The following is a 115,343-nucleotide window of genomic DNA, read 5'->3' on the forward strand; positions in this document are numbered from 1 at the left end:
ACGAGCCTATTTCAGTAATTCATTCCAATTTAAATGAATCCGAACGGCAAGTAGCATGGCAATTAGCTAAAGAAAATAAAGTGCAGATGGTTATTGGTACGCGTGCAGCTATTTTTACTCCCATGCCTAATTTAGGTTTAATTGTCATTGATGAAGAGCATGATGCGTCATTAAAACAAATGGAAGGTGTACGTTATTCGGCGCGTGATACCGCACTAATGCGTGCACATCTGGCCAATATCCCGATTATTTTAGGCTCTGCAACCCCGAGTTTGGAAAGTTTATACAACTGCAAACAGAATAAATATCAACGTTTACGTTTGACTCACAAGGCTTTGTCTACCACGCCATTGCATTATCAGCTGATTGACTTGCGGGCACAAACGTTACAGCATGGTTTAGCTACTCCGACGCTGCATGTGATTAAAGAGCATTTACAAAAGCAAAATCAGGTTTTAGTGTTTATCAATCGCCGGGGTTTTGCTCCTGTTTTATTATGCCATCAATGCGGGTGGATGGCGGATTGTCGTGCCTGTGATAGCCATTTAACTTTGCATAAGCAGGTTGGGCAAATGATTTGCCATCATTGTGGGCTGACTCAACGCACCCCAGACCATTGCCGCAGTTGTCAAAGTAATGAGTTGATTCCTGTGGGGGCGGGGACACAAAGAGTGCATGAATTTTTAAGCGCCCATTTTCCAGATACACAAGTCGTACGTATCGACCGTGATGCGGTGCGTAAAAAGCACGCTTTAGATGACCATTTGGACATGATCCAACGGGGTGAGGCGCAGCTTATTGTCGGCACGCAAATGCTAGCAAAGGGACATCATTTTCCACGCCTTTCTTTGGTGGTGGTACTGGATGCTGATTCGGGATTATATAATCAGGATTTTCGCGCCTTAGAGCAATTAGGCCAGCTACTTACTCAGGTGTCTGGGCGAGCTGGGCGGGCCGAGCAGGCTGGGCAGGTAATTATCCAGACGCATTTACCGGATCATCCTTTATTGAATGTGTTGATTCAGCAAGGCTATGAGCCCTTTGCCGATGCCTTACTTACTACCCGCCAGCAAGCGCAGCTACCTCCTTATCATTATCTTGCTGTGATTCGCGCTCAAGGGAAAATTTCAAACAGTGTATTAAACTTTTTGCGCGCGATGAAGGAGCAAATGCTCAAGCACCCTTTGACCATCATGGGTCCAGCGCCTGCGCCTTTACCGCGCAAAGCAAATCAATACCGTATGCAATTATTAATTAAGTCACCGTCTCGAAAAGTATTAAAGAGCTCTTTGACACAATTGCGAGAGTGGTTAACAATGAATAGATTAACTAATGGCATTCGCTGGAATGTGGATGTTGATCCTGTGGACTTATCATGACTGAAAATAAAATTACCGTACACGAAAAAACCTTCTCCATTGCTTGGGGTGATATGGATGCTTTAGGGCATGTAAATAATGCACGCTATTTTGACTATTTTCAGGAAGCTCGTATTGAGTGGCTGCGCGAGCTTAATATTAAAATGACGGAACAAATGGGGCCGGTGGTTATTCATGTTGCTTGTACGTATCTAAAACCTGTAGTGTATCCTGCGACCGTAACTTTACGCTCCAGGGTCTATAATATGGGTAATTCCAGCATGATGATGGATCATGATTTGTATCAGGATGAGGTCTTAATGGCCCAGGGTAGCTGTAAGGTCGTTTGGGTTGATTATACTAAAAATAAATCCGTGCCATTACCGGATAGTATTCGTGCTTCTTTTGAGAAAGGCAAATAACCACATTTACGCATATTTTGATGGAGACTGGGCTGTGCTGCAAAGCCCAGTATTCCGTGGGTGGAATGGAACGCTAATTTGAGTATCCTAAATAATCCATTTTTCCAATATTCATCCCATAATGGCGCAATATATTGTGTGTGGTGGTGAGATGAAAAAATAGATTCGGAAGCAACATAGACAATAGGTAAGTACGAGCACTGAGGGATATACTATCCTGGCGCACTTTAATTTCAATCAGGCGATTGTCATCGCCATTAACTAGTTCTGGCTTAATATCTTGCAAAAAAACACCCGTTTTCGTAAGGCGTTCTTTTAATTCGTCAAAAGTTGATTCGATATCTGGAAAACGTGGAGTGGGTATTCCGGCTAGCTTGGCAACCCCACCTTTACAATTATCACTAAAGCGTTGAATTTGTCCTGATAAGGGGAGCATGTCCGGTGCAAGACGGGCATTAATTAATACGGACGGGTCAATATTCTTTTCAATCGCGTAAGCTGCTGCTTTATCCATATATTCAGAAAGAATACCTAAATTGCGTAGCATCACAGGGATAGTTATATCATACATTGAAAACGACATGTTCAGTTCAACTCCATTGCTATATTTGTGATTCATCTTATTAGAGCTGGCTTAGGTTGTAAAGTTAACCCAGGTTCATCCCTATAAATGTTTATCTTCGTTATCTAGCAACTTGACAAATTATTTGCTTTGCTCAAACTTTAATAATCCGGCTTAATAAATAAGCAATCCTCTGACGAAAGGATGTGTCTATGAAAGCATTAATTTATCAAGGACCTGGGAAGATAACTGTAGAAGAGCGACATAAACCTGTAATTAAAAAACCTTCAGATGCCGTGGTAAAAATCAAAAAAACTACGATTTGTGGAACAGATCTGCATATTTTAAAGGGTGATGTTGCTACATGTACAGCAGGTCGTATTTTGGGGCATGAGGGAATTGGAATTGTGGATAGTGTTGGCTCGGGGGTAACCGAAATGTCTCCTGGAGATAAAGTAATTATTTCATGCATTACTTCTTGCAGTAAGTGTGAGCCTTGTCGTAAAGGGATGTATTCTCATTGTATTTATGGGGGATGGATTCTTGGAAATAGGATCGATGGCACGCAGGCTGAGTACGTTCTTATTCCGCAAGCAGATACAAGCTTATATAAAATTCCTGGTGGAGTTAATGATGAGGCCCTCGTTTTGCTTAGTGATATTTTACCTACTGGGTTTGAGTGCGGCGTATTAAATGGCAAAGTACAGCCAGGAAATTCAATAGCTATAGTTGGCGCCGGTCCAATTGGCTTAGCTACATTACTTACCGCACAATTTTACTCACCTGCTGAAATTATCGTTATCGACGTAGATGAGCATCGTTTAGAGATGGCGAAGCGCTTAGGCGCGACACAGATTGTAAATAATCAGGATGGCAAGGCCGCGAATAAAGTTATGGATATGACCCATGGACGTGGAGTAGATACGGCTATAGAGGCGGTTGGTATTCCCTCTACCTTTGTTCTTACGGAAGATATTGTTGCTGCGGGTGGCACTATTGCTAATATAGGAGTACACGGAACTAAAGCGGATCTTCATTTAGAACGTTTATGGTCACAAAATATTACCATTACTACGCGGCTAGTCGATACGGTGTCTACGTCAATGTTATTAAAAACGGTATGCGCTCATAAAATTGATCCGCAATTGTTAATCAGCCATCATTTTAAGTTTGAAAATATTCTTGATGCTTATGATACTTTTGAGCAAGCAGCAAAAACAAATGCATTAAAGGTTATTATTGATGTTGCATAGATAAGCGTATTTCATTATTTGGGTTAGCATGGTGAACTTAGGTATTGTGTTGCAATTAAACACAATATAACAACACGTAAAAATGGAGGAAGCGCAAGCCCAACTCGCCGCACTCGTAGAGTTTCTGATGAGGTCACTATAGGCAAAGACTTAGAGGTATTAAAGTAATCAAAAGATAGTCGAGTCGTTCTCAAAAGAATTTTTAATTGAAAACAAGGCTTATCGAATTACATTGAGTATAGGGGGCTCTATATCCCAAAGATGGTAATACATCACTCATTGAGAAAGCAGATAGGGTAATGTACTATGTAAAAAAGCAGGAGGAAAATAATTTTAAATTTGTTGCCGAGACTATTCCTAAATTAACACGTTAAACATTGTTCTCTTGTCGATATGCTATAATCTAGAAAAAGCCAAGGAGCCGATTATGGAAAAGGCGGAATCATTAAAGTGTAGTAAAATTGATGTTATAGATGCTATATATAATCGTAGAGCTGTGCGTAATTATTTACCTCAGCAAGTCGATGCAGAAATTATTAATCAGCTCTTAGATGCAGCAATTCATGCTCCTTCCGCACTTCATGAAGAATCTAGAGCATTTGTGGTTGTTCAAGATAAATCCTTATTAGATCGTATCTCAGATAGTGCGAAGTTGCTAACAACCACAAAGGAATATAAAAACCTACAGGAAGAACACATTTTGCAAGTCGTGCAACAAAAAGAGTTCAATGTTTTCTACAATGCCCCAACTTTAATCGCCATCTGCAGTACGTTTAAGGGCGAGTTTGTTAGTGCGGATTGTTGGTTGGCTGCTGAGAATCTAATGCTTTCAGCTCTTACTTTTGGTCTTGGTTCCTGTGTCATCGGGTTTTCACTCCCTGCATTAAATTTACCTGAATGGAAAGAAGAGTTAGGAGTTCCTAAAGAAATGACCGTTGTGGCGCCGATTATTCTCGGCTGGCCTGCAACTGCTACATTGGCCACTTTGCATAAATCACCTGTAATCTTAAAGTGGGCATAAAGCCTGCTTTTGAGATTAGGCCATCCTTCGACCCTTTACCAATTATAGGGAAAATATTATGAAATAGAAGTTTTCTGAATGCAAGGATGCCGCTTCGGAATTGAGCGTATCGCTTTAACGTATCATGTTATCCTGGTGCCTAGAAAACCGGTGATATGATGAAGGAAGAGGGGGTATCTAACCTAATGAGACAACTCCTTGGGCAAGAAGATCGGAAATATCGATTTCATTGCTTTTATGAATAATAGTATTACATGAAATAATTTGCGCAGCTCCAGCACTAAAAAGCCTATGTTCTGTTTTTTGATCAAACAAAGCATGTACCCCAATACATATAGCTTCTTTAAATCCTAAGAATTGCACCTGTTTAAGTACCGCAAGCATGCTTACTCCCGTAGAAATCACATCATCGACTAATACCGGGGTTTGTCCTAAATTTTTGATTTCTGGTAGAGTTATAATTACTTTTCGATCTCCCAGGCGTTGTTTTTCTCCTATGATAAATGGTAGGTTTTGCTCGTCAGCTATTGCCGATACCCACAGCCTACTTTCTGCATCCGGCCCTATCAGGAGTGGCTGTTTTATATGATTTGCAACCCATTGCGAAATTTTTCTTGTTGCATGTACGGTTAATACTTTAGATAGCGTATAAATTTCTGATAGCTCATGAATACGATGTAAATGCGGCTCCATGGTTATCATATAATCAAAATAATTCGATATTAATTGCGCAAAAAGGACGGCACTAATCGCTTCTCCCGTATGAAATTGTTTATCTTGCCTCATATAAGGAAGATAAGGACATATCAGACATAATTTTTTAGTTCCTAATTCTTTAAGCGTGCGTGCCATAAAAATTAAAGGTAATATTTTGGCGTTTGGATGATTAAGGGTGCAAATCAAAATTGCGGTTTTATTTTTTACTTCCGAATGAATACGGATATAGGATTCTCCATCTGGAAAGGAACGAATTTCAGCTTCTCCTTGCTCGATCTTAAGTTTTTGCGCAAGTGATTGCGTCAGCTCTTGGTTTCCTGGCAATGAAAAAATAATTTTCCTTTCCATATTCCTCGCCTTTTAGTTAGGTTCAATTTTAATGATATTGGGCATAGATAAGGCATATGTGCAGGAATAATCCAATTCTCCTTGAGATTCGGCATGAATCGTATATAAGGGCTGTCCTTTTATAACTCGGGTACCTAATTTAGCAAAAAACTCAATGCCTGCAGCAGGATCATGGGGCGCACCTGCTAATTTAGCGACTTTAGCCAGATTTCGATTATCAATTTCAGTGACTATTCCATTGCCTGAAGCAAGGATTTCTCGGGTTAATGACGCTGTTTTGGGCTCTTTGAATCCCCCTTGAGCGTTACAAATGGCTAAAAATTTTTTTAAGGCTACACCGCTTTCCAGTATTTGTTTTGCCAAATAGCTACCTTGACCTGCTGGAGCTTTTCCACCAAATTCTAATAAAATTCCAGCTAACTCAATAGCCTTATTTTTTAGATCGATTGGTGCTTGGTGTTCATTATGTAAAACAGCCAATATATCTTTTGCCTCCAGGGCTGGGCCGATTCCTATTCCTAAAGGTTGAGTTCCAGTTGTTTTTAAGGCTTGTACATGAATGCCCAGTGCTTTGCCCACTAAAAAGAAATAATTCTGATACTCAGCGAATTCCCCATCAGAACGGATTTTTGCTGTAGGGCCTACAGGTAAATCAATTAACACATGAGTGGCGCCCACGGCAATTTTCTTAGAAAGCACGGATGCAATCATTTGTCCCAGGGGATCCAAATCTAAAACACGCTCGACGCGAATCAATATATCATCGGCGGGACTTAAGCCTAGAGCCCCTCCCCAAGCCATACATCCCCCCTCAGCTTCAACTACATGTTGTATTTTATCCACAGTGAGGTCTACGGTAGTCATTGTTTCTACGGTATCGACGGTACCTGCAGGTGAAGTAATTGCTCGTGACGAGGTTTTCGGGATGATCAGTCCTGCTGCTGCAACAATAGGCACCACAATAGGAGTTGTTCTATTGCCGGGGATTCCTCCCACACTATGCTTATCAAGTATCATAGCATGAGGCCAATATATTCGCTCACCAGTGTCAACCATTGCTTGAGTTATGTACGTAATTTCTTCTATGCTTAAATTATTGCTGCAGGCAGTGATAAAACTTGATAAGTGGATGTTGGAATATTTGCCAGCAACAATATCACTAATGATTTCATAAAACTCTGCTGCATTTAATGTATTTCCATGAATTTTTGCTCTCACATGGCTTATGGAGGTTACAGGGGGTAAATGTATTATATTGATTAAATCCCCTATTTGAGCACCAAGGCGTTGCCAGGCACTTTCTGACAAGCTGGCCTCATTTTCTTTAAGGATGTTTGAGTGAACGATATTCAATGTAGCTACAATGGATTGATTATTTAACGTAACAACCACTTGGGATAGAGATTCAAAGCCTTCTGATTTGCAAATAAAGCAGTCGGAGCGCATATAAATAATAAATTCTTGTAAGGTATCAATACCTAATTTGACTAACTTTAATTGATTAAATTTGGTACTCATTCATTAGTACTCGCTATAGCATGTGCTGATCCAAATAATCTGGAATCACACAGTTCCAGTGAAACTTGTGCTCAATTTTTTCTTTTAGTGCTTGAGCGGCTCCTTTTTCTCCATGAGTAATAAAAATTGTTTTGGGTGCATTAGGCAGGCGAGATAACCAATCGAGCATTTCTACATAATCTACATGAGCGGATAGATTTCCCATCTGCGCTACTTCCGCTTGAATGGGAACTAATTGCCCAAACATTTTAACTTCCTTTTCTCCACGAATAATTCGATCACCCCGAGTACCACCTGCTTGGAATCCGGTGAATAAAATTGTATTTTTGTAATTAGGAGCAAAAGTGCGAATATGATGAACCACTCGTCCTCCGGTTGCCATGCCACTAGCAGAGATTAAAATCATGGGCATTTTTTTTGTGGCAATTGCTATTGATTCATCTACAGTACGGATGTATTGAGCTACATTACATACAGCAGCACATTGTGCAGGAGTTAAGCGATTTTCTAGCGCATGCCGTGAAAAAATTTCGGTGGCATTTGTCGCCATGGGGCTATCCACAAAAATAGGAAGATCTGGAATTTTATTTTTTGCTTTTAATTGTTGAATATAATAAAGCAGCATTTGAGTGCGACCGACTGCAAACGCAGGAATTAAGACCATCCCTCCTCGTTTCACCGTACGGTTTATTATCTCACCCAGTTGTATTTCAGGATCCACCGTTTCATGTAAACGGTCCCCATAAGTGGATTCAATAACCAAATAATCCGCTTGGGGGGGAGGTTCAGGTGACTTCATAATCGGGTCATTAGGACGCCCTAGGTCGCCTGAAAAAAGGATGGAGGTTTGTTGATCTTCTAATTTAATTGAAGATGCACCTAAAATATGACCGGCATAATAAAAAGTGGCATAAAGGTTTTTACCAAGCTCAACGCGCTCATTTAAATTTATGGTTTGAAAATAGCTTAATGCAAGTTCAGCATCTTCCTTGGTATAAAGAGGAATTGCAGGATGATGTTTTGAATAGCCTTTTTTATTTGCATAATGGGCCTCTTCTTCTTGTAGATAGCCACTGTCTGGTAATAATATTTTGGATAATTCACAAGTAGCTTTGGTGCATATTATTTTCCCCCGAAAGCCATTTTTTACAATTAACGGAATATAACCACTATGATCAATGTGAGCATGCGTTAATAAAATATAATTAATTTCTGTTGGGTTGATGGGTATCGGTGACCAATTTCTTAAGCGTAATTCTTTGTAACCTTGGAAAAGACCGCAATCAACAAGTATTTTTATCTGGTTCATTTGGATTAAATATTTTGAACCAGTTACAGTTTGCGTTGCACCTAAGAATTGTATTTTCATAGTCTATTATAGAATATTCGTTAATAAATTCAGTATAGCATCTACTTAAAAAACGACTGTCATTTCGACATTTCGTTGATGAAGAGCATTTGCTCCGAGGTTGTCGCTGATTAAATCAAGCATATATTGAAAGTGTAAATAAAAGGAGAGGGGAATGGCATGCGGGTCCCTTTCTATCCTAGATTCGCTTGTTGTCTGTGAGAGATGAGCTCGTAAAGTTCAACTTTGACTATTTATAAACATATTGAATTTACACTAATTATTTGTGCCTATATTTTTTCCTTTGTGCTTCTAATTGAGCGACACATAAAGTACACTCCGCGTTTTTAATTAACGCTATTGTTGAATTTATGCCACCAAAAAAAGAAAAAAAAGTGAAAAAAGAAAAGAAAGTTAACTTTGCTTCCGATGTCCAGACTCAAGTTGTAGCGGATGATCCTGCTGTTGCCGCGGTTTCTCGGTTTGTTAAAAATGCATACGGAAGCGTTTTGCAGCGCACGAAAGATGGCAGTCGCAGAGAGGCTGCGAAGCAAATTTACCGCGAATTTACTACGTACCTCGATCAGTTAGATCAACAAGATTTTCCACTGCTGGAATTCGACGCGAATGAGGCGACACGAGTGGCGCACTCTGATCCTCGTATTACCATTTATTGTGTGTTAATGAAGGCATTGGGAACTAATGATGCGAGTTTATTCCGTTTCCCGTATCAAAATAATGTTATAAAATTCAGTATTAGTGGTTCGCCCGTTGCTCCCGAGAATAATTCATTTGCTCAATGGGGGATTTTTACCAGGGTAGCAGTTGCGGCATTGCAAAAAGCTATTCCTGAGGCGGATTTAACGGCATGGGTTGTTCCCGAGCCCAGTCAGGTAATGAGTAATTCTAATATTCAAGAACAACAAGAGTCATCTACAGATGCTTCATTGCTCGTTGACGGACAGGAACAGCAATACTCAGTAAGTGGGGATTCTACTTCAGCGACTCCACTCGTTGAGCCCCAAACTGTTCCACAAGAATTGGATAATTATGATTTTAATGCATGGCAAGGTCCTGCAGAATTAGCATCTTTACGGGCAAGTATTAAAGCCATGCATACTTATGGTTGGCGCTTAAAATCAGCCTGTCCTCAAAAAGCAAATGCGGCCATGCGGTTAGCTATAGAATTGACGCATGATTTAAAAGATTATTATTCAGCTTTGCCCGAGGAGCAAAATAAGGAAACTTTTAAAACTGATTTTCATCGTAAGTTACATTCTCAAGATGATTTATTGTCTACTCACCGTCATTATTCGAAAGTGATCCTGGCTAATATAGCGATTGCGCTAACTGGCATAGGCCTAGCCGCGATAGTTGTGTCCTTTTTAGTTCGCGGGCATGGTTTTTATAATTCGACTCAAGGCCAAAATAGTGTGAATGATATTGACCAGCAATTTGATAAATCGCTAAGGGTAACGTAGTTCTTTTGCGCTACGCCGCCTGTTCATTTTAGAGGATTATTTTTTATGACTATATTTGAAATACTAAAAAAAATTTTTTGCTGTGGTAGTTCGACTGTTTGCCCAGAGGAACAACCCATTTTGTCTGCCGCTGATTCAGGCAACGGCATTTCTAATCAGGATGCTTATATCTATATAGGCAATGCGGGTATAATTACCACTGGAACTGAGGGGGTAGGGGTTGAGGAGAATGATTACGCTCCAAGAACACCAGCTAAAAAATTGGTAGGAACTGCTAGCACTCCACCTTCTCCTGGCCTTTCTTTGGGCGTAAATATCCCGACTCAATCTCGTTCGCAACATCGTCGTACGCCTTCTTCGTCAGCGTTTTTTGATGGTGAGCCGTCCTCCTCAACCCCAAGTACGCCACCTTCTCCTGGCCTCTCTTCAGGTGTTCACACCCCTAAGCGGTCAGTTAAAGGCGGCAGTACTCATCCTTCTCCAGGTTTATCTTTAGGCGTTTACACACCAGAGCATTCGTCAACTAAAAGTGGCAGTACTCATCCTTCCCCGGGCTTCTCTTTAGGAGTTCACACACCTAATCATTCGCCCATTAAAAGTGGTAGTGCCCATCCTTCTCCAGGCTTCTCTTTCGGAGTGTACACCCCAAACTATTCGCCAACGAGAAGCGGTGGGAGTATGCCTTCCTCTCCAGGCTTTTCTTCAGATTTAGACGACGATGATGAAGATATTACACCGCAATTGGGGCTTTAATCGTCGGATGAGCTTGATAATTCAAAAATTCAAAATCTTCATAAACATAGTCAAATAAGGAATTTGCTTTCCGTTTGATATGCAACTGAGCCAAAGGATATGGCTCCCTATCTAATTGGGTACGTGCTTGTTCCAAATGATTTAAATATAAATGACAATCGCCACCCGTCCAAATAAACTCACCTGCTTCTAGTCCACATTGTTCTGCCACCATGTGTGTCAGCAGGGCATAAGAAGCAATGTTAAATGGCACACCTAAAAAAACATCCGCAGAACGCTGATACAATTGGCATGACAGGGTGTTATTGGCTACATAAAATTGAAACAGAGCATGACAAGGCATTAATGCCATTTGATCCAGCTCCCCTACATTCCAGGCACTGACAATTAAGCGGCGGGAATCGGGATTCTTTTTGATTTGCTCGAGCACCTCACTGAGCTGATCAATATGACGACCGTCAGTAGTGGGCCAGCTACGCCATTGTTTGCCATAGACAGGGCCTAAATCGCCATTGCTATCGGCCCATTCATCCCAAATGGAGACGCCATTTTCTTTGAGGTAGGCAATATTGGTGTCGCCTTTTAAAAACCACAGTAGCTCATGTACGATGCTGCGCATGTGTAGCTTTTTCGTGGTGACTAAAGGAAAACCTTGGCGTAAATCAAAACGCATTTGATGGCCAAATACGGATAAGGTTCCAGTACCTGTGCGGTCTGTTTTTTCAGTTCCGTGTTGTAAAATATGTTTTAATAATTGCAAGTATGTTTTCATCGTTCAGCTCGCCACCATAACCAAAGTCCCAATAGTATCATAGGAACGGATAAAATTTGACCCATAGTTAGCCATCCAAATGCAAGATAACCTAATTGTGGGTCTGGTTGGCGGAAAAATTCCGCAATAATTCGGCATACTGCATAACCTATAAGAAATACAGCGGATACGCGGCCAACAGGGCGACGCTTATTGGCGTAGCACCATACTAAGATAAACAAACCAATACCTTCTAAACCAAACTCATAGATTTCTGATGGGTGGCGAGGTTGCTCGTCAACATGGCTGTAGATCATGCCCCAAGGAACATCAGTTACTCGACCCCATAATTCGCCATTGATGAAATTACCAACACGGCCCGCCCCCAGACCTATAGGGACTAAAGGTGCAATAAAATCTCCGACTTCCCAGAAGGGGCGTTTGTATTTGCGCGCAAACAGCCATAAAGCGCCAATAACGCCTAATAACCCTCCATGGAATGACATTCCTCCTTCCCAGATTTTAAATAATGATAAAGGAGTATGGATTAATACAGGGAAATCATAAAAGAGCATGTAGCCAACACGACCGCCGATGATGACGCCCAGTGCGGCATAAAAAATCAAATCACTAATTTGGTCTGAATTCCAATCTAATTTATAGTGTTTCATGCGCCAATGAGCGAGAAGCCAGGCACTCACAAAACCAATGAGGTACATTAAGCCATACCAATGTACTTGGATGGGGCCTAGGGAAAATGCAACTGGATTAATGTAGGGGTAGTGGAGCATAAGCGATAAATTCCTTTAAAGAAGCATTTTTAATGAGGTTAAAATAAGCAATACGATAAAGCCATACCTTAATTGATGGATTGGTAATTTGTAGTGCAAATTAGTACCTATGGGGGCGAACATACTGCTGGTCGCGCCAACGAGGAGAATAGCGGGCCAGTAAACATAGCCCAGGGTATAAGGGATAGTCGCTGTTTCATGGAAGCCGGTGATAATAAAGGTTATGGTACCAATTAGGGCGATAGTAAACGCACAGGAATTGGATATGCCTGCAATTTTGCGTGCGGGGATGCCACAGTAAGTCATGAAGGGAACGATTAAAATTCCCCCTCCAACTCCGAGCAGCCCGGCAATAAGGCCGATAGAAAAGCAAATAAGAACGATTATCCATTGTTTAGGGAATGACTCCGAATGTTCGTTGCGCTTATCGACCAGCATTTTGAGGGCAACAAAAAGCAAAAAAATACCAAAAAATGTTTTTAACCAAGCATTAGGTATTACTGCAGCAAGAACAGAGCCTGATATCGTCCCTGCAATGAGGCCAGGCCATAATTTCTGCAGTACTGACCACTGGATATTGCCCACATTGTGGTGCGATCTGACCGCTGAAAGAGAGGTAATAATCATGATAGCCAAAGAAGTACCAACGGCAACATGCATGAGCATATCAGGAGGAATAACCTCCATTTGCTGAAAGACAAAGACTAAGCTGGGAATAACAACTAAACCACCCCCAATTCCAAATAAACCAGCAATAATTCCTGCAAAGGCGCCAATTAATAAGTAAATGACTCCATTAAGAATTGCCATCGTCACTATATAGGCTTCCCGGCCCTAATTAATCCGCCCAAGCCCTCTGCCTCCAATGCTTTTTCTAAATGGAGACGAATTTCTGCGGGATGCTCAAATTCAAGTACTTCAGCAAGAATTTTACGTGCATTAGCAATCGCTAAATTACGAATCACATATTTTACCCGGGGTAAGCTAGCCGAGTTCATACTTAAGGTATCAAAGCCCATCGCAATTAATAAAATTACGGCTAAAGGATCGCTGGCCATTTCACCGCAGATACTCACTTCAACCCCGGCCGCATGACCTCCCTCAACAACTTTAAGTAAAACGCGTAACATGGCAGGATGCATGGAGTCATAGAGACTAGCTACACGCGCATTATTTCTATCTACCGCTAAAAAGTATTGGGTTAAATCGTTACTACCTACGGAAATAAAATCGACACGTTTGGCGATTTCGCGCGCAAGATAAGCGGCGGCAGGTACTTCAATCATCACCCCTAATTTGGGTTTGGCGATGTTACAGCCTTCTTCCAGCAATTCAGCATAAGCTTGGTCAATCAGATAAGTTGCCTCTTCGACCTCGCTCAGAGTGGTTACCATTGGCAGCATAATACGCAAGTTATTTAATTCTTCACTGGCACGCATCATAGCCCGTACTTGCATAAGGAATACATCAGGATGATCGAGGGTAACCCGTATACCGCGCCAACCCAGGTAGGGATTATCTTCTTCCACCGGGAAATAGGGTAAAACTTTATCGCCACCAATGTCTAAGGTACGCATGGTCACAGGGCGTGGGGCGAATGCTTTGAGGGTTTGACGATAAATAATGGTTTGTTCATCTTCGGAGGGGAATTGATCCCGACTCATAAATGGAACTTCAGAACGGTATAAACCAACCCCTTCAGCGCCCACACTCATGGATAGACCAGCATCCATGGCAAGTCCTGTATTAACTTGTAAGGAAATTTTGTAGCAGTCTGTGGTTTCTGCAGGTTTATCGCGAAGACTGACCAAACTTTGATTTAGCGCTTGTTCTTCTTGTTCTAAGAGCTTAAATTCACTTAATACTGCTTTTGAGGGCGAAACATGGACCTGTCCAAAATAACCATCGACAATAATGGCCCGTCGGTTAACATATTCTAGTTTTAAACCACGAACTCCCATCACAGTGGGCACGCCCAAGGCTCGCGCTAAAATAGCGACATGGGAGTTATTCGAGCCCTTGGCAGAAACAACACCCGCCAGGCAACCTTCGGGGACTTCCGCAAGCGCTGCTGCGGTTACTTCATCGCCAATCAAGATGGTGCGGTTCGGATAAACTAATTCTTCATGTTGTGACCATTGCAATGCCGCCAAAACACGTCGGCCCAGATCACGAAAATCACTAGCCCGTTCACGCAGGTAGGAGTCTTCCATGCTTTCAAACTGCGCCACATGCTTTTTGATTACTGTGGCTAAAGCTGCTTGCGCACTGATTTTTTCTTCGCGAATGACCTGGACGACTTCCGCCCCTAAGCTGTCTTTATCCAGGATACGTAAATAAACATCAAATAAGGCATGTTCTTCTTCGGCAACCACGGCTTTCATGCGTCGCCCTAAGCGCAGCATGTCATCTCGAGTCGCTTCTAAGGCTTCATAAAAGGTGCTGATTTCTTCATCCAATGTTTCTACCGGATGACGAGGAACTGCATCAATATCTGCTGGAGGATATACCACAACTGCGGTACCAATACCGATACCTGGAACAGAACCAATCCCGGCCAAAGCGGTGGATGTGGATTCAATTTTTTCCACTCCCCCGATGGGCTTGGGCTGGGTAAGCTCAGCTAATTCACCAGTGGCTTCTGCATGGGCGATAATACCCCCAGCTGAGCGGCCAGCGTAATTAAGAAGGATTCTTCGGTATCATCAAAACAGCGTTGTTCAGTTTGCTGAATAATTAAAACACCGTAGAGTTTACGATGTTGAATGATGGGAACCCCAAGAAACGCTTTAAAGCGTTCCTCACCTAATAAGGAATGATGATAAAAATCAGGGTGGGAGGGCGCATCTTCCAGATTAATAGGTTCTTCTCGTCGACCTACTTGACCAATCAAGCCACTGTCGAGGGCGACACGGACTCTAGACTCGGCTTGTTTATTTAAGCCCTCAGTCGCGATGAGCACGTACTCAGCATGTTTGGTATCAATAAGGTAAACGGATACGGCCTCGGCATTAATGGCTTTATTAATTTGTTGCACCAAAATGCCAAGAGCCTCAGAGAGCTGTTGGGCTGCGGTGACTTCTTGAACTATTCGTTTCAGTACCTTAAGCATCTACGCCAATGATTACCTCTTTTTCCGTTTCATACCGTAAGGAGTACGACGATTTTTTTTTAATAAAGGTTCCAACTCTTTTAAGGCTTGAGAATAAACTTGGCGCTTAAAAAAGATAACCTGCCCTTCTGGTTCATGAAAATCTATCCAACGCCAGCTATCAAATTCTGGCGAATCGCTCAGATCCAGCTTTACTTTTTGTTCACTGGCAACAAGTTTTAGTAAAAACCATTTTTGTTTTTGGCCGATTACTAAGGGCTCACTACCATGACGCAGATATTGTTTCGGAAGTCTGTACTTAAGCCAACGCTTAGTAGAACCGATCACATCAACATCTTCTTTATCTAATCCTATTTCTTCATGCAACTCTCTGAACATGGCTTGTATTGATGTTTCCCCAGCAGCTAGTCCACCTTGTGGAAATTGCCAGGCATCATGACCACTTCTTCTTCCCCAAAATACTCTGTTTTGGTCGTTGACTAGGATAATACCTACATTCAACCGATAACCGGCACGATCAATCACCATGATGTCACTGTTTCGACTAAATCGCTAATACCTTGATTTTTCCATAAACTGCAAGAACTTGGCAATTAAATCCGTAATTATTATTAAAAAAAATATAACTATTGCTAAAATCTGGAATGAATGGAGCTAATTAACGCACAGCTAAGCTATGTGGAGTAATAAAACAAGGGAGCACTTTGCTTTAACCTTCTCCATCTTAGATATATAATTATGACAAATACTCGAATTTAAAGTCTGATGAATAAACATATTTTAATTATTAACACCGGTGGAACGATCAGTTGTATTAAAACTGAAAATGGATATGAACCTGCGCTGGGATATGTTGCCTCGGCTTTAAAGCAAATTCCACTATTAAAACATCAGGACTTACCCGAATATACGATCAAGGAATATCATCCTTTGCTGGATTCATCGAATATGACCGTAGGCGATTGGAATCGCATCGCTAAGGATATTGCGGATCATTATGATGCATTTGATGGCTTTATTGTTTTTCACGGAACAGATACGATGGCTTACACGGCTTCAGCTTTATCGTTTATGTTGGAAAATTTAGCTAAGCCGGTCATTATCACCGGCTCCCAGATTCCATTATCTGAGGTGCGCAATGATGCTATTGATAACATTGTTACGTCGTTATGGCTTTGTGCGCATCAACCAATTAATGAAGTATGCATTTATTTCAATCAGCATTTATTGCGCGGTAATCGTACGCAAAAGATTAGTGCGCAAGGATTTAATGCTTTTGGCTCGCCCAATTATCCGCATTTAGCGACCATAGGAATCGATATAAAAGTTCATCATGAGCTTTTATTGCAACCGTGCGCCAATCCATTTCGCTTGCAAATGGTTGAACCCCAATTTATCGCTAATTTCCGGCTCTTTCCTGGCTTTGCTTCAGATGTTTTAGCGTATATTTTAAATCAGCCTTTATGCGGTTTAATTTTGGAAACTTATGGTGCGGGGAATGCGCAAAATAATGATCCACGTTTTTTGAGTTTGCTCAACGATGCCTGTGCGCGTGGGGTCATTATTATTAATTGCACTCAATGCCAAGAAGGTCGAGTGGAAATGGATCAATATGCAACAGGACATACCTTAAAACAGGCTGGGATTATTAGTGGTCATGATATGACTCCTGAGGCAGCACATTGTAAACTACTCTATTTATTGAGTAAAAAATTGGATATCCCCCAGATAAAAACCATGATGGAAATGAATCTATGTGGTGAATTAATGCCGTGATATGTTGTCGCCGTCATTGTAAACAAGGGAGTCAAGCCAGGGCTCGTGGGTTCTAACTCCTGGCTTGTTCCCTCGCTACATTTCTGGCAGTAAGGGGTTGGGGTTTTATTAAAAAATTTCGAGATGGTGCATCCCCCCCTTTATTACATGTTTAGGGCGGCTTTGGGTTTGTTTTCCGCACACAAATCTTTAATATCATCATTTGCATTGTCCATCGCCACTCTTAAACGCCCTCGGCTGGGTTTTATCGGTGATGCTTTAACATTGAGGCCAAGACCTGAGAACGATACGATTGGTAATGAGGCCACAGGCTTTGATTCTTCACAAATCTCTGCATTTTCTCGCGTAATGGCTTTTATTGCGTCAGTAACAAAGGTTAGGCAAAGATCCGCATATTCATCTCGTTCGGTGTCTAAACCAACGAGTTTTTTCTTACAGTCGATAAGATTTTTAATTAAACATTCCTCTTTTTGAGCTCTAATCTCGATGGTGCACACCGACACCTTGCTTGCAATTGTATCCATAGCTTTGGTAAAAACACCCTCTTCGACCGGGCACATAATATTTTCACCTAAATAATAAGCCGCATAAAAACAAAGAATATTGAATGGTTCGGTATTGTCTTCCAGATCAATCAGTTTGAATGTCTGAGTGGAAATCATATTATAGAATCGGTCTAATGTTGAATTGATGTTGGTCAATGTGTCATTAAGGTGACCCCGAGCCCATTGTTTGAGTTTTCTCTGCTCTTGTACAATAAGATCAGTATCCGTAATCAATTTTTTTAAAGCCGCGAGACTTTTTTCATCGGAGTCCAGACTGTTAAATGCGTCAATCTCTTTTTGTAAGGCGCGGGTTAGTTCCCGTTGTTTTTCAGAAAGATCCTTATCTCTAAACCAACTTAATAAAGCTTTTTTATCTTCGGCGATGGAGTCTTCAATCGACTTAAGTAAAACTCTATTAATTAGATCTTTAGCTGCTTTAACAAATATCGTCATTGCTCTACTCCTTTAAATACAATTTGTTTATCATAAACAAAACTTAATCTACTGATAACGTAAAAATTGCTTCATTGCATGCCTATTATTGTTTTTAACCTAGGGAATAACAAATCTCATGAATCTACACGTCGTAATATTAGCTGCAGGACAGGGCAAAAGAATGTATTCCAATACTCCTAAGGTGCTTCACCAGATTGCGGGAAAGCCTATGTTAGTTCGGGTAGTGGAAACTGCACAGCAACTAAACCCTGATGCAATCCATGTTATCTATGGTCATGGTGGTGAACAAATTAAGAACTCACTCCCTGACTTACCTGTGCATTGGGTTCATCAGGCAGAACAATTAGGTACTGGGCATGCATTAATGCAAGCGCTACCTCATATTCCACCACAAGCACAAGTTCTTGTTTTATCTGCTGATGTCCCACTTATTCAAGCAGATATCCTTCGATCTTTAGTTGAATGTAGCAAACCAGCTGATATTCATCAATCCGTTTTGGCACTTTTAGTTGCCCACCTGGAAAACCCTTTTGGTTTGGGCCGTATAATTCGAGATATTCAAGGCAAAGTTTATGCCATTGTAGAAGAAAAAGATGCAAATGAGCAAGAAAAGAATATTAAAGAAATTTATACGGGGATTTGTTGCGCAAAAGCAGAAAATTTAGCGCATTGGTTGCCCCGGTTAAGCAATAAAAACGCACAACAGGAGTATTATCTAACCGATATTATTGCCTTAGCGGTGGCGGATGAGGCAATTATTGCTACTTTAAAAACTAAGGATGTGTCGGAGATTAACGGGGTTAATAATCGTTTACAGTTACAGCAATTAGAACGTATTTGGCAACGTCGTGAGGCAGAACGATTGATGCTACAAGGGGTCGCTATTGCCGATGCTCAGCGCTTTGATCTACGGGGTGAATTAATTTGTGGTAAAGACGTTTTCATTGATGTGAACTGTGTTTTCAATGGGAAGATAATTTTGGGAGATGGTTGTGTTGTTGGACCTAACTGCATGTTGACTAATGTAACGCTTGGAGCGGGCACAGAAATTTTTGCCAACAGTGTATTGGAGGGGTGTACTATTGGTGAGGAGTGCGCGATAGGGCCTTTCGCACGTTTACGCACCGGGACGCAATTGGCGGCAAAGTGTAAAATTGGTAATTTTGTAGAGACCAAGAATGCGCTCTTTGATGAGGGTAGTAAGGCCAGCCATTTGAGTTATTTAGGGGATGTACAATTAGGGAAAAAAGTTAATGTAGGAGCCGGTACCATTACGTGTAATTACGATGGGAGGAATAAGCATAAGACGGTGATCGAAGATGGGGCTTTTATTGGTTCAGATACCCAATTAGTAGCACCGGTAACGGTTGGTGCTCATGCTACGGTAGGTGCCGGTAGTACCATTCGTAAGAATGTCCCACCTGGTGAATTGACCCTAACGGAATCAAAGCAGAAAACCATTTATGGTTGGAAGCGTCCAGTGAAAAAAGATTGATTTTAATTAAGATGTAGCCCGTATTACCCTGCGCTAATACGGGCTATGGTTTTACTGACACTCTTTTCAATTTGGTTGCAAAACTTAAGGATCATTGGTAGCAATAATATCGTAATGAACAATTTATATTGCCAAACATTGACGACTAAATTAATAATTTGATCGTAAGAATAAATCCCACCAAACAATAAGCTGTAGTCAATCAAACACAATAATGAATTCGCGCAAACATTTGCAATCAAGATACGTAAAGGGCGTTGTACTGCGTGACACTTTAGATAATGTAGTAACAAGGCATTACTTATAAAGGTTGCGGATAGCGTTAGAAACGTTGCCGGCAATCTTCGCATCATAATATATTGGTAAAATGAGTCTGAATTACAAAAGCAAGGTGAGGGAAGAATAACAATGGCGGATAATAAAATATCAAAAATTACTTGAGTCGCAATGATAATCACGCTTAATTTTAAATTCGCTTTATAGCCCCATAATTCGCCAATCAAGGTACTAATCGCTAAAGTAACCGGAAAGAATAAAGCGCTGGCAGCTAAAATCCAGTGCCGATTAACCAGGGTGACAATACGATATTCACAGGCCAGGCAAATTAACATAATCACCAGGGCAATGCCACTCAAATAATAGCACAGGGGGAACGGTTCATTATCGCGTTGCAAAGTAAACGGAGCCTGCAGATAGTTTAGACAAATCGTGAGGTAAATGACTCCTATAACTAACAGCAAGAAGGAAGCAATTAGTAGTGAATCGAGCATAATTTGATTGAAGTTGTGAAGATGCTCGCCTACAAATAAAAGGAAAAAATTCAAAATAAAAAAGCTCAAACCACCAAATAACGCTAAAAGCATGCAGTGTTTTGATGAAAAGAAAATTTTCGGAGTCCTTGCGCCGCATAAGAGATGGGGCACATAAAAGCTAAGTATAAAGGAAATGGTTACGGCGAAGAATTTTTTGGGGAGATCATCAAACACAATTTGATAAACAGGATTTTCCCGCATATGCCCTACGGTTGGTAGGTTAATCAATACATATACGCCAAGACAAAAGGCATATAAAGACATGAGTGAAATATTCAGCACGTGTCGTTGCTCTTTCAGCGTGCATTTACGCAATGTGATAAGATAAAAACCCGCGATTATTGGGCAAAGAATTGCATGAATAGAAAATATCAATCCCTTCGCCACCACGATTTTGAATGAAACATTAATGAGCAAGGTCAGGAGGGTAACTATGACTATAGTCACACAGAGAAATCCTGGGGCTTTGGGGGTGGACAATATTCGATTCATATTTCGGTTAAATTGAAAAAGTGTATTTTAATGAACTAATCCGCGCGCAAATATAGCACTAGAGCGCTTTAAATAGCAAGGTGTAATAATTCAGCCAGGTGATGCTGAGAGTTTGCCAGGACTCCTGATCTTTGTTCATCTTGATGTAGGCTGGGCTATCAGGCCCAGCACAGGAGGAGGCAAACACATCATTCTATGTTTGACGTTACAACTTATCCAAAATTAACTGGAACTAATTACTTAAAAATAATTGTTCTGTAGGGCTTTCCCCAAAGACGTTGACGTAGATGGTTCTTGTGCTATATCTCTTCTTGGATTTGGTCTTCGATGAAACGAATGGATGTTTAATTCTCGTTGTTTTTGCTCTATACCTACTTTTAAATCGACCAGTGGCGGGGTTTCTGTAGTTAGAATCCGTAGTGGGCGGCTTTCTTCCGTTATCTCTGGGTTGGTTTCACGGGATTCATGTAATGCAGACAGCTGCGAATCACTGGCTATTGCCAATGGGGGGGCTTCACGTAAGTCATGGCGTTGCAACCATTGTTGCAATGCTTGCACAAATTTCCAAAAATCCTCATCAGAGCATAGATTTATAAGAAAACCGGTGACCTTGGGCGAGATGCCATAGCGTTGGTACAGCAGTTCGGGTACGGCATTTCTTATGGCTGCTGCAACTAAGGGGACATGTGAGCGCGTAAGATTTGCTACAGGGATTCCTGCAATTTTTACAATATCGATAATATCGAGTCCGAGTTCATGCATATCTGGCCAAAAAATGCGAAATACCGGATCATTGATTGCTGCTTTAGAGTCATAATAAATACTGGGAGCAATTTTTTTGGCTACTATTTTTAAATGACTAGGTTTCGGTCTGTTTAATCGTTCCAAATCACTATTTAGTACTTCAGTTAGTCGTCTTAAAATATCGGGCACGGAAATAATTGGTTTTTTATTAAGTTGTGGTTGAAATAGTCTGGCAATTTCTGCTTTAGAACCAGAAATAATAATATCAGCTAAAAAACCACTGGTTTTGCCATAGGCGACGAGGGGGTCTAATAAATCATACTTTCCTGGGGGAACATAGTCGATTTTCATATGGGTTGCATTATTAATAAAAAATAGCATTAACATGTGGCGCATGGTTCTATGAACGGCATAAGACGGTATGCCAACAGTAGATTGTAATGCTTTGTCTAAAAGCATTTCCGAGACTACATAAGCGAAACCCAACGACCATATTTTGGAGCGCTCCGCCGAAGCTCGGTGGCGTTCGCAACGGTCTAAATTTGCGCCACGGGTAATTAGATCACCAGAAAAACCTGCTTTTAATATTAAAGCGACTATTTCACCAGTATAGGGTAAGTAACTTACTCCCCCAGTTAATAAGTCATTTAAAAATAATATGAAAAATTCACGAAGTGAGCCTTTAACCTTACGTTTAAAATTACAATGCTCTAGTTCACAAGGCGTGAGTTCTTTAATTTTAGGTTTTGGCTTAGTTGTATTAAATGCGGCAGCACCCATGGTATCAATAGCTAAGGTCTGAGCGAGCATATGAGATGAGCGTTGGGTCGTCCATCCCCAAACTATCCAATCAATGGCAGTGGCTGCAGGAATTACCATGGCGTTGTATACAAGAGTGGCTTCCTCTTCATTTTCGCGCCCGGTTCTAACCGCTGTTTGCAAGGACGCATTGGCCATATTAATTAGGATTAATGGCGCAATTTGGTAGACCGCGATATTAGTTGCTGCTTTAACTATTTTATACGATTGTTCTGAACGTAGTGCTGGAAGTGATGTTTTTAAAGCCTGTACCTGCTCTAATGTCGAAAACATCATATTTACTGCAAACGTAGAGATTTTGACCGCTGGGGTGTAGGTCCAATCCCAAACCCATTTTACAGTATCAGTAACAGCATCCTTTGCAATTTGTGCTCCATCTACGATTGTATTCCACCATCCCATAATCTTTCTCCCTGAAACATCGAGATTTTATTCTAGGGGCAAAAATTGCGGAATGCTATACCCTGAAACAATCATTTTTACATAGTGCGGAAATTTCACGACCAGAGTGACAAAATGTTTCCGTTTTGTATGGTTTCTAAGTGTTAGGGAAGGTTTTTATCGTTAAATTCACAGAGATCTTGGATAATGCAGGTAGCACACTTAGGAGCGCGCGCAGTACAGACATAACGTCCATGCAAAATTAACCAGTGATGGGCATCTTGCAAAAATTCTGCAGGTACCTTCTTAAGTAGTCCGAGCTCAACAGCCAAGGGTGTTTTGCCTTTAGCAATTCCTGTTCGGTTGGCGACACGAAATATATGGGTATCTACAGCCATAGTTGGTTCGCCAAAAGCCGTATTTAATACCACATTCGCCGTTTTACGCCCAACACCTGGCAAGGCTTCGAGCGCCTCACGTTGTCTGGGAACCTCTCCATGGTGATGTTCAATTAATAAAGCACAAGTCTTGATGATATTTTGCGCTTTACTATTATAAAGGCCAATAGATTTAACATATTCTTTTAATTGCTCCAAACCTAAATCTAAAATGCCTTGTGGTGTATTAGCTACCGGAAATAATTTTGCGGTAGCTTTATTGACGCCGATGTCCGTTGCTTGCGCTGAAAGAATAACTGCAATTAATAACTCAAAGGGTGAGTGATAAACTAACTCGGTAGTTGGATGAGGATTTTGTTCACGAAAACGTGTAAAAATATCCCGAATCTTTTGTTTATTCATGCGTCTTCTTTGCCTTAACGCGAGCCAGGGCTTGTTGAATATAATCTTGTTTGGCTTGAATGTCTTGCGAATGATTAGCCGAGTTTTTCGTCAATAGCCGTTTTTCTCGATAAGCCTGCTGCTTTTGATGTTCGTCCCGTAATAAGCGTGTTTGTTTGTCATTAAAGCGCTGGCGTGCCAAATCCTTATCATAGTCAGGCTCCGATAACGTGACCATTTCAATGCAATCAACGGGGCAGGGTGTTATGCATAAACCACAGCCCGTGCACTCATGACTAATGATGGCATGCATTAATTTACCGCTACCAATAATGGCATCTACAGGACAAGCCTTAATGCATTTGGTACAACCAATACAATCTTCTTCACGTATCACTGCCACCGATGGTGCTCGGGTATTAGCCATGGCTTCATCAAGATACGGAGTTGCATCAAGCTTGAGCAAGGCCGCTAGCGCTTTAACAGTTTTCACCCCGCCAGGAGGGCATTTATTAATTGTGGCGCTGCCTTGTGCTAAGGCTTCGGCATAAGGCAAGCATCCTGAATAATTGCACTCGCCACATTGAGTTTGTGGCAAGAGCGCATCGATTTCTTTAACTGAGGGCATTAGTCACCTGTTTTGATTGCTCGAGCATGGCGTCTATTTTTTCTTTTTCAACACGAGTTATTAAGGGTTGGAATGGATTAAGCTGATGGTTTAACAAGGGAGCATCAATTGCTGCCCAAGTTAATGGTTCACAATTTAAAAATTGCTCTGCCGCTTGCGCCATCAGGGGTAATACGGGTTTTAAATAAGTCATTAGCACGCGGAATAAATTAATACCCATAGTGCAAATATCTTGAACTTCTGCCAAGCGTCCTTCTTCTTTAGCCAGCACCCAGGGCTTATGAGTATCAATGTATTGGTTTACTTTATCTGCGCACTCCATAATGAGGCGAATGGCCCGTGCATAATCACGAGTTACATAGGCATCAATAACCGCTGGGCGCATTTCTACTAATTCCGCATACAATTGCGGTTCACTTAGGGTGTTACTTAAACGGTTTTCAAAGCGTTTATTAATAAAACCGGCACAACGGCTAGCGATATTTACTACTTTACCCACTAAATCAGCATTTATACGGTTGGTAAAATCTTCAAAATTCAAATCCAAATCATCAACACGTCCATTGAGTTTTGCCGCAAAATAGTAACGTAAATATTCAGGGTGTAGGTGCTCCAGATAGGTACGTGCTTCAAGGAAGGTTCCTCGAGATTTAGACATCTTTTGCCCATCAACTGTTAAAAAGCCGTGGGTATATACTGCAGTAGGCAGGCGATGATCGCTAGCAGCAAGCATTGCAGGCCAGAATAAGGCATGGAAATAAACAATATCCTTACCTACGAAATGGTATAATTCGGTTTTAGAATCTTTATCCCAGAATTCGGCAAAGGATGCTCCTTGCTCATCACAGTACTTTTTGAAACTGGCCATATAGCCTATAGGGGCATCCAGCCAAACATAAAAATATTTATCGGTGGTTCCGGGGATAGGGAAGCCAAAATAAGGGGCATCCCGAGAAATGTCCCATTGTTTTAGACCTGCAGCAAACCACTCATCAAGCTTATTCGCTACCTCATTTTGTAGATGTCCATTGCGGGTCCACTCTTTTAATAAGCTTTCAAAACGAGGCAAATCAAAGAAATAATGTTCTGAATCCTTTTCTATGGGTTTGGCACCAGAGATTGCCGATACCGCATCAATAAGATCAGTTGGTGAATACGTGGAACCACAGACTTCACAGTTATCACCATATTGATCCTTCGCACCACATTTAGGACAAGTCCCTTTCACATATCGGTCAGGTAGGAACATTTGTTTTTCTGGGTCAAAGGCCTGGCGAATGGTTTTTTTAACGATGTAGTTATTTGCTTGTAGTTTTTCATAGATAGCAGAGGCTAATGCCTGATTTTCAGGGGAGTGGGTCGTATGATAGCAGTCGTAGTCAATGGCAAATTGCTTAAAGTCATGCTCGTGGCTTAATTTAATTTCTGCGGTTAAGGCTTCAGGAGTAATACCCATTTGTTCCGCTTTTAACATAATGGGGGTGCCATGCGCATCATCTCCACACACACTAATGCATTGAATCCCTAACATTTTGTGAGTACGCACCCAGACATCGGTTTGAATGTGTTCTACCAAATGGCCTAAATGCAGATGTCCATTCGCATAGGGAAGGGCACTAGTGACTAACATTTTACGTTCTGTATGGTTTATTGACATGTTCAATGACTCCTCATCACCCATAGTATGTCCTAGGTATAAAAGCGCCCGATTATAACGCAAATAGGGATTAAATGCTGCAAGTAAACATGATGAGAATAAAAAACGCGGCTACAGCCGCGTTTTAAGGGATTATTTTGTTGTACATCTTAGACAACTTCCATTGTACTCCCCAAATTTAGACCTAGTTCCTCTGCTTCATCTTTTGCTTTTTTATGCAGTGAACTAATATGTACAGGTTTTTCGGACATGTCTTGCTTGCTTACAGGTGGCTGAGCACTTAAACCACTCATTAACCTTCTAGGACTATCTACTAGAGTGCTTTGTTGTTCTGCTTGAGGGTCCTCTTCTGGCTCTTCAGGTTGCGGATTACATGCATTTTTAATCGCAGAAATCAAATTAACCACGGATGCTACGGTATAACTAGCTACTGAGGTCGCAGTAAAAGCCAGCCCCGCCGCAAAGCCCATTTGCAGTAGGGGATCGGCACCCACTATACCTGCGATGGAATAACTATAAATGGCATAATCAGCTACGAACGTTAGAGCTGCAGGCCATAAGTATAAAGTTAAACCAACGGCACCACCAATAGCTAACGAGGCCCAAAAAGCAGTAGATATGGCTGCTTTATGATCGTTAACAAAGCTAGAGATTCCTCTACCCAATGCACCGACACCCTTTAAAACCAAGCCTAAAAGCCCTGGAAATACGATTGGATTCCCTTCTTTGTCTTTTTTTACTTTACCGTCTTTATATTTTTCAGTAGAGCCAAAAACCAACTTAGCTATACCAAATAAAATAGTTCCTGGAAGTTCTACCGCGCCAATGGCAAAGTCTCTTAAACGTCCCATATACTCACTCCATGATAGTTATAAATCACCACAAATCATAACAATGATTCGTAATGGCGTGAATCAAAAATGTTCAATTTGTTGTAACAAAAGTGTAAATGCAGTGTCAGTCCTAGCTCGTATTGGCGTGTGTACTACCGATACGGCTAGAGCTTATTGATACAGTGTCGGATCACTGACACTGGCTCCAGCAAAACCCCGTTTTCTAAACGTGCAACTATCGCAACTCCCACAGGCCTTACCGTCATCATCTGCTTGATAACAGGAAACTGTCAAACTGTAATCCACACCTAATCCCAAGCCTAACTCAATAGTTTTAATTTTACTTAAATGTTGTAAGGGTGCGTGGATAGTAAATGGGTCACCGCTTATCCCAGCTTTAGTTGCTAAATTAGCTAAAGCTTGAAAACCGGCGATAAATTCAGGTCGGCAATCGGGATAATGAGAATAGTCTATGGAGCTTGCGCCAATGTAAATATCTCGAGCGCCAATTGACTCGGCAAAGCCTAAAGCCATTGACAAGAAAATAGTATTGCGCGCTGGGACATAGGTAACCGGAATTTCTGAACTTTCTTGAAAGTCGGGAACCTCGAGCGAGGAATCGGTTAAGGCGGAATTACGAAATAATTGCGTGTCTAAGTTAACAATTTTATGGCTTGCCACTTGATAATGTTGTGCGATACGCGCTGCAGCGAGCAGTTCAGCGGTATGTCTTTGTCCATAGGAAAAACTCAGGGCATGACATTCAAAAGATTGGGATTTGGCCAGGGCAAGGCAAGTGGTAGAATCCAAGCCACCTGATAATAGTACAACCGCTTTTTTCATAATTAAGCATTCTCGAACAGATTGAGTAATTGCCAGTAATTTTACCATAATTCACAAAAATCGGTTGACTTTTCTGACGGCTTTGCCGGTTTTATCCCTAATCTATGAAAGATATCGCAAATTTTGGTATCAAATGTGTAAATCGACGTAAGATTCGCTTGTTACCAAAATGATTGCTATGTTATAAAAAAGAGCATACTTATTTTTTTTCCTACTATTATTATTAAAAGAAAGAATGAGTCGCCAGTAATTTCTCAACTCTAGAGGTGACATTATGACAACAAGCAGCGGAATTCTTCAATCTTATCTTATCGATTCGCTTAATGCGAAGACTAAGCTACGCCATGAAGAATTGCTGAAACGTCATAAAGAAGAATTACTTAAAAAGAACCTCTCTTCTGTCGATGGTGGTTTTCTTACCCCCTTAAATTTTCATGCTGGTATTTTAGCGGATACTGATGAAATTTTGATTTTGTACATGAGCCCCGAGCAAAAAGCTCAGCGAACCTATGATTTGCAAATAGCTTATTTATTGTTACTCGCACAAAAAGAGTATGAGTTATTGCATCAAAAAACCGAAAATAAAGCCGATTATAACGATAAGATCAAACGATGTGAAAAGATGTTGGATAAACTCAATCCATCTTGGCAAGAGTGCATCGATAAAGCACCTGAGCAAGCATATTTTACTGATGGCAAGCCCATCAAATACTTAGGTATTGCTCTGGGTGAGGAATTTGCTCAGCAATTAGTGGATTCTGGAAAATGCAAAACGATTAGAGAATATGTAGGGGCTTTAAACGGCAAGCGTTTGTACTGGGTATGGGGCTCATCATTTTTAAAAACCATGCTGAGTTTGGTGCCAGAAGGTTTTCGTAATGCAGAGCAAGCTGGAGATATAGTTAAAATTCCTGATCCTTATACGGGCTGCTTAAGTTGGGGCTTATATTATTTCCGTTTCTCAATGAATTTCTTCTTATTACTTAAACATACGGTTCAGCATCCATGGATGAGCCAAGACGAAATTGATGAGGGTTGGTTTAATCGTTTTAGCACTCAATGGACGCAACGTAAATTTACTTTATTGAATGACTCGCTTTGGGCAACTGCGAATTTACTGTGCTTCTTTTGGTTGACTGGCAAAGGCATATTGGGAACTGCGGGAGATGCGTTAACTGTTGCCTTGTTATTATTCGATACGAGCGTAGCTCTTTGGGATTTTTCAGAGCAGCAATCTTTACATAAGGCACAAATCCAACAATATGAACATGATATAAAGCAATTAAACACAGAAATAAACGCATTAACTGGCGATGATGAAGAAAGTAAAGCCCAAAAATTAAAATTGGAAATGCAAAAAAATGCTTTGGAGCGTGAGAACAAACAATGCATTACTAATTGGACGCTGCAAAAAATAGGTTTATACACCAATATTGCTTATGCTGCGGGTTTAATGGCTGCTTTTGTGGTGATGACGATGCCTTTTGTACCTATTGCTGCTGGTTTGGCTTCTACACTGGGCGTGGTTGGCGCAGTAGTTTGTTTTGCAATGACGGTTATAAACAATGCCATTCAAAGTGGTATCGAAATCCATAAAACTAAGTCTGCTTTACAGGATAATGAAGACGATTTTATGGCACAGGTAGATTTATTGAAGAAACAAGTATTTCTTAAAAAACCACAATTGCCTGATAATGCAAAGAAATTATTGTTTTTGGAAATAAAACGACTGGATGCAAAAACAGAGCACCAACAACAAACGGTTAGCTTGCAGATAGCACATTTAATTCGTTCCATCACACTCGAAGCATTTATACCCGCAGCAATTTTTTCTTGTCTGGTATTTATGCCACTGGGGATTGGTTTAGGTGCGCTTGCAGGGGGGCTTGCTTTGGCGATGGCCTCTAATTTGTTAATTAATGCCTCATTTACCCCAGATGAGAAAATGTTGGATGTACAACCTTTTGATTTAAAAGAATATGATGAATTCTGTCACCTTCTTCAGGATGATAAGTCATCTAAGGATTATCATGCATTTTTTAAAAGTAAAGGGACTGCTTTAAAGCATGAGCCTCAATCGTTAACCGCTAAAGATGATGCTTTTTTTGAAGGGGAAATTCGCCCTGTGCTCTAATCTAGAAGTTGGAGGTTGGCCTCTGCGCCAAGCAGCTAGACCACACCAGAACTCAATGTTGGGCCATGGGCCCAACCTACCTAAAGAGCATTGCCAAATTTTTTAACTCTAGATGTCAATATTTCACGCCTCTTGCCTAAAATTTTATCATTAATAATCATATGCTTAACTGGAATTAATAAAGGCTGGATTTCAGAAAAGTCTTATGTATAATTGTTGCATCAAGCTCTTTCGGAGGGTAAGCAATGATAAAATCTAGCCTTTTCTGCTTGTTTTTTGTTTCCTTGAGCGTGAATGCCTCGGGTAGTTGCGATATGAGTGCCGGGCTTTCTGATTCCAATGTTTTAGCACTTAGTTCTCAACCTGGTTTTTGTCAAACCTATGGTTATGAAGCTGGCAAGCCGGAATGTACGCATTTATCTAAAGGTTCTTATCAAGCACGTCATCTTACCTTACACGGCCTATGGCCGAATCAGAATGCTTGCGGACAAAGTTATGGTTTTTGTGGCGTTTCTCAACACAACAATCATTGCGATTATGAGCCACTTGATTTATCTACTGACGTAGCTGAAAAATTACAAACATTGATGCCTAGTTATAAATATGGGAGTTGTTTGGAACGCCATGAGTGGAATAAGCATGGAAGCTGCCAGGCTTTAGCCGCGGATCAATACTTTGCCCTTGCTATGCGATTGGCTACGGAGATGGATCAATCTGCCTTTGGAAGCTATATAACCGAAAATTCCGGTAAAACCGTAAGTCGGGTATCCTTACGCAAAATACTTGATGATGTCTTGGGACGTAAAAACGCAGGGAAAGTCTATTTAGGATGTAAGCGAGGGATATTAGTCGATGTTTATATTGAACTTCCTGCATTAATTCCTGTAGATGAACCTTTAGAGTCGCTAATTGATAAAGCACCGAATTCTCATTACCATGATTCTTGTCCTGCAAACGTAAAAATTTCTGATTTCACCAAAGGCACTTTCCTGTCTTTGACAGGTGAAAAAAGCATGAATATAGCTTAGCGCTTTAGGTATCCGCCATTCCCGCGGTATGGCGATTAACATGGCTTATATTAACTATCTGTTACAAGAAAAAACAGTAACAAAATTCTGGACTTAAGCGAATTTACCGCCTTGCACATTGAGAGAACTTCCTCTAATGTAGAGGGATTATAAATCCAGGAATGATGATTATGTTAAAGCAGTATGGTTCATTGATTTTAATGACTTTTTTATTGGCAGCTTGTGCCCATCATGGTGTTAAAAGAACCCCGGTGGCTGTTCAGCCAACTATTTATAAGAGTACAACCCAATATAAGCCGGTACCTGGTTTTTCTCAGGTTGAAGCTCAAGGGCAAATCAATATAACCTTGCATACGGGCTATCGGAAACCTCAAGTTGTTTTAAGAGGGGATCCTCGTGATTTAGAGCAGGTAAAGGTATTTGTATCATTCAATACACTTCACGTAGTTTTAGGCAAAGGATTCCCACATCATGGGACTGTACACGCCGATATTCAAGGACCCTATCTAGCTCGTTTTAGTTTTAAAGGAGAGGGAACAATTACTGGCAGTCAATTACGCACTGGCTCATTGGATCTTTTTATCGCTAATACCGGGACCACAAGACTAGGAGGCTCTATAGGGTTGCATCAGCTAGTGGTAGCAGGTAATGGTTTCACCGAAATTAGTGGTGTTAATAGTTCCGATGTAAAGATTACCTTCTTAGAAGGTTCACCCAAAGTTCAATTATCCGGCGTGGCAAATATCACTACTCTAAACATGAAAAGCCAGGCGTGGTTCAGCATGTACTGGCTTAAGAGTGATAGTTTGACCATTCGTGCCAAAGACAGAGCTCGCATCCAATTAGCAGGGACTGCGAATCGTTTAGATGTTGAGCTATGGGGTAGGGCACATTTCAAAGGGCGTTATTTGCGCGCGCAGCGTAGTTTTGTAAGAACGCATGGTCATTCGATTGCAGAAGTTTCTTCCGTGAATCACCAGAGTACTCTAGCAACTGACGCAAGTGATATTTTTTACTATAATTTGCCTAATACTCGCGAAGACTTCATGGCATACGATGGTTCCGTATTAGATATGCGTGAATGGGATCGGGTGAATCTACGTGACTTTGATCGCTATAACAAACAATTCCCATAACTATTACCCTCTCAATATTCTCAAAATACCGCGGTTTGACCGCGGTATCGATAAGCTCGGAGTTTCAAGCAAGATATTGTGGGGTCTCACGGAAATTCGAAGGCTCTAATAAGAGGCATGGCATATTGGCGCCCCTTAAGGACGGTCGTTATTTCTCATTAACACAGGCAACGATTTCCCTAAGATCATTATCCAAGGGTAACACATGTGCCGAATTTGCCAGCCAATGTATGGAAACATTAGGCAAATCCTGAAATAAACGTTCTATTGCTTCCGAAGGCACAACCGCGTCATGAGCGCCTAAAAAAAGATCTACAGGGGTGGTGGGCGGGGTCCATTGATGTTGCAAAACCAAATTAAACATTTCTTCAATAGCCGCAAGCGGCAACCGTTTATAAGAGATTTCAGCCTGGGCGTTGCTAAGTAGATTACCTGCAGCACCCCGCAATTCTTTAAAGCCTAAACTTTGTAAGAAAGCGGCTAGTTTTAGATTAGAACTTACATTCATCTTAAGTTTTAAGGCCGGAGCCAAAAGAAACATATGATTAAAGGTGAATCGTTCACTTAACTTGCATGCAAGTAAACCACCGAGAGAGAATCCCATTACATCAACTTTTTTGTAGGTTTTGAATAATTCTTCACAGGCACTCGTTGCTTCCGCAATCCAATCCGCCGAGGTTATTTTGGAAAATGCCTCAATACTTTTGCCATGGCCAGGAAGGAGTGGACACATAACCGCATCATAATTTTTTAATTGGGGGATGAGCAGTCTATATACTGCTGGAGTTGATGAAAATCCATGCAAGAGCAGAAGGGCTCGTTCCTTTTGCTCGCTGTGATGATATACTGATTTAATAAGAGAAAAATCTTCTTCTTTTAAATCATCTACTTGTTTCCCCTGGCGAAAATAGCGAAAATCGTTTTTATTCATAGAGCCTTCATTGCAAAATTAATGTAAAAATAGGTCTGAAGAATTTATCAAACGGCTAATATTGATATTATCTACAATATTAATAGTAGTCAAAAATGAAAGAGGAAAAGCTATATCTTATAGGTGGCTGATACATTGTTGCGCAGTGTGTGCTATCTTTATATTAAGGCGGTTTACCGAGGGTGGATGAGATGGGTATTGGTAAAGACGAAATTTCGAAAAAAGAGGATGAAGCTCTAGAATCTGCACGTCAGATGTTTGAGGAAGCTGAGGCAGAGGTTGAGGAAAATGAAACCTTCGAAGCCATGAACAATATGTTTGAACAAGCAGAAAAAGAAGCAGCGGAAAAGGCAGCACAAGAAGAAGATGATGCCAATCTTGAAGCTGTAGCGAATATGTTTGAGCAGGCTGAAGAAGAGGCGGCGGCTAAAGAAACAGCCGAAGAGGCTGAGAGAAATGCTCCGGTTGAAGATTCTGGAGAAGATGAAGAACAGGCTGCCACCAACGAAGACTCCCCCGTTCCTAAGCCTGCGGCAGATGATGACAAAAAGAAAAAGCATAAAGACCCGATGATGGAGCTCGTAGATGAGCTGAATAATTTTGTTGCATCGGTGAATGCACAGATTACTGATTTTGTTAAAGACAAAGGTAAAGAGGCATGGGATAAATTGAATGACACCGAGCCTATGAAAACCTTGAATGGTGCAATGAGCGAATTAGGCCAGTTTGCCAAGGATAAAGTTGGTGAGCAAGTGGATAAGATCGCTGATTCCAAAGAAGTAAATGATGCAAAGGATTTCGTTAAAGGCCTGCAAGATACAGTTAATAGTGCTTTTTCCCAATTGATGAACATGGCTGCAAACTCCATTGCGAGCGCAGTTAAGGGTATGACCTCCTCAGGTCCATCTACTTCTCCGAATCCATCCACTGATCCGGAGCCCTCTCCTCAAGCACAAGCGCCAGAGGATACGGCAGATGATACTTTTGCTAACGATGGTATTGACGAACTAGATGAGGTAAATGCTGAACCTGAACTTGCGGATGAAGACGACGCTATTTTAGAGGCCGTCGGAAAAATGTTTAATGACGCTGAAGCCGAAGTTGAAGATAATGAGACGTTAGAAGCTGTAGGCAAAATGTTTAATGACGCCGATGCGAGCGCAGATATGAGCACCCCAGGGGACTCATTAACCAGTACAACTGATGAGCCTATGAAAGCATTATCTGACTCAATGGGTGATATGAAGGGTGCAGATAGCAATGCTGCTCCAGAGCTAGATTCTGATTTGACCGAAGAAGTTTCCTCAGGTTTGTCAAATGCGATGTAATGGTTTGTTTTAACTAAAAATCGCGCAAAACAAGTTTAAGCTAAGGGGATATTCTATCCCCTTTTATATTATGTGGTTAATTCGATGTCTACGAGGAGCCTGACTTTTCAAAAGAAGTTATGAGGGTAGTTAATAAAATGCCTCCGTACAGCGTAATGTATGTGGGATACGCAACAAAGCCCCCTAGGATTTAGTGGGGCCTGTGTGTACATTTGGTGCATCTGGTGATGGGCCAGGTGCTGTTAGCATGTTATTCTGAACAATGCTTCCCTTGGGATCTGCATTATTTATTCTTGATTCGGCAACAAGATTGGTTGTTGCTCCATCTGAGGGTGCCTGTAGTTCAGGTGGGGCTGTTTCTTTTTTCGTTTTTGGCGTTACTGCATTATGTACACCAGAAGCAATAGCATTGGCTGCTGAATTCATCGCTTGTGAAAAAGCATCACCAATTTTTTCTTTCAGTGCTGAAACTTTGTCTTTTGCTGAGCTTAATGCGTTTGCTGCCTCTGAATCACTTAATTTATCCCAAGCCTCACCTGCTTTATCCTTAGTAAATTGCTTTGCCTCATCAAGAGCACCAGCTAATGTTTTCATCGGGCCGGTATTTTTTAGCTTATCCCAAGCATCATTAGCTTTATCTTTGAAAAAATCGGTAATTTGTTGATTAGTCTGTTTGACAAAATCATTAAGCTCATCAACCAATTCCATTAATGGATCTTTTCTATTTTTCTTCTTATCTTTATCTTCCTCTTTTGGCGGGCCAATACGCTCTTCTGTATTTGCATTACCTTTTTTTTCTTCTTTATCGTCCTTCGCTCCTGCGGCCTTCTCTGCGGCAATTTGTTTATCCCATTGTTGAGAAAGCTCTAAATGTTTTTGGTCATTTGCTTGGCACGTCTGCACATAGTCATTATAGGCTTTATCCTTAGCCGCAGAATTTTCACTTTGGCTTTTCTGGAATTCTTCAGAATTCGCTGTGCTATCATTGGTGTATTGAGTGCTGATTTTTTCATGTTCGGCCTTGTATTCATCGTACGTCATGTCCTCTTCACCAGCCCACCGCTGCTGCAATTCCTCTATTTTTGCGTTATAATTTGTCTCAAGTTCGTCTCGTTTACTCTCATATTTACCCTGAGCTTCTTTATATTGTTGATCTAGCTGAGCATATTTTTCGTCAAGCACCTCGGCAGCAAACGTATTTGCCGCATTATGCGCTTTAGTCGCTTCATCGAACTCATCACTGGTAAGTGTTGCAGACTCATCTGCGGCAAACTTATCTTTTAATTTTTTTATCACTTGATCATACTGGTCTTGAGGGGTTAGAGTCGCCTCCTGGACTGCTTCAGGCTTCTCCATTGGCCCATCAGTAATTGCTAGGGGCGCAGATGAAGTGTTTTCAAGGGGGCCTGGATTCGCTTTTTCTAATTTTTCCAATTCTGTCTTTATAGAATCTCGTGCATTATTAAGCTTTTGCGTTGCTTCGGTAGCTTGTTGATGCTCATCTAGATTTCGATCTGGATGTATTTCACGCGATATCTCTCTCCAGGCTTTGTTTACGGCCGCGAGATCGGCATCTGGACCTACACCTAACATCGCACGGGGATCATTAGGATCTGCCTTATTTATCTGCTCTATTTTTGGATTTGCCATCTTAATTTCCTTCCCAATAACAGTACTTATTTTAAGTATTATTATCATTAATATAAGTGTAGAATATATTTTTTCTCTTGTAAGGCCCATTTGGCAAATAAATGGATCCCTGAAGTATAAATTGCGATTTGCTGCATGCGAATACCTGCTTTATTCTTTGTAAGCGGCTTCGCCCTGGCTTGATGGCTTAATTAAAAAATCGAACAAAACAAGAAGCTTATGGAGTCAAGGGGGGGATACCCCCTTTAATATAGGATGGATTTATACCTCAAATAACTTATGCGGCAAGCTCTCGATGCGCCCAGCTTGGGTAACCACAACATAATTTAATTTACGCTGTAATTCACTAATCGTATCTGCTCCAGCATAAGTCAAGCCAGATCTTAAACCACCTACAATGTCACCAATAATGACATCGGCATTTTCTTTGTAGGGTACTTCAGTGGCAACGCCCTCTGCTGTTTTCCACTCGTGCATTTGTCCTAAGAAGTTTTCTTGGGCCTCTTTGGATGCCATGCCACGGTAACGTTTTACTTTGGTGCCATCTTCTTTTTCGATGACTTGGCCTGGAGTAGGGGAGGTACCCGCTAACATGCCACCAATCATGACAAAATCAGCACCAAACGCTAGAGCTTTAACGATATCACCAGAAGTTTTAATACCCCCGTCAGCAACAATTGAGCGGTCTGAACGCGAACAATCTTGAATACAGGTAAGCATGGGCACACCAAAACCGGTTTTAATACGCGTACTACAAACCGAACCACCGCCAATACCGGCCTTAATAATGTCTGCACCGCAGGATGCTAAATAGTCCGCACCAGCATAGGTGGCGACGTTTCCAGCCATAATGCAGCGATCTTGGAGTATTTGTCTTAAGCTTTTCAGCGTCTTACCTACATATTTTGCATGGGCATGCGCAACATCCACACAGAAATAATCAGCACCCGCGTCACGCAATGCTTCGGCTCGTTCCAATTCAGCCGCAGTACAGCCAATGGAAACAAAAACCTTTCCAGTGCATTTTTGGAATTCTTTAATGTTGTCTTCCACACTCATAAAGCGGTGGAGCGCACCCATTGCCCCCTTGGCGGACATAAAATTAGCCATATTACTTTCAGTAATGGTGTCCATGTTGGAGCTGATTACTGGAAGTTCTAAGCTAAGCTTGGCTAAGCGGTCGGTGCTGGTGGTGTCCACCACGCGCCTGGACTCGTGGTGGTTATAAGAAGGAACAAGTAGAACATCATCGAAAGTGATGGCTTGATCAGTCATGATACATCCTCGTAAAACGTATACTATAAATGCTCTGCGGCATAAAATGCAAGTCTTGAACGTTCTCCTCGAGTTAAACTCATATGTGCACTATGTTCCCAATGTTTAAAGCGGTCTACTGCAAAGGTTAGACCGGAGGTGGTTTCACTTAAATAGGGCGTATCAATTTGCTTAATATCGCCTAGGCAAATGATTTTGGTTCCAGGTCCCGCACGAGTAACTAGCGTTTTAATTTGTTTGGAAGTTAGATTTTGCGCTTCATCAATGATGAGGTAACGATTCAAGAATGTTCGTCCGCGCATGAAATTGAGAGAGCGTATTTTAATTTTACTTTGTAATAAATCCTGCGTCGCCCCACGTCCAAAACTGCCACCTACTTGCGAACTATGCAGCACTTCCAAGTTATCCATTAATGCGCCCATCCAGGGAGTCATCTTTTCTTCCTCGGTTCCGGGTAGGAAGCCGATGTCTTCGCCCACAGGAATGGTGACTCGCGTCATGAGGATTTCACTGTAGCGATTTTGATCTAAAACCTGGGTCAGACCTGCGGCAATGGTTAATAAGGTTTTTCCAGTACCCGCAGGACCTTGCAAGGTAACAAAATCAATATCGGGATCCAGCAACAAGTTCAGCGTAAAGTTTTGTTCTCTATTTTTGGCATTAATTCCCCAGACAGAATGTTTAGCCTGGGTGTAATCGCGAACTAATTGAATAATCGCTTGATCTTTATCCAACTTTTTTACTATAGCCTGGAATTGGTTGTCTTCCGTGCTAAGGCAGTCATTAGGATTCCATTGACTAATCAATGGGCCCGCTACTTTATAAAAGGTTTTGCCGCTTTCTTGCCAGGAGCCCATGTCTTTTGCATGGGTATCCCAGAAATCATTGTCTAAAATGTGTAAGCCTCGATGTAATAAATTAACATCATGAAGCACTTGGTCATTGTAATAGTCTTCAGCTGGAATACCCAAGATTCCGGCTTTAATACGTAAGTTAATATCCTTAGAGACAATAATTACTTGTTTGCTGCCACTGTATTTTTTTTGCAATCCTAATGCAGTTGCCAAAATGGTATTATCTACTTTATGGCCGGGTAGGGTAGTTGGAACCACCATGTCAAACTCATCTGTTTGGAAATAGAGTTTACCACTGCTGGATTTCTTGTCAGAATTAATGTAGCTAGGAATGGGTAAGCCGGAGACAATTTGGGCATGTGAAGCATTACTCATCAGCTCAACCAACATGCGGTTTGTTTGCCTTACGTTACGTGCGACTTCAGAGGTACCGGTTTTATGACTGTCTAATTCTTCTAGAACAACCATGGGTAAATAAATATCATGTTCTTCAAAATGATAAATGGCGGTTGGATCGTGCATTAAAATGTTAGTATCAAGTACAAACAGTTTTTTTTGTATGTTGCTAGTATCCATGATTCACCTCAGTTATCAAACAAAACTGTTTTTTATAACAGCACTACAGCATAATAACAAAATTTCTTTTGTCTTAACTCTAATTGTGCTGAGGCTAAGTACTTGAGTCAAGAACAATATTTTTATTTTTAAAGCCGTTTTATGCAGAAACTTAGTCTATACTGGGGATTCAGAAGGTGGCTATGGATTTAATGCGCGCAATACTTCATCAACATGCCCTTTCACACTTACTTTACGCCATTCATGGGTTAATTTGCCTTCAGGATCAATGATAAAAGTACTACGTTCAATACCACGCACTTGTTTGCCATACATGGATTTCATCTTGATGACATCAAAGAGCTGGCATAATTGCTCATCTGTATCACTGATTAATTCAAAAGGAAAATTTTGTTTGGCTTTAAAGTTTTCATGAGATTTTATGCTGTCGCGAGAAATACCAAAGATTTGGGTATTTAAGGCTTGAAATTGGGGGTAGGCATCACGGAAGTCTTGGCCTTCTGTAGTGCAGCCTGGGGTCGAGTCTTTTGGATAAAAATAAAGGACAACGTATTGTCCTTTATAATCGTTGAGATGGGCCTGTAGGCCAGAGGTTGCACTAAATGCAAAATTTGCTACAGAATCACCTATATTCATTACTCTCTCCCTGTCTTTTTCATAATGCGCGAACGGTCTCGGTTCCACTCGCGGTCTTTGATAGTATCTCGTTTATCATGCTCTTTTTTACCTTTGGCCAAGGCAATTTTGAGTTTAATCTTATTCCTTTTCCAATACATCGATAAGGGGATAATCGTAAAACCTTGGCGTTCGACGCTGCCAATCAATGTATTCAATTCTTTTCTATTTAACAAAAGCTTGCGCGTACGTGTTGGGTCTGGAATTGAATGGGTTGAGGCTGTTAGCAAGGGTTGAATTTGAGCGCCGAGTAAAAAGGCTTCTCCATATTTGATAATCACATGAGCATCAGACAAATTAATTTTGCCCGCACGCAAGCTTTTGACCTCCCAACCTTCAAGAGCAAGTCCTGCTTCGAACTGTTCTTGAATGAAATAATCAAAACCTGCTTTGCGATTCATTACAATCGTTGAATCGGGTTGTTTTTTACTGGTCATATTTAAGGGCCCGTACTATTCCTTATTTTTCTTGTATTCATATTTGTATTCCAATGGTAATTGAGGATAAACGCGTGCCAAATTCTCGTCAACTGCTATGCGATTATCGAATACGAAACATTGCCCTTCCCAAAGCGATTTTTCTTTGGGCATGGCTTCAATATAATGCAAAATCCCGTCTTGTAAATGGTAAACCTCAGGGAAACCTAAATCTTTTAAATAAGCGGTTGATTTTTCACAACGGATCCCGCCAGTACAGAACATGGCGATTTTCTTATCTTTTTTATCAAGTAAATGCTGTTCTACATACTCTGGGAAATTTCTAAAATTTTCCGTATTGGGGTTAATGGCATTTTTGAAGGTGCCCAAGTCATATTCATAATCATTGCGTGTATCAATAAGAATGACTTCAGGATCTTGGATTAATTCATTCCACTCTTCTGGAGAAAGGTATGTGCCCACCGTTTTCAGCGGATCAACATTGTAGATGCCCATAGTAACAATCTCTTTGCGCAACTTTACTTTAGTCTTTTCAAAAGGATTTTCTTTATCAATGGTCTCTTTGAAGCGTAAATCGGTTAAACGTGCATCTTGACGCATGCATTGATAAAACCGGTCCATATCTTCACGAAAACCACCAAAGCTGCCATTAACTCCTTCAGCGGCTAATATAATGGTTCCTTTAATGTGATGTGCGAGCATTTGCGCTAATAATGTCTCACGCAGTGATTCATAATCGCCGATAGGAACAAATTTATAAAATGAGGCGATAATTATTTCTTGCACTGGACTACCCGAGAGGTAACAAAAATAATCGTCGGAAACTAACATTTAATCACAATTTAATCAATAGGCATGAATAAAACACATACAGCAAACACCATTTTTCATGCTCTCCTCACGCGGAAATTTTATGAATTACTAATGAATTAACACAAAATATTTATTGTTTCACCGGAGCTAATTAAAAGTTGACCAAATGCGTTGACAAAAACTAACCAGAGATCATACTGTTATAGACAAAGGCAAATAACTTCTCAAATAAATTGGATGGTGGCATTGGTCATGCCACGGAGAAGTTATCAAGGGACGTCTGTATTCGTGGTGTACAGATTTTATAAGGAGATAATATGGTTAATTATGCCCGCGTTTTTCGTTGGTTTTTCGCACTAATATTGTGCATTCCCCTCGTTAGTTTTGCTGCCGCCAAGCCTGTAAAGTCTATAGTGCTTTTTGGTGATAGCATGTCGGATATAGGCAACACCACTCACTTACTTAAAAGTCTACGCCAGGAAGATGATCCTGCCTTCCTAGTTGCACCATTTAAAATTTTCGTTCTAAACAAAATGGTTGAGTTTGCAGACGAATACTATGTCCCGCAAATGGTTTTAGAGTCTGGTATGGCCGTAGTTACTGAGTTTTTTGACAAGGAACTAGCACCTTATATCGCTAATTTAGTTAGTAAAATTAGACTGGTGCCTATATTACCTGGTCAGCCTTATTGGAATTCCCGATTCTCTAACGGTAAAGTGTGGAATGAATATTTAGCGAAGATGATTTCCGTAAATCAAAATGACGAAGATGTTTATTTGAATCGATCTTTTGGGGGAAGCTGGGCTGTAACTTATGACTATCAATTAACGGTTTGGAACTTAATTCGTCATCCAATCGGCACGATTAAAAACTTGATTGTAGGCAAGCTAGTACCTCCAAGTCTTGGTCTGACTGTACAAGCCTATTTAATGGAACACCAAAAGCTTAGCGATGAAACTATATTCTTCCTTTTTTCTGGAAGTAATGATTACATTAACGTTTTATTCTTCGAAGATAATTACAACACGACGGTAATGAGCACTTATGTTGATAATGTTCTGTCTGGTTTAGGTTCTTCCGTGAATAAATTAATGCAAGCTGGTGCACGTCGCTTTGTTATCATGGGCGTTCCACATATTGGGGATACGCCACGTATGGTGAAAACTACTGATCGCGAAGTGTTAAATGCTGCTGTTGATCAACACAATGAGCGCTTACGCACCCGTATTCAAGAATGGCAAAAACTGTATCCGGAAAGTGACTTCCTGTTTGTGGATATGAGTGAATACATGCAACGTGCGTTAAATGAGCCAGAAACTTATGGGTTTACCAACACAACTGATGCATGTATTGATGTGAAGTTGCCAATGTATCATGCATTCAATAATTCACCTTTTGCTAATAACTTTGTTTTACGTTACGTACAAGTCCTGAAATATAGAGACAGCAGTTTTGCGGCTGGTGAAAAGAACTACACTGTGTGTGATAAACCGGAAAGCTATTTATTCTGGGATGAGATTCACCCAAGTACTCGTGCACATGCTTTTCTTGCCTTTGAAGTATGTAAGGAAATGAAGTATCACGGTTATGGTGTAACTTGTAAAAACCCTCTTGATTAATTGAGTTGGGTCGCTCAGGTTAGGGGAAAATGTACCTTAACCTGGGTTATATGTTGCAATAGCTTTCAAAAACTTTGCTTTTTTGTGGATTAATTCTCATTCTGTTCTAAAATTACCCTTATGACATAAATAGGCTTAGTTCTTTTTGGAGATGTTTGTGGCATAATTCTGGTCTTTTTTCTACTTATCCCCAAGATACTTTACAATGCTTGGTTTGGTGTAGACTGCTTTTCGCTTTAGGCGTAAAACACAATCGCGCGATAAAAATCTTTGGGAGTATTGAGTATTAACACGAGGAGCTGGTGATGTGCGGAATTATGGGTGCTGTTTCTGAAAGGGATATCAGTAAGGTCTTGTTGGAAGGTTTGCGGCGTTTGGAATACCGTGGTTATGACTCGGCAGGAATCGCGGTAATTGATGATGATTCACATTTGAAGCGCGTCAGAATTCAAGGAAAGGTACAAAACTTGGCTGATGCCATGTTGGAAACCGCCGTTTCGGGGCATACGGGAATTGCGCATACACGATGGGCGACGCATGGCAAACCTTCGGAGCTGAATGCTCATCCGCATTTATCGCATGGTGAAATCGCCCTTGTTCATAATGGTATTATTGAAAACCATGATCATTTACGTCAGGAATTAATCGCTAAAGGCTATGTGTTTACTTCTGAAACTGATACTGAAGTTGCAGCGCATTTAGTTCATTATTACTATCTTAAATCTGAAAATTTATTAGAAGCAGTACAAACTGCGGCCGCTGAAATGCATGGCGCTTTTGCTTTAGGAGTAATCCACCAGCACCGCCCCTTTGAGTTAGTTGCTGTGCGTAAGGGTAGCCCTTTAGTTATTGGCTTAGGTATTGGCGAGAATTTTATTGCCTCAGATGGTTTGGCATTAAAATCTTTTGCTCAATCGGTCTTATATCTCGAAGAAGGTGATAGTGCTTTTATTACTGCTAAGAAAGTGACCATTTACAATGCATCTAGAGCCCCAGTAGAACGCCCAACTCATCTGTTAAGCAATGATGCAGAAATCGCGACTAAAGGGCAATATCGCCATTTCATGCTCAAAGAAATTTTTGAGCAGTCCAAAGTGTTAACCGATACTGTTGAAGGGCGAGTGAATAGCCTTGAGGTACTCCGATCCAGCTTTGGAGAACGTGCTTCTCATGTATTTCCTTTAGTAAAACAAATCCATATCGTTGCTTGTGGAACCAGTTATCATGCAGGCTTGGTTGCTAAATATTGGCTGGAGTCCTTAGCCGGCTTACCAACGCAAGTTGAAATTGCTAGTGAATACCGTTATCGCGATGTGGTTGTCCCTAGGGATACACTATTTATTACCGTATCTCAGTCAGGGGAAACCGCAGATACCCTCGCAGCCTTGACTAAGGCAAAATCCTTAAATTATCTTGCTAGTCTGGCCATTTGTAATGTGGCAACCAGTACTTTAGTGCGAGAAGCCGATTGTGTCTTTTTAACTCGGGCTGGCCTTGAGATTGGGGTTGCGTCTACCAAAGCGTTTACTACCCAATTAGCGGCATTTTTGATGCTGTCAGCCGCTCTTTGCCATGATCAGCGAGCAGAAGAAGTACTTGCGCAGTTGCAAGAATTGCCACGATGCTGTGAGCAGGTATTGCAAATGAATGATGAAATTGAAGGGTTAGCGGCCTTGTTTGTTAATAAAGCCCATACTCTATTTTTAGGACGTGGTGTGCAATATCCTGTCGCCTTGGAAGGTGCGCTAAAACTCAAAGAAATTTCATACATTCATGCCGAAGCCTATCCTTCTGGAGAATTAAAGCATGGTCCTTTAGCTTTGGTTGATGAAAACATGCCCGTTATTGCGGTGGCACCTAATGATGAGCTTTTAGATAAGCTGAAATCTAATTTACATGAGGTGAGCGCGCGGGGTGGTCAGTTGTTTGTTTTTGTAGATGGAGCGCATACTTGGAAGGCAAATGGAGCACGTTTAATTAAGGTTTCTCCTTGTGGTTCTTGGATTGCACCTATAGTGTACACAATTCCGTTGCAGTTATTAGCTTATCATGTTGCTGTTGCCAAAGGTACGGATGTGGATCAACCACGTAACCTTGCCAAATCGGTAACTGTTGAGTAATAATGTCGCGAATTTTTATCATGTATTCGGGGATGTAAATGATTCAAGAGATGTTGACGTCAGCGTCAATTATTGCGCAAGAACTTAAGATTAAAGTTGCGCAGGCTGAAACAGCGATTCGTTTGCTGGATGAGGGAGCAACAGTACCTTTTATTGCACGTTATCGGAAAGAGGCTACTGAAGGATTGGACGATTCGCAATTGCGTTTTCTTGCTGAACGTTTACTGTATTTGCGTGAATTGGATGAACGTCGTGAAGTGGTCTTGCAGTCCATTCGTGAACAAGAAAAATTAACTCCAGAGTTGGAGAAAAGTATTCTTGCTGCAGACACTAAAACTCGTCTTGAAGATTTATATCTGCCTTATAGACCGAAACGCCGCACTAAAGCGCAAATCGCCGTGGAGGCTGGTTTACAACCTTTAGCGGATGCATTATGGAATGATCCTTCTTTGGATCCTGAAACACATGCGGCGCAGTTTATTAATGTTGAGCTTGGCATCGATGATTCTAAGGCTGCTCTTGAAGGTGCGCGCCACATATTAATGGAGCATTTTGCCGAGGACGCGGATTTAATTAATGAGTTACGCGAATACTTATGGCAGCATGCTGTTGTGAAGTCCGTAGGTAGCTCAAAGAAAAAAGAAACTGTGAATAAATTTGCAGATTACTTTGAATACCAAGAACCCATTAAGAAAATCCCTTCTCATCGTGCTTTGGCTTTATTCCGTGGCCGTCGAGAAAGTGTATTACAAGTTAGCCTGACGTTGCCGGAGACGGATGTGGCTTATGGTGAAACTAAAGTTGCCACTCACTTTAAGATCACCGATCAACAAAGAGCCGCGGATCCGTGGTTATTAGAAACCGTTCGTTTAACATGGAAAGTGAAGTTATTCACCAAACTTGAGTTGGAATTATTAACTCGTTTACGTGAAATGGCCGATGAAGAAGCCATCAAAGTATTTTCTAGAAACTTGCGTGATTTACTTCTTGCTGCTCCTGCCGGTCCGCAAATCACCATTGGCCTTGATCCGGGAATCAGAACTGGGGTTAAAGTAGTTGTGGTTAACGCGACTGGAAAGCTTTTAGACTTTTCTGTTATTTATCCATTTGCCCCACAAAACGAATGGCATCAATCAATTACTGATCTAGCTAAGCTTGCTGCCAAGCATCAAGTAAATTTAATTAGTATTGGTAATGGAACTGGTTCTCGCGAAACAGAACGTTTAGTTGCTGATTTAATGAAAATGTATCCAGACTTAAAACTGACCAAAATCGTAGTCAGTGAGGCTGGAGCTTCTGTTTATTCCGCTTCAGAAGTTGCGGCAAAAGAATTCCCCGATTTGGATGTTACGTTGCGTGGGGCAGTTTCTATTGCTCGCCGTTTACAAGATCCTTTGGCGGAATTAGTAAAAATTGAAGCGAAGTCTATTGGGGTTGGCCAGTATCAACATGATGTAAACCAAGCCCGTTTGGCGCGCACCCTCGAAGGGGTTGTTGAGGATTGTGTGAACGCAGTTGGTGTGGATGTTAATACTGCTTCTGCAGCTCTGTTATCGCATATCTCTGGCTTAAACGAGACTTTAGCGAAGAATATTGTTCAATATCGAGATGAGCATGGTGCCTTTAGTAACCGCATGCAATTGAAGAATGTTAGTCGTATGGGGGAAAAGGCATTTCAACAAGCAGCCGGATTCTTACGTATTATGAATGGCGATAATCCTTTGGATGCATCTTGTGTTCACCCAGAAGCTTATCCTTTAGTCGAAAAAATTATTGCGGATAAAAAGGTCGCGATTTTAGAGATTATTGGCAATAAAGATGCCTTAAACAGTGTGAATGCGGCACAATTCGTTGATGAGCAATATGGTTTACCAACAATTCGAGACGTTTTGCGCGAATTGGAAAAACCAGGCCGGGATCCTCGACCCGAATTTAAAACAGCACAATTTAAAGAAGGTGTTGAAGATATTGCGCATTTACATGAAGGAATGATTCTGGAAGGTGTGGTAAGTAATGTTACTAATTTTGGTGCGTTTGTTGATATTGGGGTTCATCAAGATGGCTTGGTCCATATTTCCGCGATGACCAATAAATTTATTACGGATCCACGCACCGTAGTTAAGGCCGGGGATATCGTTACGGTCAAAGTGGTCGAAGTGGACAAAGAGCGCAAGCGTATTGGTTTAAGCATGCGTTTGGAAGAAGAATCTACTGCGCCTGTTGTTAAGAAAAAGGCCAAGACCCCTGAGACGAAGAAACAAGCCGAGGGAGCTAGAGCAGAACATCGTAGGAAGCCTGAAATGGCTAAAAAGGCTGAGCCTGTTAAAAAGACGGTGTTTAACACTGCTATGGCGGATGCATTAGCTAAGTTAAAGCGTAATTAAAACCAGAACATAAACCCATATGAGCGCAGCTAATATGGGTTTATGTGTCAACCCGACCTACATAACTAATAGTGGTGGAACCTAATGACATATTCCCCAAAAGGCGAATTAACCATCCAAACCTTGGCAATGCCTGCCAACACCAATGCAAACGGTGATATATTTGGTGGTTGGATTGTATCGCAAATGGATTTGGCCGCAGGGGTTTTGGCAAAAAAACTTGCTGCTGGGCGGGTAGCAACCGTTTCTATTCATTCAATGTCGTTCTTAAAATCTGTTCATGTCGGCGATCTAATCAGTTGCTATGTTACCCTGGTCAAACAGGGCAACACCTCCATGACCATGAATGTAGAGGTGTGGGCCTTGCCGGCAACGCAAAGCGAACCCTATCAAGTGACTGAAGGTGTTTTTATTTTTGTCGCTATTGACGAACATGGTAAATCACGACCGGTGCCTAAAATAATATGACGAATGATTCGGTAGAATTGCAACGTTTACTTACAGAAATGGCAACATTAATTGAGCAAAAGTCTGACCCCGACCCTCAATTATATATGCTGTTTTTTCAACAACCTGAACTATCTTTTAAGCTTGTTGATATCATTAATAATCTTGATGAAAGCTTGGATGAGGGGCTTGCTGTTTATTCAGCCTGCGTTTTTGCCTTAGATATTTGTGTCGCTCAGCTGCAGGGGGCTGCTGAGGCCAATAATAAATTAAGTGCAAAGGCCTTAGTTAATTTGATGGACCATTTGGCTGAACTTATCTATTCTCAAAAGCATAGCTTAAGCTTTTGGCTGCCCATTTTAAATTCCTTCTACGAAGCTCATGTTGAACTAAGTGAAGAATTAAAAAATGCTTATTTTGATTTAGCAAATCAAGAAGAAGATCACATTGAGGATGAATTACTTAACGGGGAAGAGCCACCTTCGCACTTAGATGCAATTCGCGATTTAATTCACGAGTTATCTGATCTCAGCGTTTTTGAAATAGCAGAAAATTTTTTCGCACAAAGCTATGCAATGCCCGCGGATTTTTTCACTGACTTAATCATCGACCTATACAGTATTGAAGAGGGAGCCGATATCGCGTTATTTACCTTGTTGCATCCAAAAGCCGATGTGAGGGATATTGCGATTACAACCTTGGGTCAAATTATCGATCAGGTCACTTTTTCTTCCGCTTCATTGTCGCGATTGCAAAATATAATGTATTGGTACCCTGAGCGTTATCATCAGCTATTTAATAGCTGGATAAAAATTCAACGTAAAAAAGGTGTGGTGTTTGCTCCGGAGAGTGAAAAAGCAACCGTGGGCATTAAAGCTACGGAAGTCGATGGCACCGGAGCTCAAGGTATTTTTATTCATGCACGCAAAAATAGAAAAAACCGACTGTGTGGATTATTACTCAAGTACAATGTAGGCATTAAAGATGCGTGGATAACGCCGGTTGTTAGTGCGAAAGAAGTTAAGGATTATTACGGCCAGGCTTTTGATGAAAATGTCACTTTACGTGATGTTGATTTACCCTATTTCATTATGATGGTTGAGCATTTTTTGGCCGAAACAATTGCGCATGATGATATTCCTCACGTGCATTTTTTAGAAATTCAAGAGCTGTTAGGTTTACGTTTACGTCCACATAAATTGGATTTAGATGATTTGTTTGAACAGCTTAGTGTGCAAATAACGCCATTTACTCCAGAGGCAATTGCCGAATCTTTACAGCGCTCAAAGTCTTGGTTAAAAAGTAAAGCGTTTACGGAGTCCTGGTATATAGAAAATCCTTTAATCGATAAAATAGTGAATCACAACAGTAGCTTTGTCGATGGCATCCGTGTTTGCAGTTTAGAAAAGGCAATATCAGAAGTATTTTCCGAAGAAATGGAGCATCATCGAGATAAATGGCAGTTTCATTTTCTCTGGATTGCATTATGGATGAAATCCAAAGAGCGCCTGAATGAAAAAATATGGCGAGATAGTTTTCTTATCGCTTACTCCATTCATGATGGCGTAGCATTAGAAGATATCCCTGTAATGCAGGAAATTTGTCGCCAGACGGTGATTAATAGTGTGGAAACAATGCATGAGCGTAGAACACATTTAAGCCAGGAGTAGTTGGCCCTGATAGAGCATCAAAAATGTAACCGTATTAGTGTAGCGTAATAATCAGTCGAAGCCATGATTTTCGACTAGATTTCCGGATGCGTTACGCTCAATTCGGCACGTCTCTTATTATGGATTAATTATGTTACAAAAGAATAAAAATAAATACATAAGCTATATTGATGGACTTAGAGCTTTTGCAGTTATTGCCGTCATATTATTTCACCTGAACGTTTCTCACATCTCCGGCGGTTATGTTGGGGTAGATATTTTCTTTGTCATTAGCGGCTTTTTAATTACGCGTCTAATTGTTAATGAAGTTGAGCAAACAAGCACATTTAATTTCACCAACTTTTATTGCCGCAGAATAAAGCGTATTTTTCCTGCACTCTTTTTTACCTTATTCTGCAGCTTCGTGGCCGGACTTATTTTATTAGCACCAAGCCATCTGCGGGCCTTGGGGCACTCTATAGCTGCTGCCGCGTTTTCAGTTTCTAACTGCCTGTTTTTATTTGAAAGTGGCTATTTTAATGCAACCGCTATTTATAAACCTTTATTACATACCTGGTCCTTAGGCGTTGAGGAACAGTTTTATTTTATTTGGCCCTTTATTTTATTTATTGTGGCAACTAAGTTAAACAAACGTTTTTTACCTTTGACGATTAGTGTTTTAGGCCTCATTAGCTTGGGTTTAAATTTACTATTTCAAAAGAGTTATCTTACGGCACTGTTTTATCTGATGCCTTTTCGCTTTTTTGAGTTTTGTATTGGCGCGCTGATGGTTTGGCTCATTAAGTACAAACCTAAGCAGTTGTTTTTCGGTGAGCTAGCTTGTTTTCTCGGCCTGGGAATGATGCTATATGCAGTGCTTACTTTTAATAAAGATACCTTGTTTCCTTCATATAATGCATTAATTCCAACCTTGGGTGCCGCCTTAGTTATTTATGGGGGAAATGCCAAGTATATGGGGAGGCTTTTTAGCAACAAGATTGCTATAGCTTTCGGGTTAATCAGCTATTCACTGTATTTAGTCCATTGGCCAATACTGGTCTTTTATTCCTATGTTAGTGCCGCAGAAATTAGCACTATTGGGGTACAGCTATCCCTTGCTCTTTGCTCATTATTGGTGGCCCTGTTTAGTTATTATTTCATTGAGCAGCCATTTAGAAATACACCAACAAAAGATACAAAAGCACAACGTATTTTGATTCTGAAATGGATTCCTGGCATTGCGTTAACCGCCAGTTGTGGCTTTGCTTTGTATTTAAGTCATGGCTTATTGTGGCGGATTCCCTCTCTTGATGGCCCGCAATTTAGTCCTAGACAAATTGCTTTGGACTATCATAAAGCTCATTTTGGTGGCCAAGGCTTTGCCTACCCCTTTGGCTGGACCTATAAAGCAGAGCATGATGCGCCAGACATTGTTTTACTAGGAGATAGTCATGCGCAAATGCTGCAGTATGGATTAGCAAATGAAATCGCAAAACCCTATAACAAATCCGTATATATGGCCGGTTCAAGCTGTTTGATCCTGCCTGATTTATCACGTACTACTCCAGGTGATGATTGGAATAAGATCTGCCCTAATGTATTAAAACAAGGTTTGGCTCAATTACAGAAAAAGCCAGATTCAATTTTAATTGTTTCTCAATACTGGTTATTCCAAATTTTAATGGCTAAAGATTTAAGCAATCAACAATCATGGCATATTGATTTAATGAGTAGCCAGAGAAAAGACTATCAGCCCTTATTGGAGAAGCTTGGCCAATTGCGACAATTAATTGGGGATAGAAAGTTAATTATCTTGGGTGATGTTCCTGGGGCTGGCATTAAAGACCCTTTTGCATGCTTAACACGACCTAGTTTATCTAAAACTAATTGTCTTGCAAAAATTAACACTCGTGCCAACTCAAATATTAAAGCGCTTAATATCAATAAGGTTCTCAGATATTTTGCTCAACATAATCCTCAAACCTATTTCTTCGATCCTTATTCGGTATTTTGTACTGAGACAATTTGCCATTCTTTAAGTGCTCAAGGGGAACCTTATTATAGCGATGACAATCATTTATCCGAAGTGGGTTCAAGGTATTTATTTGCCGCACTCAAACCACAACTGGTGCCAATAATTTCATAGATGGGGCCTCGTTGCTTGCAACTCTCTTTATTAAGTTTATCTTGCTGAGTAAAGGCTCACAGTACCGCGGTCAAATTGTGGTAATGTCGTCTTCTATATGGCATATAATACTTAAGTACGTGCTATTAATTGCTTACAATCCGAGTACCTAAAAAAAAAGTAAATAAAACACGCATCTTCACGTTTAATCTGTATGAAATACATGACCTCCTTATGCTATGATAATCGCATTTTAACGTAGTTACTCTTTTCCCGTAGTCTTTCGCACGTGGGGCTTGAGAATATGAATAGGTTAAGGATGGTTGAATGAAGGTTTTGGTAACTGGGGCCGCCGGTTTTATTGGGTTTCATGTAGTACAAAAATTATGTGAGCGAGGGGATGAGGTTATTGGCATTGATAATCTTAATGACTATTATGACGTGAACCTTAAAAAGGCACGGTTACAAAAACTAGCTGCTTACCCCCAGTTTAAATTTATTCGTATGGAGCTTGCTGACAGAGAGCTTATTGCGCAGTTATTTGCTGAGCACGAATTCCAACGTGTGATCCATTTGGGAGCGCAAGCTGGTGTGCGTTATTCGCTAGAAAATCCACATGCTTATATTGACAGTAATCTCGTTGGCTTTATGAATATTCTTGAAGGCTGTCGACATCATCATATTGAACATTTGTCCTATGCGTCTTCAAGCTCAGTTTATGGCGCGAATAAAACCTTACCCTTTTCGGTTCATGATAATGTGGACCATCCTTTAAGTTTGTATGCTGCAACTAAAAAAGCAAATGAATTAATGGCACATACTTACAGCCATCTCTACCAATTACCAACAACAGGACTGCGTTTTTTCACTGTTTATGGTCCTTGGGGTAGACCGGACATGGCCATTTTTAATTTTACACGTAAAATTCTTAATGATGAGCCAATCGATGTCTTTAATTTTGGTAATCATCGTCGCGATTTTACCTATATAAATGATATTGTTGAGGGTATAATCCGCGTCCACGATCGAGTGGCCCAAACAAATCTAGAGTGGTCTGGGGAGTCTCCTGATCCAGGAACCAGTGCTGCACCTTGGCGAGTTTACAATATTGGTAACAGCAGTCCTGTACCTTTGCTTCGCTATATTGAGGTTTTGGAAGAATGTTTAGGTAAAAAGGCCAAAATGAATTTATTGCCTATGCAGCCTGGTGATGTGCCTGATACTTATGCCGATGTTGATGCGTTAATGCAGGATGTTGGTTATAAACCAGGAACTCCAGTGGAAGTAGGTATAAAGCATTTTGTCGCGTGGTATCTTGATTATTATGCTGTATCTAAGAGTCAAAATATAAAACAACAAGTCAACATAGAAGTATGATGAATTAGGGGCGACCCATAAAGAATGGATGAAATTTTGATGTTAACATCGGTTGATGAACGAAAACTTGCGCTAATCGGTTTAGGCTATGTAGGTTTGCCATTAGCAGTTGAATTTGGCAAAGTACGCTCAGTCATGGGTTTTGATATTAATGAAAATCGTATAAATGAATTAAAGCAAGGGCATGACAGTACCTTAGAAGTCACTCGCGCGGAATTACTCGAAGCACGTCATTTATATCTAACGGCTAATGTCCAGGAAATTGCTTTTTGTGATACCTACATTATCACCGTGCCTACCCCCATAGATGAACATAAACGTCCAGACTTTACCCCTTTAATTAAGGCCAGTGAGCTGGTGGGGGCTATAGTGCAATCTGGAGCGATTATCGTTTATGAATCTACGGTTTATCCTGGTGCTATTGAGGAGGTCTGCGTACCTGTTCTTGAACGAATGTCTGGTTTGAAATTTAACCGTGATTTTTTTGCGGGTTATAGCCCAGAGCGTGTCAATCCTGGAGATAAACAACACCGGCTTACTAAAATTATGAAAGTAACCTCAGGCTCTACACCTGAAGTTGCAGAGATCGTTGATGAGCTTTATAAGCAAATTATTGTGGCAGGAACCCATAAGGTTGAGAGTATTAAGATCGCTGAGGCCGCAAAAGTTATTGAAAATACACAGCGCGATTTGAATATTGCGCTGATTAACGAGTTAGCTATTATTTTCAATAAATTAGGCATTGATACTGAGGCAGTGCTAAAAGCTGCTGAGACTAAATGGAATTTTTTACCTTTTCGTCCAGGATTAGTCGGGGGACACTGCATTGGTGTAGATCCTTATTATTTAACGCATAAGGCACAGGCAATAGGTTATCATCCAGAAATCATTTTGGCTGGGCGACGTTTAAATGACAGTATGGGGGCTTACGTTGTTTCTCAACTGATTAAATCCATGGTTAAAAAACGTATTCATGTTCAAGGTGCTCGGGTCTTAGTAATGGGGTTAACTTTTAAAGAAAACTGCCCAGATATTCGTAATACGCGTGTTATTGATATTATCAATGAACTCAAAGAATATAATGTTGCGGTTGATGTATGTGACCCTTGGGCTGCAGCGGAAGATGTAGCTCATGAATATAACTTAAGCCTGCTTGAACAACCGGAACAACAAGCATATGATGGGATTGTCATTGCCGTTGCTCACCAGCAGTTTAAAGACATGGGCATCACTGCGATTCGTTCCTTTGGTAAAGCGCAGCATGTGCTTTATGATTTGAAATATTTATTCCGCGCTGACCGCAGCGATTTACGTTTATAGGAGCAAGATGAGCGAGCGACGATTGTTGTTCATAGTTAATGATGCAGCATTTTTTATCTCTCATCGTTTACCTTTGGCTATTGCAGCTAAGGAAAATGGATTTGAGGTACATGTCGCTACTCCTGAAGCTCACGCTAGCGCAAAGATTAAAGATGCCGGATTAATTTTTCATGCGATTCCGTTATCTCGCAGTGGTAAAAATCCTTTCGTGGAATTAAAAAGCTTATTTGCTTTTTATCGCTTGATGCGAGCAGTAAAACCAGACTTGATACATTTGGTCACGATTAAGCCGATTTTATATGGCGGCTTAGTAGCTCGTATGCTAAAGGTCCCCGCGGTTGTGGTTGCAGTTCCCGGGCTCGGCTATTTATTTACCTCGCAGCAAGCTAAGACTAAATTTTTGCGTCAGGGAGTGAGCCAATTATACAAACTTGCCCTAGGTCATGCTTATCTCAAGGTAATATTTCAAAACCCTGATGACCGGCAAGTTTTTTTGCAAAATGCAACCTGCACTGTTGATCAAACGATATTGATTCGCGGCTCAGGTGTGGACTTAAATATTTATAAAGCCTCTCCAGAACGCACTGATAAAATTGTAGTGGCCATGATTTCGCGCCTATTAAAAGATAAAGGTGTGCTGGAATATGTGGCCGCAGCAAAGGCGCTTAAAGCTGAGGGTGTGGCGGCTCAGTTTTTGTTAATTGGGGATATTGATTCAGGAAATCCAGCCTGCATCGACAAAGAGCTACTAGTACAATGGCGTAATGAAGAGCATATTGAGCTGCTGGGTTTTCGTGATGACATCGCCCAATTAATAGAACAAGTGAATCTGGTTGTATTACCTTCTTATAGAGAGGGTTTGCCCAAGGTATTGATTGAAGCCGCAGCATGTGGGCGGGCGGTGATTACAACCGATGTTCCTGGTTGCCGTGATGCAATTGAGCCCAATCAAACGGGTTTATTAGTGCCAGCTCGTGACAGTCAAGCGCTGGCATTGACAATGAAACAATTAATTGAAGATCATGCTTATCGCCAACAATTAGGTAATGCCGGGCGGGTATTGGCTGAGCGAGAGTTTGCTATAGAACGTATCGTTGATGCTCATCTTAATATCTACAAAGAGCTCTATTTATTAACTCGAGGATGTAGTTCATGATCTGGGATTTGCCTAATTTATTAGTATGCCTGATGATTATTTTTGCCGCGTACTTATTAGGTAAAATTAAGGCCTCGCACGCACTTTGTTTGGCGCTCATCAGTTTTGCCCCCTATTGTTTAAATGGGGTATTATTTGATCCCCACTATATGCCCGATCAGTATACTTATTGGCGTATGCTAAGCTCCATAAGAGACTTCCATTACAACTCTAATTTCTATAATTCACGAGTCACCGAAGCTGCTTATATGTATGCTCTTTTCCCATTACCTTTTGTGGAAACGGTAAATAGCCTGGGATTTTTTAATAAGTTTTTAATGATTTCGGTATTTATTTGGGCTTCTGCTGTATTAAAACTACGTGGGTGGATTTTATGGTTTTTATTATTTTATCCTAGCTTAATCCTATACAGCTCCTTAGGCTTGCGTGATATGTTGATTTGCACGGTCATGATGATGGCGTTATGGACCCTAATGCGTGGATGGTATTTATTTACGGTTATTTGCCTTATTTTGCTGGTGCAGATAAAAATGCAAAACGCATTATTAGTGGTACTCTTTTCGGCCGTGTATCTTTTTGATAAGTACAGCAATCTGCATTATACGAAGAAACAAATGTTAGTGTTGTTTGCCATCTTTGGCACTTTGTTTTATTTAGCATTTCCCTTTCTTGTTAATAAAATTGAATATTACAGACTAAGCATGTACTTAGAGGATGGCGGTCAGCTGGCTGATTACCATGCCATTGTTGGTTTGGGCGATTGCATATGGCAGGTAGCATTGGGATTGTTTCGGGCTTTATTTTACCCATTGCCTTGGATGGCGAAGACTAAGTTGCAGCTATTACAATCGTTGGAAAATCTTGCAGTTATCGGAGTGCTCGCCGTATTTACTTGGCGCTCTTATCAAGCACTTCCAAAGCAGACGCTGATGTGGTTTTGCTTTTTCCTTTCTGGTATGTGCATGTATGGTTTAATCGTTAGCAATGTGGGTACCATCGTTCGCTATAAATTGCCTTTCATTGTAGTGTATTTAATTTTCCTTAGCTACGAGCGTGTTCGATATAACCCAAAACAACTACGTCCGCAGTCATCTGCTCTGACTAGTTAAATTATATGAATGCGAATAGGAATACCAATGACTAATCCAAATAAGATCATCCATATTATCACGGGCTTAGGGGTAGGAGGAGCAGAGCAGATGCTCAAACGCCTTTTACTGTCAGATCCTCATTCAATAGACAATGTATTAGTTATTTCACTTAGTGGTTTGGGTGCTATCGGTAAGACTTTGCAAGCACAAGGATTCAATGTTCAAGCATTTAATTTTAATCGTTTATCGGCGATTCCTGCCAACTTTTGGGCTTTGGTAAAGTTATTAAAAGCGCATAAACCGGCAATAATTCAAACCTGGATGTACCATGCCGATTTTTTTGGTGGTTTGGCTGCTCGTATGGCGGGTTGCCGCAATGTAATTTGGGGTATTCGTAATACCTTTGTGCCTCGAAATAGTCGGATGACTTATGTCTTGATGCGTTTTTGTGCGCTGCTTTCTTATATGGTTCCTAAGAAAATTATTTGTGTCGCAGAAGCGGCTAAAAGCACTCATGCATCTTATGGTTATAGTGCAAAAAAAATGCAAGTTATCCACAATGGTTTTGATTTTGCTCGTTTTGATCCACGACAAATTGACGCAACCAAGGTACGACATGAGCTTGGTCTGGGGGCGGATGATTTTGTAGTCGGTTGTGTTGGCCGCTTACATTTGGATAAGGGGCAAGATGTTTTTATTAATGCGGTCGCTTTTTTAGAACGAGTTCATAATCAGAAGGTTCGTTTTTTATTAGTTGGGCGTGGTTGTGATTACAATAATACGGAATTGTTAAAACAATTGGATTCTTTTGGTTTAACCCCATCATTTCTTTTGCTTGGCGAGCGTCATGATATTCCCGAATGTTTGGCCGCCATGGATGTATTTTGCATGCCATCACGTACCGAAGGCTTTCCTAACGGTTTAGGTGAGGCCATGTCAATGGGCTTGCCTTGCGTTGCCACTCATGTAGGTGATGCCAAGGTGTTGGCCGGCGATACTGCGGTAATCGTTGCCGCTGATGATCCAATGGCCTTGGCGGCTGGATTAACTAAGGTCATTTGTATGCCCGCCGAGCAACGCCGAATTTTAGGTGAAAAGGCAGCCATTCGCGTACGTGATCAGTTTTCTATAGACAGAGCTCGGGAACGCTTTTATGCGTTGTATCGGGATATTGCGGAGTTATCTCATTAATGTGTGGATTTTCAGGTATTTTATCTCGAACGGATTGGACATCAGGGGCAGAGAAACTGTTGTTTGCTATGTGTCAGTCTATTGCACATCGAGGTCCTGATGATCAAGGAATCTGGTTTGATGCTCAAGTCGGTATCGGATTAGCCCATACACGCCTTGCTATTGTGGATTTATCTCCAGCAGGACACCAACCGATGGCCTCAGTTACTGGTCGTTACATGATTGTTTTTAATGGGGAAATTTATAACCATTTACAATTGAGAGAGGAATTAGCTTTACAGACTTGGCGCGGCCATTCGGATACAGAAACCTTGTTGGCAGGCTTTGAAGCCTGGGGCATTGAACAGACGATTGAACGCAGTATAGGTATGTTTGCGTTTGCTCTATGGGATAAACAATCGCAGACGTTAACTTTAGGACGAGATAGAGCGGGCGAAAAACCACTGTACTATGGTTGGCAGAATGAAGCTTTTCTTTTTGGCTCGGAATTAAAAGCGCTAAAGGTACATCCTGATTTTAAAAAAGAACTTAATCCCGATGCCCTAGCTCTTTTTTTGCGTCATAACTATATTCCTGCGCCTCATTCAATTTATAAAAATATCCACAAATTAGCGCCGGGATCGTTCTTACAGCTTTCTTTAAAAAATCCACAGCCGGTAGTGAAAAATTATTGGTCCGCAACCCAGACGGCTTTGACAGGTTTTTCCTCTCCATTTAAGGGAGATGCTAATGAAGCAATTGATGAACTAGAACGTTTGGCAAAAGATGCGATTGCCCAGCAAATGATGGCAGATGTGCCATTAGGTGCATTTCTTTCTGGAGGTATTGATTCCTCAACGGTGGTGGCATTAATGCAAGCACAATCCTCACGCCCAGTGCGTACTTTTTCGATTGGCTTTCATGAGACGAATTATAATGAGGCCAAATATGCTAAAGCGGTTGCTGATCATTTAGGAACCCAGCATACAGAGCTTTATGTGACGATTGAAGATGCCTTAGCGGTAATTCCAAAATTATCCACCTTATATGATGAGCCTTTTTCTGATTCATCGCAAATACCTACTTTTTTAGTTTCTGAATTGGCGAAACAACAAGTCACTGTAGCCTTAAGTGGTGATGCGGGTGATGAATTATTTTGTGGTTATAATCGTTATACGATGACCTCAAAACTATGGAATAAAATTAATAAAGTACCTCTGCCCATACGCAGGGGAGCTGCAACCGTAATGCGACAGATTTCACCCAGAACCTGGGATCGGATTTCTTCCGTCCTCCCAGTTTTGAAGCATTACTCACAAGTAGGAAGTAAAGTGCACAAAGGGGCTTATGTTTTGGCCAGTGCTACGGTAAATGAAGCCTATCGTCGATTGGTTTCTCATCATGATAAACCTTACTCCTTACTGGTCTCTGAGGGGGTTGAGCCTAGTGTCTTTATGGACCAGCACCATGCTGACTTGTCCCAGCTTGATGATGTCAATCGGATGATGGCAATGGATTTTGTTTCTTATTTGCCCGACGATATTCTTGTCAAAGTAGACCGTGCGGCAATGGGGGTGTCGTTGGAGACCCGCGTGCCATTTTTAGATCATCGTTTAATCGCCTTTGCTTGGACTCTTCCTTTATCGATGAAGTTACGTGATGGCCAAAGTAAATGGCCTTTGCGTCAATTGTTAGATCGCTACGTCCCTCGTTCTTTAATCGAACGCCCCAAAATGGGTTTTTCTATTCCTTTAGCCGAGTGGTTACGGGGGCCTTTGCGTGATTGGGCAGAGACGCTACTCAATGAACAGCGCCTACAAAAAGAAGGGATTTTTAATTCCGCAGCAATACGCTTAATGTGGCATCAACACTTGCATGGAAAAGGAAACTTCTCTGCATTGTTATGGAATATCTTAATGTTTCAAGCTTGGTGGCAGGCACAATAGCTCTTTCCTGCGAATAGGGTGTTCCTCCAAGATTTAAGCCAGTCTCTCGACAAATACAACACTATAGCCTGGTTGCTTCCAATCAGGATTTCTTTAAACGGCAACTAAATTGAAAGAGAGGGCGGCTCAGCAAACATAATTTGTGCTGCTTGCGATGCTGGCTTTATGGCCCAGCATGAGAAAATTGAACTAAGAAAAAGTTGAAGAAGAGTGCCTTTTAACTTTCAGTCGTGCATCAAAAAACTTCCGTAACAGGCCTGCCACCAAAGAAAACTTAACCAACAATAGATTCAACGACACACAACACAGAGAAATAAAACCAATCTTCAAAATCCAAGCTAACTTATTATCAGGTGTTGCAAGCAAGCCATTCATTGTCGCAACCGTCAGCAAGGAAAGTAATACAATAGGCAGCAAATCCACACACAACCAACGCAGATGAGTATTCTTTATAAAGCGACGGTGCACAAAGGCAGTCCAGATGAGAAAGAAACTAATATTTGCTAAAAACCATACCTTAGCGGCACCAATCATCCCAAAATGCAGTGTTGCCCAGATGATTGATGGAATAAGTACCAGAGCAAAACAGGTATTACCAATCAAATGTAAACGCATTGTGCCATTCGCATACTGCAAGTAATAGGGAAAGGTTGTAAATGCCAAGGCCGCATTGCCAAGGGCATACAAACGCAAGACGGGGGCTGTTGCCGTTGCAACACTAAGGTTATTGGTCCATAACCACAATACCTGTTCTGGAAAAAAAGCTAAAACAATACTGGCAGGGATAGTAATTGAGGCAACAAACTGTGTTGCTTGCCGATATAAAGTAAGGAGTTCCTTATCTTTGTCTTCAGCTTTCAATTTAGCCAAACGTGGCTGTAGTACCATACTAAATGGTGCACTAAATAGCATAACCCCACTTGCAGCTAGCACTCCTAAGGTAAAGTAACCGTACTCAGTAAGGGATAATAATTTGGAAAGAATCAATTTATCTGTTTGCGTGATGACTATCCAAATGGAGGAGGTTACGGCAATGCTTAGTGCAAAGGGGAGGATGGGTTTGATGCTGGCTACTAGATCAGCAAGCCTCCATGAGAGTTTTTGTTCCTGAGGAAGGCTTGGGAATTCGCGAATGGCCTTGCTGGCAAGAAAGACTAACTCAAAAAGAGAAATAATGATTTGGTATAAAAAGAATAAAAAGGGTGTGGTGCCAATATAGATTAAAACCAATAAGACGCCTACGTACCGTAAGGTAGTAAAGACCCAAGTGTAATAACTTAACCAAACAAAACGCTCTGCACCGATTACGGTATAGCGGTATAAACCGCACATCCAGCGCAGTCCGATACTGGCGGCCATTAACTGTAAGGCAACTTGGATTTCATGTGCTGGAATGGTTTGCGCCTGCAGCCAAGAATGAGAGATATACGGCGCCAATAAAAACAAGGCCCCCGTACCAAGGAACATAATAATGAAAAACAGTAACTGCAGCACCCGTAATAATTCGCGGTAATTTCGTGCGCTTAGTGCGCCAGCACGCATTCGTGCGGTTTCGCGCGAAATACTGGGACTTAAGCCTAAATCAAGAATATTAAACCAGCTTTGTAAGGCGGTAAAAAAACCAACCAGGCCATAAGCCTCTGCCCCCATGTATTTGAGGTATAGGGGTAAGATGAGGATGCCGGCCAACGTCATATAAATCTGACTGGCATAATTAGCAATAAGATTTTTTTTAAAACTCACTTCGATCCTGGCTTGCGAAAAGTCGATTACATACTGCCTGCATTAAGGAATGATAATACGTAATTTTTATTTTCTGTCAACAACCTCGAAAGCCTATTCTTTGACAAAGGAGGCATTACTATTTAGTATCCAGCCTACATCTTTTAAGTTAATCCACGACTGGAGTAGTTGACGATGCAAACAGAAGGTATTGGCGATAACCCTGATATCAGTATGATGGACATGCTCCGTGCTTTTTATCAGAACAAAGTATTGATTAGTTTATGCACCTTGTTGGGATTCATCTTAGGTTGTGCCGCTATTTATTTTAGTACTCCAGTCTATGAGGCTAAAATTAGACTTGTTTCTGCAAGTGAAGGGGAGATTGCGGAGCTTAATCAAGGACGCTCCTGGGATAATTCACCACTACAACCGCTCACAGTTAAGGATGTTAATAGTGTATTTAATGATGTTTTGTTATCGGAAGAAGCAAAACATTATTTTTTTGAACATTATTATCTCCCTGGCTTGCCCGAAAGCGCAAAAAAAGGGCGTACTACAACCCAACTTTATACTGCTTTTACTCATATTTTTTCCGTTGTACCTAATCCGAAACAAACGAATGATCGTTTTTTAAAATATACGGTTGCAATTCGGGGTTTAGATGCCAAGCTGACCACGACATGGCTAACCCAATTTATTAGTGTTGTGAAGTCGCAATCCCTAAACACGTTACTAAAAGACATGCAGCAACAGAATAGTGTATTGGTTAATAATTTACGCCATCAAATAGACATTGCGCGCAAAACAGCCCGAGCTAAACGGATAGACCGCATTACCCAGTTAAAAGAGAAAGTACATACGCTGCAGTTGGCCAGCGCACGTACCTTTTGGGATGATGAGGCCATAATGAATGACGCCAATGAATCGCCATTTACTATGGAAATGATGCAGGCGGAAATAAAAAATTTATCAAAGCGTACATCGGATGATGCCTTTATTCCTAATCTACGTGACTTGCAAGCTAAACTCGCTTATTACCAGTCATTTAAAATTGATATAGATAAGGTTGCGGTATTTCATCAGGATGGTGTTCTGGCAATCCCAGTTGATCCCATCTCACCCCGGAAAAGATTAATGCTAATGGTGTCTTTAGTTTCGGGAATGTTTGTAGGCGTTCTCTTGGTTATGCTGCAAATTGCCTGGCGTAAAAATACAGCTAAGGTAGCCGGTATTAGTGCAGCATAATACGGGATCATGCCCTTTAATTCAGATGTCCAAAGCGTGATCAGTTTTACTTAAAGGGGAGATTTTGTTTCTAAAAGCGATATTTCATTCATAAAAAATTCTAATGACAATGAGTTTAAGTTATTGGAATGCGATAATAAGAACCAATTAAATTCAGCGTAGCGTAGATAGTGGCACTTATTTAAGATTTTTTCCAAATAATACCTCCGAATTACCGCGGTCAAGCCGCGGTAATTGGGTCCTAAAAATGAAATTAGGTATCCTCGACCTATAGTTTAATAATTTCCATACTATTAGTTCCTCCTGGAGTACCAATAGCACTACCACGCGTCAACAAAATAAATCCTTTCTTCTCAATATGCTGAGCCGCAAGTAATTCATTAATGACTTGTTGGTTTAAATTTTCTACCGCAAAGCGATGATAATCCATAAATACCGGCACTACATTCTGCACCAAACTCAGACGACCAATAGTGCGCTTATTTGCGGAAATCGCAATAATCGGTACGGTACTTTGTTGTCTGGAAATCCATACGGCTGTATCTCCAGATTCAGTAAGGGTCACAATCGCTTTAATCGGAAAATGATTTGCCGCGTGCATGGTCGCCATCGCTATTGCTTGGTCAGCACGTTGGTAATGACAAGCTTCAGAAGTACTATCATAATAAAAGCTCGCATGCTTCTCCGCACTTAAACAAATCTTATTAACCATAGTCAGTACTTTTACTGGAAACTGTCCACTAGCCGTTTCTGCTGAGAGCATTACCGCATCGGTTCCATCTAAGATGGCGTTAGCAACATCGGAAACTTCAGCACGAGTCGGTTGGGGATTACTAATCATCGACTCCATCATTTGGGTTGCAGTAATCACTACTTTATCCAAACGACGCGCCTGGCCAATAATCTGTTTTTGAATCGCAGGCACTTCTGCAGCCCCTACCTCAACCCCCAAATCGCCGCGTGCAACCATAATGGCATCGGATTCTTGAATGATTTCTGTTAAACGGGCTAAAGCTTCACTACGCTCAATTTTGGCTATGATTGGGGTAGGGAGGCCACCATACTCTCGCATTAACGCACGAGCGTTGCGAATGTCCTCGGCATCCTTTACAAAGGATAGGCTGATGTAATCTACCTGTGCAGCCAGTGCTGTACGTAGATCCTTTTTATCTTTTTCAGTTAAGGTGCGGGCCGCTAATCCCCCGCCTTTTCTATTTAAGCCTTTCAGATTGGTTAAGACACCACCCTCAATAACGGTACAATGAATTTTTGAACCGTAAATTTGCGTTACTTGTAATTCAATTAAACCATCGTTAATAAGCAACAAATCACCTGGTGCTAATTCTTTATTTAAATTAGGATAAGCGACTGAAACCCAGTGTTCATCTCCTAACTCATTGGTATCCTCACAATCCAAAGTAAAATCTTGCCCCTCACGAAGGGTAATGGATTTATCTTTAAAGCGGCCTATGCGTATTTTAGGGCCTTGTAAATCGGCCATCACCGCTAGGGGGCGTTCTAATTCTTCGGCAATTTGCCGCACTAAAGCGATTAACTCTATGGCAGAAGCATCTGCATGCGAAAAATTGATGCGTACCACGTCAACCCCAGCGATTAACATGGCACGAAGTGTTACAGGGTCATTACTAGCTGGCCCTAAAGTGGCAACGATTTTAGTTTGACGTAACATGTTGAGCGCGCTCCTGCAAAATAGCAACGGCGGGTAGTGTTTTGCCTTCTAAACACTCCAGAAATGCCCCACCCCCTGTGGAAATATAAGATATTTGCTGATTCAGATCATACAAATCAATCGCAGCTAAAGTATCACCACCGCCAGCGATTGAAAATGCATCGCTTTCCGCAATGGCAATTGCTAAGGCGCGTGTGCCGTAAGCAAATTGGGCAAACTCAAAAACACCTACAGGCCCATTCCAGATGATAGTTTTGGCTTCATTAATAATATCTACATAGTCGCTGACAGTCACAGGTCCAATATCGAGAATCATATCGTCAGAAGCTACATTCTGCAGTGATTTGTTATACGCAGGGCAGGTTTCACTGAAGGTTTTGCCAACTACAACATCGGTAGGTAAAGGAATTCGGCAACCTTTTTCCTCTGCCAACTTAAGGATGGCGCGTGCTTCATCTAGTAAGTTTTCTTCATAAAGCGATACCCCAATTTCAAAGCCTTGGGCTTTCAAGAAGGTATTTGCAATACCGCCTCCGGGAATCAGGTAATCGACCATTCCTACTAATTGTCTTAATAAGGTCAGTTTGGAGGACACTTTAGCACCACCAACAATAGCCACGATCGGTTTTTGGGGGGCTTTCAGGACTTTTTTCAGCGCCTCGAGTTCTTTAACTAATAGCGGTCCAGCAACCGCAACTGGAGCAAATTTAGCTACTCCATAGGTTGAGGCTTGGGCTCGATGTGCGGTACCAAAGGCATCCATGATGAATACATCACAAAGGCTAGCCAGTTTTCTTGCCAGTTGCTCATCATTGCTTTTTTCGCCGGGATTAAAGCGGACATTTTCACAAATCACTAGTTCACCAGGACGAGCGTCTACGCCATTGAGGTAATCAGTAACAAAATGGACTGGGTAATTTAAGTTTTGCTTTAAGTATTCAGCAACAGGGGCTAAAGAAAAGCGTTTTTCAAATTTGCCTTCTTCTGGTCGGCCAAGATGCGATAAGACCATTACAGCAGCCCCAGCGGCTAAAGCAGCCTCCAGGGTTGGTAAGGCTGCTTGCAAGCGTTGGTCGCTTGTAATTATCCCGTCTTTGATTGGCACGTTCAAATCTTCACGAATTAGTACCCTCTTACCAGAAAGTTCTATATCGCTCATTTGGATCAGATTCATTATTATCTCCGCAAGGGGTTTAGCAGTTCATCATCTTATGCGCTGTATCTAACATACGATTGGAAAACCCCCATTCGTTATCATACCAAGCAACTATTTTTACCAACTTACCAAATACTTTAGTTTGCGTGGTATCAAAAATAGCTGAGGCAGGATTATGATTGAAATCAGAAGAAACTAAAGGCTCATCATTGATTTTCAATACATGACTTTGTGCTTTACTCACAATAGCATTTACTTCATCAACAGTCGTTTCACGATTAGCCGTGAATGTTAGGTCAATTACCGAAACGTTAATTACGGGTACACGCATTGCAAAACCATCTAGTTTTCCTGCTAATTCGGGTAAAACTAATCCTACCGCTGCCGCAGCACCTGTTTTTGTAGGAATAATATTATGCGCTGCAGCACGTGCACGGTGCAAGTCTTTATGACTACCATCTAAAAGCACTTGGTCATTGGTGTAGGCATGTACTGTATTTAATAAACCATGTTCAATTCCTAGTGCATCATTTAATGGTTTAACTACTGGAGCTAAACAGTTTGTGGTACAGGACGCATTAGAAACCACAAGGTCGCTTGCTTTAAGTTGGTGGTCGTTAACGCCATATACAATTGTGGCATCAACATTTTTGCCTGGAGCAGAAATTAATACCTTTTTAGCTCCTGCGGTAATGTGCTTCATTGCTGATTCGCGATCCGTGAAATATCCAGTACATTCAAAAACCAGATCAATATTTAATTCTTTCCACGGTAGTTCTAACGGGTTGCGTTCAGCAGTAATCTGAATTGCATGGCCATCAATAAGCAGCATATTGCCTTCAGTAGTTACCTCACAAGGAAAACGACCATGGGTTGTATCATGGCGGGTTAAATGGGAGGTTATTTCAATCCCTGATAAATCATTGATCGCAACGACTTCAAAGTCATTTTGTCGGTTGTATTCAAAAATAGATCTAAGGATACAACGACCAATGCGGCCATAGCCATTAATCGCGACACGTATAGTCATACTACTTCTCCTTTGCTGCTCTTATAGCGCAGCGGTTTACATTATAATTAGTTTGAGGTGGCAGTTAATGTTTCTAATGTTTTAACGATTCGTTCCACGGTAATCCCCAGCGCATGATAAGCTTGTGCTGCTGGAGCAGAGACACCGAAACGATCGAGGCCAATGACTGCACCATTTAATCCGACGAATTGATACCAATAAGCAGAGCTTGCTGCTTCAATTGCAATGCGTGTTTCAACATCTTTAGGTAACACTTGGTTTCTGTAACCAACATCTTGGGCTAAGAAGCGCTCCGCACAAGGCATGGAAACAACGCGAATTTTTAACCCTCGAGATTTTACTTGCTCTGCTGCGGCAAGAGCCAATTGCACCTCAGAACCGGTAGCAATCAAAATTGCATCAGGATGGCCATCACTCTCGACAAGGATGTAGCCGCCTTTTTTAATTAATTCCGCTGCGTTTTCCTGATGAGGCAAGGCAGGTAAATTTTGCCTAGAAAGCAATAATGATGTTGGGCCATTATGATGCTCTAAGGCTGTTTGCCAAGCTACAGCTGTTTCCATTAAGTCTGCTGGGCGCCACACGGTCATATCTGGAGTCATACGCAACATTGCCGCATGTTCAACAGGTTGATGGGTTGGGCCATCCTCACCAAGACCAATAGAGTCATGGGTGAATACGTAAATAACACGCTGTTTCATTAGGGCACTTAAGCGTATGGCATTACGGGCATAATCAGCAAAAACCAGGAAGGTTCCTGCATAAGGAATAAACCCACCATGAACGGCTATCCCATTCATGATGGCGGCCATAGCAAATTCGCGTACTCCATAATACAAATAATTACCGGTAAAATCTTCATGGCTGATGGCTTTGCTGCCTGACCAATCGGTATTATTGGATCCAGTTAAATCAGCAGAGCCACCTAACATTTCCGGTAATAAGCTAGCGAAGTGCTCAATGCATTGTTGTGATGATTTACGTGTGGCAATCGCTTTTTCATTTTGCAGGCATTGTGTTAAAAATGCTTGGCTATGGCTATGCCAATCATCGGGAAGATCACCATTAATGCGGCGTAAAAATTCACGGTGTTCTAGCGGATGCTTTTGTTGGTAGTCATGTAACAGACTTAACCATTCTTGTTCGTCATGTTCGCCTTGCTCTACGTGGTTCCATTGTTGATAGATGGTTTCGGGAATTACGAAGGGAGCATGATGCCAATGAAAGAATTCACGGGTTTTTTCAATGTCTTTGGCACCTAAGGGCGAGCCATGTGATTTTTCACTACCGGCAACCGAGGAGCCCAGACCAATAATGGTATTGCAAATAATTAGTGTAGGTTGGCTGGTATTGGCACGCGCTTGGATAATTGCTTGCTCTATTGCCGGCATATCATGGCCATCAATGGCTTCAATTACTTGCCAATTATAGGCTTTAAAGCGAGCAGCAGTATCATCAGTAAACCAAGATTCGACCTTACCGTCGATGGAGATACCATTATTGTCATAAAACGCAATAAGTTTACCCAGTCCTAGAGTTCCAGCTAAAGAACAGGATTCATGAGATATCCCTTCCATTAAACAACCATCACCTAAGAAAACATAGGTATAATGGTCAACCAGGTCATATTCATCTTGATTATAATGACTGGCTAAGGCTTTTTCTGCGAGTGCCATGCCTACTGCGTTTGCTAAACCTTGCCCTAACGGGCCGGTTGTGGTTTCTACTCCTGGAGTATGCCCCAATTCTGGATGTCCCGGAGTTTTAGAGTCTAACTGACGAAAGTTTTTAAGTTCGTCGATAGATAGATTATAGCCTGTTAAATGTAACAATGAATAAAGCAACATCGAGCCATGGCCATTAGACAAGACAAAACGATCGCGGTTAAACCAATGTGGATTTTTAGGGTTATATCGTAAAAACTTTTTCCACAATACCGTGGCAATATCAGCCATACCTAAAGGCATTCCAGGATGTCCTGATTGGGCTTGCTCAACGGCGTCTATACTTAAAATGCGGATGGCATTTGCTAATTCTTGTGACAAGTTCATGTGCTCTCTTAATGCGCTGAGTGTGGTGCGCTATTGTCGCTCAGAAGACATGAATCAGCAAGAATACAAGCTCATTTTAAATCATTCTTTTATGGCTCGCCCGGTGTTTTCTAGAGAATAATACCCTAAAAAGAATGGTTGAACTTATACCGAGATTTAGGATATAAGTGTTAACTGTAAGTACAAATGACAATTTTAGAGACAGGGGAGTGTATTTGTAGACATGTTAATTTTACTTATTGTGTAATTTTTGATACAATCGGAACACATTTTTATCTTGCTTATTTGTTTTATGCATCATAATTATGTAGTTATTTGATATCCATTAAGTTATCTCGGACATCATGAATCCAGTTATTAGACGATTACAAAATACATTGTTTGCTAATTACTCACTTGGGATTGACCATCCCAACCCTGAGAATTGGACCTTCTCTAAGTCAATTCAGGAACTTGGGGTTGATTTTTATCGCGAAATTATTCCCTCTCATCTTATCTTAAATATGGAGTACAGTCTGCTTGGGCAGCAGATTCGCATTAATTTATCAGGCGAGCAACTGGTTTCCGAACAACAATTGGTTGAGCAGTTGATTTCGGCTATTTTTTTAGCAGAATTATTAGAAGAGGTTTATAAAAATTATCTAATAGTTCCACGAGAAGTCCAGCGTTTGCGCACTCAGAAAAAGCTTTATGGTGAAATTTTAATCGAACTTAAGCATCCTCCTCCGGCCCTGGTTGGCGAGAGCAAGGAAATTGACATAGGCAGGTCTTTTTCTCAACAAGTTCGCCAGCGAACTCTCGATGTTAACTTATATCGACTATTATTGGTGCGTTCTAAACGCGCTCTGGATTTAATTGCGGCATTAGATTGCAGCGCAGACTGGTATCGCCATATCATGCGGGATGTAGGGCGTTGCACTGATCCATTCTTACCTCATTTAGCCTTCCTCTTTTATGCGCCACGTTTAGCGGTCAATTTTAGCTTACTAATGAAACATCTACTGCCTGGATTTTGGATGGAGCAATCAGAAAAGGATTTAGGATGGCAGGTACGTTTACAGGGGCAATTATTGCGGCGTTGGTTTGAGTTAGGTAACGACATTGCCTGGGTTGGCTTGGGCTATGTGAATGGCTACCTTTTAACAGGGGCTTATGCTCCCGTTGCGGCTTATTTGTCCATTGCTTTTTTTGGTTATGACGTAGCTTTAGCCGCGATACGTGCTTACATAGAGCTCAATCGTGTGTATGAGATGCGTTGCCAATACCAAAAAATGTTAGATGGCACTGAAAATAAAGAAGAACGAGAACAAATAAACCAACAGTTAAGGGTTTTAGAGCAACAAATAAATTTTGAATTATTGCGCTTTAGTTCACATGTAGCTACCACTACCGCCATTTTTTTGGCCATGGGCTGTGGAGCTCCCTTCTTTGCAACAACTCCCGCTATAGCTTTAGTGGGGGCAATTTGCCTGGTGGTAATTTGTTTAATCAACTTTGCTTTAGTACCGGTTTTTAACCAACAAAGACCTAGGGATATTGTTGAAGTACCTGAAGGTGGTATAAAGAAACTTGGCTTTTTCGCTAAGAAAGAGGAACCATCTGATTTGCTAGTCCAAGAAGTGAATACGGTTGATTACCGTCCTCAGCTATAGAGCCTTTATCAATTGAATGCTATGCTTTTGTTACTTACACTAATTTTAAAGGTAAAGCATGTCAGCGCCAGTTGGATTACCACAATTTAGCCACATTGATACAGACCGATTTAAGACTCATCTTGAAGGAATGTTAAAGAACCATTTAGAACAAGTTGATCTGCTCATCAAAAACAACCATTACTATACTTGGGATAACTTAATGTATCCCCTAGAGGATATGGATGATGAGTTGGAACGTTTTTGGTCGCCCTTCTCTCACCTTCATTCAGTGATGGATTCTCCAGTATTACGTGATTGTTACGATGAATGCTTACCTTTGCTTTCCGCATATGAAGCGGCGATGGGGCAGAATCATGATTTGTATATGGCAATTAAATCGATTGATACGCATGCTTTAAATGCTACCCAGAAAAAATTAATTGCAGACAGCTTACTTGGTTTCGAGTTGTCCGGGGTGGCTCTTGAGGCACAACATAAAAAGCGTTTTGAAGAAATTCAAACGCGTTTGGATGAGTTATCCAACCAATTTGAACATAATATTTTGGATGCTTCCCAAGCCTTTACGATACAGATTACTGATCCCCAACGTCTCGTGGGAATTCCTGAGCATGCATTAAATACCGCTAGAGAATTAGCTACAGAAAAAGGTTTTGATGGTTATATCTTCACTTTAGAAGCTCCAAGCTATCAAGCCATTATTACCCATGCTGAAGACCGCGCTTTACGTGAAGAAATATATCAGGCTTACGTAACCAGGGCTTCAGATCAAGGTCCGAATGCGGGAACTTTCGATAATACAGCCAACATGAATGAAATTCTTGCTTTACGCCATGAGCAAGCGAAGCTTTTAGGGTTTAATAATTATGCAGAATTATCATTAGCCACCAAAATGGCTGATTCCCCAGGGCAAGTCATGGATTTTATGAATGACTTGGTCAAACGTGCGCATCATCAGGCTGAAGGCGATCTTGCTGCCCTCAAAGATTTTGCGGCAAGCAAATGGGATTTGGGGGCTTTGCAACCTTGGGATATAAGTTATCTATCGGAAAAAAGAAGACAAGACTTATTTACCTTATCTCAAGAAGATTTACGTCCTTATTTTCCACAACCGAAAGTGATGCAAGGGCTATTTGATATACTGAAAATCCTTTATGGGATGACGGTGCAGGAAATTAAAGGAGTTGACGTATGGCATAAAGACGTACAATGCTACTGTGTCGTGGATGACCATGGACAAGTCCGGGGTTATGTCTATACCGATCTATTTGCACGACCCAACAAACATAGCGGCGCATGGATGGATTCCTTACAAAGCCGAAGAAAATTAGAAGATGGCAGTATCCAATTACCCATCGCCACCTTAACTTGTAATTTCGCAAAAGCATCAGCGAATAAACCGGCAATGCTATCCCATGATGAAGTAGAAACCTTATTCCATGAGTTTGGCCACTGTTTGCATCATATGTTGACGCAAGTAGATTATCTTGGCGCTTCGGGAATTAATGGCGTGGAATGGGACGCAGTGGAGTTACCTAGCCAATTCTTTGAAAACTGGTGCTGGGAAAAGAGTGCTTTAGACATTCTCACCGCTCATGTTGATACCCAAGAACCGTTACCTGAAACACTTTATGAGCGCCTAATTGCCGCCAAGAACTTTCAATCCGCGATGGCCACCTTACGACAAATGGAGTTTAGCCTATTTGATTTTCGTATCCACCAAGAATACCAACCTAATAAAGCGTCCTTTGTCAGTGATGTCTTAGCGGATGTACGCTCTAAAGCCTGCATTGTACCCGTAGTTCCCTACGGCCGCTTCCAACATAGTTTCAGCCATATTTTTGGCGGCGGCTATGCGGCAGGTTATTACAGCTACATCTGGGCAGAAGTATTATCTAGTGACGCGTTCTCCCGTTTCGAAGAAGAAGGAGTACTAAACCCTCAAACAGGCCATGATTTCCTTCATGCTATTTTAGAAGTAGGGGGATCCAAAAAAGCAGCAGAAGCCTTCCAAGACTTCCGCGGCCGCCCAGCCACTGTTGATGCTTTACTACGACATAAAGGCATTCAAGGTTAATCAACTCATGCATCCAGGCCAAATCCAATGGAGCCTGGATGCAACGCAGTGCAATCGAGGAAGCATAAGCGCAGCGAGTTCATTATGGTAAACAGTAAATAAGAAAAAAATTCCTTCTACTAACCTTCACAGCACTCCCAATCCTCAAAAGAAACAATTTTTTTCACAGTTTTAAAAGATCATGCCAATCGCTCGATATTTTATGTTATACTTAAAGTGTACAAATTGGGGGCGACCTGGCTTCGACGTGGGTTGCAAAACCAGAGGTGCATGCCGAGAATGAGATCTCTCGTAAATCAGGCTCAAATAAATATAAATGCAAACGATGAAAACTTTGCTGGTGAAGCTATCGCTGCCTAATCCGTAGTTATAGTTAGCCACTGTGTACTGGCCTATAAACCCGGTATCCCGTTGACCGAGCTCGCTTATTGGTATCGAATCAACGGTCATAGAAGATAAGCTAGTGTCTTAATCTCTCCCGGATTAAGATTACGAAACTCAGGGAATCGCTGTGTAGAATCCTGCCCGTCGGAGAATGCACAGTTAAATTAAAAGACACGGCTACGCATGTAGAGCTGAAGGCAGAGGACTTGCGGACGCGGGTTCGATTCCCGCCGCCTCCACCAATTAACTCATTGATTTATAATAATTAAAGGGTCTTTCCCAATTACGCGGGCACCTTAATCACCCGCAGAGCACCTTAACACGCACTCTATAACAGTCATTGCATCTCACATCTATTCTAAGTAGGGGATTGCACCGCAATTGTTTTGTTACCTAATCTGATCTGACTCTAAGTGAAAAAGGTTACTCCAGTAATTGGGAAGTAGAGGTACTATTAAAAATATAGGACCATTCCAGAATATAATGCAGCTTGACTACACAAGTGCCTTGCCGATTAGTTGTAAAATTAAAGACTCGTTACAGAGGAAAAATATCTTACACACGCAAAAACTTCTTTTGAGAGAGACATTAATGTTAGATATGACTACTGTATAGTTGACTAAAGTCATTCTTTATTCTAAATTCTAGAATATGGAATAAAGGGTGATTCTCAATGATTAAATCGCAAGACATCGTAGTTCTGGCCAAACTGTTAGCTTACCAAACAGATAAAAATTGGTCTCAAAATAGTATTGCATTTGAATTGTGTTTGAGCCCTTCTCAGATCAATAGTGCATTTAAGCGATTAGTTGCGGTAGGATTAATTACACCATACCATCCACCAAACAAACCTCAGCCTATTATTCAGGCTTGTGAAGAGTTTTTTGTTCATGGATTAAAGTATGTTTTTCCTGCTAAATTAGGCGAGCTAGTCCGTGGCATTCCCACAAGCTATGCTGCTCCATGTTTAAATGATCAGATTGTTGCTGGTAATGATCCTATCCCTGTATGGCCATATGGCGAAGGGGAGGAGCGTGGCCTTGCCCTAAAGCCATTATATTCTTCAGTGCCTGAATCTGTAGCAAAGCATCCAGATCCGCTGTTTTATGACCTATTGACGCTAATAGATGCTATTCGTTCTGGGCGTGTAAGAGAAAGACAAATTGCTTCACAAAAAATATTGGCATTATTAAAACCAAAAAAGTTGGTATCAAATGAATAGAAGTTCAGCTCAGAGGAATATCGAATCTCTTGGTTTAATCGCGCATCGGCTTGGGGATTTATGTAATGAAGTAACTTTTGTCGGGGGTTGTATCACAGGTTTATTAATAACAGATAAAGCGGCTCCTGATGTACGTTTTACTGTGGATGTAGATTGTATAGTCAACGCTATTACTAGACCGAGTTATTATACTATTGCTGAGAAATTACGACAAAAAGGATTTAAGGAGCTAATTTCTGGTGATCATCCTATATGCCGTTGGGATTGCGATGGCATTTTAATTGATGTCATGCCTATAGATAAAAGTGTCTTGGGGTTTTCTAATAAATGGTATAAAGACGCCCAAGAAAATTCTATCAAACATAGGATTTCTGACGATATAAATATAAAGGTTATTTCAGCACCTTATTTTCTAGCAACCAAGTTAGAGGCATTTAAGGATCGTGGAAAGCAGGATTTTTTATTAAGTCATGACTTAGAAGATATTATTTCAGTAATTGATGGTCGGCCGGAAATCGCTAGCGATGTTTTATTGGTATCAGATAATTTAAAGCAATATCTTTCATCTGAATTTGGAGTATTAATGAGTAATGATCAGTTTCTCCAAGCATTACCCGGGCATTTAAACTATTCACTAGAAGCTGAAAGTCGAAAGAAAATCGTTGAAACACGGATAAATGCCATTATTGATGTGGTGAAATAATGAATATCGCTTGGCTAACTGATATCCACCTCAACTTCTTAAAGGTTGAAGCAAGAAAAAAATTTTACCAACAGGTAATTGAAACTGGCGCAGATCAGATTTTGATTACTGGCGATATAGCTGAAGCAAAAGATGTGTGTGAAATTCTACAAGAATTTAGCATATACACAAATAAGCTGATTTATTTTGTACTAGGTAACCACGACTACTACTTCAGTAGTGTTAATAATGTACGTGAAAAAGTTCGCACTTTGTGTGCTCATAATAAAAACCTCATTTGGCTTGGAGAGCCTAAAACTTTAGCATTAGCTGATGGTATTGTATTAGTTGGGCATGATGGCTGGGCTGATGCACGTTATGGGGATTTTGATCATAGCTTGGTAAATTTAAATGATAGCCGTTTGATTGCTGAGTTGTACCAAGCTTTTTTATTAAATAAGTCAGCCTTAAAAAGAGAAATGCAAAAATTGGCTGACACAGATGCCGCAGTCCTACACGAGACATTGTGTGATGCAATTGACACTGATATTAAAAAAGTAATTATTGCCACTCATATTCCACCATTTCCTGAAAGCAGTTGGCACAAAGATAAACCAAGCGATGAAAATTGGCTGCCTTATTTTGCTTCAAAAGCAACTGGCGATGTGATTATGAAATTTGTTAAAAAACATGCTGATATTCAGTTTTTAGTTTTATGTGGTCATACTCATACAGCAGTAACTATAAAACTTTCTGATAATCTGATAATTAAATCAGGGCATGCTGAATATTATAAATCTGCAATTCAAGAGGTTTTTTCTCTTTAAAGTACTACTATCCATAATTCATTATTGCAGGGATTAAACGATCTTTATTGGGCAACTCTCCTAATTGCTACATACCGAAGTAGGACGTAATTAAGTTGGTAATACCATTAGCCAGTACATTACCCCCCAAAGTAGCCGACCATTTTTTTAATTTTGACGTTAGATCTATATTAGTTTCTTTAACCAATTCAATATTTGGTGTTTCAGATATTAAATGACTTTCTAAAGCTTGTATTAAAGCCAAAATATCTGTTTTGTCTTTTTTGGGAATGCTCGCATTGTTTTGAACCAAATCAATAAGTTCTTCAATTTTTTCGCCTAGCTCTTTATATTTATTATGAATAATTACTTTATTATGTTTTCCAATAATTGTTACGTTCTCTACTGAGGAAATATTAATGCTGCTAGCATAGCCTGGATTTGGCAGAAACAGCTCTGGTTTTTCCTTGTTCGCAATACCAACAGCTGAAATTTTATATTTTATATTTGTTTCCTTTTCCACTCCTTTGGGAGTTGAAAATAAATCATGTACTTTAACGATCAATTCATTTTGTAGCAAATAATCTAAGGCGTGAGTAAAATTCTGCACCTTATACTCTCTACCTAATTTTGGTTTTATCTCTTGTTTAATTTCGTTAATTCCTAAAGAAATATTTTTTTGGCTTGAGGAGTTTGCATGCCGATCAAAAAGTAATTCTAAAATTGTTGTGCAATATTTGTCCAGGTCCATTTTAATCCCTACCGTTCCATACATAGTTTATGCACTAATATTATTATTTTAGACTACGCTGAGTTATGAATGGGCCTGCAATATAAAACATTCCTTTTTAGAGGATTAAAAAATAGAGCAACAATATCCTGATGGGGGTACACTTGGAGGTATATTTTTATTCCATATAAAAATAGCCCTGTAAATACAACACATTGATTAATCAATTAAATAGCCGCCGCCCACCATAACTAATTAATTTTATTTAATTTCTTCCAAAGAGTTTTTCCAAACATTAGACCCTTGGGTAAATTTTCTAAGTTTAATGGTATATTAAGCAAGTATTTACAATTAATCGCAGTAATCAAGATTTACCAATGACTGGAGAGTTTACTCTTCATACCATTTCTTTACCCAGAAAAACCGTGAAAATTAAGTATACTTTAGAAAATAAAGTTGGTTTCTGTGAACACACTGATAACTTACCTCAAGGCGATTATGCTATAGAAAAAAATCGTAAAATGGGGGAAGTTCAATATGATATTAACAACCAATAGCTTTCACGAGGCCAGGCTTTCTATAAGCCTGGCCTCGTCTCTTAATGCATCATTTTACTTCTAAGAAGCAAAATCGATACAGAGAGTGAAACCCAAAAATCTTAATTTGTTACGACTGAGTAAAGCCCCCTATGCAATGAAATGTAGGGCCAAAATCGAAGATTAATTATAATTACAATGAGTTATTATTTATAAGGTTATAAAAAATTGAAAACTTATTAACCAAAGAATCACATTTTTATATCTCTTTATTGGTGAGGCGCTGCTATCAAAAAACAAGCACTTACATATGCCTGGATACTCTTAATCTAAGTATATAAGAAGGACAATAATACATCGTAAGAATGTAGTTGTATTAATTGGCTAGCTAAGAATAAGCAAGCGGAGGTGGGGCTCTGGCCCGAAAACTTCAATCCGTTCATTTATGATAAATCATGACTTCTATTTGTAGTTTTAAATGCTCCAATCTTTATTACTATAATGAAATAACTGGCTCATCCATAGATTGTATAAGGTCTGAAATCTTAAGCTTCTATCGCTTTATCCAAAAATAAATATGTTTCGATTATAACCCCACCTATTCGTTAATTTGTGAGACAATGTGTAGTAATAAAAAATAATTATTATATAATTCGCTCTTCCTCTATTTACCCTTAACAAGGAAAAAAATGAAACTGCTCGTATTGAGTTTACTATTAATCTCTTCTGCTCTTCATGCTAGCTGTGGAGACTTAAATATAAAGATTATCAATAACAGTACCCACAATTGTACTTTTAAAAATAAAGTAATCTATTATGGGACTTTACCAAGCGAAAATATTGCTATGAACATCCCCGCTGGTCAATCCAGCCCTATTATTAGAGCCAGCCAAAATAATATAGGTGTAGGAGTTCTTCTCACTTACATGTGCGATAATGAAATTGTGAAGTTTTATTCTTGGCAAGATTATTGTGGTTTTCCTGCTGCAGGAGATCTTGGAGGACAACCTCAAGATTCAACCACTTTAAATCTTGATTATTACACTCAAGCAGGCAGTTATTTATCAGGCCTACCAGGCACAATTACATGGCGTATTTCGTAAAAATAAGCGTAGGTCGGGCTGGTGGCCCGACATATAATTGCGATTGAAGCGAGAATCTGCATTATTACAAGCTTCATGAACTATTTGTCATGAAGATGGGGTATTACAGTATACTGATCTTTGGGGCGAGTTGATTTATAGGCTTGCCCACGTTGCTCTTTACAGCACAAAAGATTTCCCATCTCAGTTAAGAGGAAATCAAGGGTACTATCTGGCTCATCAGTAACTTTCGCAGTAACCCGTACGGGAATTAATAAAATAATTGCATTCTCCTTGTGACGCTTCAATTCTTTGGCGCCATTGCTTGCTTTCTCCAATGAATTGGATTTCATCCAGAGGGGTAGCATCAATAATAGTATTATCGATATTGAAGGCCCATTGGTTATTTTGTGACCTATAAAAAATCACTCGGGTTGATTATAGGTTAGTCGTAATGAGGTTTATTAAAAATACTAGGGCTGGTGACGATTTAGAGAAGTTGGCCAAAACACGGAGCTAACTTAGTTTATTTAAGCATGGAACACATTGGTTGATAAATTGATAGGCCATTGGATAAAGGAGCAAGAGGGAACTGGTCATAATCGCTTCGTCCTCTGTTTACAAATTTAGAAGTGATAATACAAACGAAATTATTATTTCATTTTATTATCTATCCATCCATGATGAATGAGGGTATCGCTAATGGCGCAACACAATAATTTTCCTTCCTTAATCGTTCTTTCAACAGACTCTAATGGAAAAGTTCAATGCCTGCAGGAAAATGGCGAGCCACTATCATTGCTCGATCATGGCAAATCTCTGGCCTGTCTTTTTGTGCCAATACTAATGGTGGAGCAGCAGCTGGCTTATAAAGATTATGCTCTTTATGCTTTTAAAAACGCCGATGATCTATCAATTAAAATTAATAAAATTAAGCAACATGAACAGCATGCCATTTTGTTAATCGGTGCTAACGAGCGACGCGAAATTTATTTTATGGAAGATAATAGATTAGTTTCTTGCACACCTACATATATTGATTGTGAGGTGTATCGTGATTTTCTTCATAAGATAAATATCAACTCAGAGGGCAAGGCAACAAGTGAAGAATTATATTACCTCGACACGTTTATTAAATTATTGCGTCAAATTGGCAATCGTGGAAATGAAGCTGGGATATCTGGTACACGAATAGGTGTTAATGTATTTTCAAGAGATTTTTCTCCATGTAATGCCATTGTTGCCCAAAGAAAAATAGATAATCACTTTGTTCTACATCACTCGACAAGTGCTAGCATGGATGAAACGAAACCCGGAGTAGGGCTTTTTTTGGATGGGATAATAAAAGGTGAGGGATTTACTTTTGCAGCAGTGATGCAAAATCCTAAAGTTAAAAAAAATTATTTAAAAGCACCGATGCTTGCAGCGCAATTGGCAATACAACTTAATGATCAGAATATAGACCGGATCAATATTCCTGAGGGGTATGGGGCAATCGCATGTGTTAATGGTGATACCATAATCATGGCCCAGGAGCTGGAGTTTTTTAAGAATGAATTGGATAAACAAAAACTCATAGGTCAGTTGAAAACAAAAAACAGAGATGCCGTTCGTTTTATTGAATTAGATAATGAAAGTCTTTCTTTACCTGAAACTGAAAAAGAACTCAGGAAGCAGTTTCAAATAGAAAAAAATGGCTCTGGGATGAAGGAGGTATACAGCAATCTTTTAGGGCAGTTAGGTTTCTTCCCCACTATCCATGAAAAATTACCTGAAGTCGAAAAGAAGAAGAAATGCTCTTTTATGTAAGACAAATTATGTGAATATTGCTAGCATGATCGACATTTCAATTTTTATAATTTGATTTTTATTTTATAGCCGATAGGGTCGACAGAGGGGCATCATGCGTCAAATGAATTGGATATCATCCTCAAGGCTGGCGCCATTAATTGTATCATCCATACCGAAAGTAAAGAGAATTGTTCTGTGGTGAGCTTGAAGAAAAGGGAGGCTCTTAAGAAGCAAGCCTTGAACATTGAATTTTTATCTTCAAAAGATCTTTAAATTCATAATGTAAGACCTGATTTTAGGGTATGTAAATGATGTATACCTTGACGAAGCAAATAAACTCCTTAATCTGGCCGGAGCAATAAAATGCTAATTGTGTTCATAAAGACCAGCTGATCTGTTATTATACACGCATTTGCTAGCCTTTATTTGTAGGTACCGGATGCCTTTAGCCAAAGAACTTCTTCGTCGCTTAAGACAAAATGATCAATCGTTGCAAATTGTAGATGATGCTCAAAACGAGCTTGATGGTTCAGCCACCAAAGAGTTAGTTGCTGCATTGGCGCATAATACGGCAGTTCATACGTTAAACATTCAACTAAGGTATGCAGACTTGATCTTGGACAATGTGTTTACCAGGGGCATGAGGGCTTTTGCTCCGTTGTTAAAAACGAATAAAACCATTCGTTCATTACAATTGCGTCTTACGTTTTTAGATAATAAAGAGACCCAAATATTCCTTGAGGCATTACAAGAAAATAAAACCATTGAAATGCTGGATTTACGTTCTACGCTGTGGAATAGACGAGAGTCAACTCCCCTCGTTAACGGGTTGGCTGAGATCTTACAAACAAATACGACCATCCATACCTTAAATGCAAATTATTATTGGCCTTTAAAAACTCTTGATTCGTTAAAAACGAATACAACCCTCCATACTTTAGGCGTAGGATATTTATATCCTCTAACTCAATCAGAATTATTAAAAACGAATACAACAATTCGAACACTTATTGTCGGAGAAAGGTTAAGCGACTCACACGCTATTATCTTAAAATTATTCGCGGATATTTTGGAATTTAATACTACTCTAACTGCTCTAAATTTCCTGCCTGAATCGGATCATCCTCTCGCTCAGCCTAAACAAGAACAACAAATACAAATCGATCGGATTAACTCCTATATTGAGCGTAATATGGTAGAAGATGAGCTTAAGCGACGTGCTCGTGAGCAAGAAGCACAGCAGCGTCAAGCAGAAGAAGAGACAACGACCCTACAAGAAGCGCTTAGAGCATTTAATGCAAGTAAAGATCATTTAACTGAACTTTATAACCTACAAACAGAACACTTAAAAACTTTGGAGCAACAGTTACAGCAAGTAAGTCAACAAAATCTAGTACTTAATCCACTCCAAGCACAGCAAATACAAACGATGGAGGCATTATTCGCTAGAGATCAAATACAACAACAGCAATTAAAATCAATCCAAGCTCATCCTAACCTGAAATTGTTCTTTAATACCTTTGTTATTGATTTTGAAGCATTGATCATTGCTTTAAAAGCATCAGGGACTCAATTAATTAAACCTGCTTCAAGTTTACCCGAGCAATTAGGTTCCGGCGCTTTAAAAATAGCAATCAAGGCCATCCCCATACCTATAATTGGAGGTATTGTTGGGATAATTGCAAGTGGTATAGATAAACTTGGTGAAAAGCAAAAACAAGCGCTTGCTGCAAATTTTGCACGCCTAGGGACTTTAAATGAATTTAACCAACTAGGCCAGCAACTTGCTTTAATGCTGACACTGCGCTATCAGCAACAAATCACAGAGTTATTAGCTCCCGAAGAACAGTTTGCTTACCAACAACAGGTTTTAACGCACAAAATAAAACAAAAGTTAGGTGAGATCGTCTTTAAAACGGCAGAGGAACGTTATGCTGCTACCATGGCCCATTTTGCCATAGCTCGTATCGTTAATGCGGTATTTAACAATGATTTTAAAGATCCTAATAATTTAAAGAATCAATTATTGCAATGCATTACACGTTCATTAACGTTCCCCCAGGAAGTTCAAGCTAAATTGGCGAGTGTGTTGGGAATGAACCAAGTTGTTAATAAACAACATCGGGCTTGGGCTTTAGGCGATCTGTTTAATAAGCCGGGCTTATACACGATTACGCAGGGGAAAAAGCAATATTACACAACACCTGATTGTGATTATAGAACCTATGGTTTTTGTTTAACGGATCATGATGAGGTTACAAAGCTGAATGCTCTCGAGCTTTCTGATGGCGAAGAATTTGATTTAAATGAGGCGATTTCCAATGAAGCTAATATGGAAATGGAAGAGCAAGTGCCACAAAATGATGAGCAGGAGTTGCAAGTACAGGTGGGATTGTTACAGGCACAATTAGAGCGGCAAGAGGTACAAATCCGATTGTTACAACAGCAATTACTACAATTTAGAAAAAGCGCACTTACAAATTCTGAACAAGAATCACTAGATGATGGCAATGGCCAGTTGAGAGTTCGGATGGGACAACAAAACTCTATTCGAGGCAGAGACATCGCGATGATTTATCAACGATCCTTGACTACACATGAGGAGCAATTAAGCTTATTAACACAAGCTGTAGCAGCACATGAAGAAACTATAAATACTTTTATCTACGCCCCGAGTACTTCTCATTCCACCTATGTTTCAGCTGAGTTTCAACGCTTAAAAAATTTGGCAATCAATTATGTAGAGGGATATATTCGTTTAAATACTAAACGAGAAAAATCTCTAATATACGCTGTCGGCAGTCTTCTTTTCTTTTGTGAGCCACTGCGCCAAGAGAAGCTGAAATTGGCAAGACAATTATCCATAGACATCAACCGTTATTCTTGTACGACGATAGAGGATTTAAAAAATCTTTTGGAATTATCCTTGAATGCCAGCAAGAATTTATGTGAGCGATTTGAATCTGACGAGGCTGAGTTTGAGGAATCACTGAATTATGTGTTGAGCCAATGCCCAGAAACCCCTGCGTCAGAAGATGAAATGGGCATAGATTATGAAATGTAAGCGTCCATAATCCTATGACTGCACGTCTTGTTTTGCATTTTAATCGGCTCGCTTATCATGGGGCAGAGTCTTACCCAGAGATACTTATTTAAGAATTTGGTGATCCGTGGATTAGTTGATTATATCAATCAACCAAAATGAGGTAAAATTACGCTCACATATAATTAATAGCTCTGATTTATGTTGCATCAACTATTTTCTAAACAACCAAAAATTCATCCTGCAATCGAATACTTTAGGCAGCTACACTGGCACTCCTTTACACCTCAATTAGACAGGTTATTATCAGACTTTGTTGAGCCTAAACTAGTTAATAATGAAAATTTTGTGGAAGGCGTAAAGCGATTTATTGAATTAGCAAACTGTAATCCTCTTGGGAAAGGGAGAGAATCATTATATGGAACTATTTATTCAGGTCTGCATTATAATAATGATTTAGCAAAATTATGGAGTACCGAGCATCCTCACCAATCTATTACGGCTGCAGAAATAACAACGCTTGCCCCATCGGAATGGGATTCTATTTTACAGGATAGTTTTATCACCCTTATTTATAAGGGACAGCAACCCGCCCAAGCATTAGATGATTTAGTAAAAGGACCCACAGTTATAGATTGTGGCATGTTTACTCAATTAAGTTTGTGGTTCGGTATTCGATACATGCTCGGTAATGAGCTGTTTAATCAATGTTTTGGACGTACACCATTTTTTATAACTCAGTGTGTCTACAATAGTATTGAGGAAAGTAACAAACCTTTCTCGGGAAATCCGCTCTACTCATTTTTATCAAAAAAATGGATGGTAACAAGTCCCTCTGTCACAGTGAAGCATCTTGCGAATAGTCCTTTATACCCATTAAAACATCCTGGAGGCAATTATGGGGGCGAGAATTGCATTGTAATTGACAATCAATATTATATTTTTGACCCGCACTTAGAAAGCACTCAGGGAATCACCGAAGCCAGTGTATTGAAATTACTACGTGAGGTATTTAATGAGGGCAGGAAATCCTATGATATTGAGCGTTTAGCTTTGTATGCGAAAACCCCAGAAGAATTTCATCCTAAATTATTCCAAACTTATGGCCAATTAATTGAAGCAGCTGAAAAATTACATGATAAAACGCTCACGGAATACGAGTTTTCCCAGGTGGAACAAAGCCCCGCATCGGAACTTACCTTCGATGTACATAAATTTTCAATTTGGCTGCAACGCATGGAAAATACGATACAACCTGACTCCATTGATTACATACCTCAACCTATTGATTATTCCATTATACCTATTGAATTACTTGATGTGATTCCATTTGAAAATAGAGTATCTATGGACTTTTCAAGATTTAAAGAGGATTGTGTACAACAGAAAGAATTAATGATAATGAGCAAGCAATTTTGCCAAAGCGTCCTGGTTGGAGAATCTAAGCTGCTTATATTAACGGGAAAAGCTGGCGTTGGTAAAACGGCATCAGCGGTATGTGCGGCCAAAGAATTAACAGCCCGAGGAAAGAGCGTAGTTTGGATTTCAGAGGTAATGGTCAATGGATGGGCAGACCAAGCTAAAAGCATTGCTGATCTTGATGATTGTGAAAGGGAAATAGATATCTTATTAGCTAAAGATCCTGATGCAGTATTTCTGGATGACGATAATTTAGCTGGTTTCAGCGGTAATTTATTATTGGAAAAAATATATTCTTGGTATGTGAATAATCCAGGAAAAGGATTGTTTATTACCTCTAATGAACCTATTGGATTTCAGAATTGCTATGGGTATAAGTTGGATAGGAAATATTATTATCCTCCATTTAATGACTACAATTCTTCTCAATATATAAATTGGCAATGCAAAACGGATTTAGCTGGTGCAAGTCTTCGCTTCAAGCGGGATGGGCAATCTATCGGAGCAATCGTAAGTGATTTGTCCTGGAAAGCCAATGAGAATCGCTTAGGGCTGTTGGAGCTAATTCCGGCTTTTGACGAAGCTGAGGAATTAGCTCCTATTCGTCAATCATTGCGTAAAACAGGATCAGTGGATTGCCCTACTTATGATAAATTACGTCCTGTACAACAGCAATGGCTCCGTGTTGATGAGGCGGGTGGGGAATATGAATTTGTTAACGGATGTTCGCATTATGTGGAACCTTACCTAACTGCAAATCCACAAAAGTTTAAAAAAACCCCATATAAAACAATAGCTCTTGAAATGAGAGAATATCACACTTATTTCTCTGGAAAAAAAATTGATGACACTTCCATGGCGCAATTAATTCGGGTGCTCAATTATGCTCATGATCAAGGGGGACGACGCGTTATTTTAATTAATCAAACTAGTTACAGTACAGAACAATTACTAATTCAAATTAAAGCTCAACTTTCAGAGTTTGAACGAGAAAGATCCTGGGCTCGCTTAATATTGTTACTGTGTGAAACAGAAGATTCTATTTTCAAATATGATGAGTTTAATGGACTTACTGGCAATCCGATTATAAAAAGATATCTGCCCAAAGAAAGCAGCGGTGATTTTATACCTTTAGTTGACGATCATTTTTTTACAGGTATTGGGAGTATTCTTCTAAAGGATTTCGGTCATCGAGCCATTCTTTCCAAAATATTTGTAATATCTTTCATTGCAGAAAAATTATCGATAAAACTATATCCTATAGTTGGATCGGAAGTTGAAATAAACGTGAAAAAATCTCCTGCTACTCCAGGAATATTTTTTACCAAGCGTCGACTTAAACAAGAATACAAGCTTTTAATGGAACCCTCCGAGGATAATTTAGAATCACAGGAGGAGATATCCAGGAATAAGCTTTGAATGGTGATAAAAACCATTATCTGTAGTCAGATGTAAATACCAAATGGTTAAAGGCGGTTTTATTTTATTCAAACTGACCGTATAATTGCAAATTGGGAACCAAAATTGGCAATGGCATTAAAACCGTAGCATTTTTTATTGAAAAGGACCTATAACTATCGCATGGAGTTTTCCTTAATCCTCAATAAAAATTAAAAATATGTGGTGATTATCTGCTATTTTTGAATGTCGTGCGAGTGGAACGAGCATTAGCTTAAAGCTAAACCTAATTAAACAAATTATGATTGATAGTAAAACACAGGGACTAAAATTTACGGAAAAAAATAATAATTCTTAGAAGACATCACAGTAAGTATCCGCTATTCTGCTAACTGTATTTCATCTCAGTAAAAGGAATTTAATATGAGTAAAGTATTAGTATTATATTATTCAAGCTACGGACATGTTGAAACAATGGCCTATGCGGTGGCAGAGGGGGCAAAAGAAGTTGCCGGTGTTGACGTGATGGTTAAACGTGTACCTGAAACAATGCCAGACGATATCGCCAAAAAAGCAGGAGTAAAACTTGATCAGAAAGCTCCGATCGCAAGCCCATTAGAGTTAGCCGATTATGACGCCATTATTTTTGGTACACCTACTCGCTTCGGTAATATGGCTGCACAAATGCGTAACTTTCTTGATCAAACGGGCAGTTTATGGGTGCAAGGAAAATTAATTGGAAAAATAGGAAGCGTTTTTGTGTCTACCGGTACCGGGGGTGGAAATGAAACAACCATTACCTCTTTTTGGCATACGCTTGCCCATCATGGAATGCTTATCACCGGGGTCCCTTATAGTGAGTCTAGTTTGTTTGAGCTGAGTGAAATGCGTGGAAGCTCACCTTATGGGGCGGGTACTATTGCTGGCGCAGATGGTAGTCGCGCACCCTTAGAAATCGAAAAGAAAATAGCCAGAGCCCAAGGACGCCATGTTGCTGAACTTAGCAAAAAGCTAGCTTAGAAGTATTTAAACAGGTACAAGTTTTGCTTAATCTCAAAGGTTATAAAGAGTTTAATGCACAGGCTAGGGCTTCAGGATGGAATAGTTGGTTAACGCTTTCTATTTCTCCTTTTAATACTATAGGTTAATACTTTTAGGAGGAGTTCTGTAATGGAAAATAATAGTTCGCTACATCCTTGGACCGCTCGATTTGTCGTGGGAATAATCATACTTTTGCTAACGTTTGTTGGATTGATTTTGACCAACATGAAGGCTTCGGGCGCGTGGCAATTTTGGCAAATCACAACGGTTATCATTGCGTTACTCGCATTGGGTTTGAGTTTTTATCTTAAGCATACGAAGGCTATCTCAACGCCCGCCCTTATTTGGCATGAAATTTTGCATTGGTTAGGACTACTTGGTTCAGTTTATATCATGTCAATTTACGTCGATATAGGCATTATAAGTCCGTTTCTTGGAACATTAGGAGTAGTCACCCTAATTGCCCAAGCGGTTTTTTTAGCGGGTATTTATATTGAGTCAACTTTTCTTTTTATAGGAATTGTGCTTGGTTTATTCGCAATAAGTGTTGCGTGGATGGAAACACATATTTTTCTTTTAATTGTACCTATTTTAATTATTGCAATTGTAGCCTTAGGTCTTTTCGTACGACGCAAGCATTTAGCTTCGGCATCTACTCCGAACAACGAATGAGGTACAGAAAGGCTGTCGGCATGCTTAAACAGGGTTCTTATCTTATTGTAGGCTGGGCTTTGCAGCCCAGCCCTACTAAAATGCGGTATATACGCTTAGGCTAAAACACCAAGCTCAAACCAAGATATAGATTCTTGCCCCTCATCATAAATATTCGTAAACCAGGAGGGCATTTGTGTCGTAGATGCAGAACTTGAACTCTGGTCTCCCTGTCGTGGCAAATAGTTATAAAATAATTTTTCTAAAGCCTGATTATCGTCAATGAGTAGGGTAACTTGATTCACTAAATAATAGGTTTCTCGAGGTTTAATTTTGCTTCCTCGCCCATGTTGATCAAGCCACCGTAAAGATGCTAAACCAATAAACATAGACCAAGCGCAGAATAAACGGTATGGACGTCCGGCAATGATCGGGATGCTTTTTATATAAGCTAAAGAATGATAGGCATTAAGGACTAAACTCTCATGCAAATTTGTTCCTGGCGAAACAAAATAACGACCGTTAGCTTCATCATCCATCTTATCTTTTAAGATATTAACTTTTTGTAAAAAAAAGCCAAAATGTAAAGATTGATTTAATAGCTTGGTTGTCCATTTAAAATCAGCGATTACGTAAGTAAAAATTTGCGATAGTAATTTGCCAACTATTCCCGCAACAAAAAAGCAATATTGATTGGTGGTCACTAGAGACGGAAATATAATTTTGTCTTCAACCGTATAATGATGAAGAAAATGTTGCATTCCATCCATCATTTGCCCAATCGTCTTTATCATTGCATTTTTTATAGGAGCAGGTAATTCATTTTTATCTTCTAATAAGAGCGGCAGATCGCAAAGTAACCGTTTCTCTTCCGATGGTAATTGCGCTGGAAAATTATCAAGCCATTTAATGAATTGCTCATTAGATGGCTGTTCTATTAGAAATGATTTGAATACGGCAAATGAGTTATTTTGTGCCTGCATTTCTTGCCAGTTTGCATCCTCAATACTATCGACAATACGCAAAAACAAATAACTTAATGCAACCCATTCTTTTGCTGGAGAAGTTAATTGGCTAATACAGAAACTAAAACTTCTACTTACTCGTTCTAAGTGCTGATAATAAAAAGAAAACGGCTGCATAAAGGTTAACCAACTTGACCTTCACTTTGCGGTAGACTCTTTCTTATCTTACGATAACTGTCCTCGATGCTTTTTGCCAATTCATCATAGGAAATATAGTTTTTCCATACATGCATGAGCGAAAATAAATACAGGAAGCCAAACTCCAAATCATTTTCTAGGAGTGTATTACTGTACTTGATAAATTTCTCTAGGTTCGAAAAGGGTCGTGATACTGGTTTGGGTGTGGCTTGCTCCATATCTGCAAACATTTGATCAAAAGCATCTTGCATGTAATGTGGTAGGGGAATGTTGCCATCAAAAACACGGTGGTCCACACTTAAGCCTACAGGCAATATATCTTGTGCTTCAAATTGCTTCGTTGTTTTATTCCAAACCTGTTTCTTTTCAATTTCGGTTAAGGTTAATTTAAAGGTCTCACTGGGAAATAAGGGGGAAATGGCTGCCTGATAGCCCCAATGGCCAATGTTACTTAATGATATAGCCGGTCTTGCAAATAAGAAATCACGATAGACTCGCTCATGTCGAGGAGTAAGAAGACGGTTAACTACCTCATTTAAATAGGGGTGTTCTTTTTGTAAGGCTTGAGTTTTTTTATAACAATAAGCCATGATGCTCATATCATGATGAATATGCTGTGCTAATTCAGCCATGGTCATTTCATGGCAATTTTTAAACTCAATCGCACCTAACTGGTCACTGCCTGGAATCTTTACTGCAAGCGCCACATGGCTGTCGTGTGAGTTATAGAGTTTATGATTGAAAATGTAATTTCTCGCCTGAGGGTTATCAAAACAGGCTTTACTTAGAGCCTGCAACATCAGGCACGTAATGGTTTCAGGTTTAAATTTTTTCTCAAAAAAACAAACAGGGCTAACATTAATGCTAAAAATGGCAGACTCAGTAGGTAACTCAGGATCATTCCATAACGCAGACAATAACTTGCGAACATTGGTCAGTTCAACAGGAGTATCTTTTTCATAATCATGAGAAAGGTTTTTCAGCAATAAGGGCATGCTCTCCATAAATAACTGCCAATGGGCAGAGGGGGTGATGCCTATTTGTTTCAGCATGGAATGTTGTTTCTGATTAATATTGTTCATCAGCTTTAATGAACCTTCCTTGCCTAAAAGGATGCCAAGGGTCGTAACGTATTGTTCATGAGCAAATACGGTATTAATTAATTCATCTTCAAAAATGGCTAATTTTTTCTTTAAATATTCTTTATTGGGCAATCCAATCTGGCGGTATAAATCATATTCATCCATATGCCGACTCTCATCAGCAAGGACAGCTTCAAAAACACTAACAGCAATGTTTTTTTCTGTCATGGCCGTACATAATTCCTCTACCCAACCTTCACCAACTAGATTTACTAAAGTTAACGAGGTGGCTAAATCATCTTCGCTCTCAAGAGAGGAGATAAAATGATTAATGCTTTTTTGATGTCCTAGGGGTAATGCATAAGGCGCAGATAACTGAAATGCAAGTTTGGTAAACAGCGTTGCATGGAAAATCTCGTCCGTAATTTGTTGGCGCATTTGTTGATACAAATCAGTACCCTGAAGTTTCTCAAGCGATTTTATTAGACCTCTTAAACCAATCGTTTCTAATTGGGCAAATAATGAAAATAAATGAATGTAGATAAGCTTATCATGCTCAAGTTGAAAGGGTATTTCATTATAAAATATCTTATCAATGCGATTCTGGATGGTTTCCTTTTCCTCAGCAGTGAGTACTGACCATGCTTTGTTTAAGGCTCTCTCTGCACTCCAAGTTGGTTTTATCAAATCATTTAATTGAGTCATAAAATTAATACCAGTCCATTAGTTAGGTAATACGCGCCTACACTCTACCATAGTTGGCGAATTGTAAAAATATATCAAGAGGATAAAAGATATCGAATCAATAGAGAAGAGGTGGTTTGGTTACTAGTCTCATCATCGCCAATGTAATTGCATTTCCATGCTTTATTACTTTAAGATGAGTTTCTACTGATTCCTGTAATTTGGAACATGCAATCAGGTCTAAGCTTGGTTGCTGCTTTGTATATTCCCAAAACAAAGAGTTATTATGACAACACTTGAATGGTTAATGAAACTCATTGCATTTGATACAACTTCCCGTAATTCCAATATGCCGCTAATTGATTATGTAGCCAATGCCTTTGATGATATGAATCTTAAGCCAATTTTGATTCACGATGCAAAGGAGCCTAAAGCAAATTTATTGGCTACATTGCCGGGAAAAAATGGTTGTCGTGAGGGGGGAATTATCCTCTCGGGCCATACGGATGTGGTTCCTGTCGATGGGCAGGAGTGGGCTACTGATCCTTTCAATGCTACCGTAATTGACGATAAAGTATATGGACGTGGCACGTGTGATATGAAAGGCTTTATCGCAGTAGTTATGTCACTTATCCCTGAATTACAAGCCCTAAACTTTACATTTCCTATTCATCTTGCGTTTTCTTACGATGAGGAAATAGGTTGTCTGGGGGCGCCGCATTTAATTGACAAAATGGTCGCTCTTAATTACCAACCCAAAGCCTGTATTGTCGGGGAACCAACGCTCATGTTGCCAGTTATCGGTCATAAGGGAATACGCGTTTATCGTTGCCAAGTTCATGGCGTTGCCGCTCACTCGTCACTGACTGCTCACGGATGTAATGCGATTGAGCATGCGACGAGTTTTATTAGCTATCTTCGTTCCATGGCCCAGCACTTTAAAACCGAAGGAACTCAGGATCATGCCTATGATGTGCCTTATACCACCTTGACGACTAATTTGGTCAAAGGTGGGAATGCTTATAATACTATTCCTAGTTTATGTGAGTTTATTTTTGAGTTTAGGAATTTGGTACAAGATAATCCTGATGCACTTCATAATACTATTTTGGCATACATCGCAGAGCAGTTAGAACCGGCTATGCATGAAGAGCACTCAGCGGCTGAGGTTGTGCTTGATACCATTGCTAATGCTCCAGGCTTAAATACTCCGCCTACAGAACCCCTTGTGCGTGCGGCTCAAGCAGTAAGTAATAGCTCAGAATTATTAAAGGTTGCTTATGCGACTGAGGCTGGATTATTTCAACAAGCTCATATACCTACTATTGTTTGTGGCCCTGGGAGTATCGAACAAGCACATCGCGCAGATGAGTTTGTTGCATTAGAACAGCTGCAGCGTTGTCAGCGATTTATTTTAGATATGCTTCACTCGTCTTTTTTAGGAAATTGAGGCTTACGTTGTTTCTGCTACAGTAGTACGAGCACAAATTTTGATTCATTTCTAATTAATTATATAGGCTGGGCTGCGAAGCCCAGCCTATCAGGGTGCTAACGATGCTTCTTCTTTTACCTCGGTTTATTTACGTTTTGGCAATGCCACATACAATGAGCCTGTGTGATTCAACTCATTTGCTTCCACACCAGCTCGGTCACCTTCACCTTTATAGACGTCAACATGAGCCCCCATAATGGCGCCACCGGCGTCTTGGGCTACACACCAGGACGTGGATTTTTTGCAGTTATAAATAAAATTCATGCCAATAGGAATGACTTTATGATCTGTGGCACATGAAGCATGAGCGGTTAGCGAAATATTTTCCGATCCATAAGGTCCCCCATCTTCTTTAGCAAAAAATACATAGCTTTGATCTCGATTTCGCAGGTTATCTGCTTTAGCGCGATTAAGAGGATTATCCAGATACTGGCGAATTTGTTTTTCTGATGCAGCACTTTGTCTAATTTCTTTAGACACATTACAACGTAATTTGGCCTCATCATGACATTTAGGATCTTTAGCACAACGCTCTATGTTATCCAGGTTACCACCACAGGTTGGGTCTTGGGCGCATTGAACTATACGGCCTAACATCGTGCGCGGTCTGCCATTGGAGCCATCGTAATTGATATGGAATAACTTACCATCAAGTATTAATGAACCAGAACCTTCAAGCATTAAAAAAGCTGGATCGTTTGGATCTTTTACATAGCCAATGATGTGTTTGGGGTTTAAAGCGCCATGCTCAATTTCTTCGCGGTCGGGTATAACCGAGTAGGTGCCATTGGCATTTTTCATACAAAATCCACGCGGTGTTTTTGTCAGTGGATCGACGCCACAAAGAGGCCCTTTTAATTTAAGTCTTCTACTTTCGGCAGCTGCATTGACAATGCCTGGATTACCATAGAGCGGATATAAAAATGCACCGCCACGTTTGCTGCGTGCTTCAACCGCGGCTGGCGCGTAATAAGCGGTAAATTGAAACTCACCTTTTTTAAATCCAGCATGATTTTCTGGCCAGCCATCGCTTTTATACCAGTCAAATTCAGTTTTGAGGTTAGCTAAATATTTTTGAAAATCGCCACGGGCAGCTTTGGCAAAAGCAAGGAGCTTTTTATTAGTATTGATGCACCATTCCTGGCGAGTAAATCGGTGGCCTGCAATAGTCACCGTCTGATATTCGCCACGGTTTTTAGTACAGTTAGCAATTTGATGATTTAACGCATCAATAATTTCATTCATATTGCCCACAGGATTATCTAATGGAAGTTCCGAGGCGGAAATTTTATGAAACTTAAAGCGCAACACCCCTGGTTCCTTGGCGGCCATTTTCTGGCGAGTGGTAAAGTCTGCGAACCGTCTAACATCCAAACAACGCTGGATTGGATCTGCAGGCAAGGCTGCTTGAGTAATGATGCTAAACGTCATTAATAAAATTATGAGAGCTGATTGAAACATGTGTATCCTTTAGCCTCGCTAGGGTTGAGTTAGTAACAAGATTATATAGGCTATTGTTCAGTCATCAAAGGCATGCGTCAAGGTTTAATTGATAGAGTAAACTTAATGGATAAATAGATCATCAAGAACGATGGTTATTAAATTGCAGCAATAAATGAAAAATAAAAAAAACCAAAGCTTATTATTTAGGAATAGAACAGCAAGATAGCCCTAGTCGTTTACCTCAGCAATGAGGAAATATAGATTGGTAGCGTGTGTGGAGAGCGGATACTAATAGGCTACATGCTTAGGCCATTCCTCATCGCCAAACAACGGCCCAAAAACAGGAGTATTTCCTGTTTCCTTACTCCAAAAAATAGTTCCAATATCAAAATGCCACCATTCATGTTGATATGAAGTAAATCCCGCATCCTCCATTAAACCTCTCAAGAGATTTCGCTGTTTTTTGATCTTTATTTCTTCAGTAGATAAATTTATTTTCTGGTTAAAATAATCTCGATTAGCTTTTTCACTACAGTCGTCAAACGGTGTTCCCATATCTAATTCCACACCGTTAGATACCTGATATAATGTCAGGTCTATTGCACCACCACTTAAATGAGGAGGGCAGTAGGAATCGCCAAGTTGTGATGGAGGCGACATATATTTTTGGGTTTCGCTATAGTTTTCTTCATTAGTCAATGCAGGATTTTTTTTCCTCACTTCATCTCTCATCCAATCAAATAAGGTACGTTGAACTTCTCTTGGTCGATACACATCCCAGATAAGCAGACCATATTCAGCAGGAAGCTGCTCCAGCACATTCATTATCCGTTGCACCACAGCCCCACGTCCATAAATATAAGGGACCCTACTAAATCCTAATTCATAATATTTGGGACAAACTTTGATTCTTGGATGTATTTGATTATTTAGTTCGATAGGAACATAGTCAGTGTCTGAAAAATTTTCGGTCATTCTCTTTAATCCATTGATTTATTCAGGCCTTTCTAACTAGAAAGCTGCTTCAACCTTGGTATATGCGTGATACCCTAATCTTGCAATAAGATTAAGTTTATTATTATCAATTCGTTTTTTAAACCATTAGGCAGAATATCTTTTAAGCTCTCTACTGGTGGAGCAAAAAATAGGCACCGAACTTCGTGTAAATTTGTTACTAAGTAACACAGGAAGAGGTTGGATGATAAATAATTTATATCGAGCGTTTGAAACGCGCTGTTTTTTATTTGCAATTAATTGAGATTATGGCGGAATAAATTGTTCTAGAAGAAGTTAGCTCAACGTTATAAGATTAGTGCATATAAAAATAGCGGGATTTAAATAAAATGATTTCCATGTTTGCAATTCCTAATTGTGATACGGTAAAAAAAGCACGTAGCTTTCTCGAGAAAAATAAAGTTGCTTATGAGTTTATCGATTTCAAAAAAACACCGCCTACGCCAGCGCAAATAAAACAATGGAGCACTTTTGCCGGGGAGCTTCCTGTCAATAAACGAGGGACCACATACCGGAAATATAAAGACGATTACGAGGCTCTGAACTTAGAGGGAAAAATCGCGTTTATCATCGCTAATGTCTCATTGATCAAACGACCCGTTTTGGAAAAAAATGGCGAAATAATTGCCTTGGGTTTTGATGAAGAGCACTATAAAGAATTAATTAAATAAGCATTAATTTCAAGCCTATGTAATTAAGGCAATGAGCGAAATATCAGCCAGAAACCGCCAATGAGGGTTATCCCTCCTGTAATATAAATGAGGGCATTGATGAAGTTAGACGGGTTATCTAGTTTGCATTGTCCTAGGCTAATGATTCGCAGCGTACCTTTTCCTATTGAGTATATTATTGGGTCAATAATCTGCTCAAATAAAAAATAATTAGCAATCCATCCACAAACTTTAATGGCTGCTCGTAACAAACCGGAAATAAATTCATCTAACATGATGTGCGAAAAATAGTGATTCTTTTTTTATTTTAACATGGATGTAATATTTTTGTGCTCATTCATGCAAATGAATATTGTTATCAATCGCTTACATATTATTGTAAAATGGTAAATCAAATTACAAGCTGTTATGTAGCCTGGTTGTTATAACCAGGTTTTCGATTAACGAAGAATCCTGGTTATAACAACCAGGCTACAACAAGGACGAACAACATGCTGCATTTGTGTAAAAAGGCATTACTCTATGTATCGCTTATTTCTGCTGTAACTTATGCCTCTGCCACATCATTTTCTGGCTTAGTCGGTGTGGATTACCAACCAAATCATTATCCCAATGGAAACCTCCTTAATTACCATGATGTATTTTATGTTGGTACTAATACGGCGGGTAAAGCAATTACCAACGTCTATGCGGAACTGTCCCAATTAAAAGCGGCAGGGTTTACCACCGTTCGCTCCTATCAAACAACAGATTACTCTTGGGTAGATATTATCAACCAGGCCAACGCCTTAGGTATGAAGGTTATCTATGAAGCGGTGATTCCACAACAGCCTGCGGATTCAGCATACACTGGTGGATGTCCTACTGCTCCTGCTGCGCAAAACTATATTCCTTGTGCCCAAACCGTTCTTAATTCGGTAATTAATACCGTTGGAGCTCAAGTATTCCAAAATACCGTGATTCTGGTATTTGCTGGACATGAAAACTATTGTGAGGCAGGGAATATAACCGCACCTTGCAATAATCCTACTACCTCAAATGTGAGCTACCTTACTTCAGCTATAAGTGCGTTGCAAAGTACGCTTACCGCCGCGGGGCTCACTACTCCTGTAGGCTCTGCTTTGGTAAGTGGCAATTTGACTACCCCCAGCTCTGCGATTTCGCAAGACATGGTCACTTTAGTTAATAGCTATTCCGCCGCAGCTCCTTTGTCTTTTGATCCCTATCCTTTTCAATGGGGCGTAACGCCTGCCTCTGCGGTCTGGATCCAACCCTTAACGACAACCCAGTTAAATAATTCATTAGCTTGGGATTACCTACGTGTTGTTGGTTCAACAAATCCGCCGGCAAACCCAACCGCCCCTACACAGCCTTTTTATACTCCTTTGGGACGTACACTTCTATCTGCTGAGACCGGGTGGGCAACGCAGGGAAGCACGTCCATTTATGCATGCAATAGCCCTGGTCCTTGTGCTCCATCTGTTGCTAATGCAGTTACTTATTATCAAGCTCTTTATCAACAGGCGAGTACTAATTTTGTCGCCAATTCAGGATATCCAATTGGAGTTTTGGCATTTGAAGCCTATGATGAGCCGGTTAAAGGAGTAAGTTCTGCGGAAGGAAATTATGGTCTTTTTGATACTAACTGTAATCAAAAGGCAGCAGGCTTAGTTCCAAATAATGTGATGGTTGCTGATACCGGCTGCAAAGGCTTTTCTGGCGGAGCGTTGCTTACAATAGTTGGTTTTGGCAATCCTTATACCCTGATTATCACGCAAAAAAATCCAGTTACTGGTAAAAATGCCAACATGGTTATGACCAGTACTGGCAATCAAGGTCCTTTGGCTGATGCCCCATGGCCTGAGTATTTAGTATTTCCTGGTGCAAAAATCACCATTAGAGGTAATCCCTCGTGTACCAGTACGGTGCAATCGATTAATGCAGCACAGCAAATTACTTTTTCTGGCAAATGTAATTGCCCGAATAATAATGGCAATAATTGTTATTTCTAAATTTATATAAATGAAATCACCGCAGATTGTGGTGGTTTTTCTGGAGATTAATGTGAAGCAACTCAAGTTATTTGTATTTGTTTGGGGACTCATGAGTTCATTAGCGTTTGCGGGTACTTTAGGCGAGATTTCTTCGGTAGCCGATAATCAAACGGGGCTGTTTATGGGGCTCGGTGGCAGCTATAATTCTGTTCGTCTGAATTCAAATCTATTAGGTACGCTTAATGTAACCGGTGGTTTGCCACCCCTGGGAATTTTTGCGGGCCGTAGGGCGTCGTTCCATAATCGCGCGCAAGATTTTTCTCTTGAAGCCCAAGCAGGTTATTTTAAACATTTCCCCGCTAGTGAATGGTTGTGGGGGCTTGAATTTTTATACCAATACACTAATTTAAAAATTAGAGCGCCGGGATTTGTGCGTGCAATTGATGTAACCGATCCTGCGGTAAGTACGACGGACACCCTTAGCTTTGGTGCTATAGACGCTAAAGTGAATGATACCTTAATGTTGCCTGCCTTTCTTGGTCGCTCCTATAAAAACAGTTTTATTTATGTTGGTGTTGGGCCTGCATTATTTAATACCCAACAAAAAATCGCCGCAATTAACGATGCTGAGTCCGCCTATTATATTGGCACTATGGATGGCATTTCTAAAAGTAAATGGATATGGGGAGGGGCGGTCCAGGCGGGTATGGCCTATTATGTTAATGCTGTTTGGTTCTTTAAATTAAATTATACCTGTGCGTTCACCGGTAATTATGCACTAAATAAAACCGCTTCCTTTGTGCCAGAAATGAACCAAGGATTTAATTCGGGTACATTGAGTTTTCATAGCCGCCAAAGCCTTGTTAGCCAAGCGGTGGCTTTGTCGATCAATAAAGTATTTGCATTATAAGTGGAAACTACTTGGATGCCGGATTATGGCTGAGGCTATAATCCGGTATAGAGGTTGTTTTTATACTGAGAGTGTGGTTTGCTCGATTACCGGATTATTAGTAGGCGTATGTATCGGAGCATCTGGAGCAAAGAAAGTTGACGTGCTTGCTTTGGAAGAGGACGCGGTGTTGTTTTCCTCGCGCAGAGCTTTTAATTGCTTATGCAGTGCTTTAAATTGGGCGCTCAGCTGCTTCTCTTCTTCTAAGAATTCAGACTCTTGTTTCGTGGGTAACATGGATTTATTCATTGTTTTAATACAATCCGTATTACGTACTAAACCATCGAAATCTAACCCATAGCCGATAATAAACGCATCTTTAGAAACCGTAAATCCAACGAAGTCAGGATCTATGTCTCGTTTTTGTTTCTTATCAACAAGAACCATGAGTTGCACTTGTTTCGCATATTCAATATTTTCAAAATGTTTCTTTATTGCATCAGCTGTTTTACCCGTATCGCAAACATCATCAACCACAATGATTAAGCGGTTAGTTAAAATACCCTTAGGCTCTGTAAAACGTAATGCCCCAGACTCCATTCCCTCATAGCTGGTAGTTTGCATGGTTGAGTATTGGAAACGGTAATGACGTTTGGTCAATTCGTTATATAAGGCGGCAAAAAACGGGTGCGCTCCATCCATTAAGCCTACTAAGATGGGGAATGCATCAGGATGTTTTTCTATTAATTGATCTGCCAGTTGTTCAACTGCTTTTGAAATATTTTCTTTAGAAAGGGGAACGCCGTTAACATCTTCGCATACTTCCGAATTGTCCCAAAATCGAGGTTCTAGCGTCTTTTTAAACTCGTTGATTGCATCTAATTTTTTTTGAATTTCATCTAGCTGCGTAAGAATTACTTGTTCTTTCATAACAACATCCTATTAATTAAAAAGTACATCTTAAAACTATTGGCAAGAATAGCAGGGCTAAGAAAATGAATTGCCAAAATACCCTGTAATCAAGTAACTTAAAGCCTAAATGGTTCTTAATACATGTATAAAACATTAGCCAAAAAGGCGCGTTATTCTCCGCAATTTGCAATAAAAATACAAGAGTATATTGCAGCTGTTAAAAGCGCAGAAATAGAAACAGGCTCTTGTGTAAAATCCTTAAATATGCATGAATAGAGAGTAAAAATAATTAAATAATGGCCAATGGACTAACTAATGTATGAAAATCAAATTATTTGAGATTTTAAAGCTAAAGAATAGCTTATATGGACTTTGTGCGCTGTTATTTTCAGCAAATTGCTGGGCGGTAAATGCAGAAGCGGCGCTGGCTAAAAAAATTAGGGAAATTGAGAAGAAATCTCATATAGTAATGGGGATTACGGCCATTCATATCGAAAAAAATCGAATGATTACGCATAATAGTAATCAACGTTTTTTTATGGCAAGTACGATTAAATTACCCATCGCTGTAGCTTTTTTGCATCTCGTGGATGAAAAAAAGGAATCATTAAGTCGTATTATTAAGCTGAGCTCAAAAAACTCGGTTCCAGGCTCAGGATATTTACATCATATGTTTGAAAAGAAACAAATTAATATCTCGTTACAACAAATACTTAAATACACGCTAATCAACAGCGATAACAGTGCAAGTGATTCACTTTTAAAAGCAGCTAAGGGGCCTGAGGCCGTAAAAAAACGGATGGCGGCCCTGGGCTTTAAAGACATCCATGTTAATCGTTCCATCCTGGAAATGTTCGTAGATACCAATCATGTCGACCATGCTTTATTAAAAAAACGTCCACCTGTGTTAACTTGGGAACGAGCATTTGATCGTGTTTCCCTTAAAGACAAACAGAAGGCTTGGCAGCGTTTTCAAAACGACCCTCGTGATACCACAACTCCAAATGATATGGCTAAGCTCTTGGTCAAAGTTTATAAAAACCAAGCATTATCAGAGACCAGTACTCAATTGCTTATGAAAATTATGGAACAATGTCGAACCGGGAGGAGTCGTATAAAAGGCTTGCTACCCCCGGGGGTTAAAGTGGCACATAAAACAGGCACATGGTCTATTTACGAGCCTAAATATTTAAATTATTCAGGGTCTAAGAAACTATTTCGTTTTGTGAGTGATGTGGGGATTATCACATTACCTCACAATAAAGGGCATATCGCAATCGCGGTGTATGTGAAATCTCAATCTGCAAGTGATTACCCTAGAAGTCGTGCAATTGCTTTAGCAAGCAGAGCCATTTATGACCATTTTATGAAATCTTAGCTTGGGTGAAATACCGCTTATCTTACTCTTTTCTATGTCCTGCCGTTTGTCCCTGAAGCAGGACCTTGGTCTGATCTTTGGTTGCCCCCGACAATGTAAAGAGGAAATTTCTCAACGTATTTATTCACATCACTCTATAGTTATGACCCACTCGGATTCGGTTTGTTAGGTCCTGCCCCTAAATCGGCCCACTCATCGTTCTCATATCCATCCAGCCTGGTTGTATTTGTAATGGGTTCGTCCGAAGTGGTTGAGGAGCTAAATAAAGATGAGGACGAAACCTTCGGTTTATTATTGGCCATCTCCGCATAGGTAAAGGCTTCTGCCAATAATTGACTTAATTGTTTAAGTGAATTACTTACAATGGCTTCTCGGTCTTGCGAAAGGTTTTGGGAACACAGCAGTGTTACTACTTCGGTAGGGGTTAGACGTTTGGTATAATCCAGATTTAACAAACCTAATAAGGCCTCTGTAACTTCATCAGAATATCCAAGCTCATCCAGTTTATCACTTAATTCGGCATGAAAGCTTTCATATTCCTGTAATCGTGTTGCATAGGGAATTGAATCCATCAGGGGCAAGAGGAGTAATTTTTTTGTTGCCTCATAAATATCTGGATGAATAAATGGTGCCACAGCAAAACCAAGTTTCCATGAATCGATGAGCTTAATACGATCTTCTTCGGTATAACTAACAGGAATCGGAGTATAGCTAGGATCCTTAGGAGAACGTTTTATAAACTCAGGGGGATTATGCATTATATCGCCATTTGGATAGGCTTGGACTTTACCCTGAGCACCGAAGATTACCGCAGAGCCAAAATCAGCTACAGTCACTTCAAATTGAGAGGTTATGAGTATGTTTTCAGGTTTTAAATCACGGTGATAGATATGGTGTTCATGTAGATCTGCGAAGGTTTTGGCCAGTATTAAGAGGAGATGGGGCACCAGTTCTTTATTTTTGTCCCCAGAATTAAATGCAATTTTTTCAATGAAGTTACTGCCATCTCCTCGGCTAGCCAGAGGAAAAATTTGGTATATAGTTTCTTCATTTTTACTGCTTACAGTGCGAATCATATCAATGGCACTCAACGTTCCTTTAATATGGTGTTGTTGAATAGCGTCATGTATTTCTTGTTCTATCTCCAATTTATCCAAATCTGCCGGGGTTAGTTTTGCTTTTGCTTTCGATGGTTTTATTTTTTTTACTCCCAGGAATAAACCTGTGGTTTCATCTCGAGCCAGGCGTACTGTGCTGAAAGCCCCCTTCCCTAAGACAATTTTATTGATGGCCTCTCCTTCTTTTTTTATGCTTTCTTGCTGAGCAAAATGCTTGTATTCATCCTCCAGTAAGGTCCCCATTAAGGTATAGGAATGACCACGTGCCGAGCGTAAACTACTATGAGCTTTTCCTGATGGCTTTTTATCTGTTCGTTGCCCTAAATTATTATTATTCTCGGTTTTTTCATCAGTCATGCAATTCCCCTAAAGGTAACCACCTTTAATTTAGTGATTCACTTAACTTTAAGTATAGAAGGGGTTTTGGATTGTTCAATTTTAAATCAGTTTGTTTCTGCCATTGTTGTACAAGATATATTAGTAGCTGTGCAAAACAGCAGCAGAGATTGCTGTGCTCAAAAGTCATCCATAATGTTTTGAGCAAATCCATAGTGTGGAAGAGGATAAAATTTGATCTATGCTTATTCAGGAATGAGTAATAATTTTTTGTTAAAAGATTACCTATAAAAGGACTTTATACATGAGCACTCCAGATCAAGAACGACAATCCCCAAAGGGAGACTGCATTGAAACAACATTAACCGCATATGATTTATTAAATAATTCGCTGTTAAACAAAGGTACTGCTTTTACCCAGGAAGAACGAGATTTATTTTCTCTAAATGGCTTGTTGCCTCCCCATATTGGTTCTTTGGGGGCTCAAGAGCATCGCCGTTATGCTGTACTTTCCGAGTTGTCTACCCCATTGGAAAAGTACAGTTTTCTACGTGATCTTCAAGATACAAATGAAACTTTATTCTATTCTTTAATGGCTCATCATATCGAGGAAATGCTTCCTATTGTTTATACCCCGACGGTTGGGGAGGGCTGTCAAAAGTTTAGTGAGGTATACCGTAAACCCCGTGGGCTTTTTATTAGTTACCCCAATAGAGATAAGATTGACCAAATTTTTGAACATCCACGTTATGATTCCATTAAGTGCATTGTAGTTAGTGATGGGGAGCGCATTCTAGGGCTTGGCGATCAAGGAGCCGGCGGGATGGGCATTCCTATTGGCAAGATGGCCTTGTACACCGCTTTAGCTGGCATTCATCCAAAGTATTGTTTACCTATTTTACTTGATGTAGGAACTGATAATGAAGAGCGACTTAATGATCCCTTGTATATCGGTTGGCGAAGCAAGCGGATTCGGGGTGCAGAGTATGACGAATTTGTTGATACCTTTGTTTCTGCAGTAAAACGTCGTTGGCCACATATTTTGCTGCAATGGGAGGATTTTGCGGGTGCAAATGCGGCGAAATTTTTAGCCCACTATCGTAATCAGCTGTGTACTTTCAATGACGACATTCAAGGTACTGCAGCAATGACAACAGGCACATTATTGGCGGCGATTAATGTCACAGGCATACCCCTACATGAGCAACGTGTTGTCTTCTTCGGTTTTGGTGGAACTGGGCAGGGTATTGCGCAATTGATTCGTGCGGCAATGGTTGATGCAGGCTTAACGGAACAAGAGGCAAGTGAGCGTATTTACGCAGTTGATCGTTATGGCCTGTTGGTAGAAGGAGGTAAAGGTCAGAGTCCTTCTCAAGAGTACTTTGTACGTAAACGCTCGGAAATTGCTGGATGGCAGCTCTCTAATCGCGATGAAATCGGATTGCTGGATGTGATTCGCAATGTGAAGCCAACCGCCTTGATTGGCGTTTCTACGCAGTATGGAGCATTTACTGAAGAAATTGTGAGAACCATGGCGCAAAATACGGAGCGTCCAGTTATTTTCCCACTGTCCAATCCTACGTCGCATTGTGAAGCAACTCCAGAGGATTTGTTGCATTGGACGGATGGTCGAGCGTTAATTGGTACCGGAAGTCCTTTTGCACCTGTTACGTTCAAGGGTAAGGAGTATCATATTGACCAGACGAATAATTCCTATGTTTTTCCTGGTTTAGCTTTGGGAATTATATCGTCACAGGCAAAACATGTTTCTGATGGCATGATTAAGGCGGCAGCATTGGCACTTGCAGAGTGTTCTCCAGCAAGGAAGGATAAGACGGCAAATCTCTTGCCTCCCTTATCAGAATTGCGCTCTATTAGCTATGCTGTAGCAAAAGCAGTAGGTATGCAAGCTATTGCCGAGGGGTTAGCCCGTATTAATGATGCTGAATTTGAACAAGAGCTTGCCGCCAGTATCTGGGAGCCTGTTTATCAATCCTATGTATTAAGAAAATAATACGCCCGAATTACCGCCGCTTGGTCGCGGTATCCACAAGTACGAAGTGAGATACAAGATAAAATTTGGATACCGTGGTCAAGCCACGGTAAATCGGTTCTCTATAATCTATGTCATGGGCTTATCAGGTTTTGTTTTCTATGCACTTAATGGTTCAAGGATGGTAACAAAATCATTAAAACATTGCTGAACCTGCTCAAAATAAATAACCCAGGGGCAATGGCCCGCATTGGGGATAAGCTTGTTTATAATGTTGGGGCTTTGAAATCGCTCATCATTAAGAAAAATTTGTGGGGGACAAATATAATCTTGTTCACTAGCAATAGTCATGGTGGGAATACTTTTAGGACTCCACTTGCATGCATAATTCGTATAAAAATGTTCCACTGCATAGTAATAGGCTGCATTATTGAATGCAAAAAGAGGGATCATTTTTTCGCCTTCAGGGAGCTCTTCTGCAGTAAAGCAATAATGTTTGTAGCTATGCCAGAACTCTTTATATGTTTCATTTGATGGAGCTAAATGATACTGGCCCGCTGCAGGCACAAGATCAGGTAGGTTGTGCTTTTCTTGCATTGCACTAATTTGTGGGAAAAATGTATTTTCAGTAGTGGTATTCATGAGCACTAAACCTGATAGTAGTTCTTCTAGCTCAGGCATCATCATGACGAGCATCCCTGAAAAACTATGAGTAACCAGTATGGGATTAGTAAACGAATGAAGAAGGTCTCTAAGTCCCGCCTTCCAACTTTCTAGGTCCAGCTCACCATGGGCAGTATTGGTTCCATCTTGAGGGAAGTCTAGAACAAAAATAGCTCCAGGCAGTTGTAACTTGTTACAAAATTCGGTCAAATATTCTGAGCCTAAGCCAGGACCACCTGGCAAAAAAAGCCAGTTAGGCCCTGAACCTGCGGTAATTTGATTTATTCTATAGCCATAATCAGTGTAGTTCATTGTTACTCTATTTCTTATTTTGCCAAGCGGCGAAAAACTCTTCAGCACGTTGCTTAATTTGGTCATTGTTTAGATCCACAGAATGGGTCGCTATCATCCAACTGTATCCAAAGGGATCTTTAACTTGACCTACGCGATCGCCCCAAAACATATCTGCTATAGGCATAGTTACCTGAGCACCAGCCTCGACTGCTTGTTGAAATGCACTATCTACATCATCCACATAAACATACATACTAATGGGGGAGTGGCCAAGTGTTTCCGCGCTTCTAGCGCACTGTTCATTGCCAGGCATTTCATCGCCCATCATGATCATAGAGTTGCCAATCTTAAGTTGAGCGTGCATCGTACGTTTGCCATCAAGACTGGGCATAAAGCTTATTGTTTCTGCATTAAAGGCCTTTTGATAAAACTCAATGGCTGCTTTGCTGCTTTTAAACATAAAAGAAGGTGTAATGGTGTGAAATCCATTAGGAATAGCTTGAGTCATTGTTTTCTCCAAACCATATTGACGGAAGTTGGGAGATAAGGATCCTCTAAATTTTTTGATAAATCAACCCTCGATTTTCCTTATTCGTTAGAACGTATTTTTTTTAGGGATACGCCCCATAAGGTTTTAGCTGCTATTTTTCAAAAAGTTAGCTTCTATTTTTGTGCTATATTTTTTTATAAGTATAAGGATAGGGGGCGGGAATGTATGAATATCCAGGTGTATGTACTCGATTTCTTCGAGATGATGAGCGTTTTATTTTATCAGATGAGAAGGAAATGCCACTAGTGATTGAAGCGCAGAGCATAAAAAGTGCTGTGTTTTTACATCAATTCTTGGCTGCTAATGCGAATCAATTAGTGACTGACATCGCAAAGTATGGGGCAGTGCTCTTTCGCGGTTTTGATATTAACTCAGAACAACAATTTGAAAAAGCAATGATGAGTATTCCTGATTTTCATGGGATAAGCGAAGCCTTTATGTCAGAAAATGGTCGCACGCATGTGGGCGAACTCAAATATGTTTTGCATACGAATTCAGTTTATAAAACTGGAGGAACCTTATATCTTGGTGGTTTCCACACAGAAAATTATTACTCTGCAGATGTTCCTAGCTATATTGGTTTTTTTTGCATGGAGCCTTCTGCTTTAGGTGGGGAAACCGGTATCATCAATACAGAAAAAATTTACCGTCAGTTGTCTGATGAATTAAAAAATAAATTGGAAGATCATGCCTATTTTGTTTCTAAATGGTTAGTCTCGGAGGTTGCCGAACGCTATCATATTACGACAGACAAAGTAGAGGAAATTTGTGCTTATTTCGAACTTCCTGTGGTTGGTGAAGGAGAAGAGCGTTTTGTCTTAATGTATAAACCCAGTGTGTTTGAACATCCACTCACCAAAGAAAAAGCCATGCAAATTAATCTGTTTGAACTGCCAACCCTTAACGATGAATTGCGAAAGTGTTTTATGAGTGATTATCAAGGCAAAGCCTGGCTTTGGCACCGATTTTTTTGGAAATTACCTCGTCCTGTTTTTAATGCAATAGAATCTGTTGCTATGGGGGCAATTGCATTAGCCAAGTCGCCTAGGAATTCCTATCAGATTGTGAAAAATAAAGCGGTGGAGTTTATGGCCAAAAGAAAAACCAACTTACCCCCTTTTGATGAAATAAAGGTAGGGAGTTGTTTTAATACGCAGGAAGTTAAAGAGCTCGCCGAATCGATGAGAACTAATTATTCTTCATGTTTATGGAACAAAGGCGATATTATGTTGATCGATAACCGCAAAGTGATGCATGCAGGGATGCCGGGAGTGGGGCCGCGAGTTATCCGGGCCATTATTGGTAATCCCGTGGACATGCACTATACCGTTAAAGAGCCTGGTTGTATTCATAGTTCAGAGCGGCGTACCGCTACAATCGGTAGTTGTATGGCCTCAGGAAGAATTCATTCTGCATTTAATTTAAAGAGCCAGTCTCCAGTTCATAGAGAACTGGAGGCTAGGTGATATAACAATTAAGAGAGTACTTGAATACTAAAGCATGCTGATGACGTATTACTGCCTTTAACTTCGACTTCTATTGGTGGATTTATCGGTAAACCACTTGCATAAAAGGTTAAGGTACCCGAAGAATGTGGCGCAATGCTGGCAAGGCCGGTGTCTGGGGATTGGAAAATGTCATAAGAGCTAATAAATGCCTGATTTGTTGTGACATTTAAGGCGGTCTTGCTTGAGTTATTGGTAATCGTTAAGGTTCCGGCAAATGCTAATGGGGTGAAGACCATCATACATGAACTGGGGACGCCGGCAGGGCAATTACCTTGTATCTTGTGGGGACATGGGCGGCTGGAAATAGTGCCATTGTTAATGCTAATTGCATCAATTGATATTTCAGCTAGTTCTTGTGCCCAAGCTTTGGTGGTGGTGGCAAAAATCAGAGCTATTAACATTAATTTTTTGAAAGAAGTCTTATTCATCTATCTATCCTTAGTTAGGTGTGTTTGCACTATGCTTTTGCAACAGAAAGTGAAATTGTTGTCGTATTTTAGTGAATAATATCTGCGGAAATAATGATATTAGCAGCAGTCTTGGCAAATGAGCAATAGCAGACTAACTAAGTCAATGAAATCAAACTATAATAACTAAATATTATTCTACGGACTGTATAAGGAATGAATCATGGGACTTTTGGTTGAGGGGAAATGGCAAGATGTTTGGTATGATACCGATAAAACTAAAGGTGCATTTAAACGTGAGCCTACCCAGTTTCGTTCAGCAATTAGTCCTGAGTCCAATGCCCGTTTTCCTGCCGAAAAGGGACGTTATCATTTGTATGTGTCTTTAGCTTGTCCTTGGGCTCATCGCACCTTAATTTTCAGAAAACTCAAAAAACTCGATGAGTATATTGAGGTTTCTATCGTCCATCCTCACATGCTGGAAAATGGATGGGAGTTTAAAACCGGAATGGATGCTACAGGAGACAAGCTTTATGGATTGCGTTATTTATATGAGATTTATCTTAAAGCCCATCCTGATTACACTGGACGGGTTACGGTTCCAGTATTATGGGATAAAAAAGAGCAAACGATTATAAATAATGAATCAGCAGAAATTATTCGCCAATTTAACGAGGTCTTTAACCCGCTTACTGGAGACACCCAGGATTTTTACCCCATGTCGCTACGTGGAGAAATTGATACGTTGAATGACCGCATTTATAATGGAATTAATAATGGGGTTTATAAATGTGGGTTTGCGACTACTCAAGAGGCTTATGAGCTTGCCTATCATGAATTATTTAGCTTGCTCGATGAACTTGAACTGCATTTAGCGAAACACCCCTATTTGATTGGTAATCAATTAACCGAAGCCGACTGGCGCTTTTTTACCACTCTGATCCGTTTTGATGCCGTATATTACAGTCATTTTAAAACCAATAAACAACGCATTAGTGATTACACAGCCATTCAATCGTATCTGGAACGTTTGTATCATCATCCAGGTGTACGTGAAACGGTTAATTTTTTACAAATTAAGCAGCACTACTATTACAGCCATAAAACTATCAACCCAACGCAAATAGTTCCTTTAGGGCCTAAATTGCCATTTGATTAATAAGAGCGGGTTGCTGTTGTAGAATCAGGGACGCGCTGCCCACCATCATTAATGGTGGTTTTGGGGAGTAGCCTGCACGGACTTCACGCGAGCTATGGTTTTTTCAAATCCAGTTTCACCCAATTAATCAAGCCGCCTAATTCCAATATCTCCTTTTGCCGAGCAGAAATACTTTGCTGTACTTCGATCTCTTTCCCATTAATTTTTATGGTGAATTGCTTTTTATCCAGAAGGTCAGGAAGACCATTAATTTCTACCTCATCATCTAATTTAATTGCGTCATAATCCTTAGGATTTTTAAATACTAAAGGCAAAATGCCAAAATTAATTAAATTTTGCCAATGAATCCGTGCAAAGCTCTTTGCAATCACGGCATGTAAGCCTAAATAACGCGGCGCTAAAGCCGCATGCTCTCTACTGGAACCCTGGCCATAGTTTTCACCACCAATAATCACATGCCCTTTCTTGTGCTTTTTAGTTCGCTCTACATAGTCGGAATCGACATGACGGTAAGTAAATTCGCTAATTTTAGGAATGTTACTGCGATAAGGCAGTACTTTGGCGCCTGCCGGTGAAATTTCATCGGTAGAAATATTATCTCCCACAATCAACAACACCGGGATTTTTAATGAGTTTGGCAAGGGAGCCAATTCGGGTAAGGACACAATATTGGGTCCTTTGAGCAATTTAGTCTTTTGGGCCTCTGATAAGGGTAATGGTTCTTCAATACAGGCACGGTTTACCACGGTTTTATGGGGTAAGTATACTTTAGGATAAGGCATGTCTAAGGTACTTGGGTCGGTAATGACGCCCATTAATGCTGAAGCGGCGGCCGTCTCGGGACTACAGAGAAAGACCTTATCCTCCATGGTTCCAGAACGGCCTGGAAAATTACGAGGAACGGTACGTAAACTGTTTTTATCGGTAGCAGGGGCTTGCCCCATACCAATACAGCCATTACATCCCGCCTGGTGAATACGGGCACCCGCATGAATTAAGCTTCCTAAAAGCCCTTCTTGCACTAATTCTTCTAAAATAGTGCGAGAACTGGGATTAATATCTAGGGAAATATTTGGTTTTAATGTTTTTCCTTTAACTATTTGTGCGGCAATGGCAAAGTCGCGATAGCCGGGATTGGCTGAGGAGCCAATGTAGGATTGATAAATTTCTTCGCCAGCAATTTCTGAAACTGGGACTACATTGCCTGGGCTGGTTGGTTTGGCAATGAGGGGGACTAGAGACGATAAATCTATTTCATCGTCTTTATCATAAGTGGCATCCTCATCCGCTTTTAACTCAGTCCAATCCCGTTCGCGTCCTTGGCTTTTTAAAAATTCTTTAGTTATTGCATCGGATGGAAACAAGGTTGATGTTGCCCCCAGTTCGGCCCCCATATTGGCAATCACATGTCTGTCCATGGCGCTAAGATGTTTGACCCCTTCACCATAGTACTCAATAACATAACCAACGCCACCTTTAACATCATAGCGGCGTAGCATCTCCAGAATTACGTCTTTGGCACTGACCCAGTCCGGTAGTTTACCTGTTAATTTAACGCCAAGGACCTTCGGCATTTTGATGTAAAGAGGGTAGCCTGCAATGGCCATAGCGACTTCCAGACCTCCTGAACCGATGGCTAACATAGCCATGGAACCTGCTGCACAGGTATGACTGTCAGAGCCGGTTAAGGTTTTCCCAGGCAGGCCGAAGTTTTGCATGTGTACCGCATGGCTGATTCCATTTCCGGGCCGGCTAAAGTAAAGACCATAACGTCTGGCAGCACTTTCAAGGAAAAGATGATCATCAGGATTTTTATTATCTTCTTGAATCAAATTGTGATCCACATATTGTACGGAAACTTCTGCTTTAGTGCGCTCTAGGCCTATAGCTTCTAATTCAAGCATAACCAGAGTGCCCGTTGCATCTTGGCACAAGGTTTGATCTATTTTTAAAGCAATTTCTTTACCTGCCTCCATTTTCCCATTCAGCAGATGGGCATGAATGATCTTTTCCGTGATGTTCATAGTTTGCTCCCTTCCTTGCTTGCAATCCATTGATCAAATATAGCATAGCATGGGGCAGTGTTCGCCAATTTCATCCTGAAGATATTCATTATGGCCTTCGGGATGAGGCATGCAGCCTCATTGATTATTTCAATGTAGGCATATACTAAACTTTAAATTAAGGACTCATTTCAAGGAGCCAGATGGTGAACTATGCGAATAGACAGCAAGCTGGACAGGTTCTCGCTGATTTGTTGTGGGATGATTATGCATTAAAAGAGAACAGCCTTATTTTGGCATTACCTCGAGGAGGGGTACCCGTTGCCTATGAAATTGCAATCAAACTTTCCTTACCCATGGATATTTTTATTGTGCGTAAATTAGGTGTTCCTGAACATGAGGAATATGCCTTGGGCGCTATTGCATCCGGAGGTGTTATCTTTTTTAATGAGGAGCTGGTTCATGGACTGCACATCAACAGCACAGCAATTAATGAAGTATTACAGAAAGAAGAACAGGAATTAGAACGTCGTGATAAGGTTTATCTAGGGAATAAATCTCCTCTGCAACTTACAGGAAAAAACGTAATTCTCGTTGATGATGGGATTGCTACGGGTTATACCATGCGCGCAGCGATTGTTGCAGTAAAACAAAAAAATCCAGCGGAACTTATTGTGGCAGTTCCTGTTGCAGCGAGGTCTACTTGTGCGGAGATGGCAAGCCTGGTTAATAAAATCATTTGCCCATTACAGCCAGCTAATTTGTATACTGTTGGGTTATGGTATGATGATTTTAGCCAGACCTCCGATGAGGAGGTCATGCATTTGATGACTACATTAAGTTCTACCCACTAAGAACTGCAATAAAAAGCTCATAGAAATTTCAAAACATGCTGTTGAGGATCATAAACAATGAATTTATTAGAGAATAAAATTATTTTAATCACCGGGGCATCGAGTGGCATTGGTCAAGCCTGTGCCCATTATTGTGCAGGGCAAGGGGCTCAATTGATATTGGCTGCTCGTCGCACAGAGCGTTTAGATGCATTAGCACAGCAATTAACACAAGAATCAGGTAAAGAACATTATGTCTTAACTTTAGACGTAAGTGCTCATGCACAAGTAACCCAACAACTATCCTCTTTACCCAGCAAATGGAAAGCAATTGATGTATTGATCAATAATGCCGGCTTAGCGCTAGATACTTTGCCATTACAACAAGGAATCGAAGAGCATTGGGATACGATGATTGATACGAATATTAAAGGATTACTTTATGTCAGTCGTGCCATTATTCCCGTGATGATGGCTCGTGGCAGAGGGCATATAGTCAATATAGGCTCCATTGCAGGTCATGAATGTTATCCTAATGGTAATGTTTATGCTGCAACCAAACATGCCGTACACGCTATTTCAAAATCAATGCGCCTGGATTTATTAGGAAGTCCAATTCGGGTTACGGAAATCGCTCCAGGAGCAGTGGAAACTGAATTTAGTGAAGTACGCTGGAATGATAAGCAAAGGGCCAAAGAATTTTATAGTAGCTTCCATCCTTTGGTAGCTGAAGATATTGCTGATGCAATCCTCTATTGTATTACACGACCACAACATGTTGATATAGAACAAATGATTATCATGCCAACGGTACAAGCATCAGCGAATCACCTATATAGACATCCAGAATAAACTCCAACGTATCCCGTATTAATGCAGCCTAATACGGGTAGTGCTCATCAATATCTGGTCAAATAATTTACAACAATCCCGTTATTGGTCTATTATTAAACATATGGGTGATGACTGAACCTAACTGAACCATTAAATATTTTCAGATAGGGAGGATAGTTTGATGGGTGGTGTGCCAGCCTACATGAGCCATAGTAGGACGCCTTAAGCTCAGCATAAACCTCCAAAGTGCATTCAGTAGCGGCTCAGGATTCGGTAAGTCGTTACCTATATTATATTATTCCATGAAAAGCTTTTGTAATTACGTTTTTTTCCTCCCTATCTGTGTTCATACTCCAGAATAAAAGTAACCTTGTTTTGCTAAACATGTAATCTAGTTGTATAATAATAATACATAAAGAGGGAGTGCTAATTAACTCGGAGGTTATCATGAAAAAGTTTATTTTCTCTTCTGTAATTAGTTCATTACTCCTGTTTATTGTTCCAGGGTTTGCCGGGTCTAGTTCCTTTATTCATAATCCAGAATCGCGCTCAGACACTATGACTGCGGTTAAGTACAATAACGTAGCTAAAGTGGGTACTAATTACGCTTATTGGCATCATAACCATGGATATCGTTATGGACATCATAGGCATTGGGACCACAGACATCACAGGCATTGGGATCGATGGCATTATCACCACCGCCATCATCGTTACTAGTATTAATTAGTTTTAGAATCATAGAAAATAGGATGGAACCATGAAAAAATTAATCCTTGCTTTAGTTATCGTAGCACCAATGCTCTTAGTAACCAGTTGTGTTACTACAGAAACGGTTTACTATACTCGTGCATACCCTACGCGTACTGTTTATACGGTGGGTTATTATGGTGGACCATATTGGAATGATGCTTATTACTATGGTTATGATGACTTAGGTGATGTGGGGTACTGGGGTATGTATGACTCTTATAATGTTTATTAGAGTCTAGATATCTTTACTTAAGCTAGTACATCATACTGAGTAAGCGACCAGGAATGGCTACGACTTAAAGCTCTCGAGCCCCCGCGGCTTGACCGCGGGTACATAGATGTGCGATATCGATATATCGATGTAATTCGCGTAAGGTTTACTCTTTCGCGCGAGAAACGTATTCGCCCTTACGCGTATCTACCTTAATTAATTCGCCTGTTTGTACGAATAAAGGTACACGTACTACGGCGCCTGTTTCCAAAATGGCTGGTTTTCCACCGCCACCAGAAGTATCACCTTTTAGTCCAGGATCGGTTTCGGTGATTGCAAGAATAACGAATGTAGGCGGCAGTACCTGAATAGGCTCATTGTTCCATAGGGTAACGATGCAAATATCTTGTTCTTTTAGCCACAGTGCGGCGTCAGCTAGCGTTTCTTTGGTTAGTGCATATTGTTCAAAGTTATCTGGAACCATGAAATGCCAGTGCTCGCCATCTGCATAAAGGTATTGCATTTCCATATCAACAACATCAGCAGAAGGTAAGGTCTCGTTTGATTTGAAGGTACGCTCTACTACTCTACCTGTTTTCAGATTACGAATTTTAATACGCGTAAAGGCTTGGCCTTTTCCTGGTTTTACAAATTCACAATCAAGGATGGTGCATGGAGCATCATCGACCATTACTTTTAGGCCATTTTTAAATTCATTGGTACTATAAATTGCCATTAGGACTCCACAGTATTGAGATTTTTTCTGGTTTTAGTTAAAGTTCGCACAGTTTATCAAGTCTGTGTAATTAATGCGAGAGACCTCTTTAAGTTGGCAAAAAAAATTAGCACAAGGTTTTTCCTCTGTAGCCGATTTATTAGCCTACCTGGAATTACCCTTATCTACTGGAAGCTTATTCGCCGAAGAGCAATTTGCCAGTCGCATTCCTTTGGGATTTGCACAGCGGATGCAAAAGGGGAATCCTCAAGATCCATTACTGTTGCAAGTTTTAGCAACAACCCAAGAAATGAGCTCCCCCGAAGGCTATGGTGTTGACCCTTTGCAAGAGCGAGTTAGTAATCCCTTAAAAGGCTTAATTCATAAATATCATGGGCGAGTTCTCCTCACACTAACGGGAGTATGCGCAGTTAATTGCCGGTTTTGTTTTCGACGCCACTTTCCGTATCAGGAAAATAATCCCGGACGTCAAGGCTTTAAAGAAATTTGTAAGTACATTGCGATGGATCCAAGCATTACCGAAGTAATTTTAAGTGGGGGCGATCCACTTTTAGCTGCTGATGCCGTTATCGCTGATCTTTTGCAACAGTTAGAGCAAATTCCTCATGTGCACACTCTGCGTTTTCATACGCGTATTCCTGTTGTATTTCCAGAACGTATTGATGCAGACTTTTTAAGTTTACTTACAACGACTCGGCTTAAAAAAGTAATCGTATTACATTGTAATCATCCTCAGGAATTACAGGATGAGGTGGTAGGGCAGGTACTTCACGACTTGCGGCAATCAGGATGTCATTTATTGAATCAGTCGGTGTTGTTGGCAGGAGTTAATGATGATGCGCAGATTTTGGCCTCATTAAGCCAGTCCTTATTTAACTATGCGGTGATTCCTTATTATTTACACACCTTAGATAAAGTAAAAGGTGCTGCTCATTTTGATATGCCTTTTACTAAAGCCCAATTAATATACCAACAATTGCAACAACTAGTCCCAGGATATTTATTGCCGCGTTTGGTTTGTGAGGAACCTGGTAAGTTAAGCAAAACCCTTTTAATATAGTATGACGACTTTCTAGCAAAGATAAAAAATGAATACATTACCGGTACTCAAGTCTGGCGATTTAGTTGAGTTGATCGCCCCAGCCTCCCGTTGCACTGATCGACAATTAGCCGAACTAAAAGAACTTGTTAGTTCTTGGCAGTTAAATTGCCTTGTTAAGGAAGATATTTTTGCTGAGGATTTATTCTGCGCCAATAGTGATGAACTGCGTTTCCAACATTTAAAAAATGCATTGCTCGATTCGGAGGCTAAAGCGCTGATTTGCGTGCGTGGTGGTTATGGCGCGATGCGTTTAGTTCCTAGATTAGCAAGTCTACAACCACCTGCCAAACCCAAAATTTTTGTAGGGATGAGTGACATAACTTCATTGCATTTATATTTACAACAGCATTGGGGGTGGCCAACGATTCATGGTGGAGCAACACCAGATAAATTTTCAGCAGAATCTATTGCCGCCTTGAAATCAATACTGTTTGCAGAGCGTGAATCAGTTGATTTTTATGGATTAAGACCACTAAATAGCCTGGCCCAAGAAAATCGTATCATTGAATCCAGCGTAACGGGGGGTAATTTAACCTTGATTCAAGCTAGTATCGGGACCAATTGGCAATTAGATGGTCGCGGCAAAATTATTTTATTAGAAGAAATAAATGAACGCGGTTATCGTGTTGATCGAATGTTAGAACATCTGCGACAAGCGAATATTTTCAAGAGCGCTGCCGCGGTGCTTTTCGCTGATTTTCTCGGTGGTGAAGAACCCAACGGCACCTCACTAATTCAACCAGTATTACAGCGTTTTGCAGATGAAAGCACTATTCCTGTAGTGCAGATGGACGGCATTGGCCATGGGCTAACAAATTTTCCTATTCCTTTTGCAACACGAACCGAATTACATTTAGGTAAAGAAATTCACTTAACTTGTCCCCGCTAAGAATACTAAAAAATCATATCGCAAGGCAAGCGCTGGGCTGAAAAGCCCAGCAAAGCAAGGTCATACCGCTCCCAATGCAGCCTTTCAGCCCTGTCTACCTTCAGTGGACCAGCCGAGGGAGCACTCACTTTTAAATATCATTACTCTCATCTTTATAAAGAGTAATTAATTTTTCCTGGGCCGATGTACTTCCCTGTGTCATTGGTTTATAACTGCCATCGCTTAGCATTTCCCACGTATTGCTATTGTCTTTGAGATAATTCTTAATAATTTCTTGCTTGATGCGTTTCTTGCAGTGTTCATCAAGAATGGGGAACATAATTTCAATTCGATGATACAGGTTCCGCTCCATCATATCTGCGCTGGCACAAAAATAATGTTCTTCATTATCAATACGAAAGTAAAAAATGCGATGATGCTCTAAAAAACGCCCAATATAGGAAAGAACACGAATATTTTCGGAAACACCAGGTAAACCAGGTTTTAAACAACAGACACCACGGACGAGTAAATTAATTTTTACACCAGCTTGAGATGCTTTGTATAGATGTTGAATCATCGTCTTATCGGTTAAGCCATTTACTTTAAGTAAAATTTCTGTTTCCACTCCCGATTGCGCCGCAGTAGCACACTGTTCGATATATTGCAGCAATGTTTTTTGTAAGGTAAATGGAGAATGGCTTAATGCCTTCAGTTTAACAACCTTACCTAATCCCGTTAACTGTTGGAAAATAATTTGTGTATCGGCTGTAATGGTTGGTTCGCAGGTTAAAAGCCCTAAATCCGTATAGCGCTGGGCGGTTTTTTCATGGTAGTTACCGGTACTTAAGTGTACATAGCGTTTTAATTTGCCATGAGTTCGGCGTACTACCAAAGTCATCTTAG

Annotated in this window: 94 protein-coding genes, 1 other RNA gene and 1 pseudogene (2 of these 96 only partly in view); 52 read left to right on the forward strand and 44 right to left on the reverse strand. The window is 40.4% G+C overall.

Annotated features, from left to right (window positions below):
* Together E1P08_RS06265 and E1P08_RS06270 are read left to right on the forward strand one after the other, a co-directional pair.
* Positions 1 to 1,379: the 3' portion of a primosomal protein N' gene (locus tag E1P08_RS06265; RefSeq protein ID WP_165485108.1), read on the forward strand. 802 nt of this gene lie to the left of the window's left edge; 1,379 of the gene's 2,181 nt are visible here — the last part of the coding sequence; its start codon lies beyond the left edge, outside the window; its stop codon occupies positions 1,377 to 1,379.
* Positions 1,376 to 1,780 carry an acyl-CoA thioesterase gene (locus E1P08_RS06270; protein WP_133136173.1) on the forward strand — a complete coding sequence of 135 codons (405 nt, stop codon included), beginning with the start codon at positions 1,376 to 1,378 and terminating at the stop codon, positions 1,778 to 1,780. Before E1P08_RS06265 ends, E1P08_RS06270 begins: the two co-directional genes overlap by 4 nt.
* Before the next feature lie 73 nt (positions 1,781 to 1,853).
* Here the strand turns inward: E1P08_RS06270 and E1P08_RS06275 are convergent, their stop codons facing one another.
* Positions 1,854 to 2,363, reverse strand: coding sequence for a DUF1993 domain-containing protein (locus tag E1P08_RS06275; RefSeq protein WP_133136174.1), 510 nt, complete (start codon positions 2,361 to 2,363; stop codon positions 1,854 to 1,856).
* 191 nt (positions 2,364 to 2,554) lie between these two features.
* Here E1P08_RS06275 and E1P08_RS06280 point away from each other — a divergent pair, with 191 nt between their 5' ends.
* Both E1P08_RS06280 and E1P08_RS06285 read left to right on the forward strand, forming a co-directional pair.
* A complete protein-coding gene (locus E1P08_RS06280; protein ID WP_133136175.1) occupies positions 2,555 to 3,595 on the forward strand; it encodes a zinc-dependent alcohol dehydrogenase family protein in 1,041 nt (346 codons plus the stop codon).
* A 427-nt stretch (positions 3,596 to 4,022) separates the two neighbouring features.
* Complete coding sequence (locus E1P08_RS06285) at positions 4,023 to 4,616, forward strand: nitroreductase family protein (RefSeq protein ID WP_133136176.1); 594 nt, start codon at positions 4,023 to 4,025, stop codon at positions 4,614 to 4,616.
* Positions 4,617 to 4,793: 177 nt separating this feature from the next.
* On the opposite strand, the gene E1P08_RS06290 is transcribed toward E1P08_RS06285, so the two are convergent.
* The 3 genes from E1P08_RS06290 to E1P08_RS06300 are packed head-to-tail and all read right to left on the reverse strand — an operon-like array spanning position 4,794 to position 8,568.
* On the reverse strand, positions 4,794 to 5,681 hold the full coding sequence (locus tag E1P08_RS06290; RefSeq protein ID WP_133136177.1) for a ribose-phosphate diphosphokinase: 888 nt from the start codon (positions 5,679 to 5,681) through the stop codon (positions 4,794 to 4,796).
* A 12-nt stretch (positions 5,682 to 5,693) separates the two neighbouring features.
* Positions 5,694 to 7,199, reverse strand: a complete 1,506-nt coding sequence (locus E1P08_RS06295; protein WP_133136178.1) for a thymidine phosphorylase family protein — start codon at positions 7,197 to 7,199, stop codon at positions 5,694 to 5,696.
* A 13-nt stretch (positions 7,200 to 7,212) separates the two neighbouring features.
* Complete coding sequence (locus tag E1P08_RS06300; RefSeq protein WP_133136179.1) at positions 7,213 to 8,568, reverse strand: MBL fold metallo-hydrolase RNA specificity domain-containing protein; 1,356 nt, start codon at positions 8,566 to 8,568, stop codon at positions 7,213 to 7,215.
* 350 nt (positions 8,569 to 8,918) lie between these two features.
* Here E1P08_RS06300 and E1P08_RS06305 point away from each other — a divergent pair, with 350 nt between their 5' ends.
* Positions 8,919 to 10,028, forward strand: coding sequence for a hypothetical protein (locus tag E1P08_RS06305; protein WP_133136180.1), 1,110 nt, complete (start codon positions 8,919 to 8,921; stop codon positions 10,026 to 10,028).
* 45 nt (positions 10,029 to 10,073) lie between these two features.
* A complete protein-coding gene (locus tag E1P08_RS06310; protein ID WP_133136181.1) occupies positions 10,074 to 10,781 on the forward strand; it encodes a hypothetical protein in 708 nt (235 codons plus the stop codon).
* Here the strand turns inward: E1P08_RS06310 and thyA are convergent.
* The 5 genes and pseudogenes from thyA to E1P08_RS06335 form a co-directional block, all read right to left on the reverse strand.
* Complete coding sequence (thyA, locus tag E1P08_RS06315) at positions 10,759 to 11,553, reverse strand: thymidylate synthase (RefSeq protein WP_133136182.1); 795 nt, start codon at positions 11,551 to 11,553, stop codon at positions 10,759 to 10,761. The genes E1P08_RS06310 and thyA overlap by 23 nt on opposite strands.
* Positions 11,550 to 12,323 carry a prolipoprotein diacylglyceryl transferase gene (gene lgt / locus E1P08_RS06320; protein WP_133136183.1) on the reverse strand — a complete coding sequence of 258 codons (774 nt, stop codon included), beginning with the start codon at positions 12,321 to 12,323 and terminating at the stop codon, positions 11,550 to 11,552. The genes thyA and lgt overlap by 4 nt, the downstream gene beginning before the upstream one ends.
* Before the next feature lie 15 nt (positions 12,324 to 12,338).
* Positions 12,339 to 13,133, reverse strand: a complete 795-nt coding sequence (locus E1P08_RS06325; RefSeq protein ID WP_133136274.1) for a sulfite exporter TauE/SafE family protein — start codon at positions 13,131 to 13,133, stop codon at positions 12,339 to 12,341.
* A 5-nt stretch (positions 13,134 to 13,138) separates the two neighbouring features.
* Positions 13,139 to 15,435: pseudogene (ptsP, locus tag E1P08_RS06330) on the reverse strand (phosphoenolpyruvate--protein phosphotransferase).
* A 12-nt stretch (positions 15,436 to 15,447) separates the two neighbouring features.
* Complete coding sequence (locus E1P08_RS06335; protein WP_133136184.1) at positions 15,448 to 15,963, reverse strand: RNA pyrophosphohydrolase; 516 nt, start codon at positions 15,961 to 15,963, stop codon at positions 15,448 to 15,450.
* A gap of 237 nt (positions 15,964 to 16,200) precedes the next feature.
* Here E1P08_RS06335 and ansA point away from each other — a divergent pair, with 237 nt between their 5' ends.
* Complete coding sequence (ansA, locus tag E1P08_RS06340; RefSeq protein WP_133136185.1) at positions 16,201 to 17,211, forward strand: asparaginase; 1,011 nt, start codon at positions 16,201 to 16,203, stop codon at positions 17,209 to 17,211.
* 143 nt (positions 17,212 to 17,354) lie between these two features.
* Here ansA and E1P08_RS06345 read toward each other — a convergent pair whose 3' ends face one another.
* Positions 17,355 to 18,209: a hypothetical protein gene (locus E1P08_RS06345; RefSeq protein ID WP_133136186.1), complete on the reverse strand. Its 855-nt coding sequence runs from the start codon at positions 18,207 to 18,209 to the stop codon at positions 17,355 to 17,357.
* Between the two features lie 118 nt (positions 18,210 to 18,327).
* Between E1P08_RS06345 and glmU the strand changes: the two genes are divergently transcribed.
* Positions 18,328 to 19,707 (forward strand): bifunctional UDP-N-acetylglucosamine diphosphorylase/glucosamine-1-phosphate N-acetyltransferase GlmU, encoded by a 1,380-nt coding sequence (gene glmU / locus E1P08_RS06350; protein ID WP_133136187.1) that lies wholly within the window; start codon positions 18,328 to 18,330, stop codon positions 19,705 to 19,707.
* A 23-nt stretch (positions 19,708 to 19,730) separates the two neighbouring features.
* On the opposite strand, the gene E1P08_RS06355 is transcribed toward glmU, so the two are convergent.
* From E1P08_RS06355 to queC, 7 genes are all read right to left on the reverse strand, one after another.
* Positions 19,731 to 21,011 carry a VUT family protein gene (locus E1P08_RS06355; RefSeq protein WP_133136188.1) on the reverse strand — a complete coding sequence of 427 codons (1,281 nt, stop codon included), beginning with the start codon at positions 21,009 to 21,011 and terminating at the stop codon, positions 19,731 to 19,733.
* A 240-nt stretch (positions 21,012 to 21,251) separates the two neighbouring features.
* Complete coding sequence (locus E1P08_RS06360) at positions 21,252 to 22,976, reverse strand: hypothetical protein (RefSeq protein WP_133136189.1); 1,725 nt, start codon at positions 22,974 to 22,976, stop codon at positions 21,252 to 21,254.
* Between the two features lie 143 nt (positions 22,977 to 23,119).
* The gene (gene nth, locus E1P08_RS06365) at positions 23,120 to 23,755 is read right to left on the reverse strand and encodes an endonuclease III (RefSeq protein ID WP_133136190.1); all 636 of its coding nucleotides are present in this window, start codon (positions 23,753 to 23,755) and stop codon (positions 23,120 to 23,122) included.
* Entirely contained in the window at positions 23,748 to 24,362 is a 615-nt protein-coding gene (locus E1P08_RS06370) for an RnfABCDGE type electron transport complex subunit B (RefSeq protein ID WP_133136191.1), read from the reverse strand. Before E1P08_RS06370 ends, nth begins: the two co-directional genes overlap by 8 nt.
* Positions 24,349 to 25,992, reverse strand: a complete 1,644-nt coding sequence (gene metG / locus E1P08_RS06375; protein ID WP_165485113.1) for a methionine--tRNA ligase — start codon at positions 25,990 to 25,992, stop codon at positions 24,349 to 24,351. Before metG ends, E1P08_RS06370 begins: the two co-directional genes overlap by 14 nt.
* Before the next feature lie 176 nt (positions 25,993 to 26,168).
* Complete coding sequence (locus E1P08_RS06380; protein ID WP_133136193.1) at positions 26,169 to 26,870, reverse strand: hypothetical protein; 702 nt, start codon at positions 26,868 to 26,870, stop codon at positions 26,169 to 26,171.
* A 153-nt stretch (positions 26,871 to 27,023) separates the two neighbouring features.
* Positions 27,024 to 27,743 (reverse strand): 7-cyano-7-deazaguanine synthase QueC, encoded by a 720-nt coding sequence (queC, locus tag E1P08_RS06385; RefSeq protein WP_133136194.1) that lies wholly within the window; start codon positions 27,741 to 27,743, stop codon positions 27,024 to 27,026.
* Between the two features lie 226 nt (positions 27,744 to 27,969).
* Here queC and E1P08_RS06390 point away from each other — a divergent pair, with 226 nt between their 5' ends.
* The 3 genes from E1P08_RS06390 (at position 27,970) to E1P08_RS06400 (ending at position 31,993) form a co-directional block, all read left to right on the forward strand.
* The gene (locus E1P08_RS06390) at positions 27,970 to 29,829 is read left to right on the forward strand and encodes a hypothetical protein (RefSeq protein ID WP_133136195.1); all 1,860 of its coding nucleotides are present in this window, start codon (positions 27,970 to 27,972) and stop codon (positions 29,827 to 29,829) included.
* Positions 29,830 to 30,074: 245 nt separating this feature from the next.
* Positions 30,075 to 30,857 carry a ribonuclease T2 family protein gene (locus E1P08_RS06395; RefSeq protein ID WP_133136196.1) on the forward strand — a complete coding sequence of 261 codons (783 nt, stop codon included), beginning with the start codon at positions 30,075 to 30,077 and terminating at the stop codon, positions 30,855 to 30,857.
* A 170-nt stretch (positions 30,858 to 31,027) separates the two neighbouring features.
* Entirely contained in the window at positions 31,028 to 31,993 is a 966-nt protein-coding gene (locus tag E1P08_RS06400; RefSeq protein WP_133136275.1) for a GIN domain-containing protein, read from the forward strand.
* Between the two features lie 148 nt (positions 31,994 to 32,141).
* Here E1P08_RS06400 and E1P08_RS06405 read toward each other — a convergent pair whose 3' ends face one another.
* Entirely contained in the window at positions 32,142 to 32,924 is a 783-nt protein-coding gene (locus E1P08_RS06405) for an alpha/beta hydrolase (RefSeq protein WP_133136197.1), read from the reverse strand.
* Between the two features lie 191 nt (positions 32,925 to 33,115).
* Here E1P08_RS06405 and E1P08_RS06410 point away from each other — a divergent pair, with 191 nt between their 5' ends.
* A complete protein-coding gene (locus E1P08_RS06410) occupies positions 33,116 to 34,252 on the forward strand; it encodes a hypothetical protein (protein ID WP_133136198.1) in 1,137 nt (378 codons plus the stop codon).
* Positions 34,253 to 34,435: 183 nt separating this feature from the next.
* Here E1P08_RS06410 and E1P08_RS06415 read toward each other — a convergent pair whose 3' ends face one another.
* The 6 genes from E1P08_RS06415 to trhO form a co-directional block, all read right to left on the reverse strand.
* On the reverse strand, positions 34,436 to 35,902 hold the full coding sequence (locus tag E1P08_RS06415; RefSeq protein WP_165485109.1) for a J domain-containing protein: 1,467 nt from the start codon (positions 35,900 to 35,902) through the stop codon (positions 34,436 to 34,438).
* 261 nt (positions 35,903 to 36,163) lie between these two features.
* Positions 36,164 to 37,177 (reverse strand): guanosine monophosphate reductase, encoded by a 1,014-nt coding sequence (locus tag E1P08_RS06420; protein WP_133136200.1) that lies wholly within the window; start codon positions 37,175 to 37,177, stop codon positions 36,164 to 36,166.
* Positions 37,178 to 37,200: 23 nt separating this feature from the next.
* The gene (locus tag E1P08_RS06425) at positions 37,201 to 38,607 is read right to left on the reverse strand and encodes a PhoH family protein (protein WP_133136201.1); all 1,407 of its coding nucleotides are present in this window, start codon (positions 38,605 to 38,607) and stop codon (positions 37,201 to 37,203) included.
* Between the two features lie 180 nt (positions 38,608 to 38,787).
* Entirely contained in the window at positions 38,788 to 39,243 is a 456-nt protein-coding gene (locus E1P08_RS06430) for a peroxiredoxin (RefSeq protein ID WP_133136202.1), read from the reverse strand.
* Positions 39,243 to 39,719 carry an SsrA-binding protein SmpB gene (gene smpB, locus E1P08_RS06435; protein WP_133136203.1) on the reverse strand — a complete coding sequence of 159 codons (477 nt, stop codon included), beginning with the start codon at positions 39,717 to 39,719 and terminating at the stop codon, positions 39,243 to 39,245. The genes E1P08_RS06430 and smpB overlap by 1 nt, the downstream gene beginning before the upstream one ends.
* A 15-nt stretch (positions 39,720 to 39,734) precedes the next feature.
* A complete protein-coding gene (gene trhO, locus E1P08_RS06440; RefSeq protein ID WP_133136276.1) occupies positions 39,735 to 40,505 on the reverse strand; it encodes an oxygen-dependent tRNA uridine(34) hydroxylase TrhO in 771 nt (256 codons plus the stop codon).
* 344 nt (positions 40,506 to 40,849) lie between these two features.
* Between trhO and plaC the strand changes: the two genes are divergently transcribed.
* The 12 genes from plaC (at position 40,850) to asnB (ending at position 58,936) form a co-directional block, all read left to right on the forward strand.
* The gene (gene plaC, locus E1P08_RS06445) at positions 40,850 to 42,151 is read left to right on the forward strand and encodes a lysophospholipase/glycerophospholipid:cholesterol acyltransferase PlaC (protein WP_133136204.1); all 1,302 of its coding nucleotides are present in this window, start codon (positions 40,850 to 40,852) and stop codon (positions 42,149 to 42,151) included.
* Positions 42,152 to 42,456: 305 nt separating this feature from the next.
* Positions 42,457 to 44,271, forward strand: coding sequence for a glutamine--fructose-6-phosphate transaminase (isomerizing) (gene glmS / locus E1P08_RS06450; protein WP_133136205.1), 1,815 nt, complete (start codon positions 42,457 to 42,459; stop codon positions 44,269 to 44,271).
* Between the two features lie 38 nt (positions 44,272 to 44,309).
* Positions 44,310 to 46,655, forward strand: coding sequence for a Tex family protein (locus E1P08_RS06455; protein WP_133136206.1), 2,346 nt, complete (start codon positions 44,310 to 44,312; stop codon positions 46,653 to 46,655).
* 84 nt (positions 46,656 to 46,739) lie between these two features.
* Entirely contained in the window at positions 46,740 to 47,123 is a 384-nt protein-coding gene (locus tag E1P08_RS06460; RefSeq protein ID WP_133136207.1) for an acyl-CoA thioesterase, read from the forward strand.
* On the forward strand, positions 47,120 to 48,772 hold the full coding sequence (locus E1P08_RS06465; RefSeq protein ID WP_133136208.1) for a hypothetical protein: 1,653 nt from the start codon (positions 47,120 to 47,122) through the stop codon (positions 48,770 to 48,772). The genes E1P08_RS06460 and E1P08_RS06465 overlap by 4 nt, the downstream gene beginning before the upstream one ends.
* A 130-nt stretch (positions 48,773 to 48,902) precedes the next feature.
* Positions 48,903 to 50,897, forward strand: coding sequence for an acyltransferase family protein (locus E1P08_RS06470; RefSeq protein ID WP_133136209.1), 1,995 nt, complete (start codon positions 48,903 to 48,905; stop codon positions 50,895 to 50,897).
* Positions 50,898 to 51,203: 306 nt separating this feature from the next.
* Positions 51,204 to 52,253: an NAD-dependent epimerase gene (locus E1P08_RS06475; protein ID WP_133136210.1), complete on the forward strand. Its 1,050-nt coding sequence runs from the start codon at positions 51,204 to 51,206 to the stop codon at positions 52,251 to 52,253.
* 39 nt (positions 52,254 to 52,292) lie between these two features.
* The gene (tviB, locus tag E1P08_RS06480) at positions 52,293 to 53,573 is read left to right on the forward strand and encodes a Vi polysaccharide biosynthesis UDP-N-acetylglucosamine C-6 dehydrogenase TviB (protein WP_133136277.1); all 1,281 of its coding nucleotides are present in this window, start codon (positions 52,293 to 52,295) and stop codon (positions 53,571 to 53,573) included.
* Between the two features lie 7 nt (positions 53,574 to 53,580).
* Positions 53,581 to 54,729, forward strand: coding sequence for a glycosyltransferase family 4 protein (locus E1P08_RS06485; RefSeq protein WP_133136211.1), 1,149 nt, complete (start codon positions 53,581 to 53,583; stop codon positions 54,727 to 54,729).
* On the forward strand, positions 54,726 to 55,838 hold the full coding sequence (locus E1P08_RS06490; protein ID WP_133136212.1) for a hypothetical protein: 1,113 nt from the start codon (positions 54,726 to 54,728) through the stop codon (positions 55,836 to 55,838). The genes E1P08_RS06485 and E1P08_RS06490 overlap by 4 nt, the downstream gene beginning before the upstream one ends.
* A 27-nt stretch (positions 55,839 to 55,865) precedes the next feature.
* The gene (locus E1P08_RS06495) at positions 55,866 to 57,011 is read left to right on the forward strand and encodes a glycosyltransferase family 4 protein (protein WP_165485110.1); all 1,146 of its coding nucleotides are present in this window, start codon (positions 55,866 to 55,868) and stop codon (positions 57,009 to 57,011) included.
* Complete coding sequence (gene asnB / locus E1P08_RS06500) at positions 57,011 to 58,936, forward strand: asparagine synthase (glutamine-hydrolyzing) (RefSeq protein ID WP_133136214.1); 1,926 nt, start codon at positions 57,011 to 57,013, stop codon at positions 58,934 to 58,936. Before E1P08_RS06495 ends, asnB begins: the two co-directional genes overlap by 1 nt.
* A 189-nt stretch (positions 58,937 to 59,125) precedes the next feature.
* Here the strand turns inward: asnB and E1P08_RS06505 are convergent, their stop codons facing one another.
* Positions 59,126 to 60,679 (reverse strand): oligosaccharide flippase family protein, encoded by a 1,554-nt coding sequence (locus tag E1P08_RS06505; RefSeq protein WP_133136215.1) that lies wholly within the window; start codon positions 60,677 to 60,679, stop codon positions 59,126 to 59,128.
* A gap of 174 nt (positions 60,680 to 60,853) precedes the next feature.
* On the opposite strand from E1P08_RS06505, the gene E1P08_RS06510 reads away from it, so the two are divergent.
* Positions 60,854 to 61,906 carry a Wzz/FepE/Etk N-terminal domain-containing protein gene (locus tag E1P08_RS06510; protein ID WP_133136216.1) on the forward strand — a complete coding sequence of 351 codons (1,053 nt, stop codon included), beginning with the start codon at positions 60,854 to 60,856 and terminating at the stop codon, positions 61,904 to 61,906.
* Between the two features lie 268 nt (positions 61,907 to 62,174).
* Here E1P08_RS06510 and pyk read toward each other — a convergent pair whose 3' ends face one another.
* From pyk to tkt, 4 genes are read right to left on the reverse strand one after another with little or no spacing between them, the layout of a single operon-like run.
* A complete protein-coding gene (pyk, locus tag E1P08_RS06515) occupies positions 62,175 to 63,596 on the reverse strand; it encodes a pyruvate kinase (protein WP_133136217.1) in 1,422 nt (473 codons plus the stop codon).
* Complete coding sequence (locus E1P08_RS06520; RefSeq protein WP_133136218.1) at positions 63,580 to 64,770, reverse strand: phosphoglycerate kinase; 1,191 nt, start codon at positions 64,768 to 64,770, stop codon at positions 63,580 to 63,582. Before E1P08_RS06520 ends, pyk begins: the two co-directional genes overlap by 17 nt.
* A gap of 19 nt (positions 64,771 to 64,789) precedes the next feature.
* Positions 64,790 to 65,782, reverse strand: a complete 993-nt coding sequence (gene gap, locus E1P08_RS06525) for a type I glyceraldehyde-3-phosphate dehydrogenase (RefSeq protein ID WP_133136219.1) — start codon at positions 65,780 to 65,782, stop codon at positions 64,790 to 64,792.
* A 47-nt stretch (positions 65,783 to 65,829) separates the two neighbouring features.
* Positions 65,830 to 67,833 (reverse strand): transketolase, encoded by a 2,004-nt coding sequence (gene tkt / locus E1P08_RS06530; RefSeq protein ID WP_133136220.1) that lies wholly within the window; start codon positions 67,831 to 67,833, stop codon positions 65,830 to 65,832.
* A gap of 344 nt (positions 67,834 to 68,177) precedes the next feature.
* On the opposite strand from tkt, the gene E1P08_RS06535 reads away from it, so the two are divergent.
* The 6 genes from E1P08_RS06535 (at position 68,178) to E1P08_RS06560 (ending at position 74,677) form a co-directional block, all read left to right on the forward strand.
* Positions 68,178 to 69,485, forward strand: a complete 1,308-nt coding sequence (locus E1P08_RS06535) for a hypothetical protein (protein WP_133136221.1) — start codon at positions 68,178 to 68,180, stop codon at positions 69,483 to 69,485.
* 58 nt (positions 69,486 to 69,543) lie between these two features.
* A complete protein-coding gene (locus tag E1P08_RS06540; protein WP_133136222.1) occupies positions 69,544 to 71,562 on the forward strand; it encodes a M3 family metallopeptidase in 2,019 nt (672 codons plus the stop codon).
* A gap of 227 nt (positions 71,563 to 71,789) precedes the next feature.
* Positions 71,790 to 72,188, forward strand: a transfer-messenger RNA (tmRNA) gene (gene ssrA, locus E1P08_RS06545).
* A gap of 431 nt (positions 72,189 to 72,619) precedes the next feature.
* A complete protein-coding gene (locus tag E1P08_RS06550; RefSeq protein ID WP_133136223.1) occupies positions 72,620 to 73,168 on the forward strand; it encodes a helix-turn-helix domain-containing protein in 549 nt (182 codons plus the stop codon).
* Positions 73,161 to 73,871 (forward strand): hypothetical protein, encoded by a 711-nt coding sequence (locus E1P08_RS06555; RefSeq protein ID WP_133136224.1) that lies wholly within the window; start codon positions 73,161 to 73,163, stop codon positions 73,869 to 73,871. The genes E1P08_RS06550 and E1P08_RS06555 overlap by 8 nt, the downstream gene beginning before the upstream one ends.
* The gene (locus tag E1P08_RS06560) at positions 73,871 to 74,677 is read left to right on the forward strand and encodes a metallophosphoesterase family protein (RefSeq protein WP_133136225.1); all 807 of its coding nucleotides are present in this window, start codon (positions 73,871 to 73,873) and stop codon (positions 74,675 to 74,677) included. The genes E1P08_RS06555 and E1P08_RS06560 overlap by 1 nt, the downstream gene beginning before the upstream one ends.
* Positions 74,678 to 74,744: 67 nt before the next feature.
* Here E1P08_RS06560 and E1P08_RS06565 read toward each other — a convergent pair whose 3' ends face one another.
* Positions 74,745 to 75,431 carry a hypothetical protein gene (locus E1P08_RS06565; protein ID WP_133136226.1) on the reverse strand — a complete coding sequence of 229 codons (687 nt, stop codon included), beginning with the start codon at positions 75,429 to 75,431 and terminating at the stop codon, positions 74,745 to 74,747.
* Between the two features lie 332 nt (positions 75,432 to 75,763).
* Between E1P08_RS06565 and E1P08_RS06570 the strand changes: the two genes are divergently transcribed.
* On the forward strand, positions 75,764 to 75,943 hold the full coding sequence (locus tag E1P08_RS06570) for a hypothetical protein (protein ID WP_242602398.1): 180 nt from the start codon (positions 75,764 to 75,766) through the stop codon (positions 75,941 to 75,943).
* Between the two features lie 668 nt (positions 75,944 to 76,611).
* Positions 76,612 to 77,025 (forward strand): hypothetical protein, encoded by a 414-nt coding sequence (locus tag E1P08_RS06575; RefSeq protein WP_133136227.1) that lies wholly within the window; start codon positions 76,612 to 76,614, stop codon positions 77,023 to 77,025.
* An 80-nt stretch (positions 77,026 to 77,105) separates the two neighbouring features.
* On the opposite strand, the gene E1P08_RS06580 is transcribed toward E1P08_RS06575, so the two are convergent.
* A complete protein-coding gene (locus E1P08_RS06580; protein WP_133136228.1) occupies positions 77,106 to 77,357 on the reverse strand; it encodes a hypothetical protein in 252 nt (83 codons plus the stop codon).
* Positions 77,358 to 77,706: 349 nt separating this feature from the next.
* On the opposite strand from E1P08_RS06580, the gene E1P08_RS06585 reads away from it, so the two are divergent.
* The 5 genes from E1P08_RS06585 to E1P08_RS06605 all read left to right on the forward strand — a co-directional run bounded on the left by E1P08_RS06585 (position 77,707) and on the right by E1P08_RS06605 (position 86,368).
* Positions 77,707 to 78,813, forward strand: a complete 1,107-nt coding sequence (locus E1P08_RS06585; protein ID WP_133136229.1) for a hypothetical protein — start codon at positions 77,707 to 77,709, stop codon at positions 78,811 to 78,813.
* Between the two features lie 421 nt (positions 78,814 to 79,234).
* On the forward strand, positions 79,235 to 81,859 hold the full coding sequence (locus E1P08_RS06590; protein WP_133136230.1) for a leucine-rich repeat domain-containing protein: 2,625 nt from the start codon (positions 79,235 to 79,237) through the stop codon (positions 81,857 to 81,859).
* Positions 81,860 to 82,039: 180 nt separating this feature from the next.
* Positions 82,040 to 84,676, forward strand: a complete 2,637-nt coding sequence (locus tag E1P08_RS06595; RefSeq protein WP_133136231.1) for a hypothetical protein — start codon at positions 82,040 to 82,042, stop codon at positions 84,674 to 84,676.
* 402 nt (positions 84,677 to 85,078) lie between these two features.
* Complete coding sequence (wrbA, locus tag E1P08_RS06600; RefSeq protein WP_133136232.1) at positions 85,079 to 85,675, forward strand: NAD(P)H:quinone oxidoreductase; 597 nt, start codon at positions 85,079 to 85,081, stop codon at positions 85,673 to 85,675.
* Between the two features lie 150 nt (positions 85,676 to 85,825).
* A complete protein-coding gene (locus E1P08_RS06605) occupies positions 85,826 to 86,368 on the forward strand; it encodes a hypothetical protein (RefSeq protein ID WP_133136233.1) in 543 nt (180 codons plus the stop codon).
* A gap of 95 nt (positions 86,369 to 86,463) precedes the next feature.
* Here E1P08_RS06605 and E1P08_RS06610 read toward each other — a convergent pair whose 3' ends face one another.
* Positions 86,464 to 87,489 carry a squalene/phytoene synthase family protein gene (locus tag E1P08_RS06610; protein WP_133136234.1) on the reverse strand — a complete coding sequence of 342 codons (1,026 nt, stop codon included), beginning with the start codon at positions 87,487 to 87,489 and terminating at the stop codon, positions 86,464 to 86,466.
* A 5-nt stretch (positions 87,490 to 87,494) separates the two neighbouring features.
* The gene (locus tag E1P08_RS06615) at positions 87,495 to 89,297 is read right to left on the reverse strand and encodes a 2-oxo acid dehydrogenase subunit E2 (RefSeq protein WP_133136235.1); all 1,803 of its coding nucleotides are present in this window, start codon (positions 89,295 to 89,297) and stop codon (positions 87,495 to 87,497) included.
* Between the two features lie 265 nt (positions 89,298 to 89,562).
* On the opposite strand from E1P08_RS06615, the gene argE reads away from it, so the two are divergent.
* Positions 89,563 to 90,726: an acetylornithine deacetylase gene (gene argE / locus E1P08_RS06620; RefSeq protein ID WP_133136236.1), complete on the forward strand. Its 1,164-nt coding sequence runs from the start codon at positions 89,563 to 89,565 to the stop codon at positions 90,724 to 90,726.
* 126 nt (positions 90,727 to 90,852) lie between these two features.
* Here argE and E1P08_RS06625 read toward each other — a convergent pair whose 3' ends face one another.
* Both E1P08_RS06625 and E1P08_RS06630 read right to left on the reverse strand, forming a co-directional pair.
* The gene (locus E1P08_RS06625) at positions 90,853 to 92,229 is read right to left on the reverse strand and encodes an MltA domain-containing protein (RefSeq protein ID WP_133136237.1); all 1,377 of its coding nucleotides are present in this window, start codon (positions 92,227 to 92,229) and stop codon (positions 90,853 to 90,855) included.
* Positions 92,230 to 92,499: 270 nt separating this feature from the next.
* The gene (locus E1P08_RS06630; RefSeq protein WP_133136238.1) at positions 92,500 to 93,186 is read right to left on the reverse strand and encodes a M15 family metallopeptidase; all 687 of its coding nucleotides are present in this window, start codon (positions 93,184 to 93,186) and stop codon (positions 92,500 to 92,502) included.
* Between the two features lie 368 nt (positions 93,187 to 93,554).
* Here E1P08_RS06630 and E1P08_RS06640 point away from each other — a divergent pair, with 368 nt between their 5' ends.
* The 3 genes from E1P08_RS06640 (at position 93,555) to E1P08_RS06650 (ending at position 96,800) form a co-directional block, all read left to right on the forward strand.
* Positions 93,555 to 93,896 carry a Spx/MgsR family RNA polymerase-binding regulatory protein gene (locus E1P08_RS06640; protein WP_133136239.1) on the forward strand — a complete coding sequence of 114 codons (342 nt, stop codon included), beginning with the start codon at positions 93,555 to 93,557 and terminating at the stop codon, positions 93,894 to 93,896.
* 491 nt (positions 93,897 to 94,387) lie between these two features.
* Positions 94,388 to 95,908, forward strand: a complete 1,521-nt coding sequence (locus E1P08_RS06645) for a glycosyl hydrolase family 17 protein (RefSeq protein WP_133136240.1) — start codon at positions 94,388 to 94,390, stop codon at positions 95,906 to 95,908.
* 52 nt (positions 95,909 to 95,960) lie between these two features.
* Entirely contained in the window at positions 95,961 to 96,800 is an 840-nt protein-coding gene (locus tag E1P08_RS06650; RefSeq protein ID WP_242602399.1) for a hypothetical protein, read from the forward strand.
* A 60-nt stretch (positions 96,801 to 96,860) separates the two neighbouring features.
* Here E1P08_RS06650 and E1P08_RS06655 read toward each other — a convergent pair whose 3' ends face one another.
* Positions 96,861 to 97,709, reverse strand: a complete 849-nt coding sequence (locus E1P08_RS06655; protein WP_133136241.1) for a phosphoribosyltransferase — start codon at positions 97,707 to 97,709, stop codon at positions 96,861 to 96,863.
* 123 nt (positions 97,710 to 97,832) lie between these two features.
* Between E1P08_RS06655 and E1P08_RS17630 the strand changes: the two genes are divergently transcribed.
* Positions 97,833 to 97,967: a hypothetical protein gene (locus tag E1P08_RS17630; protein WP_278042432.1), complete on the forward strand. Its 135-nt coding sequence runs from the start codon at positions 97,833 to 97,835 to the stop codon at positions 97,965 to 97,967.
* Positions 97,968 to 98,010: 43 nt separating this feature from the next.
* Positions 98,011 to 99,069, forward strand: a complete 1,059-nt coding sequence (gene bla, locus E1P08_RS06660) for a class A beta-lactamase (RefSeq protein WP_133136242.1) — start codon at positions 98,011 to 98,013, stop codon at positions 99,067 to 99,069.
* A 140-nt stretch (positions 99,070 to 99,209) separates the two neighbouring features.
* Here the strand turns inward: bla and E1P08_RS06665 are convergent, their stop codons facing one another.
* Positions 99,210 to 100,544: a protein kinase family protein gene (locus E1P08_RS06665; protein ID WP_133136243.1), complete on the reverse strand. Its 1,335-nt coding sequence runs from the start codon at positions 100,542 to 100,544 to the stop codon at positions 99,210 to 99,212.
* Between the two features lie 283 nt (positions 100,545 to 100,827).
* Between E1P08_RS06665 and E1P08_RS06670 the strand changes: the two genes are divergently transcribed.
* Complete coding sequence (locus tag E1P08_RS06670) at positions 100,828 to 102,537, forward strand: NAD-dependent malic enzyme (RefSeq protein ID WP_133136244.1); 1,710 nt, start codon at positions 100,828 to 100,830, stop codon at positions 102,535 to 102,537.
* 138 nt (positions 102,538 to 102,675) lie between these two features.
* On the opposite strand, the gene E1P08_RS06675 is transcribed toward E1P08_RS06670, so the two are convergent.
* Positions 102,676 to 103,491 (reverse strand): alpha/beta fold hydrolase, encoded by an 816-nt coding sequence (locus E1P08_RS06675; protein WP_133136245.1) that lies wholly within the window; start codon positions 103,489 to 103,491, stop codon positions 102,676 to 102,678.
* 7 nt (positions 103,492 to 103,498) lie between these two features.
* Positions 103,499 to 103,981 carry a VOC family protein gene (locus tag E1P08_RS06680; protein ID WP_133136246.1) on the reverse strand — a complete coding sequence of 161 codons (483 nt, stop codon included), beginning with the start codon at positions 103,979 to 103,981 and terminating at the stop codon, positions 103,499 to 103,501.
* A 203-nt stretch (positions 103,982 to 104,184) separates the two neighbouring features.
* Between E1P08_RS06680 and E1P08_RS06685 the strand changes: the two genes are divergently transcribed.
* Positions 104,185 to 105,489 carry a TauD/TfdA family dioxygenase gene (locus E1P08_RS06685; protein ID WP_133136247.1) on the forward strand — a complete coding sequence of 435 codons (1,305 nt, stop codon included), beginning with the start codon at positions 104,185 to 104,187 and terminating at the stop codon, positions 105,487 to 105,489.
* Between the two features lie 8 nt (positions 105,490 to 105,497).
* On the opposite strand, the gene E1P08_RS06690 is transcribed toward E1P08_RS06685, so the two are convergent.
* Positions 105,498 to 105,959, reverse strand: a complete 462-nt coding sequence (locus E1P08_RS06690; RefSeq protein WP_133136248.1) for a hypothetical protein — start codon at positions 105,957 to 105,959, stop codon at positions 105,498 to 105,500.
* Between the two features lie 202 nt (positions 105,960 to 106,161).
* Here E1P08_RS06690 and E1P08_RS06695 point away from each other — a divergent pair, with 202 nt between their 5' ends.
* Positions 106,162 to 107,097 carry a glutathione S-transferase family protein gene (locus tag E1P08_RS06695; protein WP_133136249.1) on the forward strand — a complete coding sequence of 312 codons (936 nt, stop codon included), beginning with the start codon at positions 106,162 to 106,164 and terminating at the stop codon, positions 107,095 to 107,097.
* A 92-nt stretch (positions 107,098 to 107,189) separates the two neighbouring features.
* Here the strand turns inward: E1P08_RS06695 and E1P08_RS06700 are convergent, their stop codons facing one another.
* Positions 107,190 to 109,121, reverse strand: a complete 1,932-nt coding sequence (locus E1P08_RS06700) for an aconitate hydratase (protein WP_133136250.1) — start codon at positions 109,119 to 109,121, stop codon at positions 107,190 to 107,192.
* Between the two features lie 182 nt (positions 109,122 to 109,303).
* Here E1P08_RS06700 and E1P08_RS06705 point away from each other — a divergent pair, with 182 nt between their 5' ends.
* The gene (locus tag E1P08_RS06705) at positions 109,304 to 109,954 is read left to right on the forward strand and encodes a phosphoribosyltransferase (protein WP_207387340.1); all 651 of its coding nucleotides are present in this window, start codon (positions 109,304 to 109,306) and stop codon (positions 109,952 to 109,954) included.
* Between the two features lie 57 nt (positions 109,955 to 110,011).
* Positions 110,012 to 110,785 carry an SDR family NAD(P)-dependent oxidoreductase gene (locus tag E1P08_RS06710; RefSeq protein ID WP_133136251.1) on the forward strand — a complete coding sequence of 258 codons (774 nt, stop codon included), beginning with the start codon at positions 110,012 to 110,014 and terminating at the stop codon, positions 110,783 to 110,785.
* 580 nt (positions 110,786 to 111,365) lie between these two features.
* Here the strand turns inward: E1P08_RS06710 and E1P08_RS17145 are convergent.
* Positions 111,366 to 111,509 (reverse strand): hypothetical protein, encoded by a 144-nt coding sequence (locus E1P08_RS17145; protein WP_165485111.1) that lies wholly within the window; start codon positions 111,507 to 111,509, stop codon positions 111,366 to 111,368.
* 18 nt (positions 111,510 to 111,527) lie between these two features.
* Between E1P08_RS17145 and E1P08_RS06715 the strand changes: the two genes are divergently transcribed.
* Positions 111,528 to 111,752 (forward strand): hypothetical protein, encoded by a 225-nt coding sequence (locus E1P08_RS06715; protein ID WP_133136252.1) that lies wholly within the window; start codon positions 111,528 to 111,530, stop codon positions 111,750 to 111,752.
* A gap of 145 nt (positions 111,753 to 111,897) precedes the next feature.
* Here the strand turns inward: E1P08_RS06715 and efp are convergent, their stop codons facing one another.
* Positions 111,898 to 112,467 carry an elongation factor P gene (gene efp, locus E1P08_RS06720; protein ID WP_133136253.1) on the reverse strand — a complete coding sequence of 190 codons (570 nt, stop codon included), beginning with the start codon at positions 112,465 to 112,467 and terminating at the stop codon, positions 111,898 to 111,900.
* 73 nt (positions 112,468 to 112,540) lie between these two features.
* On the opposite strand from efp, the gene epmB reads away from it, so the two are divergent.
* Together epmB and E1P08_RS06730 are read left to right on the forward strand one after the other, a co-directional pair.
* The gene (epmB, locus tag E1P08_RS06725) at positions 112,541 to 113,527 is read left to right on the forward strand and encodes an EF-P beta-lysylation protein EpmB (RefSeq protein ID WP_133136254.1); all 987 of its coding nucleotides are present in this window, start codon (positions 112,541 to 112,543) and stop codon (positions 113,525 to 113,527) included.
* A 28-nt stretch (positions 113,528 to 113,555) separates the two neighbouring features.
* Positions 113,556 to 114,458, forward strand: coding sequence for a S66 peptidase family protein (locus E1P08_RS06730; protein ID WP_133136255.1), 903 nt, complete (start codon positions 113,556 to 113,558; stop codon positions 114,456 to 114,458).
* A 130-nt stretch (positions 114,459 to 114,588) separates the two neighbouring features.
* Here E1P08_RS06730 and ppk1 read toward each other — a convergent pair whose 3' ends face one another.
* On the reverse strand, positions 114,589 to 115,343 hold the 3' portion of the coding sequence (ppk1, locus tag E1P08_RS06735; protein ID WP_133136256.1) for a polyphosphate kinase 1. The gene runs 1,318 nt beyond the window's last position; 755 of the gene's 2,073 nt are visible here — the last part of the coding sequence; its start codon lies off the right edge, out of view — the gene reads right to left on this strand; the stop codon is at positions 114,589 to 114,591.

The organism is Legionella rowbothamii (assembly GCF_900639985.1).
Taxonomy (GTDB): domain Bacteria; phylum Pseudomonadota; class Gammaproteobacteria; order Legionellales; family Legionellaceae; genus Legionella; species Legionella rowbothamii.

What these genes read in the sequence shown, in the direction of transcription:
- E1P08_RS06425 (WP_133136201.1), bottom strand. Translation starts at nt 38,607, where the DNA reads ATGGATACTAGCAACATACAAAAAAAACTGTTTGTACTTGATACTAAC.
- plaC (WP_133136204.1), top strand. Translation starts at nt 40,850, where the DNA reads ATGGTTAATTATGCCCGCGTTTTTCGTTGGTTTTTCGCACTAATATTG.
- E1P08_RS06300 (WP_133136179.1), bottom strand. Translation starts at nt 8,568, where the DNA reads ATGAAAATACAATTCTTAGGTGCAACGCAAACTGTAACTGGTTCAAAA.
- E1P08_RS06485 (WP_133136211.1), top strand. Translation starts at nt 53,581, where the DNA reads ATGAGCGAGCGACGATTGTTGTTCATAGTTAATGATGCAGCATTTTTT.
- E1P08_RS06310 (WP_133136181.1), top strand. Translation starts at nt 10,074, where the DNA reads ATGACTATATTTGAAATACTAAAAAAAATTTTTTGCTGTGGTAGTTCG.
- E1P08_RS06680 (WP_133136246.1), bottom strand. Translation starts at nt 103,981, where the DNA reads ATGACTCAAGCTATTCCTAATGGATTTCACACCATTACACCTTCTTTT.
- E1P08_RS06540 (WP_133136222.1), top strand. Translation starts at nt 69,544, where the DNA reads ATGTCAGCGCCAGTTGGATTACCACAATTTAGCCACATTGATACAGAC.
- smpB (WP_133136203.1), bottom strand. Translation starts at nt 39,719, where the DNA reads ATGACCAGTAAAAAACAACCCGATTCAACGATTGTAATGAATCGCAAA.
- E1P08_RS06625 (WP_133136237.1), bottom strand. Translation starts at nt 92,229, where the DNA reads ATGTTTCAATCAGCTCTCATAATTTTATTAATGACGTTTAGCATCATT.
- metG (WP_165485113.1), bottom strand. Translation starts at nt 25,992, where the DNA reads ATGTTAGTCACTAGTGCCCTTCCCTATGCGAATGGACATCTGCATTTA.
- E1P08_RS06565 (WP_133136226.1), bottom strand. Translation starts at nt 75,431, where the DNA reads ATGTATGGAACGGTAGGGATTAAAATGGACCTGGACAAATATTGCACA.
- E1P08_RS06275 (WP_133136174.1), bottom strand. Translation starts at nt 2,363, where the DNA reads ATGTCGTTTTCAATGTATGATATAACTATCCCTGTGATGCTACGCAAT.
- E1P08_RS06475 (WP_133136210.1), top strand. Translation starts at nt 51,204, where the DNA reads ATGAAGGTTTTGGTAACTGGGGCCGCCGGTTTTATTGGGTTTCATGTA.
- E1P08_RS06355 (WP_133136188.1), bottom strand. Translation starts at nt 21,011, where the DNA reads ATGAATCGAATATTGTCCACCCCCAAAGCCCCAGGATTTCTCTGTGTG.
- E1P08_RS06555 (WP_133136224.1), top strand. Translation starts at nt 73,161, where the DNA reads ATGAATAGAAGTTCAGCTCAGAGGAATATCGAATCTCTTGGTTTAATC.
- glmS (WP_133136205.1), top strand. Translation starts at nt 42,457, where the DNA reads ATGTGCGGAATTATGGGTGCTGTTTCTGAAAGGGATATCAGTAAGGTC.
- E1P08_RS06270 (WP_133136173.1), top strand. Translation starts at nt 1,376, where the DNA reads ATGACTGAAAATAAAATTACCGTACACGAAAAAACCTTCTCCATTGCT.
- E1P08_RS06685 (WP_133136247.1), top strand. Translation starts at nt 104,185, where the DNA reads ATGTATGAATATCCAGGTGTATGTACTCGATTTCTTCGAGATGATGAG.
- E1P08_RS06370 (WP_133136191.1), bottom strand. Translation starts at nt 24,362, where the DNA reads ATGCCCTCAGTTAAAGAAATCGATGCGCTCTTGCCACAAACTCAATGT.
- E1P08_RS06585 (WP_133136229.1), top strand. Translation starts at nt 77,707, where the DNA reads ATGGCGCAACACAATAATTTTCCTTCCTTAATCGTTCTTTCAACAGAC.
- E1P08_RS06595 (WP_133136231.1), top strand. Translation starts at nt 82,040, where the DNA reads ATGTTGCATCAACTATTTTCTAAACAACCAAAAATTCATCCTGCAATC.
- E1P08_RS06465 (WP_133136208.1), top strand. Translation starts at nt 47,120, where the DNA reads ATGACGAATGATTCGGTAGAATTGCAACGTTTACTTACAGAAATGGCA.
- E1P08_RS06395 (WP_133136196.1), top strand. Translation starts at nt 30,075, where the DNA reads ATGATAAAATCTAGCCTTTTCTGCTTGTTTTTTGTTTCCTTGAGCGTG.
- E1P08_RS06495 (WP_165485110.1), top strand. Translation starts at nt 55,866, where the DNA reads ATGACTAATCCAAATAAGATCATCCATATTATCACGGGCTTAGGGGTA.
- E1P08_RS17630 (WP_278042432.1), top strand. Translation starts at nt 97,833, where the DNA reads ATGTATAAAACATTAGCCAAAAAGGCGCGTTATTCTCCGCAATTTGCA.
- E1P08_RS06535 (WP_133136221.1), top strand. Translation starts at nt 68,178, where the DNA reads ATGAATCCAGTTATTAGACGATTACAAAATACATTGTTTGCTAATTAC.
- E1P08_RS06520 (WP_133136218.1), bottom strand. Translation starts at nt 64,770, where the DNA reads ATGAATCTGATCCAAATGAGCGATATAGAACTTTCTGGTAAGAGGGTA.
- tkt (WP_133136220.1), bottom strand. Translation starts at nt 67,833, where the DNA reads ATGAACTTGTCACAAGAATTAGCAAATGCCATCCGCATTTTAAGTATA.
- E1P08_RS06580 (WP_133136228.1), bottom strand. Translation starts at nt 77,357, where the DNA reads ATGAAATCCAATTCATTGGAGAAAGCAAGCAATGGCGCCAAAGAATTG.
- E1P08_RS06305 (WP_133136180.1), top strand. Translation starts at nt 8,919, where the DNA reads ATGCCACCAAAAAAAGAAAAAAAAGTGAAAAAAGAAAAGAAAGTTAAC.
- E1P08_RS06715 (WP_133136252.1), top strand. Translation starts at nt 111,528, where the DNA reads ATGAAAAAATTAATCCTTGCTTTAGTTATCGTAGCACCAATGCTCTTA.
- E1P08_RS06490 (WP_133136212.1), top strand. Translation starts at nt 54,726, where the DNA reads ATGATCTGGGATTTGCCTAATTTATTAGTATGCCTGATGATTATTTTT.
- E1P08_RS06410 (WP_133136198.1), top strand. Translation starts at nt 33,116, where the DNA reads ATGGGTATTGGTAAAGACGAAATTTCGAAAAAAGAGGATGAAGCTCTA.
- E1P08_RS06510 (WP_133136216.1), top strand. Translation starts at nt 60,854, where the DNA reads ATGCAAACAGAAGGTATTGGCGATAACCCTGATATCAGTATGATGGAC.
- E1P08_RS06295 (WP_133136178.1), bottom strand. Translation starts at nt 7,199, where the DNA reads ATGAGTACCAAATTTAATCAATTAAAGTTAGTCAAATTAGGTATTGAT.
- E1P08_RS06700 (WP_133136250.1), bottom strand. Translation starts at nt 109,121, where the DNA reads ATGAACATCACGGAAAAGATCATTCATGCCCATCTGCTGAATGGGAAA.
- queC (WP_133136194.1), bottom strand. Translation starts at nt 27,743, where the DNA reads ATGGTAAAATTACTGGCAATTACTCAATCTGTTCGAGAATGCTTAATT.
- epmB (WP_133136254.1), top strand. Translation starts at nt 112,541, where the DNA reads ATGCGAGAGACCTCTTTAAGTTGGCAAAAAAAATTAGCACAAGGTTTT.
- glmU (WP_133136187.1), top strand. Translation starts at nt 18,328, where the DNA reads ATGAATCTACACGTCGTAATATTAGCTGCAGGACAGGGCAAAAGAATG.
- E1P08_RS06710 (WP_133136251.1), top strand. Translation starts at nt 110,012, where the DNA reads ATGAATTTATTAGAGAATAAAATTATTTTAATCACCGGGGCATCGAGT.
- bla (WP_133136242.1), top strand. Translation starts at nt 98,011, where the DNA reads ATGAAAATCAAATTATTTGAGATTTTAAAGCTAAAGAATAGCTTATAT.
- ansA (WP_133136185.1), top strand. Translation starts at nt 16,201, where the DNA reads ATGAATAAACATATTTTAATTATTAACACCGGTGGAACGATCAGTTGT.
- E1P08_RS06705 (WP_207387340.1), top strand. Translation starts at nt 109,304, where the DNA reads ATGGTGAACTATGCGAATAGACAGCAAGCTGGACAGGTTCTCGCTGAT.
- E1P08_RS06345 (WP_133136186.1), bottom strand. Translation starts at nt 18,209, where the DNA reads ATGACGATATTTGTTAAAGCAGCTAAAGATCTAATTAATAGAGTTTTA.
- E1P08_RS06590 (WP_133136230.1), top strand. Translation starts at nt 79,235, where the DNA reads ATGCCTTTAGCCAAAGAACTTCTTCGTCGCTTAAGACAAAATGATCAA.
- E1P08_RS06415 (WP_165485109.1), bottom strand. Translation starts at nt 35,902, where the DNA reads ATGGCAAATCCAAAAATAGAGCAGATAAATAAGGCAGATCCTAATGAT.
- E1P08_RS06695 (WP_133136249.1), top strand. Translation starts at nt 106,162, where the DNA reads ATGGGACTTTTGGTTGAGGGGAAATGGCAAGATGTTTGGTATGATACC.
- E1P08_RS06400 (WP_133136275.1), top strand. Translation starts at nt 31,028, where the DNA reads ATGTTAAAGCAGTATGGTTCATTGATTTTAATGACTTTTTTATTGGCA.
- thyA (WP_133136182.1), bottom strand. Translation starts at nt 11,553, where the DNA reads ATGAAAACATACTTGCAATTATTAAAACATATTTTACAACACGGAACT.
- E1P08_RS06670 (WP_133136244.1), top strand. Translation starts at nt 100,828, where the DNA reads ATGAGCACTCCAGATCAAGAACGACAATCCCCAAAGGGAGACTGCATT.
- argE (WP_133136236.1), top strand. Translation starts at nt 89,563, where the DNA reads ATGACAACACTTGAATGGTTAATGAAACTCATTGCATTTGATACAACT.
- E1P08_RS06335 (WP_133136184.1), bottom strand. Translation starts at nt 15,963, where the DNA reads ATGGTGATTGATCGTGCCGGTTATCGGTTGAATGTAGGTATTATCCTA.
- tviB (WP_133136277.1), top strand. Translation starts at nt 52,293, where the DNA reads ATGTTAACATCGGTTGATGAACGAAAACTTGCGCTAATCGGTTTAGGC.
- E1P08_RS06420 (WP_133136200.1), bottom strand. Translation starts at nt 37,177, where the DNA reads ATGACTGATCAAGCCATCACTTTCGATGATGTTCTACTTGTTCCTTCT.
- asnB (WP_133136214.1), top strand. Translation starts at nt 57,011, where the DNA reads ATGTGTGGATTTTCAGGTATTTTATCTCGAACGGATTGGACATCAGGG.
- wrbA (WP_133136232.1), top strand. Translation starts at nt 85,079, where the DNA reads ATGAGTAAAGTATTAGTATTATATTATTCAAGCTACGGACATGTTGAA.
- pyk (WP_133136217.1), bottom strand. Translation starts at nt 63,596, where the DNA reads ATGTTACGTCAAACTAAAATCGTTGCCACTTTAGGGCCAGCTAGTAAT.
- nth (WP_133136190.1), bottom strand. Translation starts at nt 23,755, where the DNA reads ATGAATAAACAAAAGATTCGGGATATTTTTACACGTTTTCGTGAACAA.
- E1P08_RS06470 (WP_133136209.1), top strand. Translation starts at nt 48,903, where the DNA reads ATGTTACAAAAGAATAAAAATAAATACATAAGCTATATTGATGGACTT.
- E1P08_RS06645 (WP_133136240.1), top strand. Translation starts at nt 94,388, where the DNA reads ATGCTGCATTTGTGTAAAAAGGCATTACTCTATGTATCGCTTATTTCT.
- E1P08_RS06730 (WP_133136255.1), top strand. Translation starts at nt 113,556, where the DNA reads ATGAATACATTACCGGTACTCAAGTCTGGCGATTTAGTTGAGTTGATC.
- efp (WP_133136253.1), bottom strand. Translation starts at nt 112,467, where the DNA reads ATGGCAATTTATAGTACCAATGAATTTAAAAATGGCCTAAAAGTAATG.
- E1P08_RS06390 (WP_133136195.1), top strand. Translation starts at nt 27,970, where the DNA reads ATGACAACAAGCAGCGGAATTCTTCAATCTTATCTTATCGATTCGCTT.
- E1P08_RS06560 (WP_133136225.1), top strand. Translation starts at nt 73,871, where the DNA reads ATGAATATCGCTTGGCTAACTGATATCCACCTCAACTTCTTAAAGGTT.
- E1P08_RS06675 (WP_133136245.1), bottom strand. Translation starts at nt 103,491, where the DNA reads ATGAACTACACTGATTATGGCTATAGAATAAATCAAATTACCGCAGGT.
- E1P08_RS06690 (WP_133136248.1), bottom strand. Translation starts at nt 105,959, where the DNA reads ATGAATAAGACTTCTTTCAAAAAATTAATGTTAATAGCTCTGATTTTT.
- E1P08_RS06460 (WP_133136207.1), top strand. Translation starts at nt 46,740, where the DNA reads ATGACATATTCCCCAAAAGGCGAATTAACCATCCAAACCTTGGCAATG.
- E1P08_RS06630 (WP_133136238.1), bottom strand. Translation starts at nt 93,186, where the DNA reads ATGACCGAAAATTTTTCAGACACTGACTATGTTCCTATCGAACTAAAT.
- E1P08_RS06280 (WP_133136175.1), top strand. Translation starts at nt 2,555, where the DNA reads ATGAAAGCATTAATTTATCAAGGACCTGGGAAGATAACTGTAGAAGAG.
- E1P08_RS06360 (WP_133136189.1), bottom strand. Translation starts at nt 22,976, where the DNA reads ATGGGATGGTGGAATACAATCGTAGATGGAGCACAAATTGCAAAGGAT.
- E1P08_RS06430 (WP_133136202.1), bottom strand. Translation starts at nt 39,243, where the DNA reads ATGAATATAGGTGATTCTGTAGCAAATTTTGCATTTAGTGCAACCTCT.
- E1P08_RS06655 (WP_133136241.1), bottom strand. Translation starts at nt 97,709, where the DNA reads ATGAAAGAACAAGTAATTCTTACGCAGCTAGATGAAATTCAAAAAAAA.
- E1P08_RS06640 (WP_133136239.1), top strand. Translation starts at nt 93,555, where the DNA reads ATGATTTCCATGTTTGCAATTCCTAATTGTGATACGGTAAAAAAAGCA.
- E1P08_RS06455 (WP_133136206.1), top strand. Translation starts at nt 44,310, where the DNA reads ATGATTCAAGAGATGTTGACGTCAGCGTCAATTATTGCGCAAGAACTT.
- E1P08_RS17145 (WP_165485111.1), bottom strand. Translation starts at nt 111,509, where the DNA reads ATGATTCTAAAACTAATTAATACTAGTAACGATGATGGCGGTGGTGAT.
- gap (WP_133136219.1), bottom strand. Translation starts at nt 65,782, where the DNA reads ATGACTATACGTGTCGCGATTAATGGCTATGGCCGCATTGGTCGTTGT.
- E1P08_RS06405 (WP_133136197.1), bottom strand. Translation starts at nt 32,924, where the DNA reads ATGAATAAAAACGATTTTCGCTATTTTCGCCAGGGGAAACAAGTAGAT.
- E1P08_RS06290 (WP_133136177.1), bottom strand. Translation starts at nt 5,681, where the DNA reads ATGGAAAGGAAAATTATTTTTTCATTGCCAGGAAACCAAGAGCTGACG.
- E1P08_RS06285 (WP_133136176.1), top strand. Translation starts at nt 4,023, where the DNA reads ATGGAAAAGGCGGAATCATTAAAGTGTAGTAAAATTGATGTTATAGAT.
- E1P08_RS06570 (WP_242602398.1), top strand. Translation starts at nt 75,764, where the DNA reads ATGACTGGAGAGTTTACTCTTCATACCATTTCTTTACCCAGAAAAACC.
- E1P08_RS06615 (WP_133136235.1), bottom strand. Translation starts at nt 89,297, where the DNA reads ATGACTCAATTAAATGATTTGATAAAACCAACTTGGAGTGCAGAGAGA.
- E1P08_RS06380 (WP_133136193.1), bottom strand. Translation starts at nt 26,870, where the DNA reads ATGGGACGTTTAAGAGACTTTGCCATTGGCGCGGTAGAACTTCCAGGA.
- E1P08_RS06610 (WP_133136234.1), bottom strand. Translation starts at nt 87,489, where the DNA reads ATGCAGCCGTTTTCTTTTTATTATCAGCACTTAGAACGAGTAAGTAGA.
- E1P08_RS06550 (WP_133136223.1), top strand. Translation starts at nt 72,620, where the DNA reads ATGATTAAATCGCAAGACATCGTAGTTCTGGCCAAACTGTTAGCTTAC.
- E1P08_RS06575 (WP_133136227.1), top strand. Translation starts at nt 76,612, where the DNA reads ATGAAACTGCTCGTATTGAGTTTACTATTAATCTCTTCTGCTCTTCAT.
- E1P08_RS06605 (WP_133136233.1), top strand. Translation starts at nt 85,826, where the DNA reads ATGGAAAATAATAGTTCGCTACATCCTTGGACCGCTCGATTTGTCGTG.
- E1P08_RS06325 (WP_133136274.1), bottom strand. Translation starts at nt 13,133, where the DNA reads ATGGCAATTCTTAATGGAGTCATTTACTTATTAATTGGCGCCTTTGCA.
- lgt (WP_133136183.1), bottom strand. Translation starts at nt 12,323, where the DNA reads ATGCTCCACTACCCCTACATTAATCCAGTTGCATTTTCCCTAGGCCCC.
- E1P08_RS06665 (WP_133136243.1), bottom strand. Translation starts at nt 100,544, where the DNA reads ATGACTGATGAAAAAACCGAGAATAATAATAATTTAGGGCAACGAACA.